This window comes from Streptomyces sp. NPDC093109, from assembly GCF_040701725.1.
Classification (GTDB): domain Bacteria; phylum Actinomycetota; class Actinomycetes; order Streptomycetales; family Streptomycetaceae; genus Streptomyces.
Window position 1 is genome coordinate 1 of sequence record NZ_JBFBEZ010000011.1, and the last position, 114,287, is coordinate 114,287.

101 protein-coding genes and 2 pseudogenes (1 of these 103 running past the window's edge) are annotated in these 114,287 nt (G+C 72.6%); 44 read left to right on the forward strand and 59 right to left on the reverse strand.

The genetic code is table 11. The annotated features are described in order from the left end of the window. Positions 1–139: 139 nt before the first annotated feature. From AB0389_RS13075 to AB0389_RS13085, 3 genes are all read right to left on the reverse strand, one after another. Entirely contained in the window at positions 140–406 is a 267-nt protein-coding gene (locus AB0389_RS13075) for a hypothetical protein (protein WP_366395443.1), read from the reverse strand. A gap of 69 nt (positions 407–475) precedes the next feature. After that, positions 476–1,102: a histidine phosphatase family protein gene (locus AB0389_RS13080; protein WP_366395444.1), complete on the reverse strand. Its 627-nt coding sequence runs from the start codon at positions 1,100–1,102 to the stop codon at positions 476–478. Continuing rightward, positions 1,099–2,538, reverse strand: a complete 1,440-nt coding sequence (locus AB0389_RS13085) for an FGGY family carbohydrate kinase (protein ID WP_366395584.1) — start codon at positions 2,536–2,538, stop codon at positions 1,099–1,101. Before AB0389_RS13085 ends, AB0389_RS13080 begins: the two co-directional genes overlap by 4 nt. 235 nt (positions 2,539–2,773) lie before the next feature. Here AB0389_RS13085 and AB0389_RS13090 point away from each other — a divergent pair, with 235 nt between their 5' ends. From AB0389_RS13090 to AB0389_RS13100, 3 genes are read left to right on the forward strand one after another with little or no spacing between them, the layout of a single operon-like run. Next, a complete protein-coding gene (locus AB0389_RS13090; protein ID WP_366395445.1) occupies positions 2,774–3,604 on the forward strand; it encodes a DeoR/GlpR family DNA-binding transcription regulator in 831 nt (276 codons plus the stop codon). Positions 3,605–3,643: 39 nt separating this feature from the next. Then, positions 3,644–4,663: a 2-hydroxyacid dehydrogenase gene (locus AB0389_RS13095; protein ID WP_366395446.1), complete on the forward strand. Its 1,020-nt coding sequence runs from the start codon at positions 3,644–3,646 to the stop codon at positions 4,661–4,663. Between the two features lie 45 nt (positions 4,664–4,708). Further along, a complete protein-coding gene (locus tag AB0389_RS13100; RefSeq protein WP_366395447.1) occupies positions 4,709–6,166 on the forward strand; it encodes an FGGY-family carbohydrate kinase in 1,458 nt (485 codons plus the stop codon). On the opposite strand, the gene AB0389_RS13105 is transcribed toward AB0389_RS13100, so the two are convergent. The 4 genes from AB0389_RS13105 to AB0389_RS13120 are packed head-to-tail and all read right to left on the reverse strand — an operon-like array spanning position 6,156 to position 12,080. After that, entirely contained in the window at positions 6,156–6,980 is an 825-nt protein-coding gene (locus AB0389_RS13105; RefSeq protein WP_366395448.1) for a carbohydrate ABC transporter permease, read from the reverse strand. The genes AB0389_RS13100 and AB0389_RS13105 overlap by 11 nt on opposite strands. Next, positions 6,977–7,954, reverse strand: coding sequence for a sugar ABC transporter permease (locus tag AB0389_RS13110; RefSeq protein WP_366395449.1), 978 nt, complete (start codon positions 7,952–7,954; stop codon positions 6,977–6,979). The genes AB0389_RS13105 and AB0389_RS13110 overlap by 4 nt, the downstream gene beginning before the upstream one ends. After that, positions 7,951–9,258, reverse strand: a complete 1,308-nt coding sequence (locus tag AB0389_RS13115; protein ID WP_366395450.1) for an extracellular solute-binding protein — start codon at positions 9,256–9,258, stop codon at positions 7,951–7,953. Before AB0389_RS13115 ends, AB0389_RS13110 begins: the two co-directional genes overlap by 4 nt. Continuing rightward, entirely contained in the window at positions 9,255–12,080 is a 2,826-nt protein-coding gene (locus AB0389_RS13120; protein ID WP_366395451.1) for a family 78 glycoside hydrolase catalytic domain, read from the reverse strand. The genes AB0389_RS13115 and AB0389_RS13120 overlap by 4 nt, the downstream gene beginning before the upstream one ends. A gap of 448 nt (positions 12,081–12,528) precedes the next feature. Between AB0389_RS13120 and AB0389_RS13125 the strand changes: the two genes are divergently transcribed. Further along, positions 12,529–14,160: an alkaline phosphatase D family protein gene (locus tag AB0389_RS13125; protein ID WP_366395452.1), complete on the forward strand. Its 1,632-nt coding sequence runs from the start codon at positions 12,529–12,531 to the stop codon at positions 14,158–14,160. Positions 14,161–14,202: 42 nt separating this feature from the next. On the opposite strand, the gene AB0389_RS13130 is transcribed toward AB0389_RS13125, so the two are convergent. The 7 genes from AB0389_RS13130 to AB0389_RS13160 all read right to left on the reverse strand — a co-directional run bounded on the left by AB0389_RS13130 (position 14,203) and on the right by AB0389_RS13160 (position 21,708). Then, positions 14,203–15,636 (reverse strand): aspartate ammonia-lyase, encoded by a 1,434-nt coding sequence (locus AB0389_RS13130; RefSeq protein ID WP_366395453.1) that lies wholly within the window; start codon positions 15,634–15,636, stop codon positions 14,203–14,205. Between the two features lie 108 nt (positions 15,637–15,744). Beyond that, positions 15,745–16,788: an asparaginase gene (locus AB0389_RS13135; RefSeq protein WP_366395454.1), complete on the reverse strand. Its 1,044-nt coding sequence runs from the start codon at positions 16,786–16,788 to the stop codon at positions 15,745–15,747. A 2-nt stretch (positions 16,789–16,790) separates the two neighbouring features. After that, positions 16,791–18,299, reverse strand: a complete 1,509-nt coding sequence (locus AB0389_RS13140; protein WP_366395455.1) for an amino acid permease — start codon at positions 18,297–18,299, stop codon at positions 16,791–16,793. After that, positions 18,296–19,033, reverse strand: coding sequence for a FadR/GntR family transcriptional regulator (locus tag AB0389_RS13145; protein ID WP_366395456.1), 738 nt, complete (start codon positions 19,031–19,033; stop codon positions 18,296–18,298). The genes AB0389_RS13140 and AB0389_RS13145 overlap by 4 nt, the downstream gene beginning before the upstream one ends. Before the next feature lie 193 nt (positions 19,034–19,226). Beyond that, positions 19,227–20,192: a TauD/TfdA family dioxygenase gene (locus AB0389_RS13150; RefSeq protein ID WP_366395457.1), complete on the reverse strand. Its 966-nt coding sequence runs from the start codon at positions 20,190–20,192 to the stop codon at positions 19,227–19,229. Positions 20,193–20,502: 310 nt separating this feature from the next. After that, positions 20,503–21,147, reverse strand: a complete 645-nt coding sequence (locus AB0389_RS13155) for a peptide deformylase (protein ID WP_366395458.1) — start codon at positions 21,145–21,147, stop codon at positions 20,503–20,505. A gap of 150 nt (positions 21,148–21,297) precedes the next feature. Further along, positions 21,298–21,708: an SPW repeat protein gene (locus AB0389_RS13160; RefSeq protein WP_366395585.1), complete on the reverse strand. Its 411-nt coding sequence runs from the start codon at positions 21,706–21,708 to the stop codon at positions 21,298–21,300. 354 nt (positions 21,709–22,062) lie between these two features. Here AB0389_RS13160 and AB0389_RS13165 point away from each other — a divergent pair, with 354 nt between their 5' ends. The 3 genes from AB0389_RS13165 (at position 22,063) to AB0389_RS13175 (ending at position 24,880) form a co-directional block, all read left to right on the forward strand. Then, positions 22,063–23,139 (forward strand): hypothetical protein, encoded by a 1,077-nt coding sequence (locus AB0389_RS13165; RefSeq protein WP_366395459.1) that lies wholly within the window; start codon positions 22,063–22,065, stop codon positions 23,137–23,139. Positions 23,140–23,255: 116 nt separating this feature from the next. After that, on the forward strand, positions 23,256–23,894 hold the full coding sequence (locus AB0389_RS13170; protein ID WP_366395460.1) for a hypothetical protein: 639 nt from the start codon (positions 23,256–23,258) through the stop codon (positions 23,892–23,894). A 125-nt stretch (positions 23,895–24,019) separates the two neighbouring features. Continuing rightward, entirely contained in the window at positions 24,020–24,880 is an 861-nt protein-coding gene (locus AB0389_RS13175) for a hypothetical protein (protein ID WP_366395461.1), read from the forward strand. Between the two features lie 43 nt (positions 24,881–24,923). Here the strand turns inward: AB0389_RS13175 and AB0389_RS13180 are convergent, their stop codons facing one another. From AB0389_RS13180 to lnt, 3 genes are all read right to left on the reverse strand, one after another. Then, on the reverse strand, positions 24,924–26,627 hold the full coding sequence (locus tag AB0389_RS13180) for an allantoin permease (RefSeq protein ID WP_366395462.1): 1,704 nt from the start codon (positions 26,625–26,627) through the stop codon (positions 24,924–24,926). A 154-nt stretch (positions 26,628–26,781) separates the two neighbouring features. Next, positions 26,782–27,261, reverse strand: a complete 480-nt coding sequence (locus AB0389_RS13185; protein WP_366395463.1) for an NUDIX domain-containing protein — start codon at positions 27,259–27,261, stop codon at positions 26,782–26,784. A 10-nt stretch (positions 27,262–27,271) separates the two neighbouring features. Then, positions 27,272–28,867 carry an apolipoprotein N-acyltransferase gene (lnt, locus tag AB0389_RS13190; protein ID WP_366395464.1) on the reverse strand — a complete coding sequence of 532 codons (1,596 nt, stop codon included), beginning with the start codon at positions 28,865–28,867 and terminating at the stop codon, positions 27,272–27,274. A gap of 172 nt (positions 28,868–29,039) precedes the next feature. Here lnt and AB0389_RS13195 point away from each other — a divergent pair, with 172 nt between their 5' ends. Continuing rightward, on the forward strand, positions 29,040–30,146 hold the full coding sequence (locus AB0389_RS13195; RefSeq protein WP_366395465.1) for an O-antigen ligase family protein: 1,107 nt from the start codon (positions 29,040–29,042) through the stop codon (positions 30,144–30,146). Positions 30,147–30,178: 32 nt separating this feature from the next. Here the strand turns inward: AB0389_RS13195 and AB0389_RS13200 are convergent, their stop codons facing one another. After that, a complete protein-coding gene (locus AB0389_RS13200) occupies positions 30,179–30,739 on the reverse strand; it encodes a hypothetical protein (RefSeq protein ID WP_366395466.1) in 561 nt (186 codons plus the stop codon). A 63-nt stretch (positions 30,740–30,802) separates the two neighbouring features. Then, positions 30,803–31,627, reverse strand: a complete 825-nt coding sequence (locus AB0389_RS13205) for an aspartate/glutamate racemase family protein (protein ID WP_366395467.1) — start codon at positions 31,625–31,627, stop codon at positions 30,803–30,805. Positions 31,628–31,685: 58 nt separating this feature from the next. Here AB0389_RS13205 and AB0389_RS13210 point away from each other — a divergent pair, with 58 nt between their 5' ends. After that, a complete protein-coding gene (locus AB0389_RS13210) occupies positions 31,686–32,924 on the forward strand; it encodes a glycosyltransferase (protein ID WP_366395468.1) in 1,239 nt (412 codons plus the stop codon). A gap of 67 nt (positions 32,925–32,991) precedes the next feature. On the opposite strand, the gene AB0389_RS13215 is transcribed toward AB0389_RS13210, so the two are convergent. Further along, on the reverse strand, positions 32,992–34,269 hold the full coding sequence (locus AB0389_RS13215) for a TerD family protein (protein WP_366395469.1): 1,278 nt from the start codon (positions 34,267–34,269) through the stop codon (positions 32,992–32,994). A gap of 250 nt (positions 34,270–34,519) precedes the next feature. Between AB0389_RS13215 and AB0389_RS13220 the strand changes: the two genes are divergently transcribed. The 4 genes from AB0389_RS13220 to AB0389_RS13235 all read left to right on the forward strand — a co-directional run bounded on the left by AB0389_RS13220 (position 34,520) and on the right by AB0389_RS13235 (position 39,420). Beyond that, positions 34,520–35,020: a DUF6643 family protein gene (locus tag AB0389_RS13220; RefSeq protein WP_366395470.1), complete on the forward strand. Its 501-nt coding sequence runs from the start codon at positions 34,520–34,522 to the stop codon at positions 35,018–35,020. Positions 35,021–35,119: 99 nt separating this feature from the next. Beyond that, the gene (locus AB0389_RS13225) at positions 35,120–35,989 is read left to right on the forward strand and encodes an MOSC N-terminal beta barrel domain-containing protein (protein WP_366395471.1); all 870 of its coding nucleotides are present in this window, start codon (positions 35,120–35,122) and stop codon (positions 35,987–35,989) included. 173 nt (positions 35,990–36,162) lie between these two features. After that, complete coding sequence (locus tag AB0389_RS13230) at positions 36,163–36,771, forward strand: hypothetical protein (RefSeq protein WP_366395472.1); 609 nt, start codon at positions 36,163–36,165, stop codon at positions 36,769–36,771. A 174-nt stretch (positions 36,772–36,945) separates the two neighbouring features. Beyond that, entirely contained in the window at positions 36,946–39,420 is a 2,475-nt protein-coding gene (locus AB0389_RS13235; protein WP_366395473.1) for a right-handed parallel beta-helix repeat-containing protein, read from the forward strand. On the opposite strand, the gene AB0389_RS13240 is transcribed toward AB0389_RS13235, so the two are convergent. Next, positions 39,336–41,696 carry a hypothetical protein gene (locus AB0389_RS13240; protein WP_366395586.1) on the reverse strand — a complete coding sequence of 787 codons (2,361 nt, stop codon included), beginning with the start codon at positions 41,694–41,696 and terminating at the stop codon, positions 39,336–39,338. The genes AB0389_RS13235 and AB0389_RS13240 overlap by 85 nt on opposite strands. A gap of 273 nt (positions 41,697–41,969) precedes the next feature. Here AB0389_RS13240 and AB0389_RS13245 point away from each other — a divergent pair, with 273 nt between their 5' ends. Both AB0389_RS13245 and AB0389_RS13250 read left to right on the forward strand, forming a co-directional pair. Next, a complete protein-coding gene (locus AB0389_RS13245; RefSeq protein ID WP_366395474.1) occupies positions 41,970–42,818 on the forward strand; it encodes a DeoR/GlpR family DNA-binding transcription regulator in 849 nt (282 codons plus the stop codon). 104 nt (positions 42,819–42,922) lie between these two features. After that, on the forward strand, positions 42,923–43,369 hold the full coding sequence (locus AB0389_RS13250) for an SRPBCC family protein (RefSeq protein WP_366395475.1): 447 nt from the start codon (positions 42,923–42,925) through the stop codon (positions 43,367–43,369). Positions 43,370–43,492: 123 nt separating this feature from the next. Here AB0389_RS13250 and AB0389_RS13255 read toward each other — a convergent pair whose 3' ends face one another. Beyond that, a complete protein-coding gene (locus tag AB0389_RS13255) occupies positions 43,493–44,095 on the reverse strand; it encodes a hypothetical protein (RefSeq protein ID WP_366395476.1) in 603 nt (200 codons plus the stop codon). Between the two features lie 57 nt (positions 44,096–44,152). Then, positions 44,153–45,301: a PLP-dependent cysteine synthase family protein gene (locus tag AB0389_RS13260; RefSeq protein ID WP_366395477.1), complete on the reverse strand. Its 1,149-nt coding sequence runs from the start codon at positions 45,299–45,301 to the stop codon at positions 44,153–44,155. Between the two features lie 162 nt (positions 45,302–45,463). Between AB0389_RS13260 and AB0389_RS13265 the strand changes: the two genes are divergently transcribed. Then, positions 45,464–45,772, forward strand: coding sequence for a hypothetical protein (locus tag AB0389_RS13265; RefSeq protein WP_366395478.1), 309 nt, complete (start codon positions 45,464–45,466; stop codon positions 45,770–45,772). A 28-nt stretch (positions 45,773–45,800) separates the two neighbouring features. On the opposite strand, the gene AB0389_RS13270 is transcribed toward AB0389_RS13265, so the two are convergent. Continuing rightward, positions 45,801–46,325: an ATP-binding protein gene (locus tag AB0389_RS13270; protein WP_366395479.1), complete on the reverse strand. Its 525-nt coding sequence runs from the start codon at positions 46,323–46,325 to the stop codon at positions 45,801–45,803. Between the two features lie 263 nt (positions 46,326–46,588). Here AB0389_RS13270 and AB0389_RS13275 point away from each other — a divergent pair, with 263 nt between their 5' ends. The 3 genes and pseudogenes from AB0389_RS13275 to AB0389_RS13285 all read left to right on the forward strand — a co-directional run. Beyond that, positions 46,589–47,179: a helix-turn-helix domain-containing protein gene (locus tag AB0389_RS13275; RefSeq protein WP_366395480.1), complete on the forward strand. Its 591-nt coding sequence runs from the start codon at positions 46,589–46,591 to the stop codon at positions 47,177–47,179. A gap of 70 nt (positions 47,180–47,249) precedes the next feature. Continuing rightward, the gene (locus tag AB0389_RS13280; RefSeq protein WP_366395481.1) at positions 47,250–48,524 is read left to right on the forward strand and encodes an MFS transporter; all 1,275 of its coding nucleotides are present in this window, start codon (positions 47,250–47,252) and stop codon (positions 48,522–48,524) included. Between the two features lie 251 nt (positions 48,525–48,775). Beyond that, positions 48,776–49,642, forward strand: a pseudogene (locus AB0389_RS13285) (phosphotriesterase); the annotation flags it as partial. Between the two features lie 9 nt (positions 49,643–49,651). On the opposite strand, the gene AB0389_RS13290 reads toward AB0389_RS13285, so the two are convergent. Continuing rightward, positions 49,652–50,878 (reverse strand): ROK family protein, encoded by a 1,227-nt coding sequence (locus AB0389_RS13290; protein WP_366395587.1) that lies wholly within the window; start codon positions 50,876–50,878, stop codon positions 49,652–49,654. Positions 50,879–50,953: 75 nt separating this feature from the next. Here AB0389_RS13290 and AB0389_RS13295 point away from each other — a divergent pair, with 75 nt between their 5' ends. The 4 genes from AB0389_RS13295 (at position 50,954) to AB0389_RS13310 (ending at position 53,264) form a co-directional block, all read left to right on the forward strand. After that, positions 50,954–52,297 carry an MFS transporter gene (locus AB0389_RS13295; protein ID WP_366395588.1) on the forward strand — a complete coding sequence of 448 codons (1,344 nt, stop codon included), beginning with the start codon at positions 50,954–50,956 and terminating at the stop codon, positions 52,295–52,297. 70 nt (positions 52,298–52,367) lie between these two features. After that, entirely contained in the window at positions 52,368–52,715 is a 348-nt protein-coding gene (locus AB0389_RS13300; RefSeq protein WP_366395482.1) for a hypothetical protein, read from the forward strand. 111 nt (positions 52,716–52,826) lie between these two features. Beyond that, the gene (locus tag AB0389_RS13305) at positions 52,827–53,072 is read left to right on the forward strand and encodes a DUF6332 family protein (protein ID WP_366395483.1); all 246 of its coding nucleotides are present in this window, start codon (positions 52,827–52,829) and stop codon (positions 53,070–53,072) included. 33 nt (positions 53,073–53,105) lie between these two features. Next, positions 53,106–53,264 carry a hypothetical protein gene (locus tag AB0389_RS13310; protein WP_366395484.1) on the forward strand — a complete coding sequence of 53 codons (159 nt, stop codon included), beginning with the start codon at positions 53,106–53,108 and terminating at the stop codon, positions 53,262–53,264. Between the two features lie 26 nt (positions 53,265–53,290). Here the strand turns inward: AB0389_RS13310 and AB0389_RS13315 are convergent, their stop codons facing one another. Further along, the gene (locus tag AB0389_RS13315) at positions 53,291–54,607 is read right to left on the reverse strand and encodes a geranylgeranyl reductase family protein (protein WP_366395485.1); all 1,317 of its coding nucleotides are present in this window, start codon (positions 54,605–54,607) and stop codon (positions 53,291–53,293) included. A 150-nt stretch (positions 54,608–54,757) separates the two neighbouring features. Here AB0389_RS13315 and AB0389_RS13320 point away from each other — a divergent pair, with 150 nt between their 5' ends. After that, a complete protein-coding gene (locus AB0389_RS13320; protein WP_366395486.1) occupies positions 54,758–56,122 on the forward strand; it encodes a dipeptidase in 1,365 nt (454 codons plus the stop codon). Between the two features lie 125 nt (positions 56,123–56,247). Here AB0389_RS13320 and AB0389_RS13325 read toward each other — a convergent pair whose 3' ends face one another. Next, positions 56,248–57,285 (reverse strand): NUDIX domain-containing protein, encoded by a 1,038-nt coding sequence (locus tag AB0389_RS13325; protein ID WP_366395487.1) that lies wholly within the window; start codon positions 57,283–57,285, stop codon positions 56,248–56,250. A gap of 259 nt (positions 57,286–57,544) precedes the next feature. Between AB0389_RS13325 and AB0389_RS13330 the strand changes: the two genes are divergently transcribed. Beyond that, the gene (locus AB0389_RS13330) at positions 57,545–57,967 is read left to right on the forward strand and encodes a hypothetical protein (RefSeq protein WP_366395488.1); all 423 of its coding nucleotides are present in this window, start codon (positions 57,545–57,547) and stop codon (positions 57,965–57,967) included. An 18-nt stretch (positions 57,968–57,985) separates the two neighbouring features. On the opposite strand, the gene AB0389_RS13335 is transcribed toward AB0389_RS13330, so the two are convergent. Further along, positions 57,986–58,951 carry an ROK family protein gene (locus AB0389_RS13335; protein WP_366395489.1) on the reverse strand — a complete coding sequence of 322 codons (966 nt, stop codon included), beginning with the start codon at positions 58,949–58,951 and terminating at the stop codon, positions 57,986–57,988. Between the two features lie 163 nt (positions 58,952–59,114). Between AB0389_RS13335 and AB0389_RS13340 the strand changes: the two genes are divergently transcribed. Next, complete coding sequence (locus AB0389_RS13340) at positions 59,115–60,158, forward strand: LacI family DNA-binding transcriptional regulator (protein WP_366395490.1); 1,044 nt, start codon at positions 59,115–59,117, stop codon at positions 60,156–60,158. A gap of 18 nt (positions 60,159–60,176) precedes the next feature. On the opposite strand, the gene AB0389_RS13345 is transcribed toward AB0389_RS13340, so the two are convergent. The 5 genes from AB0389_RS13345 to AB0389_RS13365 all read right to left on the reverse strand — a co-directional run bounded on the left by AB0389_RS13345 (position 60,177) and on the right by AB0389_RS13365 (position 64,940). Beyond that, positions 60,177–61,472, reverse strand: a complete 1,296-nt coding sequence (locus AB0389_RS13345; protein ID WP_366395491.1) for an aldolase — start codon at positions 61,470–61,472, stop codon at positions 60,177–60,179. Positions 61,473–61,663: 191 nt separating this feature from the next. After that, a complete protein-coding gene (locus AB0389_RS13350; RefSeq protein ID WP_366395492.1) occupies positions 61,664–62,626 on the reverse strand; it encodes an electron transfer flavoprotein subunit alpha/FixB family protein in 963 nt (320 codons plus the stop codon). 231 nt (positions 62,627–62,857) lie between these two features. Beyond that, positions 62,858–63,643, reverse strand: coding sequence for an electron transfer flavoprotein subunit beta/FixA family protein (locus AB0389_RS13355; RefSeq protein WP_366395493.1), 786 nt, complete (start codon positions 63,641–63,643; stop codon positions 62,858–62,860). 204 nt (positions 63,644–63,847) lie between these two features. Beyond that, entirely contained in the window at positions 63,848–64,354 is a 507-nt protein-coding gene (locus tag AB0389_RS13360; RefSeq protein WP_366395494.1) for a flavin reductase family protein, read from the reverse strand. Positions 64,355–64,523: 169 nt separating this feature from the next. Then, positions 64,524–64,940 carry a thioredoxin family protein gene (locus tag AB0389_RS13365; protein ID WP_366395589.1) on the reverse strand — a complete coding sequence of 139 codons (417 nt, stop codon included), beginning with the start codon at positions 64,938–64,940 and terminating at the stop codon, positions 64,524–64,526. Positions 64,941–65,014: 74 nt separating this feature from the next. Here AB0389_RS13365 and AB0389_RS13370 point away from each other — a divergent pair, with 74 nt between their 5' ends. Together AB0389_RS13370 and AB0389_RS13375 are read left to right on the forward strand one after the other, a co-directional pair. Continuing rightward, entirely contained in the window at positions 65,015–65,437 is a 423-nt protein-coding gene (locus tag AB0389_RS13370; RefSeq protein WP_366395495.1) for a DUF4395 domain-containing protein, read from the forward strand. Positions 65,438–65,574: 137 nt separating this feature from the next. Beyond that, complete coding sequence (locus AB0389_RS13375; RefSeq protein ID WP_366395496.1) at positions 65,575–66,303, forward strand: lysophospholipid acyltransferase family protein; 729 nt, start codon at positions 65,575–65,577, stop codon at positions 66,301–66,303. Positions 66,304–66,379: 76 nt separating this feature from the next. Here AB0389_RS13375 and AB0389_RS13380 read toward each other — a convergent pair whose 3' ends face one another. Genes AB0389_RS13380 through AB0389_RS13390 form a run of 3 tightly spaced genes read right to left on the reverse strand, consistent with a single transcriptional unit; the run spans position 66,380 to position 69,740 of the window. Continuing rightward, positions 66,380–67,501, reverse strand: a complete 1,122-nt coding sequence (locus AB0389_RS13380) for a low specificity L-threonine aldolase (protein WP_366395497.1) — start codon at positions 67,499–67,501, stop codon at positions 66,380–66,382. Next, positions 67,480–68,229, reverse strand: coding sequence for an SDR family NAD(P)-dependent oxidoreductase (locus AB0389_RS13385; RefSeq protein ID WP_366395498.1), 750 nt, complete (start codon positions 68,227–68,229; stop codon positions 67,480–67,482). The genes AB0389_RS13380 and AB0389_RS13385 overlap by 22 nt, the downstream gene beginning before the upstream one ends. A 26-nt stretch (positions 68,230–68,255) precedes the next feature. Then, entirely contained in the window at positions 68,256–69,740 is a 1,485-nt protein-coding gene (locus tag AB0389_RS13390) for a DUF6421 family protein (RefSeq protein WP_366395499.1), read from the reverse strand. Between the two features lie 279 nt (positions 69,741–70,019). Between AB0389_RS13390 and AB0389_RS13395 the strand changes: the two genes are divergently transcribed. The 6 genes from AB0389_RS13395 to AB0389_RS13420 all read left to right on the forward strand — a co-directional run bounded on the left by AB0389_RS13395 (position 70,020) and on the right by AB0389_RS13420 (position 75,093). Then, a complete protein-coding gene (locus AB0389_RS13395; RefSeq protein ID WP_366395500.1) occupies positions 70,020–70,670 on the forward strand; it encodes a glycerophosphodiester phosphodiesterase family protein in 651 nt (216 codons plus the stop codon). Positions 70,671–70,779: 109 nt separating this feature from the next. Next, positions 70,780–71,439 (forward strand): ThuA domain-containing protein, encoded by a 660-nt coding sequence (locus tag AB0389_RS13400; RefSeq protein ID WP_366395501.1) that lies wholly within the window; start codon positions 70,780–70,782, stop codon positions 71,437–71,439. Further along, on the forward strand, positions 71,424–72,503 hold the full coding sequence (locus AB0389_RS13405) for a Gfo/Idh/MocA family oxidoreductase (RefSeq protein WP_366395503.1): 1,080 nt from the start codon (positions 71,424–71,426) through the stop codon (positions 72,501–72,503). The genes AB0389_RS13400 and AB0389_RS13405 overlap by 16 nt, the downstream gene beginning before the upstream one ends. A gap of 151 nt (positions 72,504–72,654) precedes the next feature. Then, complete coding sequence (locus tag AB0389_RS13410; RefSeq protein ID WP_366395504.1) at positions 72,655–73,245, forward strand: DUF5134 domain-containing protein; 591 nt, start codon at positions 72,655–72,657, stop codon at positions 73,243–73,245. A gap of 97 nt (positions 73,246–73,342) precedes the next feature. Further along, on the forward strand, positions 73,343–74,278 hold the full coding sequence (locus AB0389_RS13415; protein ID WP_366395505.1) for a M56 family metallopeptidase: 936 nt from the start codon (positions 73,343–73,345) through the stop codon (positions 74,276–74,278). A gap of 104 nt (positions 74,279–74,382) precedes the next feature. Continuing rightward, on the forward strand, positions 74,383–75,093 hold the full coding sequence (locus tag AB0389_RS13420; protein ID WP_366395506.1) for an HAD-IA family hydrolase: 711 nt from the start codon (positions 74,383–74,385) through the stop codon (positions 75,091–75,093). 44 nt (positions 75,094–75,137) lie between these two features. Here the strand turns inward: AB0389_RS13420 and AB0389_RS13425 are convergent, their stop codons facing one another. Next, positions 75,138–76,055, reverse strand: a complete 918-nt coding sequence (locus AB0389_RS13425) for a hypothetical protein (RefSeq protein ID WP_366395507.1) — start codon at positions 76,053–76,055, stop codon at positions 75,138–75,140. Positions 76,056–76,369: 314 nt separating this feature from the next. Then, the gene (locus AB0389_RS13430) at positions 76,370–77,869 is read right to left on the reverse strand and encodes a hypothetical protein (RefSeq protein ID WP_366395508.1); all 1,500 of its coding nucleotides are present in this window, start codon (positions 77,867–77,869) and stop codon (positions 76,370–76,372) included. 324 nt (positions 77,870–78,193) lie between these two features. Here AB0389_RS13430 and AB0389_RS13435 point away from each other — a divergent pair, with 324 nt between their 5' ends. Beyond that, on the forward strand, positions 78,194–78,715 hold the full coding sequence (locus AB0389_RS13435; protein ID WP_366395509.1) for a DUF305 domain-containing protein: 522 nt from the start codon (positions 78,194–78,196) through the stop codon (positions 78,713–78,715). Positions 78,716–78,739: 24 nt separating this feature from the next. Here the strand turns inward: AB0389_RS13435 and AB0389_RS13440 are convergent, their stop codons facing one another. The 12 genes from AB0389_RS13440 to AB0389_RS13495 all read right to left on the reverse strand — a co-directional run bounded on the left by AB0389_RS13440 (position 78,740) and on the right by AB0389_RS13495 (position 89,800). Continuing rightward, positions 78,740–79,570, reverse strand: a complete 831-nt coding sequence (locus AB0389_RS13440; RefSeq protein ID WP_366395510.1) for a DUF6214 family protein — start codon at positions 79,568–79,570, stop codon at positions 78,740–78,742. 98 nt (positions 79,571–79,668) lie between these two features. Then, positions 79,669–80,019: a helix-turn-helix transcriptional regulator gene (locus tag AB0389_RS13445; RefSeq protein ID WP_366395511.1), complete on the reverse strand. Its 351-nt coding sequence runs from the start codon at positions 80,017–80,019 to the stop codon at positions 79,669–79,671. An 83-nt stretch (positions 80,020–80,102) separates the two neighbouring features. Beyond that, the gene (locus tag AB0389_RS13450; RefSeq protein ID WP_366395512.1) at positions 80,103–80,639 is read right to left on the reverse strand and encodes a RidA family protein; all 537 of its coding nucleotides are present in this window, start codon (positions 80,637–80,639) and stop codon (positions 80,103–80,105) included. Continuing rightward, positions 80,636–81,784, reverse strand: coding sequence for a Xaa-Pro peptidase family protein (locus tag AB0389_RS13455; protein ID WP_366395513.1), 1,149 nt, complete (start codon positions 81,782–81,784; stop codon positions 80,636–80,638). The genes AB0389_RS13450 and AB0389_RS13455 overlap by 4 nt, the downstream gene beginning before the upstream one ends. After that, entirely contained in the window at positions 81,759–82,718 is a 960-nt protein-coding gene (locus AB0389_RS13460; RefSeq protein ID WP_366395514.1) for a carbon-nitrogen hydrolase family protein, read from the reverse strand. Before AB0389_RS13460 ends, AB0389_RS13455 begins: the two co-directional genes overlap by 26 nt. Then, positions 82,715–83,983, reverse strand: coding sequence for a M20 family metallopeptidase (locus tag AB0389_RS13465; RefSeq protein ID WP_366395515.1), 1,269 nt, complete (start codon positions 83,981–83,983; stop codon positions 82,715–82,717). Before AB0389_RS13465 ends, AB0389_RS13460 begins: the two co-directional genes overlap by 4 nt. Then, the gene (locus AB0389_RS13470; protein WP_366395516.1) at positions 83,980–85,155 is read right to left on the reverse strand and encodes an enolase C-terminal domain-like protein; all 1,176 of its coding nucleotides are present in this window, start codon (positions 85,153–85,155) and stop codon (positions 83,980–83,982) included. Before AB0389_RS13470 ends, AB0389_RS13465 begins: the two co-directional genes overlap by 4 nt. Positions 85,156–85,208: 53 nt before the next feature. Further along, a complete protein-coding gene (locus AB0389_RS13475) occupies positions 85,209–86,435 on the reverse strand; it encodes an aminotransferase class I/II-fold pyridoxal phosphate-dependent enzyme (protein WP_366395517.1) in 1,227 nt (408 codons plus the stop codon). Between the two features lie 97 nt (positions 86,436–86,532). Then, positions 86,533–87,264 (reverse strand): GntR family transcriptional regulator, encoded by a 732-nt coding sequence (locus AB0389_RS13480; protein ID WP_366395518.1) that lies wholly within the window; start codon positions 87,262–87,264, stop codon positions 86,533–86,535. Positions 87,265–87,268: 4 nt separating this feature from the next. Beyond that, positions 87,269–87,997, reverse strand: coding sequence for an amino acid ABC transporter ATP-binding protein (locus AB0389_RS13485; RefSeq protein ID WP_366395590.1), 729 nt, complete (start codon positions 87,995–87,997; stop codon positions 87,269–87,271). A 158-nt stretch (positions 87,998–88,155) separates the two neighbouring features. Then, on the reverse strand, positions 88,156–88,881 hold the full coding sequence (locus tag AB0389_RS13490) for an amino acid ABC transporter permease (RefSeq protein ID WP_366395519.1): 726 nt from the start codon (positions 88,879–88,881) through the stop codon (positions 88,156–88,158). Position 88,882: 1 nt separating this feature from the next. Continuing rightward, positions 88,883–89,800, reverse strand: a complete 918-nt coding sequence (locus AB0389_RS13495; RefSeq protein WP_366395520.1) for an ABC transporter substrate-binding protein — start codon at positions 89,798–89,800, stop codon at positions 88,883–88,885. Between the two features lie 62 nt (positions 89,801–89,862). Between AB0389_RS13495 and AB0389_RS13500 the strand changes: the two genes are divergently transcribed. Next, positions 89,863–90,330, forward strand: a complete 468-nt coding sequence (locus AB0389_RS13500; protein ID WP_366395591.1) for an alpha/beta hydrolase — start codon at positions 89,863–89,865, stop codon at positions 90,328–90,330. A gap of 163 nt (positions 90,331–90,493) precedes the next feature. Here AB0389_RS13500 and AB0389_RS13505 read toward each other — a convergent pair whose 3' ends face one another. Genes AB0389_RS13505 through AB0389_RS13525 form a run of 5 tightly spaced genes read right to left on the reverse strand, consistent with a single transcriptional unit; the run spans position 90,494 to position 95,501 of the window. Next, on the reverse strand, positions 90,494–90,976 hold the full coding sequence (locus AB0389_RS13505; RefSeq protein WP_366395521.1) for a holo-ACP synthase: 483 nt from the start codon (positions 90,974–90,976) through the stop codon (positions 90,494–90,496). Further along, on the reverse strand, positions 90,973–91,788 hold the full coding sequence (locus tag AB0389_RS13510) for a hypothetical protein (protein ID WP_366395522.1): 816 nt from the start codon (positions 91,786–91,788) through the stop codon (positions 90,973–90,975). Before AB0389_RS13510 ends, AB0389_RS13505 begins: the two co-directional genes overlap by 4 nt. Then, on the reverse strand, positions 91,782–93,329 hold the full coding sequence (locus AB0389_RS13515) for a phosphopantetheine-binding protein (protein WP_366395523.1): 1,548 nt from the start codon (positions 93,327–93,329) through the stop codon (positions 91,782–91,784). The genes AB0389_RS13510 and AB0389_RS13515 overlap by 7 nt, the downstream gene beginning before the upstream one ends. Continuing rightward, entirely contained in the window at positions 93,322–94,713 is a 1,392-nt protein-coding gene (locus AB0389_RS13520) for a hypothetical protein (protein WP_366395524.1), read from the reverse strand. Before AB0389_RS13520 ends, AB0389_RS13515 begins: the two co-directional genes overlap by 8 nt. Continuing rightward, entirely contained in the window at positions 94,710–95,501 is a 792-nt protein-coding gene (locus AB0389_RS13525; protein ID WP_366395525.1) for a 3-oxoacyl-[acyl-carrier-protein] synthase III C-terminal domain-containing protein, read from the reverse strand. Before AB0389_RS13525 ends, AB0389_RS13520 begins: the two co-directional genes overlap by 4 nt. Positions 95,502–96,118: 617 nt before the next feature. Between AB0389_RS13525 and AB0389_RS13530 the strand changes: the two genes are divergently transcribed. Continuing rightward, positions 96,119–96,955, forward strand: a complete 837-nt coding sequence (locus tag AB0389_RS13530; protein ID WP_366395526.1) for a lipase family protein — start codon at positions 96,119–96,121, stop codon at positions 96,953–96,955. A gap of 14 nt (positions 96,956–96,969) precedes the next feature. Here AB0389_RS13530 and AB0389_RS13535 read toward each other — a convergent pair. Then, positions 96,970–97,047: pseudogene (locus tag AB0389_RS13535) on the reverse strand (uracil-DNA glycosylase); the annotation flags it as partial. A 110-nt stretch (positions 97,048–97,157) separates the two neighbouring features. On the opposite strand from AB0389_RS13535, the gene AB0389_RS13540 reads away from it, so the two are divergent. The 3 genes from AB0389_RS13540 (at position 97,158) to AB0389_RS13550 (ending at position 99,870) form a co-directional block, all read left to right on the forward strand. Further along, positions 97,158–97,835, forward strand: coding sequence for a uracil-DNA glycosylase (locus AB0389_RS13540; protein WP_366395527.1), 678 nt, complete (start codon positions 97,158–97,160; stop codon positions 97,833–97,835). Further along, positions 97,832–98,854, forward strand: coding sequence for a BadF/BadG/BcrA/BcrD ATPase family protein (locus tag AB0389_RS13545; RefSeq protein ID WP_366395528.1), 1,023 nt, complete (start codon positions 97,832–97,834; stop codon positions 98,852–98,854). Before AB0389_RS13540 ends, AB0389_RS13545 begins: the two co-directional genes overlap by 4 nt. Positions 98,855–98,949: 95 nt before the next feature. Then, positions 98,950–99,870, forward strand: a complete 921-nt coding sequence (locus tag AB0389_RS13550; RefSeq protein ID WP_366395529.1) for a hypothetical protein — start codon at positions 98,950–98,952, stop codon at positions 99,868–99,870. Between the two features lie 168 nt (positions 99,871–100,038). Here AB0389_RS13550 and AB0389_RS13555 read toward each other — a convergent pair whose 3' ends face one another. Next, positions 100,039–101,313 carry a PHB depolymerase family esterase gene (locus tag AB0389_RS13555; RefSeq protein WP_366395530.1) on the reverse strand — a complete coding sequence of 425 codons (1,275 nt, stop codon included), beginning with the start codon at positions 101,311–101,313 and terminating at the stop codon, positions 100,039–100,041. Positions 101,314–101,652: 339 nt separating this feature from the next. On the opposite strand from AB0389_RS13555, the gene AB0389_RS13560 reads away from it, so the two are divergent. Further along, positions 101,653–103,068, forward strand: coding sequence for an endo-1,4-beta-xylanase (locus AB0389_RS13560; protein ID WP_366395531.1), 1,416 nt, complete (start codon positions 101,653–101,655; stop codon positions 103,066–103,068). A gap of 24 nt (positions 103,069–103,092) precedes the next feature. Here AB0389_RS13560 and AB0389_RS13565 read toward each other — a convergent pair whose 3' ends face one another. Both AB0389_RS13565 and AB0389_RS13570 read right to left on the reverse strand, forming a co-directional pair. Next, positions 103,093–104,649, reverse strand: a complete 1,557-nt coding sequence (locus AB0389_RS13565) for an FUSC family protein (protein ID WP_366395532.1) — start codon at positions 104,647–104,649, stop codon at positions 103,093–103,095. A gap of 225 nt (positions 104,650–104,874) precedes the next feature. Next, positions 104,875–105,207: an MmcQ/YjbR family DNA-binding protein gene (locus tag AB0389_RS13570; protein ID WP_366395533.1), complete on the reverse strand. Its 333-nt coding sequence runs from the start codon at positions 105,205–105,207 to the stop codon at positions 104,875–104,877. A 123-nt stretch (positions 105,208–105,330) separates the two neighbouring features. Between AB0389_RS13570 and AB0389_RS13575 the strand changes: the two genes are divergently transcribed. The 3 genes from AB0389_RS13575 to AB0389_RS13585 form a co-directional block, all read left to right on the forward strand. Next, positions 105,331–105,816, forward strand: a complete 486-nt coding sequence (locus AB0389_RS13575) for an Lrp/AsnC family transcriptional regulator (RefSeq protein WP_366395534.1) — start codon at positions 105,331–105,333, stop codon at positions 105,814–105,816. 364 nt (positions 105,817–106,180) lie between these two features. Then, positions 106,181–110,278, forward strand: a complete 4,098-nt coding sequence (locus AB0389_RS13580; RefSeq protein ID WP_366395535.1) for an amino acid adenylation domain-containing protein — start codon at positions 106,181–106,183, stop codon at positions 110,276–110,278. Beyond that, positions 110,275–114,287 carry the 5' portion of an amino acid adenylation domain-containing protein gene (locus AB0389_RS13585; RefSeq protein ID WP_366395536.1) on the forward strand. Its footprint extends 5,581 nt past the window's final position, so 4,013 of the gene's 9,594 nt are visible here — the first part of the coding sequence; it begins with the start codon at positions 110,275–110,277; the stop codon falls past the right edge of the window. Before AB0389_RS13580 ends, AB0389_RS13585 begins: the two co-directional genes overlap by 4 nt.

Below are 114,287 nucleotides of genomic sequence, written 5' to 3' on the forward strand. Positions count from 1 at the left end.
TCCCGCCTTCTGTTCGTGCTCTTCTTCCCCCCCCCCGCCGCGGGCGGGCGCCCCCGCTCCGCGGGGGGGGGGGTGTGGGTTCTGGGCAAACACCCCCCCCCCCCCCCCCCGCGCGTCGGGCGGTTCGGTCGGGGGCCGGTCAGTGCAGCAGGTCGTTACCGGCCTTCACCGCGTCGGCACCGGCCTTGACGGCGCTCTTCACGGCACCGACCTTCTTGTTGACCTTGTCCCCGGCCAGGGCGTCGACGACCGGCTTGGCCTGGGTGCCGACAGCGGCGGCGGTCTGCGCCGTACCGCTGAGGGTGGAGCCGAGGTCGGCCTGCTGGGCGGCCTGGGCGACGGGAGCGATGGCGGCCAGGAGCGCGGAACCCGCGGCGGCGGCGGTGAGAATGCGTTGCACGTTCATGATCCATACAACGAGCGGGGGCGCCCGAGGGCACGCGGTCCGACCTGTACGGACGTATCCCCCGCGCGCTCAGCCACGGAAGGTCGGCACGTTGTACGACATCAGCGCGGCCCGGCCCGCCGTCACCCGGAGTTCGGTGACGGCGCAGTTGACCATCCGCGGGAGCACCCGGCGGTACTCGCTCGCCGGGATGGACAGCAGCCGGCACAGCACCAGCCGCAGCAGCGTGTTGTGCGCCACGACGAGCACCCGGCCGCCCGGGTGGCGGTCCGCCAGCCGCAGCAGGGCGGCGGTGCCCCGGGCGGCGGCGGCCCCCGGGTCCTCGCCGCCCGGCAGCGGATGGGCGGCCGGATCGCGGCGGAAGTCCGCGCACGCGGCCGGATGGGACGCTTCGAGTTCGCCGAGGGTCCTGCCCTCGGCGATCCCGAAGTCGAGTTCGGTCAGGCCGGGTTCGACGGCGACGGCCAGCCCCGTCGCGCGCGCGGCGGGCGCGGCCGTACGCCGGGCACGCGAGAGCGGTGAGGTGACGAGCGCGTCGAGCCGGGCGTCCGCCGCCCAGACGCCGAGCGCCTCGGCCTGCGCGTCACCGCGCGGGGTCAGCCCGATGTCGCTGACGCCGGTGTAACGGTTCTCGTCGTGCCAGACGGTCTCCCCGTGGCGCGCGACGAAGAGCGTGGTGCGAGGTGCGGCGGTCATCCGTGCTCCCGTGCGTGGGCGGCCACGGCCGGAGGCAGCCAGCCGCGTGTTTCGAGGGCGTCGACGAGCGTGGCGAAGGGCCCGGCGAACCGCGCGCCGACCCGGGGCCGGGGCTCCAGGACCGTACGGATACGGACCATGCCGCGCGGTGCGGAGCCGCCCGTCACACCCCGGGCCGCGAGGACCGCCATGCCCAGGGCGGAGTCGGTGTGCGCGGGCACCCGGGCGGTCCTGCCCAGGATGTCGGCGCGCAGCTGGTTCCAGTAGCCGCTGCGGGTGGCCCCGCCGGTGAAGGTGACAGGACCCTCGACGGGCGCGCCCAAGTACCGTACGTACGCCAGGCAGAGCCGTTCGGCGAGGGCCACGCCCTGGAGCAGCGCCGCGTACCGGTCGGCGTCGTCGGCCGGTACGCCGAGCATGAGCGGCTCCGCGCCCGCGGCCAGGAACGGGAAGCGCTCACCGCGCGAGACCAGCGGATACGCGACGGCTCCCGCCGGTTCCCGGTGCGCGGCGAGCCGGTCGAGATGGCCCAGGTCGGCGCCGGGGAAGGCGTGGGTGAGCGCGCCCGCGCCGACGCTGGAGGCGCCCCCGGGGAGCCAGTTCCCGTCGGGCGCGAGGTGGTTGTAGAGCACTCCGGCGGGGTCGTGGAGCGGGGTCCGGGTGACGCCCTTGAGGACGAGGGTGGTGCCGAGGACGGTGTTCCACTGGCCGATCTCCCAGGCGCCCGAGCCGAGTTGGGCCGCGCAGCCGTCGGTCATGCCCGCGACGACCGGGGTGCCTTCGGCCAGTCCGGTACGGTCGGCCGCCGCGCGGCACACCGTACCGAGCTCCGTCCCCGGGGCGACCACGGCCGGGAAGTCGAGGCCGGCCAGACCGAGCCGGTCGTGGACGGCGGTGGGCCAGGAGCGGGTGTGGAGGTCGTAGCCGGTCTTGAGGGCGTGGCTGGAGTCGGTGGGCACGGGCCCGCCCACCAGCCGGGTGGTGACGAAGTCCGCCTGGTGGCAGACGCGGGCGCCGCCGGTTCCCCCGTACTCGGCCGTGAGCCGGACCAGTTTGGCCAGGGCCCAGGTCGGCTGGATCCGGTGGCCGAGCGTCCGCCACACCTCGGCGCCGGCCTCCTGCGCGCGCCGCGCCTCCGCGGCGGCCCGGCCGTCGTCGTACATGAGCGCGGGGGTCAGCGGCTCGCCCGCGCGGTCGGTCAGCAGGACGGTGCCGGACGTGCCGCACACCGCCACCCCCCGGACCCGGGCGGCCGGGACGGTACGCAGGGCCCGGCGCAGCGCGGTGACGGCGCCCTCCCACCAGTCGGCGGGGAGCTGTTCGTGCCGGTCGCCGTCGCGGTGGCCGGTGAGGGGGGCGGCGCCCCGGCCGAGGACCTCGCCGCCGTCGGTGACGGCCAGGGCGCGCACGCTCTGGGTGCCGAGGTCGACGCCCATCCACACGTCCTGGTGGCGTGGGTCCGTCAGGGGGGCCGTCACAGCGTCCGTCACAGACTCCGCCTTCTTCCGAACCTCTTTGTTCCGGCTGGTGGGGATGGTGACAATACGTCCGCCGGAGCATCGGCCGAAGGGTTGACCGGTCCGTGTCCGTGGTGAAAACTGCCGACGTTATCAAAAAACCATGTTATATCCTCAGAACTTGATGTTACTGAGGTGCGGACAGGACCGAGGAATGTCAGAGCGAATGCCCGACCCCGCGATGCCCAGGGAAGACACCGGACCCCAGGACGAGACCCGCCGGGGCCCGCTGCCGCGCCGCCGGGAGATCGCCGGCCATGTGCTGGCCGAGGGCTCGGTGTCGGCGTCGGATCTCGCGGAGCGCTTCGGCGTGAGCGTGATGACGATCTACCGCGACATCGACGAGCTCGAACGCGAGGGCGTGCTGCGCAGATTCCGCGGCGGGGTCACCGCCCGGCCCTCCGGGGTGTTCGAGAGCAATGTCGCCTACCGCAGGAACTCCATGCGGCGGGAGAAGGAGGCGCTCGCCGCCGAGGCCGTGAAGCTGATCGAGCCCGGCATGTCCGTGATGATCGACGACTCGACGACCGCCCTGGAGCTGGCCAGGCTGCTGCCGCGGATCGAGCCGCTGACCGTCGTCACCAACTTCCGCGAAGCGCTGAATCTCCTCGCGGACGAGCGCGGTCTCCATCTGATGGCGCTCGGCGGCGACTACGATCCGCTGCACGACTCGTTCCTCGGGGTGCCGTGCGTGGAGGCCGTCGAGGCCCTGCGGGTCGATCTCTGCTTCGTGTCCGTGTCGTCGGTCCACGGCGACCACGCCTTCCACCAGGAACAGCGCATCGTGGCCGTCAAACGGGCGATGATCCGGGCCGCCGGCCGCAGTGTCCTGATGATCGACCACTCCAAGCTCGGCCGCACCGCGCTGCACCGGCTGACCCCGCTCTCCGCCTTCGATCTGATACTCGTCGACGACCGCACCCCGCCGGAGGCCCTGCGCACGCTCGACGAGAGCGGCGCCCGCTACCGGCTCGCCCCGACCTGACGAGGCCCAGCCCAGCCACCGCCAAGGAGACCCCCACCGATGAGAATCCTCGCCGCGGGCGACCACTTCGTGACCCCCGGACTCTTCGCCCGCGAGCTGACGGCCGGGATCGGCGCCGGTCATACGATCGCGGAGCTGCTGCTCCCCTGGCCGCTGACCCCGTTCGGCCCGGTCGCGGAGGTCGACGAGGCGTCCGGCGACGAGGACACCCTCCTCGAAGCGCTCGAAGGGGCGCGGGTCTGCGTCACCCAGATGGCGCCGCTGACCCGGAAGGTCCTCGAAGGCTCCCCCGCGCTGCGGCTGGTGGTCGTCGGCCGGGGCGGTCCCGTCAACGTCAGCCTCGAAGCCGCCGCCGAACACGGTGTCCAGGTCTGCAACACACCGGGGCGCAACGCCGCCGCCACCGCCGAGTACACGGTCGGGCTGCTGCTGGCCACGGTGCGCCGGATCCCGGAGACGTCCGCGGCGCTCGCCGCGGGCCGCTGGGCGGGCGAGTTCTACACGTACGGCAACTGCGGTCCCGGGCTGGACGGCGCGCGCGTCGGGCTGATCGGCTGCGGGGCGGTCGGCGGCCGGGTGGCCCGCGCCCTCACCGCGCTCGGCGCGCGGGTACGGGTGTACGACCCGTACGCGGATCCCGCGGCGCTGCGTGCGGTGGGCGCCGCCCCCGTCGGCGATCTGGACGAGCTGCTGCGCGGCTCCGACATCGTCTCGCTGCACGCCCGGCTGACCCCGGAGACGCGCGGGCTGCTCGGCGCCCGTGAACTCGCGCTGCTGCCCGAGGGCGCGGTCGTCGTCAACTGCGCGCGCGGCGCGCTGCTCGACGAGGACGCGCTGTGCGACGCGCTCGGCTCCGGCCGGCTCGCGGCGGCCGGCCTCGATGTGTTCGCGGTGGAGCCGCCCCCGCCCGACTCCCGGCTGCGGACCGCTCCCCGGCTGGTGATGACACCCCATCTGGCGGGCGCAAGCACCGCCGTCGCACAGAACGCGGCGCGCGTCGCGGCGGCCGAGGTGGGCCGCTTCCTGCGCGGCGAGCCGCTCGCGCACCGGGTGGCCTGAAGCCCCCCGATCCCCCACCACCCCCATCGAGCCGGAGGAGACAGCGTGTTCGTCGGACTGGACATGGGAACCTCGGTCGTCAAGGCGGTGGCCTTCGCCGAGGACGGCACCGCCCTGCGCACCGAGTCGACCCCGATCGCCCTCGGCGGGAGCGGTGACCGGGTCGAGCAGGACGTCGAGGAGGTGGTCCGTGCCGCGACCGGCGTCCTGGCGAGGGCCGCCGACGGCGCCGCCCCCGCGCTGATCGCCGTCACCGGCCAGGGCGACGGGCTCTGGCTCGTCGACGCAGGCGGCCGGGCCGTACGTCCCGCGCTGTCGTGGATGGACGGCCGGGCCGGGGACCTCGTCGGTGACTGGCTGGCCGACGGCACCGGCGACCTGATGTACCGGCGGACGGGGAACGTGCTCTTCCCCGGGTCGCCCGGACCGCTGCTGGCCTGGCTGGACCGGTACGAGCCCCGCTCGCTGGACGCCGCCACCACCGCCGCCTGCTGCAAGGACGTCATCCAGCTGCGCCTCACGGGCGAGCGCGGCACCGATCTGTCCGACGCGTCCGTCCCCTTCCTCGATCCGCGCACCCGCGCCTACTCCCCCGAGGCGCTCGCCGCGCTCGGCGTCGGCCACCGGGCCGGGCTGCTGCCGCCCATCGCCGCCACCCTCCCGTACGGCCGGACGCGCGGCGGAGTGCCGGGGCTGCCCGACGGGACGCCGGTCGTCTCCGGCCCGTACGACCTGCCGGCGAGCGCGCTCGGCGCGGGGGTGACCGAGCCGGGCGACGGGCTGCTGACCGTCGGGACGACCCTGGCGTGTCAGGTCGTCGTCGAGCGGGTCGCGTTCGACGCGGATCCCGTTGGCTTCCATCTGGCCACGGCCCGGCCCGACCGCCATCTGCGCGCGCTGCCCGCGATGACCGGGACGGTGGCGCTGGACTGGGTGCTCGGCATCACCGGCTGCACGCACGGCCAGGTGTCGGAGCTGCTGGCCGAGTCGCCGCGCGGCGCGCGGGGGGTCGCCGCGCTGCCGTATCTCTCGCCCTCGGGCGAGCGCGCGCCGTTCGTCGCGCCGCACGCGCGCGCCGAGTTCACCGGGCTGGACCTGCGGGCGTCGCGCGCCGATCTGGTACGGGCCATGTGCGAGGCGATCGCGTTCGCGGCCCGGCACTGTCTGGAGGCCGCGGGGCTCACCGGTGAACTGGCCGTCTGCGGCGGCGGGGTGCGCAGCCTCGCCTGGCTGCGGCTCTTCGCCGATGTGCTCGGCAGGCCGCTGCGGGTGGCGCGCGGCCCCGAACCGGGCGCGCGCGGCGCCGTGCTGGCGGCCGTCGCGGCCCGGGGCGGGGAGCTGGGCCACGCGCTGGACACGGCGGCCTGGACCGCGCCGGACGCGGTCGTGGACCCGGATCCGGCCGGGGTCGCCTTCTACGAACAGGCCTACGCGGACTACCTGTTCCGGGTCGGCAGCGCGCGCACCCGCTGGCGCGGCCCCGCGGCCGTACTCACCCCTTGAGGCCGCCCGCGAAGCCCTTGATGACATAGCGCTGGAGCAGCAGGAACACCAGGAGGACGGGCAGGGCCGCGAGGACCAGCCCGGCGAAGACCAGCCCGTAGTCGGAGACGTACTGGCCGACGAAGGAGAACACACCGACGGGGACGGTCTCCTTGCCGGAGCCTCCCAGGTACAGCAGCGGGGTGAAGAAGTCGTTCCAGATGAACACCGCGTTGAGGATGACGACGGTGCCGGTGATGGGCCGCAGCAGCGGGAAGACGATCCGGGTGAACGCCTGCCGGTGGTTGCAGCCGTCGATCAGCGCGGCCTGCGCGTAGTCCGCCGGCAGGGCGCGGATGAACCCGGTGTAGAGGAACACGGTGAACGGGAGCTGGATGCCCGTGTAGAAGAGGACCATGCCGTGGTACGTGCCGAGCCAGCCGAGGCTGTCGATCAGTCTGTACAGCGGGATCATGCCGAGCTGGAACGGCAGCACGATGCCCAGCAGGAACAGGACGTAGAGCCCGTAGCCGAGCCCCCGGGCGCGCCGCGCCAGGTAGTAGGCGCCCGTGGAGCCGAGGACGACGAGCAGCAGCAGGCCGCCGACGGTGATGACCGTACTGCTGACCAGGGCGGGCCCGAGCGACGCGGCCGACCAGGCGTTTCCGAAGTTGGCCAGGGTGGGTGGCAGGGGCGGTGCCAGCGGGGAGGCCGCGATCTGCCGCGGGTCCTTCATCGCCAGCGCGATCAGCGCGTACACGGGGAAGAGGAAGGCCACGGCGACGGCGGTCATGACCAGTTCGAGGCCGTACGTACGGTACTTGGCGGGGCTCACGCGGTGACCTCCCGGGCACGCAGATAGCGTAGCTGGACGAGCGAGACCGCGGCGACGAACAGGGCGAGGACGAGCGCGACGGCGGTGCTGTAGCCGAACTTCCCGTACACGAAGGCCTCCTTGTAGAGCACGGTCGAGAGCGTCTCGCTCGCGGTGCCGGGGCCGCCGTTGGTCGCCGCGTACACCTGGTCGAAGAGTTTGAGCCCGCCGATGGTCGACAGCATGAGGTTGATGGTGAGGGCGGGGGCCAGCAGCGGCCAGGTGACATAGCGGAAGCGCTGCCAGGTGCCCGCGCCGTCGATCCGGGCGGCCTCGTGGAGTTCGGCGGGTACGCCCTGGAGCCCGGCGAGGAAGATGACCATCGAGTAGCCGGCGTACTGCCACACCACCATCGCGGCCACGGACCACAGTGCGAGCGAGGGGTCGCCGAGCCAGTCCTGGCGCAGTCCGCCGAGGCCGAGGGCGCCGAGGACACCGTTGAGTCCGGCGCCGGCGTCGGGGTTGTAGAGGTACTTCCAGAGGAAGGCGACCATGACCGGACTGACGACGGCGGGCGCGAAGAAGATGACCCGCAGCAGTGACCGGGAGCGGATGTTCGCGTGCACACCAAGCGCGAGCAGCAGTCCGACGGCGTTCTGGACGACCACCACGGCGAGGGTGAGCAGCAGGGTGTTGCCGACGGACTCCAGCGCGCGGTCGTCGTGCAGCAGGGTGCGGAAGTTGTCGAGGCCGGTGAAGGATGAGCCGCCGATGCCCGACCAGTCGGTGAAGGCGTAGCCGACCCCGGCGAGGCTCGGGTAGAGGACGACGACGGCGTACACCGCGAGCGCGGGAACGACGAAGGTCCAGGGCGGGAGGGTGAGGTCGCGGTGGCGCCGGCCGCCGCGCGTACGGACCGGGTCGCCGGCCGTGGCGGGTGCGCCGGCGACGGCTGCGGCGCTGTCCGAAGTGGCGGTTCGGGGAAGGGAGTTCACGACTGCTTCCGGTAGGCGGTGTCCAGTTTTCCGAGCGCTCCCCGGACATCGGTCCGGCCGGCGAGCAGCTCCTGTACGGCGGCGAAGTGGGCGGGCTGCACTTCGGCGTTGGGCCAGCCCTGGTCCATGAAGGGGACGGCGTGGCCGGCGTCGACGATGGGCAGGAAGTCGCCGAGGACGGGGTCGATCCTGGTGGAGGCGTCACGCTTGAACGGGATGGCGTAGACGTCGGACGCCCAGCGGTTGATGTTCTCCTGCTGCCCCAGGAAGGCGATGAACTCCTTCGCCCTGCCGGGGTGCTTGGCGTGGGTGGCGACCCCGAGGCCGACGACGATTCCCGCCGGGATCCATGGCTCGGCGCCGCGGTCGCCGCCGGGGAAGGGGAACATGCCGAGGTCGTCGGGGGTCCGGGTGGCGGCGCGGAAGGTGGCGAGGACGGCGGAGACCTGGACGGCCATGGCGGCCCTGCCGCTGGCGACCAGTGCGGTCTGCTGCTCGAACGTGGTGCCGTTGGGGTTGTCGTTGAAGTACCCCCGGCGCTGTAACTCCTGGTATTTGCCGAGGGCTTCGGCCCAGCCGGAGGTGGCGAAGCTCGCGCGGCCCGCGGCCAGGTCGGCGTCGAAGCGGGGGGTCTTCGCGTAGACGGCGTTGGGGACGAGGGCGTAGGTGATCAGCTGGGTCACCCAGGGGGTCTGCGCGCCGAGGGCGATCGGGACGATGCCCCGGGCCTTGAGCTTCGCGCACACGTCGAGGAGTTCCGGCCAGGTCGCCGGTGGCGCCACCCCGGCCCGGGCGAAGGCCTTCTTGTTGTGGATGGCGCCGATGACACTGCTGCCCGCCGAGTAGAGATACGTTTTTCCACCGGAGCGGTAGGCGGCGTCGAAGTTCTTCGGGATGGACCGGGTCCACTCCTGGTCGCCGAGGTCGGTGAGCAGCCCCGCCCTGGCGAGTTCGACCATGGACATGGCGCTGCCGCTGCCGGGGAACAGCACATGCGCGTCGGGCGCGTTGCCGCCGGCGAGCTGGGTCCGTACGACGGTCTGCACCTGGTCGGTGGGGGCGAAGGAGGTGGCGAATCCGGTGTCGGGGTGCTGCGCGCGGTAGCGCTTGATGAGCGCTTCGAGGGGTTTCTGCTGGTCGGCGACGCCGACGAGGCGCACCTTGCCGGAGCCCGAGCCGGAGCAGCCGCCGAGCAGCGCCGGCAGCGCGGTGGCCGCCGCGGCGGCGCCGCCGGTCCGCAGCAGCCCCCGGCGGCTGACCGGACGGCGGGCGGGGGGTGTCGTACGGTGGGATCCGCTGGTCATGGCGTGCCCTCCTGGTGGGAGCCGGCGAGGGTGAGCGGCTCGGTTGGTACGGAACGCTCCGCGCCGGCGTCGGTGGCGGTGAAGTGGTACGTGCCCGAGGCGACCCGGTAGACGGTGTGTTCCGGTGTGGTGGCGAGGAGCGCGACCCGGCCGTCGTGCGCCGGGTCCGCGCCCGATTCGCGGACCGAGGCGGGGTCCGCGGTGGGTACGTACACCTCGGCGTCGGCGCCCGGCGGCACCCGCAGCCACAGGGAGAACACACCGTCCCCGCGCTCCCAGCGCACCTCGGCCGTGCCGCGCGCCGATTCGTAGCGGGCGCTCGCCCGGGTGAGTTTGCCGGGGCGGGGCCGTACCCGCAGATGGCGGTAGCCGGTGGAGTCGGGGCGCTGGTCGAGCCCGGCGACACCTCGGTGCAGCCACTCCCCGACGGAGCCGAGCGCGTAGTGGTTGAAGGAGTTCATGGAGGGCGCGCGGAATCCGGCCTCGGGGGTCCAGCCGTCCCAGCGCTCCCAGATGGTGGTGGCGCCGTGGCGCAGCGGGAAGAGCCACGAGGGCACTTCCGTACGGCGCAGCAGCGCGTGGGCGAGGTCGGCCCTGCCGTATCGGTCGAGGACGGGCGCGGCGAGCGCGACGCCGAGGAAGCCGGTCCTGAGGGCCGGTCCCGCGGACTCGATCAGCTCGGCGAGCCGGCGGACGGCCGCGTCGGTGCGGTCCGCGGGCAGCAGGCCGAAGGCGAGTGCGAGGAGGTAGCCGGTCTGGGTGTCGCCCTCGACGGTGAGGTCCGCGCCGTCGGTGCGGACGAAGCGTTCGGTGAATACGGCGCGGACGCCGGCGGCGAGCCGGTGGTATTCCCGCGCGGTCTCCCGCTCCCCCAGCGCCTCGGCGGCGCGCGCGGTGAGGTGGGCGCTGTGCGCGAAGCACGCGGTGGCGACCACCTCGCGCGGGGTGGGGGTGCCGGGGGCGAGCCAGTCGGCGAAGTGCGGGCCGACCTTGTGCCGCCAGACCAGGTCCGGATTGTGACGGTGGATCAGATCGACCCAGGCGCGCATGGCGGGCAGGGCGCGGGAGAGGAAGCGCGGGTCGCCGTACGTACGGTAGAGGTGCCAGGGGATGATCACTCCGGCGTCGCCCCAGCCGGGGGCGCCCTCGTCGGCGACGCCGGGGAGGCGCGGCGCGACGTTGCTGAAGCCGCCCTCGGGGGTGCGGGCGTCGTCGATGTCGCGCAGCCACTTGGTGAAGAACGCGGCGACGTCGGCGTTGCGCGCGGCCGTCGGCAGGAACACCTGGGCGTCCGCGAGCCAGCCGAGCCGCTCGTCGCGCTGCGGGCAGTCGGTGGGCACACTGACGAAGTTGGAGCGCTGGCCCCACTCCACGCAGGTGTGGAGCCGGTTGAGGGCGGGGTCGGAGCAGTCGAACGCGCCGGTCCAGGGGGTGTCGCTGTGCAGGGCGACCGCGGTGATGTCCGCGGCGGACAGCTCGGGCAGGCCGTCGATCTCGGCGTACCGGAACCCGTGGTAGGTGAAGCCGGGTTCGAAGACGGTGTGCGGTCGGCCGTCGCCGATCAGTACGTCGGTGGCGGCGGCGGTACGCAGGTTGGCGGTGTACAGCCCGCCGTCGTCGTCGAGGGCCTCGGCGTGCCGGACGGTGACCCGGGCGCCGGCGGCGAGCGCGGGGACGCGGAGCCTGACCCGGCCGGCGAGGTTCTGGCCGAAGTCGACGACATGGCGGCCGGCGCCGGTCCGGGTGACCGTGCGCGCGGGCAGCGCGGCCATGGCCCGTACGGGCTCGTCCACGGAGGCGACGAGCAGGCGGTGGTCGGCGTCGGTGACCAGCGCGGGCCGCCAGCCGGAGTCGTCGAAGCCGGGCAGTTCCCAGCCGTCGGCGGCGTGGCGCAGATCGTGGCACTCGCCCATGAGCAGGTCGGCGTGGCGGATGGCGCCGGTGCCGGTGCGCCAGGTGGCGTCGGTGGCGATGACGACCGTACGGCCGTCGTCGCCGGTGAGGTGGAGTTCGGCGAGGAGCTGGGGGAACGTGCCGTAGTGCGCGCCCGCCCGGCGCGGTTCGAAGCCGACGAAGCCGCTCCACCAGCCGTCGGCGACGGTCGCGGCGAGGACGTTCCCGCCGTCGCGGACCAGACCGGTCACGTCGTACGTCTGGTACTGGATCCGGCGGGTGTAGTCGGTCCAGCCGGGCGCGAGTTCCGCGTCGCCGGCCCGGAAGCCGTTGAGCCGTACCTCGTACAGTCCGCGCGCGCTCACATACAGCCGGGCGCGGGTGACTGCGGTGGCGGTGAAGGCGCGCCGCAGGAGGGGGCAGGGGGCGAGCCCGTGGTCGTCGAGGGCGCGTTCGCCCTCGGTGGGGGCGTCCATGACGGGGACGGGGCGCGGGTCGTGGCCGATCCAGGAGGCGCGCCACTCCGGCGTGCCGTCGCCGACGAAGGCGGTCTCGAACCACGAGGTGGCCCCGGCGGGTCGGGCCGCCGCGGTGGACGCCGCCGGCCAGATCGTGACCCGCCAGTGGTAGCGGGTACGGGAGCGCAGCGGCGGCCCGGCGTAGAGCACGCCGAGGGCGTCGGGGTCCTCGACACGGCCGGTGTCCCAGAGGGGACGGCCGCCGTCGGCGAGGTCGCCGGGGTGTTCCGCGACCCGTACCCGGTAGGCGGCGGGGTCGTCGCCGCGGCGGTCGGCGGCGAGCCGCCAGCCAAGGAGCGGGGCGCGTTCGCCGGTGCCGAGCGGGGTGGTGCGGTGGTCGCAGCGCAGCGCGTGGGGCCGGAGGCCGGACGCCTCCGGCGCCTGCGTACGGTGTGGCTCGGGACCGGACACGGGCACGTCCTTCCTCGGCGCCGGGCGGACGGCGCGTCACCTGTGGCCGTACGCCGCGGCGCACCTGGCGTGAACCCGACGTGAAGACGGCCCCTCACGAATGTGAAATCTAACGCCAATTCTGTGGCGTGGAGACTAAGAGCGGCTCGTGAGGAGTGTCAAGGGTGGTGACGGGGCACCGTAGAGGTGCCGCTGCCGCCACCCCGGACCACCTCGGACCACCTCATGGCGCAACTGATCTTCCCTGTACGGCCGCCGTAGAGTCGCCTGTGACAAGCGTTGCCGGCCCGGCGGCGGGGTGCTCTTGTGACGCGTGATTCCTATGTGATATTCACCGTGTGATTACAACATGAACTGACGTTAAATCACGTGGGGATCTCGCCTCGGAACCGCCTCGCACCCGCCTCGGGCCGACCGGGATCCCCGCACGACGAACGGACCAGGATTCATGCGTAAGAACTGTGGGATCAGCGGCACTTCGGGACTCGGCGCCCCGCTGCCCGGCACCCCGGGCCTCGGCAGGCGCGCGATGCTCGGGGCGACCGGCACCCTGGCGCTGGCGGTGGCCGCCGGAAATCTCTCGGCCGGGCGTGCCGGGGCCGCCGAGCGCTTCCAGGACGATCCCTTCGCCCTCGGCGTCGCGTCCGGCGATCCCTGGCCGGACGGCGTCGTGCTGTGGACCCGCCTCGCGCCCCGGCCGCTCACCCCCGACGGCAGCGGCGGCATGTCGTCCCGCGCGGTCAAGGTGCTCTGGGAAGTCGCCGACGACGAACGCTTCGAGCGTGTCGTGAGCCGTGGCTGGACACGCGCGGTCGCCGAACTCGCCCACTCGGTCCATGTCGAGGTCACCGGCCTCGCGCCCGCCAGGACGTACTTCTACCGCTTCCAGGCCGGCGGGGTGATCAGCCCGGTGGGCCGCACCCGCACCGCACCCGCGCCGAACAGCCGGCCCACGTCCCTCAGCTTCGCCTTCGCCTCCTGTCAGGCGTGGTTCGAGGGCTTCTACAGCGCGTACCGGCACATGGCCGAGGAGGACATCGATCTCGTCCTGCACCTGGGCGACTACATCTACGAGAACCCCATCGACGCGATGGGCGGCGTACGCAACACCCCGGTGGCGGCCGAACTCCGCGGCGAGCCGATGAACCTCGCCCAGTACCGCAACCGGCACGCCCTGCACCGCTACGACCCCGATCTGATCGCCGCCCACCAGGCCCACCCGTTCGCCGTCGTGTGGGACGACCACGAGGTCGAGGACAACTGGGCGGCCGACCGCTCCAAGCACGTGGACGTGGACCCCGCGGTCTTCCGGGTGCGCGCCGCCGCCGCGTTCCAGGCGTACTACGAACACCTGCCGCTGCGCCTGCCCAACAAGCCCCAGGGCTTCGACGCCCGGATGTACCGCTCCCTGCGCTACGGCAGGCTGGCCACCTTCCACATCCTCGACACCCGGCTCTTCCGCGACGACCAGGCGTGCGGCGACGGTACGCGCACCGGCTGCGACGAGCGCCTCGACCCCGGCCGCACCATCCTCGGCGCCGAGCAGGAGCGCTGGCTGTACAGCGGCCTCGGCCGCTCCGACGCGACCTGGAACCTGATCCCCCAGCAGATCGCGATGAACCAGGTCGACACCGACCCGGGCCCCGGGCAGTCCTTCGTGATGGACTTCTGGGACGGCTACGCGGCGTCCCGGCAGCGGCTGTTCGACCAGATCGTGGCCAGGAACGTCAGCAACCCCGTGGTGCTGACCGGTGACATGCACCGCCATCTCGCCGCCGACCTCAAGCGGGACTTCGACCGTCCCGACTCGCCCACCATCGGCGTCGAGTTCATCGGCACGTCCATCTCCACCAAGAAGGACGGTGTGGACCTGGACCCCTCGGGGGCCAGCCTGCTCGCCGCCAACGAGCACATCAAGTTCACCAACTACCAGCGCGGTTACGTACGGTGCACCGCCACCGCGGAGAGCTGCCGCGCGGACTTCCGGGTGCTCCCCTACGTCACGAGACCGGGCGCGCCCGTGTCGACCCGTATCTCGTTCGCCACCGAGGCGGGCCGGCCGGGCGTACAGCAGGTGTGAGCCGGGGGCCGCGCGCGTCGCACCGGCGCGCGCGGCCCTCCCTCACGAGGCGGTGGCCGTATCCGTATCCGTGCCCGTGCCCGTACCCGCGAGGACCTCGGGGCGCAGCAGCGCGGCCAGTGTGTCGGCGGGCAGCAGCCCGCGCTCCAGCACCAGTTCGGCGACGCCGCGCCCGGTGGCGAGGGCCTCCTTGGCGATCTCGGTCGCGGCGAGGTAGCCGATGTGCGGGTTGAGCGCGGTGACGAGCCCGATGGAGTTCTCCACGCTCGCGCGCAGGGTCTCCACATTGGCGGTGATGCCGGAGACACAGCGCTCGGCGAGTGTGAGGCAGGCGGCCCGCAGATGGGTGATGGACTCCGAGAGCGAGTGCAGGATGATCGGCTCGAACGCGTTGAGCTGGAGCTGCCCGGCCTCGGCGGCCATGGTGATGGTGACGTCGTTGCCGATCACCTCGAAGGCGACCTGGTTGACGACCTCCGGGATCACCGGGTTGACCTTGCCGGGCATGATGCTGGAACCCGCCTGCACCGGCGGCAGATTGATCTCCGCGAAGCCGGCGCGCGGCCCGGAGGAGAGCAGCCGCAGGTCGTTGCAGCTCTTGGAGAGCTTGACGGCGATGCGCTTGAGGACACCGGAGAGGTGGACGAAGGCCCCGCAGTCCTGGGTGGCCTCGACCAGGTTGGCGGCGGTGACCAGCGGCAGTCCGGTGATCGCGGCGAGATGGCCGCGGGCCGCCTCGGCGTAGCCGGCGGGGGCGTTGAGCCCGGTGCCGATCGCGGTCGCGCCGAGGTTGATCTCGTGGACGAGCAGGACGGCCTCGGCGAGCCGGCTCTCGTCCTCCTCCAGCATCACCGCGTACGCGGAGAACTCCTGGCCCAGCGTCATGGGCACGGCGTCCTGGAGCTGGGTGCGGCCCATCTTGAGGACCTCGCGGAACTCCTCGGCCTTGGCGGCGAAGGCGCGGCGCAGCACGGCCATCGCGTCGAGCAGTTCACGCACGGCGATGATCGTCGCGACGTTGACGGCCGTCGGGTAGACGTCGTTGGTCGACTGGCCGAGGTTGACGTCCTCGTTGGGGTGCAGTGCGGTGTAGTCGCCCTTGGCGCGGCCGAGGAGCTCCAGCGCGCGGTTGGCGATGACCTCGTTGGCGTTCATGTTGGTCGACGTACCGGCGCCGCCCTGGATCACATCGACCACGAACTGGTCGTGCAGCGCGCCGTCCTCCCGGATCTCCCGGCAGGCGGCGGCGATCGCCCCGGCCTTCACCGCGGTGAGCAGCCCGAGATCCTCGTTGGCGCGGGCCGCGGCCTCCTTGACGGCGGCCAGCGCGTTGATCAGATGGGGGTACGCGGAGATGGGCGTACCGGTGATCGGGAAGTTCTCGGAGGCGCGCAGCGTGTGGACGCCCCAGTACGCGTCGGCGGGTATGTCGCGGTCGCCGAGCAGATCGTGTTCGCGGCGCAGGCCGGCGGTCATGGCGAAGGTGTCCTTCGGGTGGTGGTGGGTACGGACGGCGGTTCGACCGGGCGGAGACGGAACTGCGGGGGCGGCGGGGACGGGGCTTTCGCCCCCGCCGCCCCTGTCCTACGGAGCGGGCTCCTCATACGACCAGGGAGCCAGCGCGCCCGCCGCCCGCAGGCTCCCCACCTCCGCGCCGCCGCCGATGACGGGGGTACGGGCGAACTCGGCGAGGATCCCGGGGTCGACGCCGGCCCGGGCGAGGGCCGCCGCCGTCACCGGCATCCGGGCGCGGTCGGCGCCGTCGGCGATCTTGACGCCGACGGCCCGCCCGTCGGGCAGCGCCGCGACCTGGACGCCCTCGAAGCCGTCCTTGGCGAGCAGCCCCGGCACGGCCCGCATCAGCCGGGCGACATCGCGCCCGGTGCCGGAGACCATCTCCGGGTACGCGCGCATCGCGTGCGCCACCCGGCCCTCGTCGGTGCCGGGCGCGGCCGTGGCCAGCCGGGCGATCGCCCGGGTGAGGCCGTGCAGCGAGACCGAGTAGAGCGGCGCGCCGCAGCCGTCGACGGTGACCCGGGCGATGCGCTGGCCCGTGAGGTCCTCGACGGTCTCGGCGAGCACGCGCTGGAGCGGGTGGCCCGCGTCGGCGTAGCTCTCCAGCGGCCATCCCCTGGCCTGGGCCGTCATCACCATGGCCGCGTGCTTGCCCGAGCAGTTCTGGGCGAGCCGGGTCCGGCCGTGGCCGAGCCGCAGCCACTCCTCGCGCCGCTCCGCGCCGTACGGCAGGTCGGGAACGTTGCGCAGGTCGTCCTCGGTGAGCCCGGCGGCGTCGAGGATGCGCCGGGCCGTGGTCAGGTGGCGCTCCTCCCCGGAGTGGCTGGCCGCGGTGAGGGCCAGCGCCTCGTCGTCGAGCGGCGGCAGCCCCGCGCGCAGCAGCCCGACCGCCTGGAGCGGCTTGAGCGCGGAGCGCGGGTAGAACGCCGCCTCGATGTCGCCGGCCAGGAACTCGATACTGCCGTCGGCGGCCAGGACCACGACCGAGCCGTGGTGGACGCCTTCGATGACCCCGCCGCGTACGACATGGGCGAGCGGGACATGGGCCGGTTCACGGACGGCGGGCGCCGCCGCCGGGGTGGTGCGGCGCGGGGTGGTGGTGAGGTCGGTCATGCTCAGCTTTCGGTGTGATCGGTGTCGCGGGTGGTGCCCGTACGGCCGGCGCGCTCCAGCAGGGCGGTGTCCCGTACCGTGCCGACCCGGCCCCTGACCAGGAACCAGCCGGCGACCAGCGCCGCGATGATCACGGGCAGGGACAGTACGGTCGTCCGGCCCGCGCCGCCGTCCGCGTACATCAGGACGAGCACGGAGGCGAGGAAGACCAGGGTGATGATCTCGGTGTACGGCGAGAAGGGCAGCTGGTAGCCGGGGCGGGAGAGCCTGCCGAGCTGTGTCTTCCGCCAGAAGAGCAGGTGGCAGATCATGATCATGCCCCAGGTGGACAGGATGCCGATCGCGGCGAAGTTCAGCACGATCTCGAAGGCGTCCTTCGGTACGACGAAGTTGAGCCCGACGCCCAGGACGCAGATGGACGAGGTGAGCAGGATGCCGCCGTAGGGGACGTGGTTACGGCTCATCGCGCCGGTGAACTTCGGCGCGGATCCCGACATCGCCATGGAGCGCAGGATGCGGCCGGTGGAGTAGAGGCCGGAGTTGAGGCTGGACATCGCGGCGGTGAGCACGACGAGGTTCATCACACCGCCGGCGGCGGGCACCCCGATGTTCGACAGCACGGTCACGAAGGGGCTCTCGTCGGCCGTGTACTTGTTCCACGGCAGCAGCATCGTCAGCAGGATGACCGAGCCGACGTAGAAGAGCGCCACCCGCCACATGATCGAGTTGATCGCCTTCGGCATGATCTTCTCGGGCTCGGCGGTCTCGCCCGCGGTGACACCGACCAGCTCGACCGAGGCGTACGCGAAGACGACGCCCTGCACGACGAGCAGCATCGGGAGCATTCCGGCCGGGAAGATGCCGCCGTTGTCGGTGATCAGCGAGGGGCCGGGGGTGTGCCCGTCCACCGGCTGCTGGGTGACCAGCAGGAAGATCCCGATCAGCATGAAGACGACGAGCGCGCTGACCTTGATGATCGCGAACCAGAACTCCATCTCGCCGAAGAACTTCACGGAGATGAGGTTGACGCTCAGCACGACCGCCAGCGCGATCAGGGCGATCACCCACTGCGGGACATCGGTGAACATGCCCCAGTAGTGGGTGTAGGTGGCGACCGCCGTGATGTCGGCGATGCCGGTGGTCGCCCAGTTCAGGAAGTACATCCAGCCGGCGACGAAGGCGCCCTTCTCCCCCATGAACTCACGGGCGTACGAGACGAACGCGCCGGAGGACGGCCGGTGCAGGACCAGCTCGCCGAGGGCCCGCACCACGAGGAAGGCGAAGATGCCGCAGACCGCGTACGCGAGGGCCAGGGAGGGGCCCGCACTGGCGAGCCGGCCGCCCGCGCCCAGGAAGAGGCCGGTACCGATGGCGCCGCCGATGGCGATCATGTTGACGTGCCGGGACTTCAGGGTCTTGCTGTACCCGGCGTCACCGGCGTCGACGTGGACGTCGTCCTGCCGGTGCTGTGGCGCCTCGTACTGTTCCGCCTGCTGGAGTTGCTCGCTCACGCCTGGGCTTCGCCTTCTTGTGGGGGTTTCGTACAGTGCGGGGACCGCACGATGGTGGTCAGCGTCGACTCGACGCGTGCGAGGTGGTGCGTCATGGCCTCGACGGCGTCCTGTTCGGACCGGTCGACGAGGGCCTCCACAATCGCGCGGTGTTCCTGGTTCGACTGCTCGCGCCGGCCGCCCAGCTCGTTGAGGAAGGCGGACTGGCGGGCCAGCGCGTCCCGGATCTCCTCTATGACCCGGCGGAAGACCGGGTTCTGGGCGGCCTGGGCGACCGCCAGGTGGAAGACGGTGTCCATCGCCACCCAGGCGGTGTTGTCCGTCTCGCGTTCCATCCGGTCCAGCAGATGGGACAGCTGGTCGAGGTCCTCGGGGGTGCGGCGCAGGGCCGCGTAGCCGGCCACCGGGATCTCCACATGGCGGCGGACCTCCAGCAGGTGGCTGGCGGTGTAGTCACCGAAGACCGGGTCCTCGACCGGCCCGTTGGACACGATGAAGGTGCCCTTTCCGGTACGGGACACGGTGAGCCCCATCGTCTGGAGAGCGCGCAGCGCCTCCCGGAGGACGGGCCGGCTCACTTCGAGACGGCGGCAGAGCTCGGCCTCGGAGGGGAGTTTGTCCCCGACGGCGTACTCGTTCCGTTCGATCGCGCCTCGCAGATGGTTCAGGACCGCTTCCATGGCACTGACACGTCTGGGCACATCGCCAGCTGTCTGGCTGTCTGACAGGTTCACCCGGGCATCCTGAATGGCCCGGGGGAACACTGTCAAGGGGTTCAACGGGATGCGAAGCGGATGTGAAGACGGCACGAACAGGCCGCTCACAGGGAAGGGGCGGGCCCGGGAACGCGGCGGCGCCGCTCCCCGGTACGTGGTGTGCCGGGGAGCGGCGCCGTGTTGTGCGGTGTTTTCGGGGGCCTGCGCGGTGTCAGACGGGGCGGTCACCGACGATGGCGACGCGCTCGGCGACGCGTCGGTGCGGGCGGTAGTCGTTGACCGCGTAGTGCTGGGTGGCGCGGTTGTCCCAGAAGGCGATGTCGCCCGCCTGCCAGCGGAACCGCACCTGGAACTCGGGTACATGGGCCTGCTGGAAGAGCAGCCGCAGCAGCCGGTCGCTCTCCTCCCGGCCGAACCCCACGAGGTGGGTGGTGAAGGACGTGTTGACGAAGAGCATCCGGCGGCCGGTCTCCGGGTGGCGCCGTACCACCGGGTGCTCGACCGGTGGGAACCGCTCCTGGAACGCGGCCAGCCGGGCGGCCGGGTAGAAGCGGGCGAAGCCCGGCAGGAAGTCGTGGACAGCGCGGGCACCGTCGATACGGTCCTTCACGTCCTGGGGCAGATTGTCGTACGCCGCCGCCATGTCGGCCCACAGGGTGTCCCCGCCGGACGGCGGCACCTCGCGCAGCTGGAGCACCGCGCCCAGCGCCGGCCGCTCGCGGAACGTGACGTCGGTGTGCCACACGTTCTCGAAGGTGGGGACGGCGTCGCGGTCGAAGCGCACCACCTCCGGGGAGTCGCCGGCGGCGAGCAGCGGATTGGTCTCCAGCTCGCCCCAGGCGCGGGCGAAGGCGCGCTGGGCCTCGGACGTCAGGTGCTGGCCGCGGAAGAAGAGCACCTTCCACTCCAGGAGCGCGCGGTTGATCTCCTCCCGGAGGGCGGGCGACGGCGGCGCGGAGAGATCGAGCCCGCGGATCTCGGCGCCGATGGTGCGCGCCAGCGGGACCACCTCGAAGAGCCCGTACGGGCGCTCCGGCCACCCCTCGGGCAGCCGGCGCAGCTCGCGGGGGCCCTCGTAGAGGCCGTCGGCGGGGATGCGGTACGGGCGGAGCGCGGGTGACGCGGTGGCGGAATCGGCGGGAGTTGCGGTGACGGCGGGAGCGGTGGTGACGGTCACGGGTCTCCTCTGCTGACGGTCCTGCGGACGGACCGGGACGGGGCTGAGCCGGAGGGAGGTTCGTGGAGCGGGCGCCGAAGGCGGCGCGGGCGGAGCCCGGCACAGGACCGGGGCGCCGCGGAAAACGCCGCGGATCAGCGACAGGAAAGGGCCGGGGGAGATCCCACCCGGCCACGGCGGCGCAGAAAACTCATGCCGCGGGGCGCGCACACACCGTGGGGGCCACTGTGGCGCGGCTCCGCTGCACGGTTCGGGTACGGTCCCATGCGCCGCACCGTACCGCAGTCCCGCCCGTCAGCGGGAGCCCCGGTCACTCCGGGAGGGTGAAGCCCAGCTCACGGGCGGCGGCCTCGGGGGTGGGCTGCGGCCAGCGCTCGGCCATGCGGTGCGCGGCGGACAGCGACCGGAGTTCGGCACGGTCGAGGTAGAGCGTCCCCCGCAGATGGTCCGTCTCGTGCTGGACGATCCTGGCCGGCCAGCCGGCGAACTCCTCGTCGGTCTCCCTGCCCCGCTCGTCCTGCGCGCGCACCCGTACCCGGGTGTGCCGGGCCACCACCGCCCCCCAGCCGGGAACGCTCAGACAGCCCTCGAAGAACGCGGCCCGCCCGTCGCCCACCGGCTCGTACACCGGGTTGACCAGCACCCGGAAGGGCTGCGGCACCCGGTCCCTGGCGTCGCGCACCGCCTCCGTCACGTCGGCGGAATCCTCCAGGACCGCGAGCCGCAGCGGAATGCCCACCTGGGGCGCCGCGAGGCCGACGCCGGGGGCTTCGTACATGGTCGCGCGCAGCGCGCCGACGAGCCGCGCCAGCCGGTCGTCGCCCAACTGCCCCTCGTACGGGAGCGAGGGGCGGCGCAGGACCGGGTCGCCGGCCTGGACGATGGTGAGCGGTCCGGGGGCTTCGAGGAGGCTGTCGACGAGTTCGGTGAGCTGAGTGTGTGTCAGGGCCTGCATGGGCCAAGCTTGCCAGACGTACGCGGCCGGGCGGCCCCGCCCGCGTACGACGCGCGTACCACGGGCCGGCCGCCCGGCCGTTCGTTCCGTACCACTCCCCCGTCCGGACCGTTTTCGGGAGTCACACTCCTCGCTCTCCCGCTGTCGGGTTCACACTCCGGAGACTTCTCGGGTCACGCCTCTGCGGCTGCTTCTCATCGCCGCGCCCGCGCATGCCAGGCCCAGCAGGAAGGTGAGTGCGCCGATGACGACGTTGGCCCAGATGATGCCCTTGTCGGGGTGGCTGCCCACGATCCATGGAGCCACGATCATCCAGACGCCGATCACGCACATGGCCGTGCTCAGACCGGACATCCGTCCCGGGGCGAAGGTGAGTCCGAGCGCCAGTACGGCGAGCGCGACACCGATGATCAGGTTGTGTGTCGCGAGGGCCCGCTGGACGCCGGAGAAGTGAATGATCCAGGGCGACAGGGCGCAGAAGAGACCGACGAGGAACACCGGTCCCGCCAGCATCGCCATGTCACGCCCGCCGCCGAGCACGCTCGCGTAACGCTCGCGCATCTCGGGTACGTCGGGGTGGCCGGCGAGATCCCCTCTGGTCGCCCCTCTCGTGTCCCTGGTCTCTCTGAGCGTCTCTCTCCTGTGTGAGACGTCGGCCATACGACTCGCCTCCTTCATCCGTGCAAGTCCGACCGTGCCGCGCGGCATCGAGTCGCGCATATCCCAGTTTGCTCGCTTTCTTATCTTTTGTGTAGGTCGATACCCCCACAGAAACCAACAATGTTCTACGGGTGAAACAGGCGCGGTATACGCACGGCGACCGTGCCGACGCGCTCAGCACACGCCCACGACCAAGTGCAGCGGCGCCTTCGGCTGACCCCGTGGTCCGGCCGCGCGCCGGGGGACAATGATCCGATGCCGAACCCCTCCCCGCCGCCGGGCCCCGCCCCGTCTCCCGCCCGATGGCCGATCGCCCTGGCGGCGGTGGCCGGTGCCGTGCTGCTGCTGATCGCGGGCCGACTGCTGCTGTTCTCCGTACCGCACGCGCTCGCCGAGCGGCGGGACTTCGCCGCTGCGCCCGCGTGCGGCACGGCGGACAGCCCGGCGGACAGCTCCGCGCGGGACTGCGTACGGGCCCTGCCCGCCACCGTGGGCAGGAAGACCGTCGAGGAGACCCCCAGGGCCGGCAGGTACTGGCTCACCCTCACGGAGAGCGGCGGGCCCTCCTACCGGCTGGAGCTGGACGGTCACACGCCCGTCTTCGACGCGCTGGCGGCCGGCGACACGGTCACCGTGGAGCGCTGGCGCGACGAGGTCCGCACGGTGGGGTTCGGGAAGCTGCGGCAGAACACCGTCACGGCCCCCGCCCTCGGCCACCGCTTCCCCGCCGCGTTCGGTCTCGGCCTGCTCGGCCCGGCCGGCGGGCTGCTGTGGACCGCGTACTGGTACGGCCGCCGGTCCGGCGACTCGCTCGCGCTCCGGCCGTGGCAGATCACCGTCCCCCTGATGGCGGCGCTCTCCCTCGGGCTGGTCGGCTTCGCCGCGCCACTGCTCGTGGACGGGCTGCCCGCGGCGCTGGTCCTCACCGGCTGCGGCGCCCTGCCGGTGCCGGCGGTGACGGTGTGGCGGATCCGGCACCACCGGCGCGCGGCGGCCGGCACGCCGGTGGCCGTGCCGCGCGTACTGACGGAGGAGGAGTGCTTCCCGGGGAGGATCCTCGGTGATGTCCCGTACAGCGTGGCCGGGTTCGACCATCTGGTGACCGGCCCCGGGCTGCTGGCGGCGACCCCCGACCCCACGGGCCGGATCGCCCGCAGGCCGGTGCCGCGCCGTCTCGTGGTGGTACGGGTCAGACCGCCGTACCGTACGGACCCGTCCGGCGCGGCGGGCCCCCGCGACCAGGTGGTGGAGTGCCTCGACGGGACAACGCCCGTACTTGTCGTCACCCCCCGGGAACACGTCCCCTGGATACTCGGGGCGCTGGCTGACTGAGTCCGGGGCCGGTGTCCTGAACTCTCCGCCGTACCTGCCGGTTTCCGGCTCTTTCCGGCATACCGCGCCCGGCCTCCCGCATGATGGCCCTCTTACCGCGATGTCTGGGGGAAACCATGCGTACCCGCACCGCCCGCACGACCCTCACCGCCCTCGCCGTCACAGCGCTCCTCACCCTCACCGCCTGCGAGGACACCGGCACGCCCGGCACCGGCGGCGGCACGGAGACCAGCACCGGCACCGGCACCGGCACCACCGACTCACGCCCCACCGGCGCCACGACGGCCGTCCTGCCCGACCTCGTCGGCCGGCAGCTCGGGTCCGCGCGGAGCACCGTCCGGAAGGCCGGCTTCCCGGAGCTGACCTCGCACGACGCGCTCGGCCGGGGCCGCGGGCAGTTCCTCGACCGCAACTGGAAGGTCTGCGCCCAGACGCCCGCGCCCGGCACCCTGCCCCTCGGCACCAGGATCGATGTCGGTACGGTGAAGACCGGGGAGGAGTGCCCGGCGAAGGACCCCGGCGAGCCCACCTCCGACGGCACGATGCCCGACTTCACCGGCAAGTCGGTCCGGTTCGCCCGCGCGGCCTTCGACAAGTCGGCCGACCTGACCGCCCGGGACGTGTCGGGCGAGAACCGGGCGATCCTGGTGGAGTCCCACTGGAAGGTGTGCGGGCAGGACCCCGCGCCCGGCGTACGGCTGACCGGCCGGCCCATCCGGCTGGACACGGTGAAGTTCGACGAGAAGTGCCCGTAACGACGCTGTCCGGACGCCGCCCGGAGCCTGCTGAAACGATTGGCTACTTGTCATCCATACCACTCAATGTGGTGATGTATAGCGGTAAAACGACCCATAAGGCTCGCAGGAACGTTGACCCAGGCATGGAACCCAGAGAACTGTGGGAACGTCACGCCGTCCTCGCGGTGGCCTTCTGCGGCAGCGACGACCAGGTGCGGGACGCACAGGGCATTCTCGACGAGGCCCAGGCCGCCCGGACCCGGATGCTGGCCGCGTTCGCCGTGACCGTCGGCAGTGACGGGGCCGTGGCGGACCTGCTCGGACTCACGGAGCGCGAGGTGCGGATCGCCCGGCGCACGGTGGGCAAGGACGACGCCCGCACGGTCGCCGAGTGCCTGCTCACCGTGGAACCGGCCGAGCAGGGGGCCCAGGGGCCCTCGACCGTTCCGGGGCCCGAGCCGGTGCCCGGCGCGTCCGCCGTCGGTCCTGGCACCGAGGCCATGGAGTTCACGGGCCGTCCCGCGCACGCGATGCCGCCGTCTTCCGCAGCGGCCGGACAGGCCCCCGCGCTGCCCGCCACCGAGGGCGCCTGGTCGGCGGCGCTGGACGCGGTGCTGGTCGGCGGCTGGCACACCGGCCTGGATCTGACCGCGCTGGCCGCCGAGTTCGGTCTCGACCTCGCCCATCTGGTGGCACGCGTCCAGAAGCTGTCCGCCGAGGGCCGCCTCAACCAGCCCGCGCCCCACGAGGACCGCGCGGGCCGGCACCGCCGGCTCGACGCCGCGCCGATGGAGCACGGCGGGCACTACTCCCCCGGCATCGCCTCGGCCCAGACACTGCCCTACCCGCGGCCGAACGACGACGTCGCCTGGCAGCAGGCCCCGCCGCACACCCCGCCGTGGGACAACACCACGACGGCGCAGACCGACTGGAACGGGATCGTCAACCACTGGAACGCCACACCCCCGGACCGGCCCTGGGAGTACACCACCCAGCACAGCTGACCACCGGCCGGCCGCGGGGACGGGAAGGCGGACCCCGTACGGGTCACCCCACGGCGGGCTCCGCCGGGAGCAGATGGGCGCCGGTCCTGTCGGTGCTCAGACAGAGCGAGCAGACCACCGCGTCATGGGCAGGACAGGCCGCCAGATCCGGCCGCTCGAACTCCTGCCGGCACACATGGCACACGTACCGTACGGCGCTGGGGTTGCCGTCCGCGTCCAGCGCCGGCTCGTCGATCCCGTCCCCGGTACGCCGCCGGTAGTAGCGGCCCCGGGTGGCGACCGCCATCAGCGGGGTGACGACGAAGGCGATCAGCGCCGCCGCGACCGGCGAGTACGGCTGGAGCGTGTCACCCAGCGCGTGGAAGTACATCGCGATCGACAGCCCCGAGGCGGCGACGAAGGCCACCACGCCCACCGGATTGACCGCGTAGAGCATGCCCCGGCGGAACTCGGGGGCGAGCGGGGAGAGTTTCAGCAGATACTTGTTGACCATGATGTCGGTGGCGACCGTCACGATCCAGGCGATGGCGCAGTTCGAGTAGAAGCCCAGGATGCTGTTGAGGAAGCTGAACATGTCGGCCTCCATCAGGATCAGCGCGAACGCCAGATTGACCAGGACGAAGACCATCCGGCCCGGATAGCGCCGGGTGACGCGGGTGACGGAGTTGGTCCACGCCAGCGACCCGGAGTAGGCGTTGGTCACATTGATTTTGATCTGACTGATCACCACCAGCACCACGGCGAGCGGGACGACCAGCCACGACGGCATCATCGCGTCGAAGGCGCCGCGGAACTGCTGGATGGGCTCGGTGGCCGCCGCCGGCCCGACCTCGGAGAGGATGTACACGGCCAGGAAGACCCCCATGGCCTGCTTGAGCGCGCCCAGTACCACCCAGCCGGGACCGGCCATGACCACAGCGGTCCACCAAGTGCGCCTGTTCTCAGCGGTCTTGGGCGGCATGAAGCGCAAGTAGTCGATCTGCTCGCCGATCTGCGCGATCAGCGACAGACAGACCCCGGCGCCGAGGAGCACGGACGCCGTGTTGACACCGCCGTCGCCCCCGGATCCGGGGTACGCGAGGAAGCGGCCGACCGTGCCGGGATCGGTGCTCACGAGATAGATCAGCGGTCCCGCCATGAGCAGCAGCCAGATCGGTGTGGTCCACACCTGGAGCTTGCTGAGCGCCTTCATCCCGTAGATCACGAGCGGGATCACCATGAGGGTGGAGACCAGGTAACCGAGCCACAGCGGCAGTCCCAGGCCGAGCTTGAGACCCTGCGCCATGATCGAGCCTTCGAGCGCGAAGAAGATGAAGGTGAAGCTGGCGAAGATGACGCTCGTCAGGACCGATCCGTAGTAGCCGAAGCCGGATCCCCGGGTGATCAGGTCCAGATCGATGTTGTAGCGCGCCCCGTAGTACGCGAGCGGGAAGCCGGTGAGGAAGATGACGGCGGCGGCGAGCCCGATGGCCGCCAGGGCGTTCCCGGTGCCGTGGGTGAGGCCGATACCGGCGCCGATGGAGAAGTCCGCGAGGTACGCGATCCCGCCGAGCGCGGTGGTCGCCACCACCATCGGGGTCCAGCGGCGGTAGCTGCGCGGTGCGAAGCGGAGGGTGTAGTCCTCCAGGGTCTCACTGACGGCCCGGTCGGTGCCGGTGGCACCGCCGGGGCCGCCGGGGGACGGGTCAGGGGCGCCCGCTGGATCCGGGCCTTCGTCGAGCGCCACCAGCCGCGATTCGGTGCTCATGCCACGCCTCCTGCGAAGGGGGTGATGGGGGGAAGCAACGGGGTGAGCGAGGAGCGGGGCCGACGTTAGACAGTGCGTGTTTCCCGGCCGGGGTCCGCGGGTCACGGGCGCGTTTCCGGGTGATCTCCGCGTCCGCGCGGCGGCTGTGCGCGCGTTACTCCGGGGTGCCGGGCTCGAACCAGGCCGGCTCGTCGGCCAGTGCCTGCTTGATCCGGAAGACCGCGAAGTCCTCCAGTTCCGGCAGCGCGTCGACGGGGAACCAGGCCACTTCCAGCGACTCGTCGTCGTTGACCCGCGCCTCGCCGCCGACCGCCCGGCAGCGGATCGTGGTGTCCATGAACTGGCACCGGTCCCCGTTCGGATAGGTGACCGGTGCCAGCGCCTGGACGAGCACGACGCGTTCCGCCACGCAGTGCACGGCGGTCTCCTCGTACACCTCGCGCACCGCGGTGACCGCCGGCTGCTCGCCGGGCTCCGGGATGCCGCCGATGACCGACCAGTTGCCGGTGTCCGTACGGCGGCCGAGCAGGACGCGGCCCTCGTCGTCGAAGACGATGGCGCTGACGCCCGGCAGGAAGAGCAGCTGGTGGCCCGCGGTGGCCCGGATCCGGCGGATGAACTCAGGAGTACCCATGGGCCCGAGCCTATGCGCCGCGCCGGGCCCTTACGGAACGGACCGTCACCCAGCCGAGGCCCGCCGCCGCGACCGTCATGAGCAGCCACTCCGGCAGCGCGCCGAGACGGGTCGCGGGGGTGAGCGAGGTGCGCAGCGCCACCTTGTCGACCAGCGCGGCGGGCGTGAACCACGTCGTCCGCTCGACGACCGTGCCGTCCGGCCGGATGATCGCGCTGACCCCGCTGGTCGCGGAGACCACCACGGCCCTGCTGTGCTCCACGGCCCGCACCCGCGACATCGCGAGCTGCTGGTAGGTCATCTCGCTGCGGTCGAAGGTGGCGTTGTTGCTGGGGACGGCGATGAGTTCGGCGCCGGCCGCGACCGGGTCGCGCACAGCGCCGTCGAAGGCCGCCTCGAAGCAGGTGACCATGCCCACCCTGGTGCCCGCGAGGTCGAAGACGCCCACCTTGTGGCCGGGCCCGAAGTCGCGCTGGACACGGTCGACGTCGGAGCTGAAGAGGCGGACGAAGGAGCGCATCGGGATGTACTCGCCGAACGGCTGGACATGCCGCTTGTCGTAGGTGTTCACCGGGCCCCGCTCCGGGTCCCACTGGATCATGGTGTTGCGCAGCTTGCCCGTGTCGGGCGACAGCACCGTACCGATCACGGTGGGCACACCGATCGCCTTCACGGCCTCGTCGATGACGAGACGGGCGTCGGGGTTGCGGTACGGGTCGAGGTCGGAGGAGTTCTCCGGCCAGAGCACGAAGTCGGGGCGCGGCTCCTTGCCGGCCCGTACATCGGCGGCGAGCTGCTCGGTCACCCGGGCGTGGTTGTCGAGGACCGCGCGGCGCTGGGCGTTGAAGTCGAGCCCGGCGCGCGGCACGTTGCCCTGGATCGCGGCGACGGTCGCGGTGCCGTTCTCGGCCGCGTCGCTGACCAGCGGCAGGGCGGCGAACGCCGCCGCCACCGGGGCCAGCACCGTCGCGGCGGCGACGGCGACGGCGGCGCGCGGCACCTTGCGGGTCTCGCGGTACGCGACGGCCTGGCGGACCGCCTCGTACAGGCCGAAGCCGCACAGGACGACGGCGAAGCCGAGCACCGGGGTACCGCCCACGGCGGCGAGCGGCAGGAAGAAGCCGTCGGCCTGGCCGAAGGCGATCTTGCCCCAGGGGAAGCCGCCGAACGGCACCCGCGCCCGCGCGGCCTCGCCGAGGATCCAGACCGCGGCGGCCCACACCGGCCATGCGGGGAGGCGGCTCACGACGGCGATCCCGAGGCCGGTCAGCGCGACGAACAGCGCCTCGAAGAGGACCAGCCCGAGCCACGGTACGGGCCCGACCTCCTCGCCCGTCCAGACCAGCAGCGGCAACAGGAACCCGAGCCCGGCGAGATAGCCGAGGCCGAAGCCGGCCCTGAGCCGGCGCCCGTACAGGCTCCATGCGAGCAGGGCGAAGCCGGGCAGGGCCAGCCACCACAGGGTGCGGGGCGGGAAGCTCGCGTACAGCAGGACGCCGGAGAGGACCGCCCCGCCGGGCCTGACGAGCCGCCGCAGCAGGCGCCGCCCGCCGCTCGGCACTGGGGCGGACGCGGTGGGCTCGACGGGGGTGATGGTGGCGCTCACCCGGTGGAGTCTACGGGGCTCGCGTGCCGGGACCGGGGTGACGGCGGCAACGATGCCTCGCAATCCCTCCACAAACCCCCGTCGGTGCCGATACCGTATGCGCCATCCCCTGCCACCTGGCCGAATCCGGTCGTCGTGGGACAGGGCCTGGCACAGCTCGGGGGTCGACGCGATGACCGCACCGGCGGAACGGTCCGCGGTACGGGGGGCGGGGCGCGACCGCCGCGGGGCGTCCGACGTCCTCACCGCCGCGCTGCTCGGCGGCACCGCGGTCTGGGCGCTGATCAGCGCGGCGGCGGGCGGCGGCCGGCCGGAGGGGGTTCTGCTCGCGGTGCTCGCGGTCACCGCGGGGTATGTCTGCGGCCGGATCGGCGGTTCGCTGGTGCCGGTCGCCGTCGCGTCCGTCCTGGCGGTCGTGGGGCTCGGCTGGGCACTCGCATCCGGCCAGGAGGCTTTCGGCGGTACGGCGGTCTCCGCGGCCACCCCGCCCGGTGACACGGGCGCGGTCACCGCGCTGCTGGTGCTGGCGGCCGGGGCCGCGTGCTGCGCCGCCGCGGCGACCCGGCGGCCGGCCCTCCGGTCGGCGCTGCTGCTGCTCACCCTGGTCATCACGGGCGTCGCGGCGCTGCTGGGGTCCGTGGCGGGGCTGGTCACGGTGCTCGGTGTGCTGCTGTGCTCGCTCGCGGCGGCCAGGACGCACCACCGGGTGATCGCCCTCGCCGGGTTCGCGCTGCTGACGGCGGTGGTGGCCGGGCTGTCCTGGTCGGTGGCCGAGCGGGCGCTGCCGGAGGGGCTGTCGGTCTCGCTGGAGGGGCAGCTCACCCAGCACCGGGTGCAGCTGTGGCAGGACGCGGCCGGGCTGGCGCGGGAGCATCCGCTGCTGGGCGCGGGACCGGACCGGTTCGGTGATCTCAGCCCGGCCGTCGCGCAGTCGATCGACAGCGACGGCAAGCCGCACTCGGCGCCGCTCCAGCTGGCCGCGGAGCAGGGCGTGGTGGGGGTGGCGCTGCTCGCCATGGTCTACGGCAGGCTGCTGTACGTACTGGGCCGCTCGCCCTGCTCCACTCCGGTGGTGCTGACGGCCGGGGCCGCCCTGACGGCGCTGGCCGCGCTGGCGTGCGTGGGCAACGCGCTGAGCTTCACCTCGGTGACGGCGGGGGCCGGCCTGCTCGCGGGGCTGGCCACGGCCCGCCGGGCACCGGGCGCGCCGCCCCCACCGCCGGCGACCGGTCCCCGGGCATGGGGGGACGCCGAGACCGTACGGTCCGCGCGGGCCTGAGCAGCCCCGGGAGGAGCCCGCCGGGCCCGGGGTCAGGCGGGGGCCGGGCCGGGGGGCGCCAGGAGGCTCAGGCGCTCACGGATGACGCGTACGGCTGCCTCGGCGTCGTCCACCGTCACGGTGAAGGTCCTGCCGTCGCCCAGGGTGAGGACGAGCGCCTCGCCCCGGCGCACCACCACGGCCGTACCCATCTCGGGCCGCCAGCGGTACCCCCAGCCGCCCCACTGTCCCGGCGAGACCCGGGGCACGAAGTCGGCGCCCACGACGTGGGCGAGCTGGATCCGGCGGCGCGGCAGTCCCATGTGGCCGCAGCGCACTTCCAGGCAGTCGGCCTCGACCCGGACCGCCACATGGACGAAGGCCAGGGTGCCGAAGAGAATCAGCAGGCCCGCCGCCACACAGCCGACGACGGACATCAGCAGGGCGGCGACGCCGGAGCTCCAGCTGGAGTCGACGGCCAGTTCGATGCCGAGGGCGACGCATCCGGCGCCCGCGGCGGCGAGCAGCCACTGTGCGCGGTTGGTGGCCCGTCCGGTCCAGGTCTCGGGCAGGGGCTCAGCGGAGTGGCCCTCGTGCCGGGGGTGCTCCCTCATGCCAAGCAGCGTACTCAGATTCCGGCCGGACGGGAGTGCTCCGGTCGGCCGTACGGAGGAATGTCAGCGGGGCTGCCCGACGGCGGCCAGCAGCCGTCCCTCGGCGTAGGCGAGGGCGGCGGCCGGGAGCGCGGACTCGGCTCCGCCGAGCAGCACCGTGAGCCGGGGCGCGGCTGCCTCGGCCGCGTCCGTGCCGGGTCCTTCGGCGCGGTCGGCTGACCGGTCGCCGGAGCGTTCGGCGATCCGGCGCAGCGCCTGGGCGGCGACGGCGTCGGCCGAGCCGTGGAAGACGGGGTCGGGGCGGCCGGGGCGCCGGACGGCGGCGCGGATGCGGTCGGCGACCAGTTCGTAATGGGTGCAGCCCAGGACGACGGCACTTACATCGGGCGGCGTCAGGGCGGCGGCGCGGGCCACGGCGCGGTCGATGGCGTCCTCGTCGGCGTGCTCCACGGCGTCCGCGAGTCCGGGGCAGGGCACTTCGGTGACCGGGACGGACGCGGCGAAGTCGCGGATCAGGCCGCGCTGGTACGGGCTGCCGGTGGTGGCCGGGGTGGCCCAGATGGCCACGGATCCGCCGCCGGCCGCCGCGGGTTTGATCGCCGGGACGGTGCCGATGACGGGGAGCAGCGGCTCCAGTGCCGCGCGGAGCGCGGGCAGCGCGTGGACGGAGGCGGTGTTGCAGGCGACGATCAGGGCGTCGGGGCGGTGCGCCGCCGCCGCGCGCGCGACGCCGAGGGCGAGCGCGGTGACGTCCTGCGGGGTGCGTGGGCCCCAGGGCATGCTGCCGGGGTCCGAGGAGAGTACGAGATCCGCTCCCGGCCGTAGCCGGCGCACCGCGCCGGCGGCCGCGAGCAGGCCGATTCCGGAGTCCATGAGCGCGATCTTCACCCGGTCACCATAGTCGACGGCCCTTGCGGTCCCCGCGCTGTGGTGCAGACTGCGGCGAATGAGTGCCGTCGCGTGGATCGCCGTGGGTTCGCTGGCCGCCTGGATCTGGCTGTTGCTGGGTCAGGGGTTCTTCTGGCGTACGGATCAACGGCTGCCCGGACGCTCGGGTCCGCCGGGCGCGGGCGCCGCGTACGAGAGCCGGCTGCGTCTCAAGGAGGCGGGCGAGGACGGCACACCGCCGCAGTGGCCGTCCGTCGCCGTCGTGGTGCCCGCGCGGGACGAGGCGGCGGTGCTGCCCGCGTCGCTGCCGTCGCTGCTGTCGCAGGTGTATCCGGGCCCGGCCGAGATCTTCCTGGTGGACGACGGCAGTTCGGACGGGACGGGACGGCTCGCCCGTGAACTGTCCGCGCGCTACGGGGGGCTGCCGTTGACGGTGGCGTCGCCGGGCGAGCCCGAGCCCGGCTGGACCGGCAAGCTGTGGGCGGTGCGGCACGGCATCGCGCTGGCCCGCGCCCACGGGCCGGAGTTCCTGCTGCTCACCGACGCGGACATCGCCCATGAGCCGGACAGCCTGCGGGAGCTGGTCGTCGCGGCCGAGGCGTACGAGCTGGACATGGTCTCGCAGATGGCGCGGCTGCGGGTGGCGGGGGCCTGGGAGAAGCTCGTCGTGCCGGCGTTCGTGTACTTCTTCGCGCAGCTCTATCCGTTCCGCCGGATCAACCGGCCCGGCGGCCGGACCGCGGCGGCGGCGGGCGGCTGTGTGCTGCTGCGGACGGAGACGGCCGTACGGGCGCGGGTGCCCGAGTCGTTCCGGCAGGCCGTGATCGACGATGTGTCGATGGCCAGGGCGGTCCGGCGGAGCGGGGGCCGGATCTGGCTGGGGCTCGCGGACCGGGTGGACAGTGTGCGCCCGTACCCGCGGCTGGCCGATCTGTGGCGGATGGTCTCGCGGAGCGCGTACGCGCAGCTCCGGCACAATCCGCTGCTGCTGGTCCTCACGGTGGCGGGGCTGGCGGTGGTCTATCTCGTACCGCCGGTCGCGCTCTGCGCGGGGGTGTTCGCCGGGGACAGGGCCGCGGGCTGGCTCGGGCTCGCCGCGTGGGCGGTGATGACGGGGACGTACGTCCCGATCCTGCGCTACTACCGGCTGTCGCTGTGGCAGGCTCCGCTGCTGCCCCTCACGGCGTTCCTCTATCTGCTGATGACGGTCGACTCGGCCGTTCAGCACTACCGGGGCCGCGGCTCCGCCTGGAAGGGACGTACGTACGCCCGTCCCGAGGCGGCGCCGGACCGCTGACGAATATCCCGGCGAGCGGGCAGGACCACTCGGTTATAGGGGGTGTCCCGACGCTGTTCGGCGTAGGTCACTTCCTGCCGGGTGTCCAGTTCATGCCCCACCCATAGGCGTAATCGATGGTGCGCTGCGGACTGACTCCGCGTTCCGGTACCAGAAAACGGGCTTCGCGCTGGACGACGAGATCGGAGCCGGTATTGGTGATCAGTGCCAGCGCGCAGACCGTCGAAGGGACCGTGCATTCACCCAGCGAGAAGTCGATCGCGGCGCCGTGCTGCGGCTGGAGAGTGACCGTCGCGTCGAGATCCGCGAAACTGCTCGCGCCTTCATAGATGGTGACGAAGATGACAACGCGGCGCAGCCGGTCCTTGTGATCCAGGTTGATGGTGAGGTTCTCGCCACTGTCGGACCCGCCGGTGCGGTCGTCGCCGTCGAGATGGATGTACGGCGCCCGGTCGGTCGCGCCGAAGGCATTGCCCAGCGCCTGGACGACGCCTTTGCGTCCGTCGGTCAGTTCGTAGAGGGCGCACAGGTCGAGATCGAGATCGTTGTGCGTGGCGAAGGAACGGCCGAGTTTGGCGCCCCAGCCCTTGAACTGTTTCCGTGACCGCCAACTGAGGTTGACGCGCATCGCGCCCGAGGTGCCGCCCTGTTTCGTCAGGGAGACGGAGGGGGCCTCCTTGGTCAGCGTCACCTTGCTCAGCCGTACGGGCGCGGGGGCCGGCGCGGGCGGCGCCGCCTGCCTGGGCGGCGCGGCGGCGGTTACGGGCGGCGCGACGGGTGCGGGCGGCGTGGGCGGCGCAACGGGCGTGGGCGGTGCGGCCGGTTCGTCGACCGAGATCCCGAAGTCCGTGGCCAGCCCGGCGAGTCCGCTGTCGTACCCCTGCCCGACCGCGCGGAACTTCCAGTTCCCCTGGCGCCGGTACAGCTCGCCGAGGACGAACGCCGTCTCGACGGTCGCGTCGCTGCTCTCGTACCGCGCGATCTCGGCCTTGGTGGCCGCGTCCAGCACCCGTACCCGGAGCCCGGGCACCTGGCCGAAGCTGCCGCCGTCCGCCGAGGCGGCCAGCACAATCCGTTCGACGTCGGATTCCACCCGCGCGAGGTCGACGGTGACGGTGTCCGTGAGATCCGTCCCACCGGGCCGCTTGCCTTCGTGGCGTACCGCCCCGGACGCGTGCGCGGGCTGGTTGTAGAAGACGAAGTCGGCGTCCGAACGGACCTTGCCGGACACGAGCAGGAGCGCCGAGGCATCGACATCCGGCACCCCCGGTCCGGAACGCCATCCCAATTCGACATGGACAGCCGGTGCGGTCACCGGAAGATTTGCGCCTTTAAGCATGGACATGATCGCCCCCATCGCGAGTCACGGTGCCGGTGGATTCCCTGTCGCCAACCTAATCGCCGCGCCGCGGTTCGGGCCGCACGGGACCCGCCGGTAACCCCCCGTCAGCTTGCCCTTTACACGATCTGTACATCACGCGGCGACCGATTTTCCCAAGTTCGCTCGCATTGGGGATCCGAAGTAGCCCACACCTCCCAAAACAAGCTTCATTCCGACTCCCCAACCCGGCGCGCCGTGGCTTAACTTATGTTGCATGACCTCCCCCCGCTCCACCTACGGCGGCGGCTACTACTCCGCGCCGTCCTTCCCGGACACCCCTATCTACGACTCCCTGGTCGCGGAGCGGGGCACGCCTCAGATCGCCCCGATCCGAGTGCCCGCCGCCTACGACACGAGCAACAGCTATCTGCCGGCCCTGCCGTCCGCGCTCCCCGCGCTGCCGGCCGGTCCCTCCCAGGCCGCCCCCGCCTACGGCGGCTATCCGCAGCAGCAGCAGATGATGCAGCCGGCGCAGCAGTCCATGCCGCTCCAGCAGACTCCCGCGCCGTACATCCCGCAGCAGGCCGCGCCCCGGGGCTACCCGGGGCAGCAACAGCAGCAGGCACCGATGCAGGCGCAGCCCCAGCGCCCGATGCCCGGCACGGGGTACGAGGCGATGCGTCCCGCGGCCCCGCGCCCGGCGCCGCCCCAGCCGCAGCCCACTCCGTACGAGGACCCGTACAACCGGCAGCAGTACCAGAGCAGAGGGTACTGATCAGGGCGGTACTGACGCGGGGGCAGCGCTCAGGAGTACCGGCGCGCGCCGGGAGGCGCCGACCGGCCGGAGGTCAGAAGCCGGTGGCAGGATGGTGTCATGCCCAAGCCGCGCGACGCCGTTCTGCACACCCTGCGGGTCCACCCGGTCAAATCCCTGGCCGGGCACGAGCCCGGCAGTGCCACCGTGGAGCCCTGGGGACTCGCGGGTGACCGCCGCTGGATGCTGATCGACGGGACGGGGAAGGCGGTCACCCAGCGCCAGCAGGCACGGCTGGCGCTCATCGGCGCCGAGCCGCGGCCGGACGGCGGGGTCCGGCTCTCCGCGCCCGGACCGGCCCGCGGCCCCGCGCCCGGTCCCGCGCCGCTGACGGTCGCCGTACCGGAGGCGGGCGGTGGGGCGGACGGCACCGTGGTGACGGACATCTTCGGCACCAAGGTCGAGGCGGTACCGGCGGCGCGCGACGCACACCACTGGCTGAGCACGTATCTCGGGGCGGAGGTCCGGCTCGTCCATCTCGACGACCCCGCCCGGCGCCGGCCCGTCGATCCGGAGTACGCGCTGCCCGGGGAGACCGTGAGTTTCGCCGACGGCTACCCGCTGCTCGTCACCACGACGGCGTCCCTCGATGCCCTCAACTCCCTTGTCGCGCAAGGCGATTACCCGGAGGAGGGGCCGCTTCCCATGGACCGGTTCCGGCCGAATCTGGTGGTGGCCGGGACCGAGCCCTGGGCGGAGGACGGCTGGCGGCGCATCGCCGTCGGTGAGGTGACGTTCCGGGTCGCCAAGCTCTGCGGGCGGTGTGTCGTCACCACCACGGACCAGCGCACGGCCGAGCGCGGCCGGGAGCCGCTGCGCACCCTGGGCCGGTACCGCCGCGTCGACGGCCGGCTGATCTTCGGCCAGAACGTGATCCCCGAGCGGACCGGCACCCTGCGCGTCGGCGATCCGGTGACCGTCCTCGGCTGACCGTTCCCCGCCCCTCGCGTCGCCGCCGGAACACGGCCCGGTGATAAGCCTGTTGAGTGAGCGGCGTGTTACGTGCAGGGCACAACGAGGTGAGCTTGCTCTCTCTTCCCCGGCATCGTTGCGCGTTCGCCGCGCCACGCGGCTACAACGGAGAGGGAAGGGGGTGCCGGACTGTGCGCACCATCGTGGGACTCTGGCGCTGGCGGCGCAACCCCCTGCGCCGCCGCACGGATCTCGTCGAGGCCTGGGTCGCTTTCACGGCGGCCCTGCTGATCGCGCTGGCCGCGCCGGCGGTGGGCGTGCTCTGCTGGAGCGCTGCCGACTCCTCGCTGCGCGAGACCGTACGGCTCCAGCACGAGGAGCGGCACCGGACGGCCGCCGAGGTCGTCGAGCTCTCCAAGGAGCGCGTCCCGGTCGTGTACGACGTCGAGTCGCCCGGTGTGCGGGACTCCGGCCGCCGGGTGGTCGCCACCTGGCGCGCGCCGGACGGTGCCGAGCTGACCGGCACGGTCGCCACCTCGCTGCGCGACCCGCGCCCCGGCGACACCTTCACCTTCTGGACCGACCGGAGCGGCGACGAGGCACCGGCCCCGATGGAACCGGCCGTCGCCGGGTTCCACGCGCTGCTCGTCGGGTTCGGATCGGCGCTGCTGGCCGCCGCGTTGGTGGAGTGCGCGCGACGGCTGGCCGTATGGCGTCTGGTACAACGGCGGTACCGGCGGCTGGACCGGGCGTGGGCGAAGGCCGGTCCCGACTGGGGCCGCACCGGCGCGGGCAGCTGATCCGGCGACCGTACCCGTACCCGGACCGCACCAGTGCGGCACTGACGTCAACTCGGCGGTGCCGCGCGCGCTACGGTGGTGCCCGCCCGGTCAGCCGCCCAGGCCGGGACCCGGGGCAGTCACCCGGGACGGCACTGCACGGGCAATCGCACGAGGTGGGGACAGAACAACGCCATGGCACAGGGCACGGTCCAGGTGACGCACACCGGCACATCCCGTTGGCGGCGCCGCACGGGCGAGTACGCCTCGCTCGCCGCCGCCCTGGAGGCCGCGGGCGACGGCGACATCCTCACCATCGCCCCGGGTACGTACCGGGAGAACCTCGTCGTCTCGCGGGCGGTCACGCTGCGCGGCCCGGAGGGTTCGCTCGGCTCCGTCCGTATCGCACCCGCCGACGGCGTGCCCCTGACGGTCCGCGCCTCCGCGACCGTCCAGGACCTCCATGTGGAGGGACAGGACGCCACGGCCCCCGCGCTGCTCGTCGAGGACGGCACCCCCGAGCTGGCCGATCTGCGGATCGTGACCCGCTCCGCGGCCGGCATAGAGGTGCGCGGCGCGGCCAGGCCCACCGTCCGCCGCTGCACGGTCGACAATCCGGCCGGGGTCGGGATCGCCGTGCTCGACGGGGCGGGCGGGGTCTTCGAGGAGTGCGAGATCGTCGCCGCCGGGCAGGCGGGCGTCTCGGTGCGCGGCGGCGCGCATCCCCGGCTGGAGCGCTGCCGTATCCACCACGCCTCGGGCTCGGGCCTCTCCGTCACCGGCGAGGGCAGCGGTCTTGAGGCGATCGGCTGCGAGGTGTACGAGATCAAGGGCACCGGTGTGCAGATCGCGTCCCGGGCCGCCGCCCATCTCACGGACTCGTCGGTGCACCGCACCTCGGCCGACGGGATAACCCTGGACACCGACGCCGTACTGACCCTCTCCGACTGCGACATCCACGACATCCCGGAGAACGCGGTCGATCTGCGCTCCCGGTCGGTGCTGACCCTGACCCGCTCCACGGTGCGCCGCTTCGGGCGCAACGGTCTCTCCGTCTGGGACCCGGGCACCCGTGTGGACGCCAACCAGTGCGAGATCCACGACAGTACGGGTGACTATCCGGCGGTGTGGATCAGCGACGGGGCGACCGTGGTGCTGGACTCCTGCCGGGTGCACGACGTGCCCGACGCGCTCTTCGTCCTCGACCGTGGCTCGCGCGCCGATGTGGTCGACAGCGACATCTCGCAGGTGCGGAACACGGCGGTGTCCGTGAGCGACGGCGCGACCGCGCAGCTCGACGACTGCCGGATCAAGGAGGCGTCCACCGGCGCCTGGTTCCGCGACCACGGCAGCGGCGGCACACTGAACTCCTGCACCATCGACACCGTCCAGACCGGTGTCATCGTCACCAAGGGCGCCGATCCGACCATCGAGCGCTGCACGGTCACCTCGTCCGCCGAGGCCGGGTTCTACGTCTCCGCCGGGGGCCGGGGCACCTTCCACAGCTGCCGGGTGACGGGCAGCGGCGGCTACGGCTTCCATGTGATGGACGGCTGCCGCACGACGCTCACCCGCTGCCGTACGGAGCGGTGCGCGCGCGGCGGTTACGACTTCGCGGAGGACGGGCCGACCGCCGAGGACTGCACCAGCGACGAGAGCGGTGTGCTGGCCGCGGAGCCGACCCGCCCGCTCGCCACACCGCTCCCGGCGACCGCGCCCCTGACGGCCCCCGCGCTGCTGGGCGCGCTCCCGCCGGCGCCCGCGGTCGCCCCCGCAGCCGACACCGCCCCGGCCACGACGGTCGCGCGCGACTCCGAGGACGTCCTCGGTGAACTCGACTCACTGGTGGGCCTGGAGAGCGTCAAGCGCGAGGTGCGGGCGCTCACCGACATGATCGAGGTGGGCCGCCGCCGCAAGGAGGCGGGCCTCAAGGCGGCCTCGGTCCGCCGCCATCTGGTCTTCACGGGCAACCCCGGTACCGGCAAGACGACCGTGGCCCGGCTGTACGGCGAGATCCTGCACTCGCTCAAGGTGCTGGAGCGCGGGCATCTCGTGGAGGTCTCCCGGGTGGACCTCGTCGGCGAGCACATCGGCTCGACGGCGATCCGTACCCAGGAGGCGTTCGACCGGGCGCGCGGCGGGGTGCTGTTCATCGACGAGGCGTACGCGCTCTCCCCCGAGGACTCCGGCCGCGACTTCGGCAAGGAGGCCATCGACACACTGGTGAAGCTGATGGAGGACCACCGGGACGCGGTGGTGGTGATCGTCGCCGGGTACACCGCCGAGATGGAGCGCTTCCTGACGGTCAACCCCGGTGTGGCGTCCCGTTTCTCACGGACCATCACCTTCACCGACTACGAGCCCGACGAGCTGCTGCGGATCGTGGAGGGGCAGTCGGAGGAGCAGGAGTACCGGCTGGGCGAGGGCACGGCAGAGGCGCTGCTGAAGTACTTCACGGCCCTGCCCAAGGGGCCGGCTTTCGGCAACGGCCGTACCGCGCGCCAGACGTTCGAGTCCATGGTGGAACGTCACGCGGGCCGGGTCGCCCAGCTGCCGGAGACCAGCACCGACGATCTGACCCTGCTCTACGCGGACGACCTGCCCGCGCTGCCGGAGCCGGCCGCCTCCGATCCCGCCGCCTCCGATCCCACCGGGTCCGAGCTGTCCTGACCGCGCGGCGGGGGCAGCGGCCGGGGCGGCGGCGGCAACCGGTCGAGCAGCGCGGCGCGTTCCTGGGCGAAGACCGGGTCCGCCTGATAGTTGGAGTGCCCGAAGACCGGCTCCGGCAGCGGGTGTTCCACCGTACGGCCGTAGCAGAGCGGGTCGGTGAGGGGACCCCGGTCGACCTCGGGGCGCTCGCCGTCGGCGGGGACCAGGACCGGGCCGCCGATGGGGTCGGTGGCGCGCCACAGATTGCGCCAGCAGTGCACTTCCCGGGAGAGCCGCGCCAGGTGACCGGCACCGAAGTACGCGGGGAACCAGCGGCCGTACAGCCGCTCCAGCGGCGATCCGTACGTCAGCAGCGCGACACGGCGACGGGTCTCGGGCCGTAACTGCCAGACGGCCGCGGCGGCGAGCACACTGCCCTGCGAGTGGCCGGAGAGGACGAGTCTGCCGCCCGTGCGGCCGGTCCAGGCGGCGATGCGCCAGGTGAGGTCGGGGACGGCGCGCTCGGCGTAGCAGGGCGGCGCGAAGGGGTGGGCGGCGCGCGGCCAGAACGTACCGACGTCCCAGAGGATGCCGATGGTGCGGCGGGCCGAGGCGTCCCGGTAGGCGCGGCGGCCCCAGGTGACGAAGAGCAGGAAGCCGAACCCGACCAGCCAGGAGCCGATGGCCTGCGCGGTCTGGGCGAAGGCCTCGACGAACGAGTCGGTGCCGCGCGCGGCCTGCCCCGGCACCTCGCCGCTCGCCCAGGAGCCGGCCACGGCGGCGGCGCCCAGCAGCAGGGAGGCGCCGGAGACCACCCCGATCAGCCGGGGCGCGGAGTCGGTGAGCGCGGCCCTGGCCCGGGCGCCGGCCACCTGCCGGGTACGGAGGGCGTCGCCCCTGGTCCCGCCCCGCTCCTTCGCGTACTCCCGTTCCACGAGCGGGGCCAGGGCGCGGGCGGTGCGCGCGGTCCGTACGGCGAGGACACCGGCCGGGACGGTCAGCAGGACGAGCAGGACGGGGATGACCGACGCCTGCCAGCTGAGCAGCACCGGCGGGCCGGGGATCGCGCCGCCGCCCATGCCGGGCGTGGCGTCGCCGTCCAGCCGGTCGGCGACCCACTGGGCGACTCCGCCGGTCATCACCCCGCCCAGGGCGCAGGCGAGCGTGGCGACGGCGGGCCCGCCGAGACCGCGCATCGCGGTACGCGGCTGGGGCACCCGGCGGTACAGCCGGTGGGCGATGACGACGAGCGCGACGATCAGCACGACCTGGGCCAGGGCCAGTATCCGGAAGACCTGGTCGACGGGGAGCGCGCCGGTGGAGACCCAGCCGGGCCGTGACCAGCCCACGTACACGACCGAGAGACCGAACAGGACGAGCGAGGCGGCGGGCAGCCGCTCGGTGAGCAGCCGGTCGAGGGAGCGGTCGCGCCCGCGGTCGCCGCGGCTCCTGGCGCACACCACCCACAGGACGACGGCCGCGCAGCACAGCAGCGCCGCCCGGAGCAGCACGCCGGGGACCGCCGTCGGACCGCCGGGGCCGCGCAGGTCGTGGTCGGCGCCGGCGGCGGTGAGCGCGGCGGCGACGGTGAGGAAGCCCGCGGCGGTGTGCGCGGCGCGGAGCCGGGCGACGAGCCGGCGGCCGTACCAGAAGCCGGGCCGGCCGAGGGCGGACCGTACCCCGTCGGGGGCGGACGGCTCAGGGGCGGGCGGTTCTGGGACGGCGGCGCGGTCGGGGACGCCCAGGCGGTCGTCGGTGGGCGGGCGTTGGGACTCGTACGCGCTCCAGGTGCGGTGGGAGAGGTACCAGAGCAGCCCCACCAGCGCCGCCGGTACGACGGAGGCGAGGGCAAGCCGGCGGCCGGGCTGCGACCACCAGCCCTGCCGCTCCGCCGCGAGGAAGCCGAGCCAGGACCGGTGGGCGACGCACTCGGCGGAGCCGGCGCACTGCCACGCCGTCAGATCCAGCGCGACCTCGCAGGCGGCGGAGGTCAGCAGCACGGTCAGGGTGAGGGCGACGAGCCGGACGAGCACCCCGTACAGCCGCTGGGACCGGCGCAGGCCCTCGGTGGCGGGCCGCATCCAGTGGGCGAGGTTGACCACCATGAAGGGGAGCAGCAGCAGCCACAGGGCCCGTGAGCCGTTGCCCGAGGTGAGGTTGGACCAGCAGTACGCCTCCGGGACGGGCCGGCCGCCGTAGCGCTCGGGGTGCCGTTCGGCGTCGGCGTCCACGGCGCGGCGGTATATGGCGGCCGTCTCGTCGCCGGTGACCCGGACCGTACGGGGGTCGTCGAGCATCCGCTGCGGGGTGGTTCCGCCGACGCCGTGGACGAGGAGTTCGAGCGCGGCATCGTCGTCGCGCGGTGTGGGTGTGGGCACTTCGGCGGCTCGCTCTCGTACAGGACCCGGCACGGATGGGTGCGGCGCGCCCCAGGATGACGGACCGCGGCCCTCGCACACCCCGTTGTCACCGAATCTCCCCTGCCCCCGCCACCGGCAATCACCGGGGCGGGTGTCGGACCTCCGTGCGAGGATGAGTCTCTTGGACTCGGCGAAAGGACCGGCCCGGCGGTGAGCGACAATCAGAATCTCCTCGCGGAGCAGCGCCGCGCGCTGATCCTGGACGAGGTGCGCCGGCGTGGCGGAGTCCGCGTCAACGAGCTGACGCGCAAGCTCAATGTCTCCGACATGACGGTGCGCAGGGACCTGGACGCGCTGGCCCGGCTGGGTGTCGTCGAGAAGGTGCACGGCGGCGCGGTCCCGGTGGTCGAGGCGAGTACGCACGAACCGGGGTTCGAGGCCAAGTCCGCGCTGGAGCTGACCGCCAAGGAGGACATCGCGCGGGCGGCGGCGGCGCTCGTCCAGCCCGGGAGCGCGATCGCGCTGTCCGGCGGGACCACGACGTTCGCCCTCGCCCACCATCTGGTGGACGTCCCCGAGCTGACGGTGGTGACCAACTCGACGCGGGTCGCCGATGTGTTCCACACCGCGCAGCAGACGGCCGGAGCGGGCGGCCGGCGCCCCGGCTCCCCCGTGGTGGTGCTCACGGGCGGGGTGCGTACGCCGTCGGACTCGCTGGTGGGGCCGGTGGCCGACCAGGCGATCCGCTCGCTCCACTTCGATGTGCTCTTCCTCGGGGTGCACGGCATCTCGGTCGAGGCGGGCCTCTCCACACCGAACATCGCGGAGGCGGAGACCAACCGGCGGTTCATGCGGTCGGCGCGCCGTGTGGTGGTCGTGGCCGACCACACGAAGTGGGGCACGGTGGGGCTGAGTTCGTTCGCGACGCTGGACCGGATCGACACTCTGGTGATGGATTCGGGGCTGTCGGAGGAGGCCCGCGAGAAGATCATGGAGCAGCTGCCGGGACTGGTGGTGGCGGACCGCGCCGCGTCGGGTTCGGTGCCGGGCAGCGGCTGACGAGGGGCGCCTCCCGGGCGCTCCTGGGCGCTTCCTGAGCGCCTTCTGAGGCCCTCGGCGCTCCGTCGGGTCCTCGCGGGGGCGGCCGGGCCTACGATCGGCGGGTGAGCGTCTTCCTGATCGACCGTGCCACCCCGCTCCCCGCCGACGAGGCGTGGCGGCGGCTGACGGACTGGCCCGCGCACGGACGCGGGGTGCCGCTCACCAGGATCACGGTGCTGACCCCGGGCCCCACCCGCACCGGGACGCGCTTCACCGCCCGTACCGGGCTCGGCCGCGCCGGGTTCGACGATCCGATGGAGGTCGTCCACTGGCAGCCGCCCGCGCCGGGGGTGCCGGGCCGCTGCCGCCTGGAGAAGCGCGGCCGGGCCGTCACGGGGTGGGCGGAGATCCGCGTACGGGACGAGGCGGCCGGGGCCCCGCGCGGCGCCCGGGTGTGCTGGGAGGAGGACCTGCGGTTCGCCGCGCTCCCGCGCGCGCTGGACCCGCTGACGGCGCGGGCGGGACGGCTGGTCTTCGGCCGCGCCGTCGACCGCCTGCTGCGCGGATAGGGCACGGCGGGCGCGGATGCCGGGCGTGGTGAGCCCCGGCACCGCGCTCCGGTCCGGTTGCAGTCCTGTTCCGGTCCGGTTGCAGTCCCCGTCCGGTCCGGTTGTCGGCCCGTTCCGGTCCGGTCAGGATTCCTCGAAGTAGGCGTCCAGGACCTCGTCCAGTTCGGCCGCCCACCCCTTCAGATCGCTTCTGGCCGCCGCGTCGACCTCGGCGGTGAACCAACGGCGGCTGGACACATGGACCGTGACCGTGAACCGGCGGCCGAACCGGGGGGTGCCGACCTCCACCGCGCCGATCTCGTCCCACCGGAAGTCGGCTTCCTCCTCGTCGAGGCGGAACCGTACGCCGTCACGGTCGGCCGTGATCGAGCCACGCCGGTCGCTCGCCTCGAAGACGGGACCGTCGTTCTCTGCTGCTGCTTCTCCTTCCTTCCCCGGCTCGGACTCCGCCGGCTCCGACGCCACCGGGTCCGACGCCACCGACTCTGACTCCGCCTCGGGGACGTCCTCCGGGACCGCGTCCTCGACAACGGAGTCATCGACGACGGTGTCCTCGGGGACGGCATCCTCGGGGACGGCATCGTCCGCGGCCTCGGGTTCCGGCTCCGCGGCCGGTGCCGTCTTCTCCTCCGCCCCGGGGCGAGGGGCCGTCAGACCGGGGATGTATGCCGGATCTGTCCCCGCGGCGTACTCGGGCTGGACTTTCGGATCTATGCGCTGCTCCACGGCGGGCAGTATGGTCCACGAACCTGTACAGAGGCCAGTAGCCCCCTTGCCGGCAGGTCAGTCCGGCCAGACGCCCGTCGCCAGGAAGTGGTCGAGCGTCACGGTGTACGGGGTGATGTCCAGGCCCTGCGCGGCCAGCCAGGTGTCCGAGTAGTACTTGTCGAGATAGCGGTCGCCCGGGTCGCAGAGCAGGGTGACCACGCTCCCCGTCTCACCGGCCTCGACCATCTCCGCGACGATCCGCAGCGCGCTCCACAGGCCGGTGCCGGTGGAGCCGCCCGCCTTGCGCCCTATGGCGCGCTCCAGCATCCGTACGGCGGCGACGCTGGCCGCGTCCGGGACCTTCATCATCCGGTCGATGGCCCCGGGCACGAAGCTCGGCTCCATCCGGGGGCGCCCGATGCCCTCGATGCGGGAGCCGCGCCCGCTGCGCGCGTCCGCGTCGTGCCGGGTCCAGCCGTCGAAGAAGCAGGAGTTCTCCGGGTCGGGGACGCAGATCCGGGTGTCGTACTGCATGTAGTGGACGTAGCGGGCGATGGTCGCGGAGGTGCCGCCCGTACCGGCCGTGGCGACGACCCAGGCGGGCTCGGGATAGCGTTCCAGGCGCAGTTGCTGGTAGATCGACTCGGCGATGTTGTTGTTGCCCCGCCAGTCGGTGGCGCGCTCCGCGTAGGTGAACTGGTCCATGTAGTGGCCGCCGGTACTGGCCGCCAGGCCCGCCGACTCCGCGTAGATCCCGGCGGCGTCGTCCACGAAGTGGCACTGTCCGCCGTGGAATTCGATCAGCCGGCACTTCTCGGGGCTGGTGGTGCGCGGCATGACGGCGATGAACGGCACGCCGATCAGCTTCGCGAAGTACGCCTCGGAGACGGCCGTCGAACCGCTGGACGCCTCGATCACCGGCTTCCCGGGCCGGATCCAGCCGTTGCAGAGGCCGTAGAGGAACAGCGAGCGGGCGAGCCGGTGCTTGAGGCTGCCGGTCGGATGCGTCGACTCGTCCTTGAGGTACAGGTCGATGCCCCACCCCTCGGGCAGCGGGAAGCGCAGCAGATGGGTGTCGGCGGAGCGGTTGGCGTCGGCCTGGACCTTCCGTACGGCCTCCTTGAGCCATGCGCGGTAGCCGGGGTCGCTGCGGTCCACGTCGAGGGTCGCGGCGGGCGGCGGCGTCCCGCCCGTACCGTCCCCGGATCCGTCCCTCTGTGTCATCGCGCGCTCCTCGCTCATCGGTGCTCCCCGATCGGGCCCCGCCCGCACCGTACCCCCAACCACCTGCGCGAACGAGGGGTGCTCTGGTGCGGCGCCGGATACTTGGGCACACTGCCCTGGAGGGGATTCGCAGGGATATGGCACGGAGGGGGCTGAAGAGCCATGGCTGAGCCGGATTTCAACGCACGTGGGGTACTCATCGAACGGTGGCCGCGCTCCCTCACCACGGCGGGCCAGGTGCTGATCCAGGACGGCAGGCTGGCGCTGCTGACCAGCTACGGCCGGGTGATCGACAGCGCGCCGCTGCGGGCCGTCAGGACCGCCCGGCCGTGGTTCGCGGGGAGCGGCAGTACGGTCGCCACCCTCAACGGCATCCGCTACCGGCTGACCATGGGCCGCCGCGGCCGGCGCCCGGACGCGACGGCGCTGGCCCGGCGCTTCATGGAGGCCGTCAGCAGGGCGGGCCACTAGGCTCTCCCCCGCGACCGGCGCCGCCCGGTCAGCCGACCACGACCGAGCGGGCGGCGGCCGAGCTGTGGTCGACCGCCGCGGGTCCGAACTCCGCCCCGGGGAACGGGCCGTCGGTCGTCGCGCCGTACACCGGGCGGAGCGGCAGAGCCAGCGCGGCGGGCGGTGCGGGCAGCGTGAACCAGATGCTCTTGCCCGTATCGCCCCGGCGCCGCATGCCCCAGCTCTCGCTGACGGCCGCGATCAGGGCGAGACCGCGGCCGCCGGTATCGAACGGACCGGCGTCGTTGACCGCGGGCAGCCGCGGATCGTGGTCGCTGACCGAGACGGTGAGCCGTTCGAGGAGCAGCTCGATGTCGACGGTGCAGAGCTTGTCCGGCTGGGCGTGCCGGTGGACGTTGGTCAGCAGCTCGGTGACGCCGAGTGCCGCGTAGTCGATCAGTGGATCGAGATGCCAGTAGCGCAGTTGCGCGGAGATGATTCTGCGGACCTGACCAATCCGCGACGGCAGGGCCTGGAGCTCCACCGTGCAGTGCCTGCTGGGCCGGCTGATCACGGCTGCGACTCCCCGAATGAGTCCGGAAGAAGACGACGATCGGATCCAGCGGCGCGGCGCGCCGCCGATCCCGCCCGGCGGGGCTGGATCGCAGCGTCACCGCCGGTTAACCCTGAGTGATATGAGACCAGAGTGACTCACGGGGCCGCACTCCGCAACTCGCGGGCGGCCCGGCGGGTGACGGGTGGGTGGCCACTCGGATGCACAAGGTTTGTTGCGCAATTTTCATTGCGCAACTTTTCTTTCCTGTCTAGCCTCGGCGCATGGCCAAGGAACCGAACCCGTCCATCACCGATCTCGACGCCCTGAAGGTCTTCACCCACCCCCTCCGGATCGAGCTGTACCGGCACCTCTACACAGCGCGCTCCGCGACCGCCTCCCGGCTCGCGGAGCAGGTCGACGAGGCGGTGTCGCTCGTCAGCTATCACCTGCGCAAGATGGCGGCGCACGGCTTCATCGTCGAGGCACCGGAGTTGAACGCGGACGGGCGGGAGCGGTGGTGGAAGCCGGCTTCGGAGAAGGGGTGGAGCTTCCGCAGTTCGGACTTCGTGGGTGATCCGGAGGGCGCGGCCGTGGTCGGGCAGGTGACCCGCCAGCTGCTCACGGCGCGCGCCGAACGGTACGCCGCCTACCTCGACCAGCAGTCGGCGTGGCCGAAGGAGTGGACGGACGCCGCGTTCACCGCCGAGTACCTGCCGCGGCTGACGGCGGCCGAACTGGCCGAACTGAACGAGGAGATGCACGCGTTGGTACGGCGCTGGGAGGAGCGCGGGCGGGCCGCCGAGGAGGCCGGGGACACCGCGGGCCGCGAGCAGGTCGCCCTGCATCTGTACGGGTTCCCGTACCGCCCCTGAGTCCGCCTGCCCTCCGATCCGCGAAACCCCCGCATCCGTGAAACCCCGCGTTCCCCGAGGAGGCATCCGCGTGACCGCGACAACGACCGCGATATCCGCGACGCGCGGCTCACCGCCCGCCCACCGGGACGCGAACGTACTGCGCTGGCTGGGCGCGCTCACCCTCTCGCTGCTGGGCGACAACGTGTATTTCCTCGCGCTGTCCTGGGCGGCGATTCAGGTCGGCAGTCCGACGCAGGCGGGGCTGGTGCTCGCCGCCGGTTCGGTGCCGAGGGCGGTGCTGATGCTCGGCGGGGGCGTGGTGGCCGACCGGTTCGGGCCGCGCAGGGTGGTGATCGGCGGCGATCTGACGCGGTGTGTGGTGATCCTGGCCGTGGCGGGTGTGCTGGCCGTGTCGACTCCCGGCGTCTGGCTGCTGGTGGTGGTCGGGCTGGTCTTCGGCACGGTGGACGCCTTGTTCCTGCCGGCCGTCGGCGCGCTGCCGCCGCGTATCACCGGTCCTGACCAACTGGCCCGGGTGCAGGGGCTGCGCGGGCTGGTCACCCGGGCGGCCACCATCGGCGGCTCACCACTGGCCGGTCTGGCCATGGCGCTGGGCGGCCCGTCGTTCGCGTTCGCGGTCGCCGGGACCCTGTTCGCGCTCTCGCTGCCGCTCCTGATCGCCGTACGGATCGCGCCACTCCCGGACGTCGCGCCTTCCCCGGACGACGACGGCCGGGCCGCCGGGAGCGACGGCACGGCCTGGCGGGACCTGACCGACGGGCTGCGGCACATCCGCCGCGACCGGGTGCTGGCTCCGCTGGTGGCCGTCCTGGCGACATCGGAGCTGGGCTTCGCCGGCCCGCTGAACATCGGCGTGGCCCTGCTGGCCGGCGAACGTGGCTGGGGCGTCACGGGACTCGGGTGGATCGTCGGCGGCTTCGGGGCCGGCGCGGTCGTCGCGTCCCTCCTGCTGGCCGTCCGGGGCCGGCTCCCGCGCGCCGGGCTGGTCCAGCAGGGGTGCCTGGCCCTCGCCGCGGCGGCTCTCGGCGCGCTCGCCTTCGCGCCCTCGCTGCCCGTCGCCGTCGTCGTCGCGATCACCGTCGGGCTGACCGCGGGGCTCAGCGGGGCGCTGTGCGCGGCGCTGCTGCAGACGGCCGCCGATCCCGCGTACCTCGGCCGGGTCACCGCCGTGTCGAGCCTGTTCGCGCTCGGGCTCGCCCCGCTGACGTACCCGCTCACCGGCGCGGCCGTCGCCGCCTGGGGTACGCGACCGGTCTTCGTCGCCAGTGCCGCGATCGTGGCGCTCGGCTCCGTCATCGGGCTCTGCGTCCGATCGCTGCGCGGCGCCGAACTGCCGCGCTAGTGCAGTGGCCGGAAAGGTTCACCGGAGGCGCTCTGTCTCGATCCGCGCCGCCGGGAGCGGGTCCACTGCACGCTCCGGGCGCTGGACACGCCCCGGTCGGTCGGCGACCGCTTCGAGGTGCTGCACCTGTCGCAGCCGCACCGCGCGGCGCTCGGCGGCGGTGACGCGTGACCCGGCCCGCGCACGCGCCCACGCCCACGCCTACCTCCGGGTCCAGGTCCGCTCCCGTCGTCCGTACGGTCCTCGGCGATATCGCGCCGGACGCGCTGGGCCTCTGCGCCGCGCACGATCACCTCTTCCTGCGCAGCACCCTGCTCCCCGGTCAGGAGTGGCCGACCCGGCGCACGCGGCCGGGCGGCTGCGGGAGTTCAGGGCGCCGGGCGGCCGGGCCGTGGCCCAGTGGACGCCGTTCGAGATGGGCCGCAGGCCTGCCGATCCGGTGGCGCTGTCACGGTCGGAGGGCGTCCATCCGATCGCCGCGACCGGGCAGCAGCCGCGACCGGCCAGCACCGGGCGGCGCACTACGACGCGTCCCTGCTGCGCGAGACGGGCGGGGATCTCGCCGCGCTCTTCGTCACCGAGCTGACCGAGGGCATCGCGGGGACCGGGGTAAGGGGTCCGGGGTACGGGCCGGGCTGGTCAAGGTGGCCGGAGCGTTCCACGGAGTCGACGCGCACGCCCGCCGTACGGTGACGGCCGCGGCCCGCGCCCAGCACCGTACGGGCGTACCCATCGCCGTCCATCTGGAGCTGGGCACCGGCGCGCTGGACGTACTCGACCTGCTCTGCGGGGAGTTGGAGGTGGCACCGGACCGGGTGATCCTCGGCCGTCCGGGCCGCTCCCCGATCCGGCGGCGCAGCGGCAGGCCGCCGAGTCGGGCGGCCTATGCGGCTTTTGACGGACCGTCACGCGTCAACCACGCGACGGACTGGCGACTGCCCGAGCAGTTGGCGGCGCTCGCGGTCGGCGGATTCGGTGACCGGCCGCTGCTCGGCGGCGACACGACGGTGCCCGAGATACCGGGGATGCCGTATCTGCTGCGCCGGCCGCGCCCGAGGCTCGAACTCACCCTGGGTGAACCGATGCTGGACCGCATCCTGGTCACCAACCCGGCGCGAGTGCCGGTTTCACGCCCCGGAGCGGGTGAGCGCGCCGAGCGGGTCGTCCAGGACCGGCTGCCACGCCAACTCGGCCGCGCCGACGAGGCTGTTGTGGTCGAGGGTGCAGGCCAGGATCGGTACGCCGCCGCTGCGGCCCCACAGGCTGCGGTCGGCGACGACGGCGCGCAGCCGCTCCGGATCGGCGGCCAGCAGCTCCCGGTGCAGTCCGCCGAGGATGATCCGGTCGGGGTTGAGGATATTGACCAGACCTGCGAGTCCGAGCCCCAGCCGGTCGATCAGCTCCTCGGCGGCCCCCCGCACGGAGGGATCCGCGTACTCCGCGCGGAGCAGATCGGTGGACTGCTTGAGCAGGGAGACCTCGGGTCCGGGCGCGCGGCCCGCCGCGGTGAGGAAGGCGAGCGGGTCGGCCTCGACATCGAGACAGCCCTTGCTGCCGCAGTAGCAGGGGCGCCCCTCGGGGTTGACCGTGAGATGGCCGACCTCCAGCGCCAGGCCCGAACTGCCGCTGTGCAGACGGCCGTCGAGGACGAGGGCGCCGCCGACGCCGCGGTGTCCCGTGGCCACGCAGAGCAGGTGCTGGGCGCCGCGTCCGGCGCCGTGCCGGTGTTCGGCGAGGGCGGCGAGGTTGACGTCGTTGCCGGTGAAGGCGGGGCCCGCGAGCCCGGCGGCCCGTACCCGCTCGGCGAAGATCTCCCGGACCGGCGCCCCGGCCGGCCAGGCCAGATGGAGCGGGTTGAGGGCAGTGCCCTCCGGTTCCGCGATCGCGGACGGTACGGCGAGACCCACGCCCACGCACCGGTGTCCGCCGGCCCGCAGCAGTGCGGCGCCCGCCTCGACGACCTCGCCGAGCACCTGCGCGGGGTCGGCCGTGGCCGTACCGCGGGTGGGCGCGGTGGCGACGATCCGGCCGCCGAGCCCGACCAGCGCGACCCGGAAGCCGTCCGCGTGGATCTGGGCGGCGAGCGCGACGGGCCCCTCCTCGGCGACCGACAGCCGGTGCGAGGGCCTGCCCTGGGAGCCGGCCGCCGCGCCGGGCCTGGAGTCCACCCGGATCAGCCCGAGGGCCTCCAGCTCGGCGGCGACGGCGCCCGCCGTGGCGCGGGTGACGCCCAGCTCGGCCGTGAGCACGGCGCGGGTGGGCGCACGGCCCGTGTGCACGAGTTCCAGTGCCGGGCCGAGTGCGCTCCTGCCTCGCTCCAGCCGTGTCCGGGTGGGGGTCGCCTTGCCGTCCATGGAGGGGAGTCTCCCATGATCCGCGGGCCGCGCGGACGCCTTGTACGGAGGGGGGACGGCCCCTATCCTCATTTTGTGCCGAATCGAAACAAAGCCAGGACCGGGCCCCGGCTCCGGGGAGGACCGCCGCGGCTGCCGTCGCTCGCACCACTGTCGTCGCTCTCGCCGCTGTCCCGGCTCCGTACCGCGCTGACCGTGGTCTTCGCGCTCGACGGATTCCTGTTCGCCGGCTGGGTGGTCCGTATTCCGGCCATCAAGCACCAGACCGGGGCCTCGGCGAGCGATCTCGGGCTCGCGCTGCTCGGCATCTCGGCGGGCGCCGTCGTCACGATGGTGCTGACCGGCGGGCTCTGCCGCCGGTTCGGCAGCCGGCCGGTGACCGTGGTATGCGCGGTGCTGCTCTCGCTGAGCATTCTGCTGCCGCCGCAGACCCACTCGGCGCTCACGCTCGGGCTGGTACTGCTCGTCTTCGGTGCGGCGTACGGGAGTCTGAACGTCGCGATGAACAGCGTGGCCGTCGACATCGTCACGGCCCTGCGGCGCCCGGTGATCTCCAGCTTCCACGCCGCGTTCAGCCTCGGCGGCATGATCGGCGCCGGTCTCGGCGGGCTGGTCGCGGGCGGGCTCTCCCCCGCCGTCCACCTCGCGCTCCTGACGGGCATCGGCCTGCTGGTCATCGCCGCAGTCGGCCCCACGTTGCTGCGCGAAGCCCCGCCCGTACCCGGCCGTACGACCGAAGCCGCCCCGGCGGACGGCACATCGGCGCCCCCGCGCCCGGGGCGCCTCGACCGGCACACCCGCGCGCTGGTCCTCCTCTTCGGCGTGATCGCGCTGTGCACCGCGTACGGCGAGGGCGCGATGGCCGACTGGAGCGCGCTGCACCTCACCCAGGATCTCGGGGCGTCCCCCGGGACGGCCGCCGCCGGCTACTCGCTGTTCGCCCTCGCCATGACCGCCGGACGGCTCTCCGGCACGGTGCTGGTGGAACGGCTCGGCCAGACCACCGCCCTGGTCGCGGGCGGTGTCACCGCCGCGCTCGGCATGCTGGTCGGCTCCCTCGCACCGAGCACCTGGCTCGCCCTGACGGGCTTCGCCGTGGCCGGCCTCGGCCTCGCCAACATCTTCCCCATGGCCATCGGCCGGGCGGGCGCGCTGGCGGGCCCCGGCGGGGTCGCCGCGGCGTCCACGCTCGGCTACGGCGGGATGCTGCTCGGCCCGCCCGTGATCGGCTTCCTCGCCGAGTGGTTCTCGCTGCCGCTCGCCCTGACGACGGTGGCCCTGCTGTCCGCCGCCGCGGCACTCATCGGATACGCGGCCCGCAACGCGTCGGCGCGGCCGTCAGGACCGACGGCCGACCGGAGCGGCCCGGCCGTGCAGAGCGACCCGGCCGTACGGAACGACCCCGCGGCGAGTGAGTAGGCGTACTCAGGCGCGCCTGTTCGATGCCCATCACTCTGGAGTGACACACACCACTGCGGAGGAAACCATCATGATTTCGGGACGGCTCGCCACGCTCGCCCGGCTGACGTTCGGCAACCGCGCCTCGCAGGTGTATCTGGGGCTGGTCCTGATGACGGCGGCGCTCCTCGCGTACGACCTGGCCTTGGCGCACCACGCGGACGCCACGCTCTCCGGGATGCCCCTGCTCCTGCTCGCCGCGCCGACCGTCTTCGGATTCCTCGCCGCCGGCGGGATGTTCGGCGATGCGGTCACCGAATCCGCGGCCTTCCTCTACCCGGTCCTCGTGCTCTCGGTGCTGATCCAGTCGGCGGCGCTCGGCGCTCTCGTACGGCTGCCGCGCCGCTCGGGACGGACCACGCGCACCGAAACGGCCTGACACCGGTCCGGTCCTCCCGGACACAGCGCCAGGCATGGACAGAGCGGAACACCTCGACCGCCACCGGGGGCCGGTTTGCCGCCGGCTCGCCCGTTCGGCCAGACTCGCCCCATGGGGACACGGAGCAGCGCGGAGCGGGACGCCATCACTGTCGAGATCGCCTTCGCGCTGATGACGGGGGTCCTGGTGGCGGGGCTGGTGTTCGCCGCCGTCGCGGTTCCCACGTACTACTGGGAGCTGCCGCCGGTGCTGCTGACCGGTGCGGCCGGCGCGGCCGGGCTGGTCTTCGTGGCCCGTATCGTCCATGTGCTGCGGGGGTTCCGGGGACGCCCCGGTCAGCCGGGCCGGCCCGGCTGACGAGCCCCGACCCGTAGGCCGGGAACACGAGTGGTGGCGGCATGGCGGGCGGAGGCGGAACTCACCGACCGGTACCTCGCCGACGTCACCGACCTGGGCACCCGGAACGCCGGGTTCTCCGGCCTCGGCCCCCGGCCGGGTGGGCCGGTAGCCCCCCGGCCGCCCGGCTCTCCGACCGGAACGGACGCCTGATCAGAGAGCCCGTCCCGGGAACCCGTTCAGTCCCGGGCGCCCTGCTCCGGAGCCATCGCCCCGGCGTCCGGCACCGCGCCGTCCGGCGCACCCGCCGAGCCCGCGCCGCCTTCCTTCGCCGCTGCCGCCTGCTTGCGGTCCAGCACGTCCAGCGCCCGCCGGGCCACCGGATGCGTCCGTACGATGCCGGCCAGCGTGGTCGAGCCCCGGGTGATGTCCGCGAACGCGTTCCACGCGGGCCGCAGGCCCGTGATCGCCGCGTGCACCACGCCCGGCCGGCGCGCGAAGATGCCGAGCATCCGGCGTCCGACGCCCATCTCGACCCCGAGGCCCGCCTTGATGGCGAACGCGTAGTTCAGCGCCTGGCGGCGGGCGTCCACGGCGTCGTGCGACTCGGAGATCCTCACCGCCCACTCCCCCGCGAGCCGGCCCGAGCGCAGCGCGAAGGAGATCCCCTCGCGGGTCCACGGCTCCAGCAGCCCCGCCGCGTCCCCGCACACCAGCACCCGGCCGCGCGACAGCGGCGAGTCGTCGCTCCGGCAGCGCGTCAGATGCCCGGACGACACCGAGGGTTCGAACCCGGAGAGCCCTAGCCGCGCGACGAAGTCCTCCAGATAGCGCTTGGTCGCCGAGCCCTCGCCGCGGGCCGAGATCACCCCGACGGTGAGCGTGTCCCCCTTGGGGAACACCCACCCGTAACTCCCGGGCAGCGGGCCCCAGTCGATCAGCGCCCGGCCCGCCCAGTCCTCCGCGACCGTCGGCGGCACCGGGATCTCCAGCTCCAGCCCCAGATCCACCTGGTCCATCTTCACGCCGACATGGCCGCCTATCCGGCTCGCGCTGCCGTCGGCGCCGACCACGGACCGCGCGAGCACCGTCCCGCCGTCCGCGAGGACGACGGCGACCGTACGACGGTCGGGCACGGCCGGACCGTGCTGCTCGACGCGCGAGACGGTCGCGCCGGTACGGAGCACGGCGCCGGCCTTCTGCGCGTGCTCGACCAGACTCGCGTCGAACTCGGGGCGGTTGACGAGCCCGAAGAGCATGCGCTTGGAGCGGCGGGTACGGGCGAGCTTCCCGTTCAGCGAGAAGGTCACCGCGTGCACCCGCTCCTTCAGCGGCAAGTCGAAGCCCGGGGGCAGCGAATCGCGCGAAGGGCCGATGATGCCGCCCCCACAGGTCTTGTAACGCGGCAGGTCGGCTTTCTCCAGCAGCAGCACCTGACGGCCCGCGACGGCCGCCGCGTACGCCGCGGAGGCTCCCGCCGGTCCTGCGCCGACCACGACGACATCCCACACCGGCTCGTCGTGCACGCTTCCGGCGTCTGCGTTCTCGCTGCTCACGATGTGCTTCTGCTCCTGATCCGCCCGATGGCCCTGCTGTCGAAACGGCATCCTACGGCGCTGAGGCCCCATACCCGCTGTGGGAGGATCGACAACGCTTTTCTCTGTACACCTGACCGATACAACGTCGCACCGACCTGGAGCGTGCCCATGACCGTGAATTCGATCGCCGAGACCGTGGCCTCCTTGATGCCCCGCGCCCGTCAGGAGCTCGCGGAGCTGGTGGCCTTCCGTTCGGTGGCGGATGTCGCGGTCTTCCCGAAGAGCGAGTGCGAGGCCGCCGCCGGGTGGGTGGCCGACGCGCTGCGCGCCGAGGGCTTCCAGGACGTCGCCGTCCTCGACACCCCCGACGGGACGCAGTCCGTGTACGGGCTGCTGGCCGGCCCCGAGGGCGCGCCGACGGTGCTGCTCTACGCGCACTACGACGTGCAGCCGCCGCTGGACGAGGACGCCTGGCAGAGCCCGCCGTTCGAGCTGACCGAGCGCAACGGGCGCTGGTACGGGCGCGGCGCGGCCGACTGCAAGGGCGGCTTCCTGATGCATCTGCTGGCCCTGCGCGCCCTCGAGGCGAACGGCGGCGTCCCGGTGACCGTCAAGGTCATCGCGGAGGGGTCCGAGGAGCAGGGCACGGGCGGGCTGGAACGGTACGCCGAGGCGCACCCGGAGCTGCTGGCCGCCGACGCGGTGGTGATCGGTGACACCGGCAACTTCCGGGCCGGGCTGCCGACGGTCACGGCGACCCTGCGCGGGATGACCATGGTCCGTGTCTCGGTCGACACCCTCGAAGGCAACCTGCACTCGGGCCAGTTCGGCGGGGCGGCGCCCGACGCGCTCGCCGCCCTCATCCGGGTGCTCGACTCGCTGCGCTCCGAGGACGGCTCCACGACGGTGGACGGGCTGGCCGCCGACGCCGGCTGGGACGGACTCGACTACCCGGAGGCCGACTTCCGCGCCGACGCCAAGGTGCTCGACGGTGTGGGTCTGATCGGCCGCGGTTCGGTCGCGGACCGGATCTGGGCGCGGCCCGCCGTGACCGTGCTGGGCATCGACTGCCCGCCGGTGGTGGGCGCGACGCCGTCCGTCCAGGCGAGCGCGCGGGCGACGGTCAGCCTGCGGGTGCCGCCGGGCCAGGACGCCGGCGAGGCGACGCGGCTGCTCACCACGCACCTGGAGAAGCACATCCCGTGGGGCGCGCGGGTCGCGGTGGAACACGTGGGCCAGGGCCAGGCGTTCCGCGCGGACACCACCAGCCCGGCGTACGCGGCGATGGCCGACGCGATGCGGGTGGCGTACCCGGGCCAGGAGATGCAGTCGTCCGGTATGGGCGGCTCCATCCCGCTCTGCAACACACTGGCCGAGGTGTACCCGGCGGCGGAGATCCTGCTGATCGGGCTGAGCGATCCGGAGGCGCGGATCCACGCCGTGAACGAGAGCGTGTCGCCGCAGGAGCTGGAGCGCATGTCCGTGGCGGAGGCCCACTTCCTGGCCAACTACGCCCGCTCCAAGCAGGATTGAGCGAAGGCCGGCGAGCGAGCCGGCCGGCCTCCGGGCCTCCCTCCGGGCTCTCGTCCGGGCCTTCCTCCTGGCTCTTGTCCGGGCCTCCCTCCGTGCTTTCGTCCGGGGGAGGCCCGGGGGCCCTGTCAGCCGACCGGGACTCCGTCCTCCAGGTTGAGCGCCACCCCGCGCTCCCTGGCCCGCAGCGCCCAGCGCAGCCGCGCGTAGCGGGCCGGGGGCAGCAGCTCGGCCGCCTCCTCCTCGGTTACGAAGCGCCAGCCCCGCAGCTCGGGACCCGGCAGCAGGAGCCGTCCCGCGTCCCCGGCCGTCAGCAGGCCGCCGTCGAAGAGCAGCCGCAGACCGCCGTAGCCCGGCGGCCGGGCGGGCTCCCAGTCGACCACCAGCAGGCCGGGCACCCGGTCGAGTTCGATGCCTATCTCCTCGGCGACCTCGCGGATTCCGGCGCGCGCGGGCGCCTCGCCCCGCTCCACCACTCCGCCGGGGAACTCCCAGCCGGGCTTGTAGGTGGGGTCGACCAGCAGGACCCGGTCGCGCTCGTCGAAGAGCAGTACGCCCGCCGCGACGGTCTCGGCGGTCGGGTCCGGCGTCTGGACGATCTCGCACACCCCGGCCGCGCCGGTCTGCACCGCCGCCGCGAGCGACACGGCCGTCTGCCGGGCCGTGAGCCGGGTGTTGTCGATGAGGTGGGCGTCGCCGGTGAGCCAGCCGAGGGCGGCCCGGTACGGTTCGACGTGCTCGTAGCACCACCGCCGGTGGGCCTCGTTGGCCTCGTGGTCGTCGCCATGGGCGGCGTGGCCCGCGATCCGCTTGCGAAGGATCGTTTCGTCTGTTGCCAGCAGCACATGCCGTACCGGGATCCGGCGCGCGGCCAGGCCGCCGAATATCTCGTCCCGGTACTCCTGGCGCAGCAGCGTCATCGGGACGACCAGCACCCCGCCCACTTCAGCCAGCAGCGCGGCCGCGGTGTCGACCACCAGCCGGCGCCAGATCGGCAGGTCCTGAAAATCGCTCACCTCGGCGAGCCGCTTCTGCGGGAGCAGCTGCGCCAGTCCCGCGCCGGTCGGCTCGGGGTCGTACAGAGTGCAGTTCGGGAGCAGGTCGGTCAGTTCACGCGCGGTGCTCGTCTTGCCCGCTCCGAACGCACCGTTGATCCAGACGATCACGGTTCCCCCTATTCCGGTAGCCCCCAGAGGACTGCCCGCAACACCCTGCCACGGAAACACCCGCCCGGGGCCGAGCGTGCGCCCGGCCGGACGGGGGTGCGGACGGCTGTACGGAGCCGTGGCCGGTTCGTTGCCGTTCCGAGGCCGTCGGGCCGTAACACGGGCACCAGGAGCATCGTTGGAGGTCCCATACGATCCGGAGCGTGGTCCGGATCCACCACGCGGACACCGCGGACACCGCGGACTCAGGGGGTTCCTCATGCGCCGGACAGTCATGCCCAGAACGCTCGCCGTACCCCGGCGGCCCCGGCGGCACGAGCGGCGCGGGCGGTCCGCCCTGACGCTCGCGCTGACGGGCCTCGCCCTCTCCCTGTCGGCCGCCCCCGCCGCGGCCGACAGCAGCGCCTGCACCCACCACTTCTCCGGGCCGCAGATCTGCATCCGGCTGGAGGGGCAGGGCGCCAGGAACGCGGTCACCGGCATCTGGACGAACCCGCCCGCGGATCTCACCACCCACGAGGTGTCGCTCCATCGGGGCGGCCGGCTCGTCTCGACGGCGACGGCCACCCGGTCCGGCAAGGCGCTGACGTACACCTGGCCGACCGGGGACACCGGCACCGGCACCGAGCTCTGTGTGAAGTTCCGGGGCAGCCAGCGGCTGGCCTGCCAGACGCCGCGCTGACCCCTGGGCGGGCGGGGCTCAGCCGCCGACGACCGCGGGCTCCTCCGTACCGTCCCGGCTCTCCAGCAGCGCGGCGGCCGCCGCGCCCACCAGGCCCGCGTCCGTGCCCATGCGCGCCGGGACGATCTCCAGGTCCCGGACGTACGAGAGCGTCGCGTAGTCCCGCAGGGAGCGGCGCAGCGGGGCGAAGAGCACCTCGCCCGCGTTGGCCACTCCGCCGCCGATGACGGCGATACGGATGTCGGCCAGCGCGGCCGTCGCGGCGATCCCGGCGGCCAGCGCCCGGGCGGCCCGGTCGAACGAGGCGATCGCCACCGGGTGCCCGGCCCGCGCGGCGGCGGCCACGGCGGCGGCGGAGGCGTCGCCGTCGGGCCCCGGGCGCCAGCCGTTCTCCAGCGCCCTGCGGGCGATGTTCGGGCCGCTCGCGATGCGTTCGACGCAGCCCCGGGAGCCGCACGGGCAGGGGTCGCCGTCCAGATCGACGCTGATGTGACCGATGTGACCGGCGTTCCCGCTCGGCCCCGGGTGGAGCCGGCCGTCGAGCACGAGACCGCCGCCGACGCCGGTGGAGACCACCATGCACAGCGCGTCGTCGTAACCGCGGGCGGCGCCCTGCCAGTGCTCCGCCGCCGCGATGGCGACCCCGTCGCCGACGAGCGTCACCGGCAGCCCGCCGGTGGCCGCCCTGACCCGCTCGACCAGCGGGAACCCGCGCCAGCCGGGGACATTGACCGGGCTGACCGTACCGGCGGAGGCGTCCACGGGCCCGGCGCTGCCGACGCCGACGGCCGTGGCCGACGACCAGAGCGGCGAGGCCGCCACCTCCGCGAGGACCTCCTCGACGGCGCGCATCACCGTCTCGCCGTCCTCCCGCGCGGGCGTGGGCCGTTGGGCCCGGACGAGGATCCTGCCCCCACTGTCCACCAACGCACCGGCGATCTTGGTTCCGCCGATGTCGAGCGCGGCGACGGATTCGGTAGGCATCGGTCTCGGATCTCCCGGCGATTGAGGTATCTCCCCTTACGGGGAGATGTACGGAACTACTGTTTCGTGACACAGTCTCCATTCACTTGACAACGTTGTCCAGGCCTTATGCTCGACGCCACCCGCCCCGCACGTACCGCCGAGAACGACAGGACCGCGCACTGTGGCAGATACCGCCCGCCGCCCCGAGAGTCGCTATGGCAACCGGCCCACGATGAAGGATGTCGCCGCGCGCGCCGGAGTGGGGCTCAAGACGGTCTCCCGCGTGGTCAACGGCGAGGCCGGGGTCACCGCCGACACCGAGCGCCGGGTGCAGGAGGCGATAGACGCGCTGGGCTTCCGCCGCAATGACTCGGCGCGCGTCCTGCGCAAGGGCCGTACGTCGAGCATCGGACTGGTCCTGGAGGATCTCGCGGACCCGTTCTACGGTCCGCTGAACCGGGCCGTGGAGGAGGTGGCACGGGCGCACGGCGCGCTGCTGATCAACGGATCGAGCGCCGAGGACCCGGCCCGCGAGCAGGAGTTGGTGCTGGCGCTCTGCGCGCGCCGGGTGGACGGGCTGATCGTGATCCCCGCCGGGCACGACCACCGTTATCTGGAGCCGGAGATCAAGGCGGGGGTGGCGACGGTCTTCGTGGACCGGCCCGCCGGCCGGATCGACGCGGACGCGGTGCTCTCCGACAGCTTCGGCGGCGCCCGCTCGGGCGCCGCGCACCTGATCGCCCACGGCCATCGCAGGATCGGCTTCATCGGCGACCAGCCGGGCATCCACACCGCGAGCGAACGGCTGCGCGGCTACCGTACGGCGATGGCCGACGCGGGGCTGGCGATCGACGCCGACTGGGTCTCGCTCGGTACGACGGCGCCGCGCCGGGTGCACGAGGCCGTCGTCGCGATGCTCGGCAGGCCCGAGCCGGTCACGGCGATCCTCACCGGCAACAACCGGGTGACGGTGACGGTGCTGCGGGTACTGGCGGCGCACGAACGCCCGGTCGCGCTGGTCAGCTTCGACGACATCGAGCTGGCCGATCTGCTGGACCCGGGCGTCACGGTCATCGCGCAGGACGCGGCCACCCTGGGCCGCAGGGCGGCGGAGCGGCTCTTCCACCGGCTGGACGGCGGGCTGGAGGCGCCGGCCCATGTCGTCCTGCCGACACGGCTGATCGCCCGGGGCTCCGGCGAGATCCCGCCGCCGGCGGACGGGTAGACGGGCACCGCGGCGGGCCTACCCGGCCGCCGCAGCGGGCGCGCGGCGGGGGTCGCGGAAGGTCTCCAGGTCGGCGCGGGTCAGTCCGGTCAGCCCGGTGACCTCGTCGTCGTCCAGGGCGCCGCAGTCGAGTCCGCGCAGCAGATGGCCGCTGAGCGCCTTGGCGGTGGCCGGCTCGTCCATGACCGCGCCGCCCGCCCTGGCGACGTAGGCGGCCAGCCGGGCCGCGGCGGGTTCCAGTCCCTCGCGGTAGAAGGCGTAGACGGCGGCGTAGCGGGTGGGCAGATGCCCCGGGTGCATGTCCCAGCCCTGGTAGTAGGCGCGGGCGAGGGCGCGCCGGGTCAGTCCGTAGTGCAGCCGCCACGCCTCGTGGACGCGGTCCGTGGGGCCGACCGGCAGGACGTTGGTGGAGCCGTCGCTGACCCGTACGCCGGTGCCGGCGGCGGCGACCTGCATGACGGCCTTGGCGTGGTCGGCGGCGGGGTGGTCGCTGGACTGGTACGCGGCGCTGACGCCGACGCAGGCGCTGTAGTCGAACGTGCCGTAGTGCAGTCCGGTGGCCCGGCCGCCGGCCGCGTCGATCATCCGGGCCACGGTGGCGGTGCCGTCGGCGGCCAGGATGGACTGGCTGGTCTCGATCTGGATCTCGAAGCCGAGCCGTCCCGGCTCCAGGGCCCGCGCCTCCTCGAACGCGCCGAGCAGCCGCGTCATCGCCGTGACCTGCTCGGCGTAGGTGACCTTCGGGAGGGTCAGGACGAGCCCCCCGGGGAGGCCGCCGGCCGCCAGCAGCCCGCTGAGGAAGAGGTCGAGGGTCCGTACGGCGCGGTCCCTGACGGACGCCTCGAGGCACTTCACGCGGATGCCCATGTACGGGGCGGCCGTGCCGTCCGCGTACGCCGCGTGGACGAGCCGGGCGGCGCGGGTGGCCGCCGCGTCCTCCTCGTCGTCCGGGCGCGGGCCGTAGCCGTCCTCGAAGTCGACGCGCAGATCCTCGACGGGCTCGCGGGTGAGCTTGTCCCGTACCCGCTCGTACACCGGGCCCGCCAGCGCGTCGGAGAGGCCGAGTACGCGCCCCAGCGAGGCGGCGTCCGGGGCGTGTTCGTCAAGTGCGGCCAGCGCCTGGTCGCCCCAGGAGCGGACGGTGCCGGCGTGGAAGGCGTCGGCGGGTACGTAGACGGTGTGGACGGGCTGCCGGGTCACCGGGTCGCCCGGGTAGCGCCGGGCGAGCTCCGCGTCGACCGGCGCGAGGAAGGCGCCGACGGCCTCCGTCACCGCGGCCGGGAGACTGGTGACGGCCTTCTCCTGCTGTCCCATCGCGGCACCTCTCCACTCAGCACTGTTCCGGCCTGCGGAATCAACAATCCGTTGAGCGAAGCTAAGCGGCGGCGGCGGCGCGCGTCAATGACAGCCGGACGGGCGGCAGGACGGCCGACAGGACATGAGACGGGGCCGCGCGGTGAGGATCACCACGCGGCCCCGGGACCGTCAGGACGGCAGGGCCGGTCTCAGCCCTTGCGGCTCTTGATCTCTTCGGTGAGCTGCGGGACGACCGTGAAGAGGTCGCCGACGACGCCGTAGTCGACGAGGTCGAAGATGGGCGCCTCGGCGTCCTTGTTGACCGCGACGATGGTCTTGGACGTCTGCATGCCGGCGCGGTGCTGGATGGCGCCGGAGATACCGGAGGCGATGTAGAGCTGCGGGGCGACCGACTTGCCGGTCTGGCCGACCTGGCTGGCGTGCGGGTACCAGCCGGCGTCGACGGCGGCGCGGGAGGCGCCGACGGCCGCGCCGAGCGAGTCGGCCAGGGCCTCGATGATCGCGAAGTTCTCGGCGCCGTTGACGCCGCGTCCGCCGGAGACGACGATCGCGGCCTCGGTCAGCTCAGGACGGCCCGTCGACTCGCGCGGGGTGCGGGAGACGACCTTCGTACCGGTCGCCAGCGCGCCGAACGAGACCGTCAGCGCCTCGACCGCGCCGGCGGCCGGAGCGGGCTCGACGGCGGCGGAGTTGGGCTTGACGGTGATGACCGGAGTGCCCTGGGACACCCGGGACTTGGTCGTGTACGCGGCGGCGAACACCGCCTGGGTGGCGACCGGGCCGTCGTCGCCGGCCTCCAGGTCGGTGGCGTCGGTGATGATGCCGGCGCCGATACGGACCGCGAGACGGGCGGCGATCTCCTTGGTCTCCGCGGACGACGGCAGCAGCACGGCGGCCGGGGAGACGGCGTCGTAGGCGGCCTGGAGGGCGTCGACCTTGGGGACGACCAGGTAGTCGGCGAACTCGGGGGCGTCGGCGGTGAGGACCTTCACCGCGCCGTGCTCGGCGAGGGCGGGGGCGGTGGCCTCGGCGCCGGGGCCGAGGGCGAGCGCGACGGGCTCGCCGAGGCGGCGGGCGAGCGTCAGCAGCTCCAGGGTGGGCTTGCGGACGGCACCGTCCACGTGGTCGACATAGACGAGAACTTCAGCCATGGGTGCGATCTCCTGCGGATTGCGAAGCCTGAGAGGGGCGGTGAGGGGGCGGACCTAGGGCGTGTTGAGAAAGTAGCGCCGTCCGCCCGTAGGGCGGGCCTGGCGGCGTCTGGTGCGTGCGATCGCAAGGCGGAGGGTCGCCCCAGTACTGGACGTACTGGGGTGATCCCGACAACGCGGCGAGCGTGCGTGCCAGGCGTCGCCAGGCAGGCGGGACTTTCTAAACACGCCCTAGATGAACTTCTGGCCCGCGAGGAACTCGGCGAGCTGCTTGCCGCCCTCGCCCTCGTCCTTGACGATCGTGCCCGCCGTACGGGCCGGGCGCTCGGTCGCCGAGATGACCACGGTCCTGGCGCCCTCCAGGCCCACTTCGCCGGCCTCGATGTCGAGGTCGGAGAGGTCCAGCGCCTCGACCGGCTTCTTCTTGGCGGCCATGATGCCCTTGAAGGACGGGTAACGGGCCTCGCCCGACTGGTCCGTCACCGATACGACCGCGGGCAGCGACGCCTCCAGCCGCTCGCTGGCGCTGTCGCCGTCACGACGGCCCGTGACCGTCCCGTCCTCGACCTTCACCTCGGAGAGCAGCGTGACCTGCGGGACGCCCAGCCGCTCGGCGAGGAGCGCCGGGAGGATGCCCATCGCGCCGTCGGTGGAGGCCATGCCGGTGATGACCAGGTCGTAGCCGGTCTTCTCGATCGCCTTGGCGAGGACCAGCGAGGTGCCCAGCGCGTCCGTGCCGTGCAGATCGTCGTCCTCGACATGGACGGCTTTGTCCGCGCCCATGGACAGTGCCTTGCGCAGCGCGTCCTTCGCGTCCTCCGGACCGACCGTCAGCACGGTGATCTCCGCGTCGTCGGCCTCGTCCGCGATCTGAAGCGCCTGCTCCACCGCGTACTCGTCCAGCTCCGACAGCAGACCGTCGACATCGTCGCGGTCGACGGTCAGGTCATCGGCGAAACTCCGGTCACCGGTGGCGTCGGGCACGTACTTCACACAGACAACGATCCTCAGGCTCACGCCGGCTCTCCTACTGCGTCGTCATTTCTGGGCTGCCTTGTTCTTGTTCCAGCAGCATAGGCGCCCGGTGGGGCGTTCCGGTCGGGAGGACCGGTGCACCGGAGTACATATATTACTCACCAGTACACCCAGGGCGCCGCTGCTGAGCAAGCGCTTGGAACTGTGACGTTGCCAACGCGTCGGGAGAGCCGGAAACGGGAACCCTCAGTCGCGCAGCGCGTTGAAGCGCCCCTGGTGGTAGAGGAGCGGCCGGCCCGCGCCCGCCGGGTCGCCGACGACGGCCCTGGCGACGATCAGCCGGTGGTCGGCGGCGGGCACACGGGCGACGACGCGGCAGACCAGCCAGGCGAGTACGCCGTCGAGCAGCGGTACGCCCTCGGGCCCCTCGCGCCAGGCGGTGGGCGCGGCGAACCGGTCGGCGCCGCTGCGCGCGAAGGTGGCGGCCAGGTCGGCCTGGTGCTCGCCGAGTATGTGAACGCCGATGTGCTCCGCCTCGGCCAGCACCGGCCAGCTGGACGACGAGACGCCCACACCGAAGGAGACCAGGGGCGGTTCCGCGGCGACGGAGTTGAGCGAGGTGGCGGTGAAACCGACCGGACGCTCGCCGCGCGCGGTGATGACCGCGACGCCCGCCGCGTGGCGGCGGAAGACGGAGCGGAGCAGTTCGGGAGAGGCCAGCTGAGGGGTCGAAAGATCGGGAGAGGCCGTCATGTCAGGGTCCTTCTGCGAGAGGCGCGATGGGGTCCGTGGCTGCTCAGGCGCCCGGACAGCGCGCACTCGCGTTGCGGGCCAGATCCACGTGGGCCCGCCCGTAGAGAAGGAGTTCTTGGGGCACTTCGTCAGAGTGACGACAGGTGGTGGGTACGGTCAAGGGCACCCGTCACACCGCCTCACCGAGCGCGGCGATCACATCGGCCTTGCGCGGCTGGCCGGCCGCTCTGCGGACCACACACCCCCGGGCGTCCAGGACGAGCACGGTCGGGGTCCGGAGAATGCCCAGCTCCCGGACGAGTTCGAGCCGTTCCTCGGCGTCCAGCTCCACATGGGCGACCCCGTCGACCATGCCCGCGACATCGCTGAGCGTGCGTCTGGTGGCCCGGCAGGGCTGGCAGAACGCGCTGGAGAACTGGACGAGCGTGGCCCGCTCCCCCAGCTCGGCGCCGAGCTCCGCCGCGCCGAACGCCCGCTCACCGTCGTCCCGCACCTTCAGCCTCCCGTCACGGCGTCCCCGCACCAGTCCGAACGCGGCGGCCACCGCCAGCACCGCCGCGCAGACCACGAGTCCTGTCGTCTCCATCCCAGAACCAGCGTTCACACCATCGCAAAATATTCCCGGCCTTCTGAACAGCAGTGATGGGCGATGCTGATGACATGGACATCGACATACGAGGACCACGGTTCGGCGCGACCCTGACCGCTGTTGTACTCGCCGCGGTACTGATCACCGGCAGCGCGACCCTGCTGGGCTGGCAGGCGCTCTGCTTCGCGGCGGGCGCGGTGCTGGGGGTCTCGCGGTCGCCGTACGGGCTGCTCTTCCGTACGGTCGTACGCCCCCGGCTGGGACCGCCCGCGGAGTTCGAGTCGCCCGCTCCGCCGCGCTTCGCCCAGGCGGTCGGCCTGGTGTTCTCGCTGGTGGGGCTGGCCGGCTATCTGTGGGGGCCGACGTGGCTGGGGCTCGTGGCCACCGGCTGCGCGCTCGCCGCCGCGTTCCTCAACGCGGCCTTCGGCTACTGCCTGGGCTGTGAGCTGTATCCGCTGTTCCGGCGCTCTGTGGCGGTATTGAGGTTGACGTGACGAGAATCTCGCCCCGCGCGCAGACCAGGACTGGCCTCACGGCCATGTTTGGGGCACGATCGGCGGAATGCCGAAAACCTACGGCTGCGTAACTTCCGCCGGGAGAACCCTCCCCGGAACAGAAGGGTCCTCCCCAGATGGCAGAGCTCGTCTATCGGCCGGTCATCGGCGCCGCTCTCACGATGTTCAAGGCGCTGGACCTGAAGATCGACACGCAGGGTTCCGAGCACATCCCGCGCACCGGGGGCGCCGTGCTCGTCAGTAACCACATCAGCTATCTGGACTTCATCTTCGCCGGACTCGCCGCCCTGCCCCAGAAGCGCCTGGTGCGCTTCATGGCGAAGGACCAGGTCTTCCGGCACAAGATCTCGGGGCCGCTGATGCGCGGTATGAAGCACATCCCGGTGGACCGCAAGCAGGGCGAGACGGCGTACGCGCACGCGCTGGCCTCGCTGCGGGCGGGCGAGATCGTCGGGGTCTTCCCCGAGGCGACCATCTCGCAGTCCTTCACGCTGAAGAGCTTCAAGTCGGGCGCGGCCCGGATGGCGCAGGAGGCCGGCGTACCGCTGATCCCGGTCGCGCTCTGGGGCACCCAGCGGGTGTGGACCAAGGGCCGGCCGCGGAACTTCAAGCGCAGCCACATCCCCGTGACGATCCGGGTCGGCGAGCAGGTGGAGGCCCCCGCCGACCAGTACGCGGGCGCGATCACACGGAGGCTGCGGGACCGGGTGCAGGAGCTGCTGGAGGCGGCCCAGCGCGCCTATCCCGTACGCCCGAAGGACGCGAACGACACCTGGTGGGTGCCCGCGCATCTCGGCGGGACCGCGCCGACGCCGACCGAGGCGCGCGCGGCGGAGCAGCACTGAAACGTCCGGACGAGGGGCGCGGAGGCGGCGGAAACGTCTCTCCGCGCCCTTCGGCGCGACGTGTCGGGCCGGCCGCTCAGTCGGTCGCATTTCTGTTCGTCGATGGCTGTCCCGCCGCCATCTCCTCCTTGAGCGCCTGCACGAAGGCGTCCACATCGTCCTCGGTCGTGTCGAAGGAGCACATCCAGCGGACGTCGCCCGCCTTCTCGTCCCAGAAGTAGAAGCGGAACCGTTCCTGGAGGCGCACGCTCACCTCGTGCGGCAGCCGGGCGAAGACCGCGTTGGCCTGGACCGGATGGAGGATCTCCACGCCGTCCACCGCCCGCACGCCCGCCGCGAGCCGCTGGGCCATCGTGTTGGCGTGCCGGGCGTTGCGCAGCCACAGATCGCCCGCGAGCAGCGCCTCCAGCTGGACGGAGACGAAGCGCATCTTGGACGCGAGCTGCATGGACAGCTTCCGCAGATGCTTCATCGCGCGCACGGCGTCCGGGTTGAGCACGACGACGGCCTCGCCGAACAGCATGCCGTTCTTCGTCCCTCCGTAGGAGAGGACGTCCACGCCGACGGTGTTGGTGAAGGTGCGCATCGGCACGTCCAGGGACGCGGCGGCGTTCGCTATCCGGGCGCCGTCGAGATGGACCTTCAGGCCGAGGCCGTGGGCGTGGGCGCAGAGCGCGCGGATCTCGTCGGGCGTGTAGACCGTGCCCAGCTCGGTGTTCTGGGTGATCGACACGGCCTGCGGCATGGCCCGGTGCTCGTCGTCCCAGCCGTACGCCTGCCGGTCGATCAGCTCGGGGGTCAGCTTGCCGTCGGGCGTCGGTACGGTGAGCAGCTTGAGCCCGGCGACCCGCTCGGGCGCCCCGCCCTCGTCCACGTTGATGTGCGCGGACTCGGCGCAGATCACCGCGCCCCAGCGGTCGGTGAGCGCCTGGAGCGCGACGACGTTGGCGCCGGTGCCGTTGAAGACGGGGAACGTCTCCGCCGTCGGGCCGAAATGGCGGTACATGACGCGCTGGAGGTGTGCGGTGTAGTCGTCCGCGCCGTAGGCGGTCTGGTGGCCGCCGTTGGCGACGGCGAGCGCCGCGAGGATCTCGGGGTGGGCGCCCGCGTAGTTGTCGCTGGCGAAGCCGCGCACCCCGGGATCGTGGTGGCGGGCGGCGTCCGTCGTACGGGACCTCACGGCTCGGGGGTCAGCCACAGGCGGTGTCCATTCACTTCCCTGGCGGGCCGGTCCCAGACACCGGCGATGGCCTCGGCCAGATCCGTAACGTCCGTGTGGCCCGCGAATTTCGCGTTCGGGCGCTCGGCGCGCAGCGCGTCGTGCACCAGAGCCTTGATCACCAGGATGGCAGCCGCGGCCCGGGGGCCCTCCTCGCCCCCGGCCCTGCGGAAGGCGTCGGCGAGCGCGAGGGTCCAGGCCTCGGCGGCGGCCTTGGCGGCCGAGTAGGCGGCGTTGCCGGCGGTGGGGCTGGTCGCGCCGGCCGCGCTGATCAGCACGTACCGCCCCCGCTCGGCGCGGAGCAGGGCGTCGTGGAAGGCGAGGGAGGTGTGCTGGACGGTGCGGATCAGCAGCTTCTCCAGCAGTTCCCAGTCGGCGAGGTCGGTCTCCGCGAAGGTGGCGCTGCCGCGCCAGCCGCCGACGAGGTGGACCAGGCCGTCGATCCGGCCGAACTCCTTCTCCGTACGGTCGGCCCACGCGCGCGTGGCGGCCGGGTCGAGCAGGTCGACGGTGTCGCCGATGACGGTGGCCGCGGGGTGCGCGTCCCGGGCCGCGTCGACGGCCTCCGCGAGGCGCTCGGCGTCCGCGTCCGCCGCGATGACGGTCGCGCCCGCCCCGGCGAGCCGGATCAGGGCGGCGCGGCCGACCGGTCCCGCGGCTCCGGCCACGGCGACGACGAGGCCGGCGAGACGGCTGTCGGTGTCCATTCGGTTGGTCTCCTTGTCCGGGACGCTCACGCGGCCACGCGTCCGGTGCCGGTCGTCGTGCCGGTCGTCGTGCCGTCCGTGGCACCGGGGGTGGTTCCGGTGATGCCCCTGGTGGACTCGATCACCTTCTTGAGCTTCTTGGAGAGCGCTTCGTAGAACATGCTCAGCGGAAACTCGTCGGGCAGCACGTCGTCGACCAGCTTCCGGGGCGGCTGGGTGAGGTCGAGCGCGTCGGGGCCCTTGGCCCACCGGGAGCCGGGGTGCGGCGGGAGATACGCCGCGACCAGGTCGTACGCGGCGAACCAGTGGACGAGCTTGGGGCGGTCGATCCCGGCGCGGTAGAGGTCCTCGATCTCGGCGCAGAGCCGGTTGGTGACCTCGGCGGCCCGCGCCCAGTCGATGCGCAGGGTGTTGTCGGTCCAGCGCACCACGTCGTGCCGGTGGAGGTACGAGAAGAGCAGCTGGCCGCCGAGCCCGTCGTAGTTCTTCACGCGGGCGCCGGTGACCGGGAAGCGGAACATCCGGTCGAAGAGGACGGCGAACTGGACGTCACGGCCCTGCGGGAAGCCGTCGGCCTCCAGCCGTACCGCCTCGCGGAAGGCGGTGAGGTCGCAGCGCAGCTCTTCGAGCCCGTACATCCAGAACGGCTGGCGCTGCTTGATCATGAAGGGGTCGAAGGGCAGATCGCCGTGGCTGTGCGTGCGGTCGTGGATCATGTCCCAGAGGACGAACGCCTGCTGGCAGCGCTGCTGGTCGGCGACCATGGCGCGCAGGTCGTCGGGGAGCTCGACGCCGAGGGTGCCGACCGCCGCCTCGGTGACCCGGCGGAAGCGGGCCGCCTCCCGGTCGCAGAAGATCCCGCCCCAGCTGAACCGCTCGGGTGCCTCGCGCACGGCGATCGTCTCGGGGAAGAAGACGGCGGAGTTGGTGTCGTACCCGGAGGTGAAGTCCTCGAAGGTGATGCCGCAGAAGAGCGGGTTGTCGTAGCGGGTGCGCTCCAGCTCGGCCAGCCACTCGGGCCAGACCATGCGCACCACGACGGCCTCCAGATTGCGGTCCGGGTTGCCGTTCTGCGTGTACATGGGGAACACGGCGAGGTGCCGGCGGCCGTCCGCGCGGTCGGCGGCGGGCCTGAAGGCGAGCAGCGAGTCCAGGAAGTCGGGGACCGCGAAGCCGCTGTCGGCCCATTTACGCAGGTCGGACACTGCGGCGGCGTGGTAGGCCGCGTCGTGGGGAAGCAGCGGGGAGAGCTGCTCGACGGCGGCGATCACCCGGTCCAGGGTGACCTCGACGAGCGCGCGCGCCGGGGCGCCCTCGGCGTCGAAGTCGATCGAGCCGTCCGGCGACTGCCAGGGGCGGATCTCCTCGACGGCGGCGCGGAGTTCCGGCCAGGCCGGGTGATCGGTCACCCGCGCACCATCGGCGCCGGCGGCGGCCTCGGATCCACCGAATCCACCGGTCGCGGCGGATTCACCGGATGCGGCGGCGTCCTGCGCAAGAATTTCCGTCATGTCACGTCCCTCACCGTAGAACCTGGCGCATCTGGCGCTGACCTCACCGTATAGGCCGCTGGATCACCCGGACAAGCGGCGCTGGAAGAAATTATCCGGCCGTAACCCCATGGTCACCGCAGTTCTTCCGGCGATATGGCGTCGCCGCGCTTACTTCCACCGTATCTCCGGGTCGCTCAGGCGGCAGCTCCACCGCCTGGGACTAGGCTCGGGCGCCGAGCCGCCGTCGACGGAAGCGAGAGAGTCTTGACTTTCCACACCATCGGTCACCGCGGAGTGATGGGTGTCGAACCGGAGAACACCCTGCGCTCCTTCCGGCACGCCGAGCGGGCCGGTATGGACGCCATCGAGCTGGATCTGCATCTGAGCAAGGACGGCGCTCTCGTCGTCATGCACGACACCACGGTGGACCGTACGACCGACGGTACGGGCGCCATCGCCGACCGGACGCTCGCCGAGCTGCGCGAGCTTGACGCGGGGCTGGGCGAGCGCGTGCCGGTCTTCGAGGAGGTGCTGGACGCCGTCGGGTCACCGGTCCAGGCCGAGATCAAGGATGTGGCGGCGGCGCGCGCCCTGGCGGAGGTGATGCACGCGCACGGGCTCGTGGAGCGGGTGGAGGTGTCGTCGTTCCACGACGAGGCGGTCGCCGAGATCGCCGCGCTGGTGCCCGGCGTGCGTACGGTGCTGATCGCGAGCCGCTGGGACGCGGACGTGGTGGACCGGGCCACGGCCGTGGGCGCCGCCTCGCTGGCGCTGAACATCCGCCGGCTGAACCTGGAGACCGTGGAGCGCGCGCACGGCGAGGGGCTCGGCATCATCGGCTGGGTGGTGAACACACCGGACCAGCTGCGGCTGGCGCGGGCGTTCGGGCTGGCGGCGGTGACCACCGACCTCCCGGAGATCCGGCGCGCCGGCCGGTTCACGGCGTAACCAACGGCCCGGGCGGGCAGGGTCACCGGGGCGCCCCGGTATCCGCGTGACGCCGCGTGGTTCCTGGCGGACCGGATCCGAACGACCCTGAAGAGGAGTGTGCGACGACGTGACATCCGAAGCGCGGCAGGCCCTTGTCGTCCGTGGCGGCTGGGAGGGACACCAGCCCGTGGCGACCACGGAGCTGTTCCTGCCCTTCCTGCGCGACCACGGCTACGCCGTACGGATATCCGACTCCCTGGACGTCTACACCGACGCCGCACTGCTCGCCGCCACCGATCTGGTGGTGCAGTGCTGGACGATGGGCGAGCTGTCCGGGGAGCAGAGCGCGGGGCTCTCGGCCGCGGTCCTGGCGGGTACGGGGCTGGCCGGCTGGCACGGCGGGATCGTCGACTCCTTCCGCGGCGATCTCGGCTACCAGCTGCTGACCGGCGGCCAGTTCCTCATGCACCCGGCCGGCTTCTCCGAGCACGGTGTGACGCTCGTCAAGGAGCGCGCCGACCATCCGGTGATCGCCGGGCTCGGCGACTTCCGGGTCCATACGGAGAAGTACTGGCTGGCCACGGATCCGCTGATCGACGTCCTGGCGACAACGGAGTTCGCGGCGGACGAGGAGCGTTCCCGGCCGGTCACCATGCCCGCGGTGTGGACCAGGAGCTGGGGCGCGGGGCGGGTCTTCGTCTCGGCCATCGGCCACAAGCCGGACGATTTCGATGTGCCCGAGGTACGGACGCTCACCGAGAGGGGGCTGCTGTGGGCGAGCCGCTGAGGATCGGTGTCGTCGGGGCGGGCGCCATCAGCGGCGCCTATCTGGACACCCTGGAGCGGCTGGCCGAGGTGCGCCTCACCGCCGTCACGGACCTCGACCAGGACCGCGCCGGCGCGGTGGCCGCCAGGGTGCCGGGCGCGGCCGTCGCCGCCTCGGTGGCGGAGCTTGTCGTACGGGACGATGTGGACGCCGTGCTGAACCTGACCGTCCCCGCCGTCCACGCGGAGGTCGCGCTCGCCGCCCTCGCCGCCGGGAAGCACGTGTACGGCGAGAAGCCGCTGGCCACCACGCGCGCGGAGGCGGACGGGCTGCTGGCCGCCGCCGCGGCTGCCGGGGTACGGCTGGGCTGCGCGCCCGACACCGTACTGGGCACGGGCGTCCAGACCGCGCGCGCGGCGGTCGACGGCGGGCTGATCGGCACGCCGGTGGCGGCGACGGCCTTCATGACCACCGCGGGACACGAACGCTGGCACCCGGACCCGGAGTTCTACTACCGTCCCGGCGGCGGGCCGCTGCTCGACATGGGCCCCTACTATCTCTCCGCGCTGGTGCATCTGCTGGGCCCGGTCGTGGAAGTGACCGGCGCGGCCTCCCGGCCCCGGGCGGAGCGGGAGATCGGCAGCGGGCCGCGCGCGGGCGAGCGGTTCGGGGTGGCGGTGGACACCCATGTCACCGGGGTGCTGCGGCACACGGGCGGGGCGCTGACCACGCTGGTGATGAGCTTCGACATCCAGGCCGCCCGGCTGCCGCGCATCGAGGTGCACGGTACGGCGGGCTCCCTGTCGGTGCCCGATCCGAACAACTTCGACGGGCCCGTGGAGCTGCACCCGGCGGGCGGGGAGTGGACGGTCCTGCCCGTCTCGGCCGGAATTCCGGGAGCGGCGCGCGGAGTCGGACTCGCCGACCTGGCGCGGGCGCTGGCCGAGGACCGGCCGCACCGGGCCTCGGCCGAACTCGCGCGCCATGTCCTGGACGTGATGCTCACCCTGCTCGACGCGGCGCGGGAGGGCCGGACGCTGAAGGTCGTGAGCGACTGCGAGCGGCCGGAGCCGGTGCGCCTGTAGCGGCGCTCAACGGCCGGGCGCCGTAGGCGTGCGGCGGGGACGCGTCCCGAACGGCGCGCCCCCTGTGTCCCGTTGCGCCCCGATGCGCCTGAATGCTCGCCGGACGGCCGGGGAATGACCTTGCGGACGGCTCGCTCGGGGGAGGTACGGGGTGCACGGACCGGCGACGGCCGGCTGGCTGCTCGTCGCGCTCTGCGCGGCGGCCGGGGGCTTCTGTCTCCTCCGGCTGCGCGGCGGCGCGCCGGAGCAGCGCCGTTCGGCGGGCGGCGAGGCGCTGATGGGGTTCGGGATGGCGGCGATGGCGGTGCCCGCGGCCGTACTGACCCCGCCACGGTGGGTCTGGGTGGCGTACGCGGTGGTGTTCGGCGCGGCGGCGCTGCACGTCCTGGTGCCGGCGCGGGGCCGGTACCCGCATGAGCACCGGCACCGCTCGCACCATCTGCTGGGGATGCTCGCGATGGTCTACATGGCGGGGGCCATGGCCGCCGCGCCGGGCGGCGCGCACAGCACGCACGCGGGCGTCGGCGCGAGTGGAACGCCGCTGGTCACCGGGGTGTTGCTGGTCTACTTCGCCGGTTATGTGCTGTGGGCGGGCACCCGGCTGCTGCCGGTGGCGGGCACGGTCCCGGCGGCGCCCGGCGCGCCGGTGGCCGCCGCCGGCCGGTACGACCGTGCCGAGCTGGCCTCCGCCTGCCGGCTGTCCATGGGTCTCGCCATGCTCGCGATGCTGCTGACGCTCTGAGGGGCTCCCGCCGGATCGGCCCGGTGAAACGTGTCCTGGATCACTTGGCGCGAAAGGCGATATCCCTGAGCGGGGGCGCGCTCATACTCTGGTGCGCATGATGGTCTCCCTGGCACTGCTGCTGCTCGGAGCACTGGCCGCCGTCGTGGCCCCGCGACTCCTGTCGCGCGCCGAATGGCCGGAGCGGGAGCCGGTGGTGGCGCTCTGGGTGTGGCAGTGCGTGGTGGCGGCCGTGCTGCTGTGCTTCGCGCTCTCCATGGTCTTCAGCGCCGCGGCCGCCTGGCTGGCGGTACGCGGCCATGTCTTCGCGCCCGCGCCGCGCGGCGTGGTGGAGGCGTACGCCTTCGGTCCGCACCGGCCCTGGTCGGCGGTGCTCGCGGTGGTGCTGGCGAGCGGCGGGCTGTGGACGGTGGCGATGCTGACCCGCGAGATCCACCGGGCGCGCCGGCGGCGCGGGCGGCGCCGCGAGGAGCTGCTCGTCCGCTCCCCGCTGCTGCCGGGCGAGGAGCCCGGCGGCGAGCGGCTCGTGGTGCTGGAGGGCGAGCGGCCCGATGCCTGGTGGCTGCCGGGCGCCGCGCCCCAACTGGTCATCACCACGGCTGCGTTGCGCCGTCTGAAGGGCCGTCAGATCGATGCCGTACTGGCCCACGAGCAGGGCCACGCGCGCGCCCGGCACGACTGGCTGCTGCACTGCTCGGGGGCGCTCGCGAACGGTTTCCCGCAGGTGCCGGTGTTCGCGGCGTTCCGCGACGAGATGCACCGGCTGGTCGAGCTGGCCGCCGACGATGTCGCCTCGCGGCGCTTCGGCCGGGTGACCATCGCGCTCGCCCTGGTCGAACTCAACGAGGACCGCGGGGTGTTCGGCCCGCGCGGTACGCCGGGCGCGCAGGTGCCGCAGCGGGTCAGCCGGCTTCTCTCACCGGTCCCCCGGCTGCCGGCCGGCCGCCGGCTGCGGCTGACCGCGGCGGCGGCGCTGGTGCCGGTGGTGCCGGTCCTGATCGCCTTCGTACCGGCGCTCCGCGCGCTGGGCTGACCCCCGCCGGCCCGGCGGCCGGGGTGAACGTGCCGGGAACACAATCGGCACGTACGGGTGGTTGGCCTTGTCCCCGGGGCGGTGCCCCGGCAAGGATCGGACGCATGACGTTCAAGGCTGTACTTTTCGACTTTTCCGGAACGCTGTTTCGTATCGAATCCGCCGGTTCCTGGCTGCGGGCCGTCCTCGACGAGTCGGGGATCTCCGTACCCCCCGACGAGGTGCGCCGGTACGCGATGATGCTGGCCGTGACGGGCGCGCTGCCCGGCGGCCCCTCCCCGCAGCGGGTGCCGCCGGAACTGGCGGACGTATGGGCCGTCCGGGACCGGAGCGCCGAGCTGCACCGCGCCGCGTACACCGGGCTGGCGCGCCAGGTGGAGCTGCCGGCGCCCGGACTGTACGACGCGCTCTACGACCGTCATATGACCCCGGCTGCCTGGCGTCCGTACACCGACGCCGCCGAGGTGCTCGGCACGCTGCGGCGCGCCGGTGTCGGCATCGGTGTGGTCAGCAACATCGGCTGGGACCTGCGGCCGGTCTTCCGCGCGTACGGGCTCGACGCCCTGGTGGACACCTATGTGCTGTCGTACGAGCACGGCGTGCAGAAGCCCGACGCGCGGCTGTTCCGGATGGCGTGCGAGCGGCTGGGGCAGGATCCCCTCGATGTGCTGATGGTCGGTGACGACCGCGGGGCCGACGGCGGAGCGGCCGAACTGGGCTGTACGGTCCACTTCGTGGACCATCTGCCCGTGGAGGAACGCCCCGCCGGCCTGCGTCCCGTCGTCGCTCTGGCGGGCGCGGGCCCGCTGGGCTGAGGGAGTGCCGGCTGCCGGTGGGGCGCTCGGTGTGCGACGGGGCCTCAGCCGGCCAGGCCGGTCATCCGCCACAGTGTGCCGGTGACGGAGTCGATCACGAGGGCGTCGCCGCCGGAGTCGAGGGCGAAGTCCGAGAACGACCGGAGGGACGTCGTGATCGGACCGCCGCGCCCGCCGGTGGCCGGGTCGATGGTCTTCACGGTGACGGCGGCCGAGACGAAGACGATCCGCCCGTCGGCGGCCACCTGGAGACTGGTCGGCTCGTAACCGCCCTCGTCGAAGAGGGTGGTCGTGCCGGTCGCCGGGTCGATGCGGGAGACGGTGCCGTTGAGGTCCGACATGTACAGCCGCCCGGAGGCGTCGGTCGCCAGGTCCAGGACCGTCCCCAGCCCGCCGGCGAGAAGCCGGGCCGGCGCACCGGGGCTGATGTCCCACACCTGGCCGATACCGCCGACGTACACATGCCCGTCGTGGTGGGCCACCGCCAGCAGGGGGTCGAACCCGGAGACGACCACCCGGTGCGCACCGGTGGCGACGTCGACCTGCTGGAGCCGGCCCGCGAAGTCGACGACGTACACGCTGCCCGCTCCGTCGGACGCGATACCCCGTACGTTCCCCAGGCCCGTGGCCACCGTGGTGACCGCACCGGTCGCCAGATCCACGCGCTTCACCCGGCCGTCGCCGGAGTCGGAGACGCTGAGAAAGGCGGAACCGTGCCCGTCCAGGGCCACGGAGAAGGCGCCCGCGAGACCCTCCGCCACGGCCTGGCAGGACGAGGAGGGGCAGGCGACGGAGGAAGGAGAAGCGGGAGAAGCGGCGGAGGCCGGCGCCGTACCGAAGGCCGTGACACCGGCCAGGACAGCGGCGGCGAGCGCGAGACCGGCACCGCGAGGGGCGCGGTTGCGGTTGCGGTTGCGGTTGCGGCGGACGGTCGGCGAGAACATCGAGTGCGAGGAAGGCATCAGTGATCCTGTCCATGCGTGAGGGGGGTTGATGGTCCTGCTCGGCGGTCCGGCGAAATGTGGGGCGCGGCGTCCAAGGCAGCGGGAGGCCGGAGATGGCGCCGTACGCCTTGGACGATCCCCCGCGTCGCCCAAGGCGTACGGCAGTCCGCCGGCCGCTCCCGTTGGGGGGCACGGCGGACGCTTTGAGTATATTCGCTCGGACTCCGGCGCCCGGTGAGGAGCGCCGGCACCGCGTTCCGCCGGGCGGGGCGCCGCCCGGCGGAACGCGGTGGGGCACTGTGCCTCAGTGCAGGAGTCTCAGTGCCGGAGTCTCAGTGCCGGAAGTCCGCGAAGTAGTCGGGCTGCGTCTGCACGTTCAGCTCGTGCATCCGAATCCGCTTCGCCGGGTCGGTGAGACGGTCGTCGAGCCTCAGCACATCGAAGCCCTTGACCATGTCGTTCGAGTAGATGTGGCCGTTGTAGTAGTACGCGGACCAGGTGCCGCCGCCGACCAGCCGCTCGGTGGAGAGCGGGCCGCGCTCGAAGAACGCGATCTCCTTGGGCTTCGCCGAGTTGGTGAAGTCCCAGACAGAGACGCCGCCCTGGTACCAGGACTGGACCATGATGTCGCGGCCCTTGACCGGGATCACCGAGCCGTTGTGGGCGACGCAGTTCTCGGTGTCGGCCTGGTAGCGCGGGATCTTGTAGTAGCTGCGGAAGACCAGCTTGCGCTTGTCGCCCTTGCCCACGATGTCGTAGATGCCGTCGGCACCCCGGTTCGGACCGATCGCCGCGTTGCAGGTGGCGGCGCCGCCGCCGCCCAGTTCGTCGGTGAAGACGACCTTGTTGGCACCCTGGTTGAAGGTCGCCGAGTGCCAGAAGGCGAAGTTGACGTTGTCCTGGACCTGGTCGATCACCCGGGGGCGCTCGGGGTCCTTGATGTCCATCAGCACGCCATCGCCCATGCAGGCGCCGGCCGCGAGGTTCTTGGACGGCAGCACGGTGATGTCGTGGCAGCCGGAGGTCGCGGAGACACCCGGGTTGGTGGGCGCGCCCGGGTTGCCGCCGTCCGGGAACAGCACCTCGAACTTGACCAGTTCGGCCTTCTGCGGGGCCTTGCGCGGCACCTTGACGATGGAGATGCCGTCGTGCGGCGGCTGGCAGTCCGGGAAGGACGCGCTGGGCGCGTACGAGGAGACGTAGATGTAGACGTTCTTGGCCTTCGGCACCAGCGTGTGGGTGTGTGAACCACAGGCGGTCTCGACAGCGGCGACGTACTTCGGGTTGCGCTTGTCGCTGATGTCGAAGACCTTCATGCCCTCCCAGGACTCCTTGATCGTCGCCGACTGCGGGACGCTGTTGCAGGAGTTGTCGCTGCGGGAGGAGTCGGTGGAGAGGAAGAGCAGGTTCCCGGAGACCGAGATGTCGTTCTGCGATCCGGGACAGAGCACCTGCGCGACGGTCTTCGGCGCCTTCGGGTTGCTGATGTCGAAGATCCGGAAGCCGTCGTAGTTGCCGCTGAAGGCGTAGTTGCCCTGGAAGGCCAGGTCCGAGTTGGTCCCCGTGATGAGGTCCTTCGGCACGTTGGCGAGGTGCTTGATGTTGGGGCTGTGGACGATCTCGTCCACTCCGGGTATCTCACCGGCCGCGATGGCGGCCTTCACCTGGGCGGTCCGCTCGCTGGAGACGGTCGTCTCCTGCGTGGCGGCGTCACCGGGCTCGGGACTGGCGATGGCCGGTCCCGCGGTCAGCAGAGTCGCGAAGAGCCCGGCCGCGGCTGCCGCCACGCCCAGACGTCTGCGCCGCACTCGTGGGGTGTGCAACGAGGTCACTGCGTCCTCCCTTGTTCTCCGGGTCAGGGTGATCCGGTATGGACCTCGGCAGTATCGTTCTTTTCATGTACATCCCAACAGATGGCAACAGAGACGTAATGAAAGTTTTTGATCACGGGTAAGTGGAAGCGTGTTAGGGATGTGTTCCATCACCCCCATGTGCCGTAGGAGGCCGCTGTGTTGATCCGTCGCCGGAGTCCGCGCCACCGCCGGGCCGCCCTCTCCGTGGCGGTGGCCGTCGCCGTACTCGCCCTGGGAGCCTGCGACTCGGGGGACGGCAAGAGCGCGGATCCGCCAAGTCCCAGGCAGGACAAGGGAATAGGCGTGATCGCGCCGGGTGCGCCGGGCGAGCCGGCGAAGACCCTGTCCGCCGAGGAGGCCGAGAAGGCCCGTCCGGACAACACTCCCAACTCGGCTGATTTCGCTTACGCGCGGATGATGATCGTCCACCACGGCCAGGCGCTGGAGATGACCGACCTCGTCCAGAAGCGGGCGGATTCGGATGCGGTGAAGCGCCTCTCGGCCCGGATCGCCGCCGCCCAGAAACCCGAGATCGGCGCGATGGAGGGATGGCTGGAAAGCAATGGCGGGGCAAAAGAGGAAAATGGCCATCAGCACGGGACAATGCCCGGAATGGCCACCGAGGCCCAATTGACGCGATTGCGCGCGGCGAAGGGCACCGCGTTCGACGAGCTCTTCCTCACGCTCATGATCACGCACCATCAGGGCGCGGTCACCATGGCCACCGACGCCATCTCGGACGGCCGGAACGTGCAGATCGCGGACATGGCCAAGGACGTCATCGCGCAGCAGAGCATCGAGATGGACCGCATGCGCGGCATGTGACGCGCGGGCGGCGTCAGCGGTGGGTCAGCGGCGGTGGTGGCGGGGCGTCAGATGCCCCTCGTCGCGGGCGCCGGCGATGAGCCGGAGCGCCTTGCGGCGGCTGAATCCGGTGGCGGCCATCACCGCGAGCACGGGGTCCTGGCCGGCGCGCTGTGCGGCGCGGTAGACCTCGGCCACCCCGCGCCGGGCGGCGCTGCCGCGCGGGAGGGCCGGGGCGGCGCGGTGCCGGCCCGGCTCGGGGTCCGGTGCGGGCGCGGACGCCGACTCGGGCTCGGGTTCGGTGACGGGCGCGGGATCGGTGACGGGCGTGGGATCCGGCGCGGGCGCCGCTTCCAGCCCTGGAGCCCGCTCCGGCTCCGGCTCCGACCGCGGCTCGGGCTCCGGCTCAACATCGGTCTGCGGTACGGGTACAGGTGCGGGATCGGGCGCCCGGTCCAGGTCGCGTACGGGCTCGGGCCCGGACCCGGGCTCCGCGACGACCGGCAGCGGCACCGGCAGCGGCACCGGCGGCCGGTGCCGGCCCGCGACCACCTGGCACGCACTCTGGAGCGGCGCCTCGATCGTCTCGGCGAGGGCTGCGAAGCCCTCCAGGGCCAGCGGCGGATCGGCCTGCGCGTCCTCGATCGCGATACGGCCGTCCCGTACCACCGCCAGCACATCGATCCGGGCGCCGTCCGCGAAGGTCAGCCGGACGTCGACCCAGGGCGGCAGGATCTCGCGCCGCCCGGCGCCGTCCCTGGGGTCACCGGCGCCGGTGACGGTGCCGTGCCCCTGCACCTCCCACGCGGGCCACGCGCGCGCGTCTCGCTCCTGTGGTTCCTGGGCGGAAATCGATTTATGTTCCGACACATTCACAACTTAATCAGGCAATCCGCCCTTATGGTCGTGGCGCGCACGCGCCCGATCCGGACGGCACCCTGTCGGCTCACAGCGCCGAAGGGGGAAGAGGCACGTCAGACGGCCGCCAGGCGTGCGTCCTGCCCTGCCGCCGCGCCGAGGACGCTGTCGAGCAGCCCGGGGAAGAGAGCGTCCAGATCCGCCGCGCGCAGCCCGTTCATCTTGGCGGTCCCCCGGTAGACCTGCTGGACGACCCCGCTCTCGCGCAGCACCCGGAAGTGGTAGGTGGAGGTGGACTTGGTGACGGGCAGCGCGAAACACGAACAGGACAGCTCGCTGTCCGACCCCGCGAGCTGCCGGACGATACCGAGCCGCAGGGGGTCGGAGAGCGCGTTCAGCACGTCTTCGAGACGGATCTCCGCGCGCGAGGGGTGAGCGAGTTCGCGGGTGCTGGTCGCGGCGGTCACGGCGGCTCCACGGATCGGGTCGGGATGACCCCATCGTACGACGCTCTTCGTATGTGGATCTGTTCCTTACCCACCGGACGGCTTCAGCGGGCTGCCGGAGCGGGCGGCGGCGGCGCCTCCTCCTCCTCCTCCTCCTCCTCGGTGGACAGGACCAGGGTCACCTCCACCGGCGCCCCGGACGGCAGTGCGGCCACCCCGACCGCTGTACGGGCCGGGGGCGGGCCGGCCAGCAGGGCGCGTACGCGGGCGCTCGCGCCGTCCGCGACCCTGCTGTGCTCCGTGAACCCGGGCACGACGGCGAGATGGACCGTCATGGACACGGCCGACTCCAGCCTCAGCCCCGCCGACCGCGCCGCCTCACGCGCCGCCTCGACCGCGCGTCCGGCCGCGAGCGCGGCCAGCGGGACCGCGTCCTCGACGGTCAGCCCCGCGCCGAGCACACCGGCGGCGATGACCCCGCCGCCGGCGCGCGGGGTCATCCCGGCGGTGAAGACCAGCCCGCCCGCGATCCGGGCGGCGGCGTAGTCCCCGGCCGGTACGGGAGCGTCGGGGACTCGCGCATCGGGGACCGGAGCGTCGGGGACGGGTGTGCCGGTCCCCGGGAGGTCCGTACCGCTCATAGTTCGGCGCCCGTGTCGCAGGAGGTCAGCACCTCGTGCCCGTCCTCGGTGAGCAGAACGGTCGCGGAGAAGCCGATCCCCGCGGTGTCCTTGATGCGCAGGGTGGGCACCACATGGACCACCATGCCCGGCGCGAAGACACGCTGTTCGTTCTCGCCCAGGGAGAGCAGGTGTCCCTCGCCCCAGTCCGGGGCGAAGGCGATCCCGACCGAGTAGCCGCTGCGCTTGCGGTACGTGTGGGCCAGCCCCGCGTCGGCGATGGCCTGCTTGCAGGCCGCGTGCGCCGCCGCCGGGGAGCCGCCCGGCACCACGTGCGCCAGGGCCGCGTCCCTGGCCGCCAGACAGGCCGGCGCCATGGCGGCTGCCTCGCCGGTGAGCGTTCCGGTCCATACCGTGTGCATCAGCGGCGCGTTGTAGCGTCCGGTGGTCGCCGACATCTCCAGCAGGACGGGCTCGTCGGCCTGGATGACCCGGTCGGTCCAGCTCGCGTGGATGGTCCCGGCACGCGGTCCCGACGCGACGAAGGGCTCCATGCCGAAGTACTCGGAGCCCGCCGAGATGAGCCCGCCGAAGGCCGCGGCTGCGACGGCGCGCTCGGAGGCGCCCGGTACGGCGGCGGCAGCGGCGGCAGCCATGCCCGCGTTGGTGGCCCGCGCGGCGTTCCTGATCTGCTCGATCTCCAGCGGCGACTTGAGGAGCCGGGCGGCGGCCAGCACGTCGTCGATGTGCGTCACCTCGGCGCCCGCCGCCTTCAGCAGGCCGCCCAGCTTGAGGAACGGCTCCGGCGGCAGGAACCAGGACCGGGCCTCCACCCCGACCGTCCGCGCGCCCGGCGCCAGTTCGGCCAGGAGCCGCACCGTGGCGGCGACCGGGTCGGCGCTGTCCGGGAAGCCGGTGACACGGTCGAAGTACGTGGTCTCGGCCGCGTTGACGGTCTCGGTCTCGCGCATGAGCAGGGCCGCCTCGCCGTCGGCCGTGACGATCAGGCACTGGTAGGTGTAGTAGCCGGGCGTGGCGTGGCCGGAGAGGTAACAGACGTTCTCCGGGGTGTGCACGATGACGGCGTCCAGCTCCTGGGCCTTGAGCGTGGCGCGCAGACCGGCCAGTCGCCGGCCGTACTCAGCTGCGGGAAAGACGGGGGGCATGGATGGCTCCTGGGGTGGCGGCGGATGCGGCGATGGTGGCGGGGTTCGTGGTGGTGGCGGGGCTCGTGGTGGTGAGCGTGATGCGGGTCAGCGGGGGTACGGGGGCGTCGCCCAGCAGGTCGGTCCGCAGGTCGGTCAGGTACGACAGCCCCTGCCGTACGGCGGCGGTCTCGGCGGCCGACACCGTCGCCACGCACAGCGCGCCGACGTCGTCCGGACAGCCGGCCACCTGCCGTCCCTCCGGGTTCCAGACCCCGCTGCGGCCGAAGTAGTGCTCGCCCGCGAGGTCGCCGACCGCGTTGACGACCAGGGTGGAGACGGTGTTCTCGACGGCCCGCGCCGGGTGGTAGACCCCGTAGCGGTACTCGGTCGGGCCGTTGGCGAAGGCCGAGCAGAAGAGGACGGCGTGCGCGCCCGCGCGGGCGTAGGCGCGGGTCAGTTCGGGGAACCCCGCGTCGTAACAGATGCCCAGCCCCAGCGTGACCCCGCCGTCCTCGATGACCATCAGCCGGTCGCCGGGGGCGAAGGGGGCGCGCTCCTCCTGCCACAGGTGCGTCTTGGCGTAGTGGCCGCGCACCGTGCCGTACGGGTCGATGACGAGGACGGCGTTGTACGGCCGGCCCCCGGTGTCCTCGCCCCGCACGGAGCAGCCGAGGAGGACCCAGAGCCCGTGCGAGGCCGCCGCCGCGGCGAGGGGGGCGAGCGGCGAGAGCGGCGGCGGCGCCGTACCGGGCGGAGGCGGGGTCAGGGACCGGCCGACGGGGTCGGCGAGGACGGCCGCCGGGTCGTATCCGCAGGCGAACAGTTCGGGCAGGGCCAGGACACGGGCGCCGCGCGCCGCCGCCTCGGCCACCAGCCGGGTCGCCGTGGCGAGGTTGGCGGCGAGGTCCCCGGGGACGCTCTCCGCCTGGCCGAGGGCGATGGTCAGGCTCATGCCGTACCCGCTTCCGTGCCGCCTGATTCCGTGCCGCCTGATTCCGTGCCGGTAAGGGCCTCCGTGAGGATCGCCCGGTACAGCCCCACGGACTCCCGCAGCTCCTCGACCACGATGTGCTCGTCGACCGCGTGCATCACTTCGAGCCGGCCGGGACCGCAGACCAGGGCCGGGACACCGGCGGCCCGGAAGTGCGTCATGTCGCAGTTGACGGTGAGTCCGCCGAGCGAGTCGTCGGCGCCCGCAGCCGCGAGCGCCGCGCGGCACAGCGTGACGAACGGGTCGTCCGCCGGCGTCTCCGAGGGACCGCCGGTGCTCGGCGCACACTCCACGACCGAGGCCGTCGCGCCCGTACCGCCCGCGTTGAACCGGTCGAGGACCTCCCCGACCGCCGCCACCACGGACTCCGGGGTCTCCCCCGGCAGCAGCCGCCGGTCCAGGGTGACGCGGCAGCGCTCCGGTACGGCGTTGGGCGCCTCGCCGCCCTCGATCAGTACGGGTGTGCAGGTGGGCGCGCCGAGCAGCGGGTGGCCGTGGTCCGTGAGCGAGGCGCTGTACTCCTCCAGCAGGGTGATGACGGTGGCGGCGGCCGTCACCGCGTTCACGCCCTGGCCGGGCGTGGCGGCGTGCGCGGCCCGGCCGACGACCTCGATGACCGGGCGGACCGAGCCCTTGTGGGCGGTCAGCAGCCGCATTCCGGTGGGCTCACCGACGATGACCGCGTCGGGCAGCCTGCCCGCCACCGCCAGCTGGGGTACGAGATGACGGGCGCCCATCGAGTCGCCCTCCTCCTGGGACACCGCCGAGAAGACGATCTCCCCGCGCGGGGTCCCCGCACCCGCGTCGGCCGCGCGGGCCAGTTCGATCGCGGCGCACGCCATGGCGGCCAGCGGGCCCTTGGCGTCGGCGGTGCCGCGTCCGTACAGCCGGCCGTCGCGGAGGGTGGGAGCGAAGGGCGGGCTGGTCCAGCCGCCGCCCGCCGGGACGACGTCGAGATGCGAGTTGAGCATGATCACGGGGCCGCCGGGGCCGAACCGGCGGCGGGCGGTCAGATTGACGCGGCCCGGCGCCAGCCGCTCGGTCTCGATGTCGAAGCCGGCCGCGGCGAGCGGCGCGGCGAGCAGTGCGGCGGTGGTCTCCTCCTCACCGGTGGGGGTGGTGGAGTCGCACGCCACGAGCGCGGTGAGCAGCGCGAGTACGTCGGGAGCGGCGGGCGCGTCGGGGGCGGGGGACGCCGTGGGCGCGGTGGAGGCCGGTGTGGTCATGGTGTGAACGTCCTTGCTCGGTCTGCGGTGTGGACGGGCGTGCCCACCGGGGTGAGCCGCGCGGGATCGACGGAGACCCGGACGCCGAGTCCGGGGGCGGCGGGGAGGTGGACCGCGCCGCCGCGCAGTTCGGGGCCCTCGGTGACGTCGTGCGCGAGGTTGGCGCAGCCCCAGAGTTCGGCCACGGCCACCCCGAGCCCGGCCGCCAGGTGCGCGGTGGTCGCGCAGCCGAGGCGTCCGCAGTCCATCTGGCCGAGGCCGACGTCGAGTCCGCGGGCGCGGGCGGCGTCGATCGCGGCGGCGAGGGCGGCGACGGTGCCCGCCTTCTCCAGCTTCAGATGGACACCGTCGGCGGCTCCCGCGTCGGCGACGGCGTGCACCGAGGCCGCGTCGGAGACCGACTCGTCGGCCCAGACAGGCACGCGCGCGGCCGTACGTACGGTGACCATGGCCGCCAAGTCGCCGGGGGCGGTGGGCTGTTCGAGCCAGGCGACGCCGTGGTCCGCGAGCCAGTGGGTGGCCGCGATCGCGGTGTCCGGGGTCCAGCCTCCGTTGGCGTCGGCCGCGATCGCGACCGTACGGGAGGTGCCGGCGGCCCGGTCGACGGCGTCCCGTACAGCGGCGATCCTGGCCCGGTCCAGGGCCGGATCGCCGCCGACGCGGACCTTGACCCGGCCGAAGCCGGCCCCGGCGGCGGTGGCGGCCAGGGCGGCGGCCTCGGCCGGGGTGCCGAAGCCGATCGGGGCGTGGGTGGGCAGGGCGCCGGGGCCGGCGCCGTGGGCGTCGGTGCTGCCGGGACCGCGCAGCGCCGCCCGGAGGGGCAGCCCCGCGGCCCGCGCCGTGGCGTCGCGCCAGGCGATGTCCAGCAGCGCGGCGGCCGGCGGGCAGTGCGCGGCCAGGCCGGCGGCCAGCGCGGCGGGGTCGGCCCACGCCGGGTCGGTGGTGGGCGGGAGTCCGGCCAGGGCCGCGGTGATGCCGCCGGTGGTGTGGTGGGTGGCGTAGGCGCCGTTGCCCCGGGTCTCGGCCCAGCCGACATGGCCGCCGGCGAGCCTGACCCGGAGGAAGACCTCCGTCAACTCCGCTGTGTCCACGGAGGTATGACGCAGCCTCAGCCGAAGGGGCAGTCCCACGACGCCGTACAACGCCTCCGTCACGGCCGTCGCCTCCGTCACGGCCGTCCCGCCTTCGGGCGGCGGCGGCACCACGCGCGTACCCCGGCCGCCGGTCACGCCGGGTCCAGCGAGCCCACGACCTCGATGATCCGGTCGAGGGCGGCGTCCCACACGGTCTCGTCCTGGGCGAAGCACAGCCGCATCCGGCCGGTGCCGGCGAAGCCGAACTGGTAGCCGGGGTTGACGATGACCCCGGCGTGTTCCTTGAGCGCGAGCGCCACGGCCTGGTCACTCGCCCCGGTGAGCACCTCGGGGAAGAGGTAGGCCGTGCCGTAGGCAGCGTTGACGCGCATGACCGACGACGCGTTGATCTTCTTCACGGTGGTGTCGCGCAGCGCCTGGTACTCGACGAGGCGCCGCTCCAGGAACTCGCCGTCGTCGGCTATCCAGCGCGCCAGCAGGTGCTGTGCGTAGGACGGCGCGCGCAGTGCAGTGCAGGACTGTACGTCCTCCATCGCGTCGACGAGCGCGGTGGGGGCGACGGCGACACCGAGCCGGTAGCCGGAGAGCGACTCGGTCTTGGACGGGCCGAGCAGGGTCACCGTGCGCTCGGCCATCCCGTCGAAGGCGGCGAGGTGGTGGAACTCCTCGCCCTCGTACACCAGTCGGCAGTACAGCTCGTCGGCGATGACGGTGAAGTCGTGACGGCGGGCCGCGTCGGCGATCGCGGTGATCGTCTCCTCGCCGTAGATGGCGCCCGTGGGGTTGTTCGGGTGTGAGAAGACCATCAGGCGCGGGCCGTCGGCGGCGGCGTCCTCCAGTGCCTGGAGGTCGAGTGTGGGACGGCCGCGCTCGCCGCCGGTGGACTCGTCCGGCCAGATCATCGGGATACGGCGGACGCGGGCGCCGAAGTAGCGCAGCATGCGTTCGGTGGAGAGGTAGTCCGGGTCGGGCAGCAGCACGAGGTCGCCGGGCGACAGGATCGCCGCGAGGGCGGTGAACAGCGCGCCCTGGGTGCCGGGGGTGAGGATGACGTCCGAGGACCCGCCGGCCGGGATGCCGAGCACGGTGGAGACGTTGTGGGCGACGGCCTCCCGGACGGCGCGGTCGCCGCGGTAGGGGGTGTACGTCATGCCGTCCCCGCCGGCGGCGGCGTTGAAGGTGGGCAGGGCCCACTCGGGCGCCGGGAAGCGGTGGGTGTCGGCGTAGGTGGCGTCGAGCGGGGCGGCGGGCCCGGGGCCGTTCTCCAGCTCGCGCTCCAGCTCGCGTACGGACTTCCCGAGCCGGGCGGTGTGTTCGGGCAGGGACAGGCGCTCGATGGCCTCGGGCTGGTGGATCACGATCGGATTCCTCACTGTCTTTGGTACGCAGGGGGTTCGAGGGGGGCTGAGGGGGCTGGGACCTGAGGGGGCTGCGGAAGCCCGGTGGCTCCGCGGGTCACACCGGGTCGGACACACTCGCCGGCTGACCGGCGATGGAGCCCGCCAGCAGTGTCAGTCCGCCCAGCACATGGGTCCGGGTGAGCGCGGCCGACTGCTCGGCGTCGCCGCGCAGCAGCGCCTCGACGATGGCGGTGTGTTCGTCCACGGAGATCTGCGCCCGCTGGGAGTCCGCCAGATAGAGGGCGAGGTAGCGGTCGCTCTTGGCGCGCAGCTGGTCGAGGGCGGCCAGGGTGGCGGGCATGGCGGCCAGTTCGTACACGGTGTCGTGGAACTCCCGGTCGAGCAGGCGCACCTGGACCGCGTCCCCCAGCGATACGGCGATGCGCTGGCGCTCCAGGAGCAGGCCGAAGTCCGCTGCCAGGGAGCCTCGTTCGGCCGTGTCCGCCTGGGCGGCTGCCGCCGCGAGCACACTCTCCAGCGCGGCCCGCCCGTTGTAGATGTCCCGGGCGTCGGCCACCGACACCTCGGCGACGATGGACTTCTGGTGCGGCCGGTCCACCACCAGGCTCTCGGCGGCCAGGCGCGACAGCGCGTCGCGCAACGGGCCCCGGCTGATGCCGAGTTCCTGGGCGAGGGCCTCCTGGCTGATCTGCTCGCCGGGCGCCAGGACGCCGGTCAGGATGCGTTCGCGGAGCTGCTGGTAGGCCCAGTCCTGCTTGCGCAGGCTCCAGGGGGCGGTCGGGCGGGTGGCGGAGCCGCGGCGTTGCGGCGGAGGTGACGACGTCATGACCCTACTCTCCGAGGATCTGCTCGAAAAAGGCGCGCGTTCGCTCGTGGCGCGCCCCTGTGAACAGGGTCTCGGCGGGCCCGTCCTCCACGATCCGGCCGTCCGCCATGAACACCACCCGGTCCGCGCTCTTGCGGGCGAAGCCCATCTCGTGCGTGACGACGACGATGGTCATGCCGCTGTCAGCCAAGTCGCGCATGACGGCGAGGACTTCGCGGGTGAACTCGGGGTCGAGGGCGGAGGTGGGCTCGTCGAAGAGCATCAGTTCGGGACGCATCGCCAGGGCACGGGCGATGGCCACCCGCTGCTGCTGGCCGCCGGACAGCTCGTACGGGTAGTGGTCGCGGCGCTCGGCGAGGCCCACGCGGGCCAGGAGTTCATGGGCCTCCTCCCGCGCCCGGCTCCGGGAGACGCCCCGCACCCGTACGGGTGCCAGCGCCACGTTCTCGGTGGCGGTGAGGTGGGGGAAGAGGTTGAACTGCTGGAAGACCATGCCGATCCGGCCGCCGACAGAACGCGGTTTGGATCCCGCCTTCGAGAGCAGCTCGCCCTGGAAACCCACACTGCCGGTCTCCAGCGGTTCGAGCCCGGCCAGACAGCGCAGCATGGTGGACTTGCCGGCTCCCGAGGGGCCGAGGACGGCGACGGTCTGGCCGGCGGGGATGGTCAGATTCACCTCGCTGACCACGGCGTTGCCGTGGTAGCTGCGGCCGAGGTTCTCCGCGACGAGCACGGTGCGCGCCTTGGCCGGTGCGGGTGCCGGTGCGGGTGCGGGTGCCGCAGTGGTGGCCGCGGGTGCGGGGTTGGCCGCTGTGGTCTGCGGCTCTGGCCTGGTGTCGCTCATGACAGCGCTCTCTCCGGTTCCGGTTCCGGCGGCGGGCCGCGCGGTACTCATCGGGCCGCCGGGTCGACGGCCGCCGTGAGGACGGGTTCCCGGGGGACGGGCTCCTTGGTGCGCCGGGCGGCGGCGCGCCGGTTCACATCGAGGTGCCGCTCCAGCCTCCGCAGGGCGAAGGTGAACACCGTGGTGAGGACGAGGTAGTGGACGGCCGCCGCGCCGAGCGAGCCGACGTAGTCGAAGTCGGCGGCGGACTGGCGCTGCGCGGTCAGCATCAGGTCCTGGACGCTGACGACGGAGGCCAGTGCGGAGGTCTTGAGCATCCCGATGAACTGATTGCCGGTGGGCGGCAGGATCAGCCGGGTGGCCTGCGGGAGCACCACCCAGCGCAGGATGCTCGTCTCGGACAGCCCGAGCATGCGCGCCGCCGTCCGCTGGCCCTTGTCGACGCCGAGCAGCCCGCCCCGGACGATCTCGGCCATGTAGGCGATCTCGTTGAGGCTGAGCGCGATGACCGCGCAGGTGAACGGGGAGAGACTCAGCCCCCACAGCGGCAGCACGTTGAAGACGAAGATGAGCTGGAGGAGGACGGGCGTGCCCCGGAAGAACCAGATGTACGCGTCCGCGAGCCAGCGCAGCGGCGCGAACCGTACGCCCTTGAGCAGCGCGACCAGCACGCCGCCCACGACCCCCAGCGCCATCGAGAGCACGGTGAGGACGAAGGTCAGCATCGAGGCCGTCAGGAAGTCGGCGGATACCGCCTTGTGGAGGAACTCCATCCTACGAACCGCTCGCGGAGGAGGACGCGGGGGCCGAGGGCGATGCCGGTGTGCCCGTACCCGAGGAGGTGAAGTAGTTCGAATCCTCGGGCAGTTGGTACTTGGCCATCAGCTTCGCGTAGCCGCCCGACGAGACGAACTTGTCCAGGGCCGCGCTGATCGCGGTCTTCATCGCGGTGTCGCCCTTGCGGACCGCTATCCCGATCTTCGTCTCGTTCTTGAAGGTCGCCGCGAGCGTGAACTTGCCCTTGGTGGCGGCGAGGGTGGCCGCCGCGCCGGGGGTGGAGGTGTCGAAGGCGTCCGCGCGGCCCGACTGGACGGCGAGCATCGCGTCCTGGTTGTTGGGCAGAGACATGATCTTCATCTCCGGGCGGCCCTGCTGCTTCAACTCCTTGTTGTACGCGGTCATGTACGTCTCCCCGATGGCGCCGCGGGTGACGGCGACGGTCCTGCCCGAGAGGTCCTCGGGGACCTTGGCGATCTTCTTCGGGTTGCCGTTCGGGGTGAGCAGCGTCTCCCCGATGATCATGTAGGGGACGAAGTCGACCTTCTTCTCGCGCTCGGGCGTGATGTACATGGCCGAGTTGATGACATCGGTCCGCTTGCCCGACAGCGCCGGGATGAGCCCGTCGAAGTCGATGTCGAGGACCTTGGTCTTCAGCCCCATGGACGCGGAGAGCGCCTTGATCATGTCGATGTCGAAGCCCTGGGGGCCGTCGCTCCCCTGGGACTCGAAGGGCGGGAAGCTGGCCGCCGTGCCGTAGGTCAGGGTGCCGGACGAGGCGAGGTTCTTCGGCGGCGCGACATCGGCCGCGACGGTCGACGACGACGCGGTGTCGGAACTGCCGCAGGCGGAGACCGCGGCCATCATGAAAACGGCGGTGCACACTGCGGCGGTTCGCGTGGTACTTGCTCTCACCGGACTGCTCCCTACTGGCGTTCTCCCTGTTCAGGAGGTTCTGTAAACAGTTGCCAGTCACTGTGGCCGGGAGGAATGTCCACACCGTTGCTGCTCTGTTAAACCGAAGGTCCCACTCGGCCGGGGATCCGGACCGCCCGGAAACACTCCGGACACACCGGTGGCCCCGGCGAGGTGCTCACGTCGTCGGTGCCCCGCCGATCCTGCTCGCCAACAGCCGCTGGGACGTGGCGACTCCGCACGCCTGGGCCGTCAATGCCGCCCGCCGGATCGGCCGGGAGGCCGTCTCGCTGACGTACGAGGGTGTGGGGCACGGGGTGTACTGGCTGAGCCCCTGCGCGCGCGGCGCGATCGACACGTACCTGACCAACCTGGAGACCGCGTCCCTGGCGACCCACTGCCCCGCCGTCCGGCCCGGCGGCGTCCGCGCGGGCTCCTCGTCGGCCGACGACGGCCTCGCCGGCCCCCTGACCGGGCCGCCGGCCCCGGAGACCTCCGCCGCGCCGATCGCGGCTGCTCGCCCGCGCTGAATACGCCGATCGGGCCGCGGGGGCACGCTGTCGCCGCAGAGGAGCGCGTGCCGTCGCACGGCCCCGCCCCGGTCGGAGGTGAGCGCTGTCGTCCCGGCCACCGCCTGCACCCGGGCCTTCGCTCACTGACGGAGGCGAGCGCACGGGGACGCGGTTTCTCATGTCAGTGACGGTCGGACGGGCGTGGCGCGAGGAGCATGGCCTCCGACAGAGCGTCGACCATTTCGCGGTTGCCGCAGTCGCAGGCCGTGTGCCAGCCGGCCGCCGCGGCGGCGGCCAGTTCGCGGGTATGGGAGATCGACAGCGTCAGGCCCGCGATGCCGGCGACGGCCGCGCGGTGGGCCGCCCGGCCGCGCAGGTAGGGTTCGGGCGCTCCTTCCGCGTTGCGCAGAACAGCGATCTCGTGCGGTGGGACATCGCCGAACAGGCCGGTGCCCAGGACCTTGGCGATGGCTTCCTTGGCGGCGAACCGCCCGTGCAGGAACTCCTCGCGCCGCCGGGCGCCGAGGCTCTCGGCGTGGGAGAGCTCCTCGGGGGCGTACAGGTGACGCAGGAAACGGCTGTGGCGCGTGGTCTTGGCCAGGGCCCCGATCCGGAGTACGTCGATGCCCAGTCGCAGGGGTGGCCGGCAGCCGCAGCCGCTCATGCGTCCTGCTCGTCGGAGCGGGGTGTGAAGTGTGCCAGTGACGATTCTCCGGTCTGCGGGTCGGTGTCCAGCAGGACGATGTGGTCGTAGCGGTCGCGCCAGTCGTGCCGGTGGGCGGCCAGCTCGGCCCAGACGGCGGTGCAGTAGGCGTCGCGGCGGGCGCGGTGAAGGTCGTACCCGTGCGACGGGACGGGGATCGCGGTGGCGCCGGTGACGAGGAGGCGGCGCTCCCCGGGCAGCCGGGCGATCGTGGCGAGCCGCTGCCGTACCTTCGTGGTGCGGTCGGCGGGCAGCAGGGTCCGCAGCGACAGACCACCGCTGTCCTTGAGGACGAGCAGCACTCCCGAGTCGGTCAGCTCACGTTCCTGTACCAGGGGGTGGCGGACGGGCAGCGTCGTCTGTTCCAGGATGGCCACGGCCACGGTCAGGCCGGGGTGGGAGTGCGTATAGGCCGCCGCGATACGCAGTGCGGTGAACGGCGACGCCAGGCCCTGGCCGGAGACGGCGAAGCTGTTCGCGCGGTTGCCGTACAGGGCGTTCAGGTACGAGGCGGGCTGGACGGTGGGAACCCGATCCGGCAGCGCGTGGGCGCAGATGATGAGATCGACGGGCGGGGCGGTGACACTGAGCCGGGACCACAGAAGGTCGAGCAGGTCGGTGTGTGTTACCCCGTCGGTGCTCAGATCGTCGGTGTTGATGCCGATGCCGTACTGCTGGTGGAGATCGCGGACGTACGCGAGCTGGCCACGGCTCCACTCGTGCTGGCGTGCGGCAGGGGCCGCGACGGCCGTCGCGGTCTGCAGGCTCAGCATGCCCCGGCCGCCGCCTCTGACCGGCGGACGAACAGGTCGGTGAGGGTTTTGACGGTCTGGAGGTCGGCGATCTCCATTTCCTCCGGGTCGACCTGTACCCGCAGTGTTTCCTCGATCTCGACCAGCAGCTCCAGCATCGAGGTGGAGTCCAGGTCCAGGTCGTCGAACAGGCGCATGTCCTCGGTGAGGTTGACGACCTGCTGCCCGGTGACCGCGCCGATGCCGCTGCGCAGTGCCGCGATGATGTCCGTGCGTTGCATGTTTCCTCCGGGGGTGGTGACTGGTGTGGGGCCGGGCTCGATGAGCCGTTGGCGGGACAGCAGATCGTCGACCGTGTCGCGGGCGCGGACGAGTTGGGGACGGCCGTTGAGGACCATGACCTCCGCGGGCGCGCCGAAGCCCAGGAAGTGCACCGGTGACGCGGTGGGGCCGTAGGCGCCGGAACGCTCGATCCCGATCAGGTCGCCGGGCCGGACACGGGGCAGTGAGATCTTCTTGGCCAGCAGGTCGTTGGGTGTGCACAGCGGCCCGGTGACGGTGTACTGGTGGCGCGGGGCATCGTGCTCGTAGGGGGATAGCAGGCGGAGGGGGAAGTTGCGTTTGACGAGTTGGCCGATGCCCACCGCGTGCATATGGTGGTTGGTTCCGCCGTCACAGACGACGAACGTCTCGCCCAGGGAGTCCTTCACGGATACGGCCCTGGTGACGTAGAGGCCCGCGTCGGCCACCAGGTAGCGGCCGAGTTCGGTGATCAGACGGCATTGCGGGTGGGCGGCGGCGAACGGTTCCACGGCCTCGCCGAGGCCGTGGGTCAGGGCTTCCACGTCCAGGCCGGTCTCGTTGTCGAAGTAGGCGATGCCGAAGCCGCCGCCGAAATCGACGGTCTCCAGCGGGCCTCCGAGTACGGCGGCCAGATCGTCGGCCAGTTCGAGGACCTCCCGTGTGTTGCGGATGATCGCGTCGTGGTCGAGGAATCTGCTGCCCAGATAGGCGTGCAGGCCCATGACACGCACGCGGCGCAGCCCGCGAAGGAGTCCGCCCGCGCCGGCGGCCTCGGACGCGTCGATCCCGAACTGACGCGGCTTGCCTCCCATGGTCAGTGCCGAACCGGGCGCGCGCCGGGCGGGGTTGATACGCAGCATGGCGTTGACGGCGCGCCCCGCCTCGCCGGCGATCCGGTCCAGCAGGGCGAGTTCGTCGAAGGACTCGCACACCACGGCGTGGATGCCGGCCCGCACGCAGGCGCGCAGCTGCTGGGCGTCCTTGGCCGGCCCCAGGTAGATGATGTTCTCGGGGGCCACTCCGGCGTCGAGGGCGGTTCTCAGCTCGGTGAGCGAGCACACCTCCGCGCCCGCGCCCTCCGCCCGCAGCAGCGCGGTGACGCTGATGTTGGGATTGGCTTTGAGGGAGTAGAAGACGTCCACGCGGGGATGCAGCAGCCGTCTCAACCGCCGGTAGGTGGTGCGCAGAACGTCGGCGTCGTACAGGTACAAGGGCGTGCCGAAGCGGTCGGCCGCCTCTGCGACGAGGGTCTCATGCATGGATTGCTCCCGGCTTCTTCGGGTCTCTGCCGTGGGTCAGGGCATCGAGGCAGTGGCGCATGCGCAGTTCCAGCCGGTCCAGGGAATCCGGGTCGGGGGCGAACAGGCCGGTGTACAGCCGGCCGGGGAAGGTCCGGCCGTCCTTCGCCTCCCCGGCCCGGGCGTTGAGGGGGGTGAAGCAGGAGATGACGGCATGGGCCCCGTCGGGGTCCTTCGCCAGGGCGGGCCTCAGCACCGTGTGCAGCCGCTCGAACGACAGCGCGCCGCTCAGCCGCACGGTGTACTGCCTGGAGAGCGAGTACGGCAGGCCGGACGCGTGCCGCGCCTGCATGACCGGCAGTTGGTAGGTGGGGAGGTTGAGCCGGGCGTTGATCTCCAGCACCGGATAGAGGACGCCGTCGGTGCCGCACAGGGCGTCCACTCCGACGACGCCGTGGTAGCCGTCGCGGTGGAGCCCGCGGCCGATTCGTACGGCGCAGTCCTCGATCTCCGCCCGGTGCTTGTCCGCCCACGGCGACCGAGCCGTGTTGCCCTGGGGGACGCCGTTGTCCAGCAGGGTCTCCAGCACGGTGTCCAGGACGACCGTGCCGTCCCGCGCGACGGTGAACTGGTAGAACAGGTCGCAGGTCTTGAGCAGGAAGCGCTCCACCACGACCTGCAGGCGGTCGTCGCCGGTGCGGTGGGCGCGGCGCCGCACCATCTCCAGCAGCCGCCGTGCCCTGGCAGGGGTGTCCAGGCGCATCAGCCCGCGGCCCGACACTCCGTACGCGTCCTTCACGATCAGCGGCTCGAACGGCTCGGCGGCCAGCGCCGTGGCCAGTTCCCCGACCGACTCGCAGCAGGTACCGGGCACTGCCCGCAGCCCCAGCTCCGCCACCAGCCGCCGTGCGTAGATCTTGCTGTTGACCCGGGCGGCGACGGCCGGGTCGGCCGCGGCGTACCGCAGACCGGTGAGCTCCGCGATCTGCCGGGTCCGCTCCGTGCTCCCCATCGGCAGCAGATACGCGCCGCGCCCGGCGGCGGCCCGCAGCCGGGCGAGGGCGCGCGCGTCGGACAGGACGCGGTCGGTGATCTCGACGGTGCCGGGGCCCTCCACGGTGATGCCGGCGGGCGCGGAGATCCCGGCCGAGCGCAGATAGGCGCGGAACGAGGTGTCGAGCGGCCGGCCCAGAAGCAGCCGGTCGCCCCGTGCGGCCAGGCAGACCCCCAGCTCCTCCATCGCCGGCGCCGGCGGGGCGGTGGTCATGGACGGTGGTGCCGGCAGCCCCGCGACGCCGGCGCCCCAGGCGCGCTCGGCCTCGAAGTTGCACAGCAGTACGAACTCGGCCTCGGGGTCGCCCACCAGCGCCCCCTTGAGACGCCCCAGGTATCCGGACGCGGTCATCGCGCACCGTGCCGCAGCAGCATGGCCGCGAAGCTGGCGCCGAGCCCCGGGCAGGCCAGCAGCGAGTAGCCGCCGGGCTCCAGCCGGCCGCGCTCCCGCAGCGTCTCGAAGTTGATCAGGGAGTCGGCGGCGAAGCAGTGGCCGTAGCGCGGCAGGTTGTCCAGGAAGACCCGGTCGCGGTCCACCCCCAGGGCGTGCACCACCTGACTCCAGAAGACACGGCTGATGTTGCTGGGGACGAAGTGGTCGATGTCCCCGATGGTCAAACCGCCCTGCGACAGCACTTCACCGACCACCTTGACGATCATGTCGATGCTCGTATCGACGAACTGCCGCCGCGGAAGCGCCTCGTACAACGTGAGCGAGTCGGCGAACGAGCCGTCGTGTCTGACCGCGTATCCCCGGACCTCGTCACCGGCGCCGTCCCACGACACCACCGTGGCGGTGGCACCGTCACCCATGACATCGCCGATCGGATAATGCATCTGATTGAGTTCGGTAAAAGGTTTCTCTCCGTTGACGATGAGAGCCCTCGCACCCGGCGGCTCCGCCCGCAGCAGTTCACCGGCGATCTCCAGGGCCGCCAGGGCCGACGCGCACGCCTGCTGAGAGACCGCGAACACCTGCGTCCGGCCGAGATCAAGTGCGTCCCGCAACTCCCGCGCGACGTTCACCTGCGCCGGAGCCACCTCCGGACTCGCGTGCACGTAGATGAGGTACGCGAGGCCCTCACGCCCGCCGGCACGCTCCAGGACCTTCCGCGCGGGCGGCACCAGAAGGTCCAGCAAGGGAAGATCCGGGTCCCATCGCACACGGGCAACGCCGTGCATCCGCTCCAGCACCGCCACCTGCCGTGGAGCAAGCCCGTGGAGAGCACCGATTTCGGCGACTCCCACCTCCCGCTCAGGGACAGAGACTTCAGTCCGGACAAGCTTGAGACCGTCCGCAACGGACATCGTGGAGCTGCTCCCTATGGTGTTGTCGGGCCCGCCGACCGAGAACCGTCGACTACGAACAGCGACTATAGCAAGACTTTATGTAACGATGATCTCCAGGGACGGCATCCGTCCGTGGCCCACAGCGAGGCATCGCCCGCTGGGTATCGCCCGCTGGGTGAGGGGAGCGGGCAGAAGGGTCCCGTCGGCTCGGGTGGAGACCGGGACCATCATGAAGCCACTGACTGAGCCACAGCCGCAGCCACGGCCGCCGGGCCACCGCGGGAGCTCGGTGGGCGGCGCGGGTCCGGCGCGGGAGCGGGTAACGCCCTTTGCGCGAGAGGCCGCTGTACCACCGGCCGATCAGGCGTCACCCGTACGGGCGGCGCCTCGGCGGTACCACGTCCTCTTCGTTCAGGTGCGGGCTACGTTGCTGTCCGACCTGCCCGGCCTTCCCCCCGAGGACACCGATGACCATCCCCGCTCTGGACCACTCAGCGACCGGATACTCCCTGACACACGCCTACTGGATGGCCCAGGCAGCCGGGCTGGCCGTGCAGGAACCGGACGGCATCGAGGCCCAGGCCCGAGCATGGGGCTTCGAAGAGGTCCGGCACTTCGAGTCTCCGCACAGGATGCCGTTCCCCATCGAGGACACACAGGCCTACCTCATGGCCGACGACCGGATGATCGTCACCGGGTTCCGGGGGACCGAGGTCCTCAAGATCTACGACTGGCTGACCGACGTCAGCACCCCGCCCGTTCCCGGGCCGGACGGCAAGGGCTTCGTCCACTACGGCTTCAACCAGGCCCTGCGGTCCGTGTACCCCCAGATCCGCGACACCATCAAGGAACTGCGCACCAGCGGACAGAGCGTCTGGTTCACCGGCCACAGCCTCGGCGGTGCCCTGGCCATGCTGGCCGGCGCCCACTACTACTTCGAGGAACCGCGCCAACTGCCCGACGGGGTCTACACCTACGGCCAGCCCCGCACCTGCGAGCGCCTGCTCACGGGCCTGTACAACACCGCATTCAGGAACCGCTGCCACCGCTTCGTCAACAACAACGACATCGTCCCCCAGCTCCCGCCCGAGCCGGTCTTCACCCACGTCAGCGCCCTGCACTACTTCGACGCCGACAGGAAACTCCACGAGACCATGCCGCTCATCGCGGCACTGAAGGACCGGGCCAAGGGCTTCAGCCGGGACATGTTCGCCCCCGAGACCGTCGGCATCAAGGACCACCATCTGCACAACTACCTGGCCGCGTTCGAAAAGAACCTCGCCAGGACCGGCACGCGGAGCTGAGCCCCCTCCTGCACTTCCCACCCCGTGCCCCGGTGTGCGGCGGGCTCGCGCGGCGCCGTGGTCAACGCCCGGTTGAGCAGCAGGATTCCCCGCCCCGGGCGCTGGGGTCGGGGAGCGCGTGCGGGGCGGTCGGGACCGAGGGGTGCCGCGCTGGAGGGCGTCCGCCGCATGCCCGATCCGCATATAAGTAGAGTGATGTCCCGTGACAGCGAGACCGTTGAGTGAAGTTGTTGAGCCGGGATGGGCACAGGCGCTGAGCCCTGTCGCCGAACGGATCGCCGCGATGGGGGACTTCCTGCGTGCGGAGGTCGCGGCGGGCCGCACCTATCTGCCCGCCGGTGCGAACGTCCTGCGCGCCTTCCAGCAGCCCTTCGACGAGGTGCGGGTGCTCATCGTCGGGCAGGATCCGTATCCGACCCCCGGGCACGCGGTGGGGTTGAGTTTCTCGGTGGCGCCGGAGGTGCGTCCGGTGCCGGGGAGTCTGGAGAACATTTTCCGGGAGCTGCATACGGACTTGGGGCTGTCGCGGCCCTCGAACGGTGATCTGACGCCGTGGACGCGGCAGGGGGTGCTGCTGCTCAACCGGGCGTTGACCACGGCGCCGCGCAAGCCCGCCGCGCACCGGGGCAAGGGGTGGGAAGAGGTGACCGAGCAGGCGATCCGGGCGCTGGCCGGGCGGGGCAAGCCGCTGGTGTCGATTCTCTGGGGGCGTGATGCCCGTAACGCCCGTCCGCTGCTGGGGGATTACCCCGCGATCGAGTCCGCGCACCCCTCCCCCATGTCCGCCGACCGCGGCTTCTTCGGTTCGCGGCCCTTCAGCCGGGCCAATGACCTGCTGATCGGCCAGGGCGCCCAACCCGTGGACTGGCAACTGCCGTGAGCTGGGTGCTGGGCGTGGACTCGGGTGGCTCCGGGCTGCGCTTCGCGCTCGGTTCGGTCGCGCCGGGCGGGACCGGCGAGACCGGCGCTGCGGGCGGTACGGGCGTGGTCGCCCCGGTCGCCACCTGTTCCTCCGCGGAGCCGGTGCGTACCGGTCCCGGCGGGATCGATCCCGTACATCTGCTGTCCCGGCTGCTGCCCGCGGTGGACGAGCTGGCGGCGCGGGCGGGGGTGGCCGGGCCTGTGGTGCTCGACGCGGTCGCGATCGGCGCGGCGGGGATGGCGACGCTCGGGGACGGACTGCGCGCGGAGCTGCCCGGCGCGCTGGAGCGCTCCTTCGGGGTGCGCGGGATCGCGCTCGCCGCCGACGCGGTCACGGCGTACGCGGGCGCGCTCGGGCAGCGCCCCGGAGCGGTCGTCGCGGCCGGTACGGGACTGATCGCGCTGGGTACGGAGCTGCGCCGCTGGCGGCGTGCCGACGGCTGGGGCCAGTTGCTCGGCGACTGCGGCGGCGGTGCGTGGATCGGCCGGGCGGGGCTCGAAGCGGCGCTGCGCGCGTACGACGGCAGGCGGGGCGGTTCGCCCGTACTGCTGTCCAGGATGGAGGCGTTTTTCGGTCCCGCGCCCGAGCTTCCCGGGCTGCTCTACCCCCGGAGCGACCGGCCCGCCGTACTCGCCTCGTTCGCGCCGGAGGTGGCCGCCGCGGCGGCCGTCGACCCGGTGGCCGCGGGCGTGCTCGCGGCGGCGGCGCGCCATGCCGTGGAGGCCGCCGCCGCGGTCTGCCCGCCGTCCGGACCGTGTGAAGTCGCCTTCACCGGGGGCCTGTTCGGACTCGGAGAGCCGCTCCTCGGCCCCTTGCGGGCGGAGCTGGCCGAGCAGCTCCCCGAGGCCACCGCCGTACCCGCCGCGGCCGGTCCGCTCGACGGCGCGCTCCTTGTCGCGGGGGCGCTCGCCACGGACTCGCTCGCGCTGCCGCGCGACGCGCGCCTGCTCACCATCTCGACAGACCATGACAGATGAGGAGAAATATACCTAACGGATAAATAAGGACAGATGGCGCTCGACCTGCCCCTCCCCGAACAGCGGCCCCCACAAAGCCAGTAGCATTCGACGCCATGAGCACCCCCACTGGGCCCGCATCCGGCCTGCCTGTACGAATGCCGCGACCCCGCCAGTCGGGGCGCCACCGCCGCCCCGAACCGGTAGCGGCTCCCGAAGGTGCGCCCGTGCTGGTTCTGGCCGTGCCCGGAACCCCCTCGGCCGCTGTCCGCGGACTGGCCGAAGAGGTCGTCAGCATCGCCCGTTCGGAGCTGCCCGGCCTCGACGCCGGCATCGGCTACCTGGACGGCGACGACGAGGAGTACCCCACGCTGCTGAGCGTCCTCACCGGGACAGCCGCGCTGCGTGCCGAACGCTACGAGCTGGCCAGGGCCGCCGGGCACGAGGTCGCGGAGCCCCAGGGCCCGGCCTCCGTCGTCGTACCGCTGCTGGCCGGTCCGGACAGCACACTGATCGCGCGGATAGGCCAAGCCGTCACGGAGAGCGGCACGGCCGTGGAGCTGACCGAGGTGCTCGGTCCGCACCCGCTGCTCGCCGAGGGTCTGCACGTACGGCTGTCGGAGGCCGGTCTCGCCCGCGCCGACCGCGCCAGGCTGTTCACGGTCGCCACGGCGGCCGACGGGATCATCCTGGGCACGGTGGGCGGCGCCGAGGCCGTACAGACCGCGGGAATCACCGGGATGCTGCTGGCCGCGCGGCTGGCCCTGCCGGTGATGGCCGCCGCGCTCGACGAGCACGGCTCGGTCGCGGCGATCGCCGAGGAGCTGCGCGAGGCCGGTGCGACACAGCTCGCGCTCGCGCCGTACCTGGTAGGCCCCGAGCTGCCCGAGGGGCTGCTCGACGCGGCGCTCAAGGAGGCGGACTGCGCCGCCGCCGAGCCGCTGGGCGCGTACCCGGCGATCGGCAAGCTGGTGCTGTCGAAGTACGCGTCGGTGCTGGGCATCAGCACGCAGCCGCAGGGGGCTCCCACGCACTGAACGCGCGAAGGACCGGCGCCGGGGATGCGTGAACAGCTGGGACAGGGCCCGTACGGGGAGCGATCGCTCCCCGTACGGGCCCTTCCGCGTGCTCACCGTCGTCTCACCCTTTCGGCTGATCGGCGGTGGGCCGTGGGGGGTGGCTGTTCTGTCGGGTGGCTGTTTCTGTCAGGTGGTGGTGCAGGCGCCGATGGTGGGGGGTTGGGTGTTGCCGTTGGTCATGATGGTGAAGCCGAAGGTGGTGGAGGCGCCGGGGGCGAGGGTGCCGTTGCCCGCGGGTTTCATGGTCATGATGTTGCCAGTGGTGTCCCAGGTGGGGGTGCCGTTCCAGGTGGTGGAGATTTTCTGGGGGGACTGGACGGTGACGGTGGTGGTCCAGGTGGTGATGGCGGTGCTGCCCGCGGTGATCGTGACCTCGCCGTTGAAGCGGTCGGCCCAGGACGTGCCGGCCCGGTAGGTCGCGGTGCAGCCCGCACTGCCCCCGCCCCCACCGCCCGACGAGCCACTGAGGCCGAAGAAGGCGATGGCCTGGGCCGCCATGCCGGACTGGGGCAGGTCATGGCCGACGCCCTGGACGCTGATGGCCTCGACGGGGGCCTGCGCGCTGTTGGCGCCGTAGCGGGTACGGGTCCAGTTCGACTGCGGATAGTCCGTGGAGACGGGCGTCTGGCTCACCCCGAGGACATTGGTCCACTGCTTGATCTCTTCGCCGAAGTTGTTGTAGTTGAGAATGCTGTCGGTGGTTCCGTGCCAGAGCTGCATACGCGGGCGGACGCCGGTGTAGCCCGGGTAGCCGGCGCGGGCGAGGTCGCCCCATGCCTGCGGGGTCCTGCTGATCTGCCCCTGGGCACAGGCGCTGTTCCAGCTCGAACCGTCGGTGGTGGCGAAGCAGCCGAAGGGCACGCCCATGAAGGCGGCACCGGCCTTGAAGACGTCCGGGTAGTCGCCCAGCAGGACGTTGGTCATCATCGCGCCGGACGAGGCGCCGGTGACGTACACCCGGGCGGGGTCACCGCCGTAGCGCTGCTGCGCGTAGGTGACCATCGACATGATGGATACGGGGTCGCTGCCGCCGCCCCGCCGGAGGGCCTGCGCGGAGGACACGTCGTAACAACCGCCGCTGCGGGTCGCGGAGGGGTAGATGACGAGGAAGCCGTACCGGTCGGCGAGCGAGGCGAACTCGGTGCCCGCGTAGAAGCCCGGACCCGACCCCGTGCAGTAGTGGATCGCGACCACGATCGCCGGACGGGCGGGGGCGCTGTCGGGTACGTACACATGCATGCGCAGATTGCTCGGGTTGTCGCCGAACCCGGTGACCTCGGTGAGGGAGGCCGCCGAGGCGGTGGGGGCCGAGACGGTGTTCAGCAGCAGCGCCGCGAGCAGCGGCAGGACCGCCGCGAGCAGGGTGGTCGCCAACGTGCGGGGCTTTCTGGACGCGGGCATGGATTTCCCTTCCCGGGCTACGAAAGTTTCGCCACTTGCGCGAGAGATTTCGGGAACCGTAGGGCCGCCCTGAAGAGGCGTCAAGGGTTCCGGACGCCGTTCGCCGGAGTCCTCGGGAGCACTGCCGGTCGTATGCCGTCCACACCGACGGCGTATACCGCTGCCGAGCTGGGGCTCTCCTCAAGTACCCATGGATGAAGGCTGGTTGACAGGAAGGAACCACCTGACTGATCGTCCATTAATTTCGAAGACTTTTCGGAAATACGTCGTTGACGTAAGGCGGCCCCGGCGCAACACTCATCAGCGATCCCTCACCCCCACACACCCCCCGAGGTTGCGATGAACACTCGCGCACACACCACCGACGACCGCGCGGCCGACGGCCGCGCACCGGACCGCGCAGCACGCGGGCCACGCGGGGGCCGACTCCGCACCGCGCTCGCGGCGTCCCTCGCCGGACTCGTCGCCACGGGCAGCCTGATCGCCCTGGCCGGCACCGCGCAGGCCGCGAGCACGCTCGGGGCCTCGGCCGCGGCGTCGGGCCGGTACTTCGGTACGGCGGTCGCGGCGAACCACCTCGGCGAGTCGGGGTATGTCTCCACCCTGAACACCGAGTTCAACTCCGTGACCCCCGAGAACGAGATGAAGTGGGACGCCACCGAGCCCACCCGGGGCTCCTTCACCTTCGGCGGCGCCGACCAGGTCGTCAACCACGCACGGGGCCAGGGCATGCGGGTCCGCGGTCACACCCTCGTCTGGCACTCGCAACTGCCCAGCTGGGTAGGACAATTGGCCACCGCCGATCTGCGGACCGCCATGAACAACCACATCACCCAGCTCATGAACCGCTACAAGGGCCAGATCCACTCGTGGGACGTGGTCAACGAGGCCTTCCAGGACGGCAGCAGCGGCGCCCGCCGCAGCTCGCCCTTCCAGGACAAGCTCGGCAGCGGCTTCATCGAGGAGGCGTTCCGCACCGCCCGCGCCACCGACCCCAACGCCAAGCTCTGCTACAACGACTACAACACCGACGGTGTCAACGCCAAGAGCAACGCCGTCTACGCCATGGTGCAGGACTTCAAGTCGCGCGGTGTGCCGATCGACTGCGTCGGCTTCCAGTCCCACTTCAACAGCCAGTCCCCCGTCCCCGCCGACTACCAGCAGAACCTCCAGCGCTTCGCCAACCTCGGCGTCGACGTCCAGATCACCGAACTCGACATCGCCGGCTCCGGCACCGCCCAGGCCAACAGCTACAGCACGGTGGTCAAGACGTGTCTGGCCATCAGCCGGTGCACCGGTGTGACCGTGTGGGGCGTCACCGACAAGTACTCCTGGCGCAGTGGTGACACTCCGCTGCTCTTCGACGGCAACTACGCCAAGAAGGCCGCCTACACCTCCGTCCTCACGGCTCTCGGCGGTTCGTCGGGCGGCGGTGGGGGCGGGGGCAGTGCGGGCTGCACCGCGACCTACCAGGCGGGAACGTCCTGGGCCGACCGCTTCAACGGACAGGTCACGATCACCGCGGGCAGCACCGCCATCACCACCTGGACCACCACCGTCACCGTCCAGTCCCCCCAGAAAATCTCCACCACCTGGAACGGCACCCCCACCTGGGACACCACCGGCAACATCATGACCATGAAACCCGCGGGCAACGGCACCCTCGCCCCCGGCGCCTCCACCACCTTCGGCTTCACCATCATGACCAACGGCAACACCCAACCCCCCACCATCGGCACCTGCACCACCACCTGACACCGTCGGGAAGGTGGTGAGCCGTCAGACCGTGAGCGGAGTGCGCGGGGTGGCCCGCAGCGGCGCGGACAGCTCCGCGAGCGCCCGTTCCAGACCGTGCAGATGGGCGAGCGCCGCCTCGGCGCCGGGATGGTGGGCCGCCGGCCGGCCCGCTGTCCCGGCGGGCCGGTGCGACGGCTCCGCCGCAGGCGGTACGAGCGCGTGTACGGCGTCCTCGACGCGCCGGCAGGCGGCGGCGAACCGCGCGTCGTGCGATGCGTCGTGCGATGCGTCACGCGACGCGTCGTGCGGCCCCGCCGGACCGGCAGCAGCGGCCACGGCGGCGAATCCGCGCACTTCGCGGGCGCAGTCGTCGAGCAGCAGCAGCACCTGCCGGGCGCGTGTCCGCCGGGCGCGCAGCGGGCTCAGCGGGTGGACGAGCGGCGCGAGGGAGGTCCGTACCCGCCCGAGGAGCAGTTCCAGCTCCGCGGCTGCCGCCACCGGGTCCGCGCGCTCGTCGCCGGAGAGCCGGCGGGCGGCCGTGGTGGTGCAGGTGTGGACGCTCGTCAGCGCGCGGCGGATCCAGGCGTCGGTGGCGGCGTGGGTGGTGACGGGCAGGATCACGGCGACGGCGAGCGCGGCGCCCAGCGCCCCCGCGGCGGTCTCCTCGAACCGGAGCAGGAGGAGCCCCGGACGCAGCACACCGAGCAGGCCGTAGAGAAGGCCCGCCATGACGGTCACGAAGAACATCATCCAGGAGTACGAGACCGTGGCCGTGTAGAAGATCCCGAACACGCAGCAGGCGACCAGGGCGGCGCTGGGCGTGAGCGACCCGTTCAGCGGGACGGCGACGAGCAGTCCGGCGGCGATGCCCGCGACCGTACCGACCACCCGGCGAAAGCCGCGTACCAGCGTCTCGCCGCGCGAGGCTGTGTTGACGAAGATCCACCAGGCGGTGCCGACGGCCCAGTACCAGCGGTCCTGGGACAGGAGCTGCCCGGCGGCCAGTGCGAAGGCGCAGGCGGCCGTGGTCTGGAGGGCCTGGCGAGTGGTCGGGCGGGCCAGGCCGCGGCCGGTGAGCGGCGCGGGTACGGCGGCGGGCGGCAGGCGGCGCTCGTAGCACCAGCAGCCGAACCTGACGGCCGAGGACACGGCCAGGCCGATCGCCATCGCACCGTACAGCTGGGGCAGTTGGCCCGGTACGGCGTGCAGGAACTGCGCCATGAAGAAGGCCATGAACGCGAAGATCCCCAGGGCGTGTCCGCGCGCTCCCCAGCGGCGGGCGTACACCCCGGCGCAGACGACGGCGAGGAACACGGCGTCGCGCGCGCCCGGGTGGCTGTGGAGCGCGGCGGCGAGCGCCAGCACGGGGAAGCCGACGACGGGCAGCAGGGCGGTGGTCAGGGCCTGGTCGCGGACGGTGGCGTCGGTGACGGTGAAGAGCGCGAGCAGCGCGGCGAGGCCACCGGCGATCACGGCGGTGAGCGCGTGCCCGGCGAGACCCGCCGCGGCGCTGGCCGCGCCGATCCCTACGACGGCCCTGGTGGCGGCGCGCAGTCGGCCGCGTCCCGGATCCGGGGCCACGAACATCCTGGTCAGCATGGTTCCCCCGCCTTCTCGGCGTGCCTTCCGGATCCGGCACGAAAAAGGCGCCGCGAGAGTCTGCGGCGCCGTCGACGTGCCCATCACAGCACCCGCCGCGGCCGTGGCTCAAGTGGATCCCCGAACGCTGTGCCATTGGCCCGGTACGACTTGCGCGCCGCGCGCCCGGCCGGGCCAACGGACCAGCGGCGGGCCCGCGGCCCGGCGGTGGCGAGCGGCGCGGGATCAGTCGACGAGACGGTCGGGCGCGGCCTGCCGCCAGGAGTCGGCGACGATGTCGCGCAGCTCGTCCAGGTCCTCCAGCGCCGCGATCCGTACCCGTACCCACGCGGAGGCCGCCTCGTGCGGCGGCACCCAGAACTTCTCGGGCTCCGCCGCGATCAGCTCTTCCCTCTCGTACCGCGGGCACCGCACCGCGAACGACGTCCCGTCGTCGGGAACGGTGACGAACATCTTCCCCGCGACCCGGAACGTGGGCATGCTCCACGCCTCCTTCTCCAGCGTCTCCGGCAGGCTCAGCGCGATCCGGCGCACATCCTCGGCGTCCATGGCGTTCATGGCACCCATCATGGTCGGCGCCGGTCCGCTCCGGCAATTGGCCCAGCGAGAGGTCCCGGTCCGGTGCCATCGGTACAGTGGGGGCCCTCTATCGGTACGTACAGCGGAAGGTCTCGGCGGACGATGGCGGTGGACGCGCTCGACACCCGGATTCTGCGGCTGCTCATCGAGCGTCCGCGTACCTCGGTGCGGGAGTACGCGCGGCTGCTCGGGGTCGCCAGGGGGACGCTCCAGGCGCGGCTGGACCGGCTGGAGCGCACGGGGGTGATCGCCGGCAGCGGGCCGTATCTCTCGGCCGCGGCGCTGGGGCATCCGGTGCTGGCGTTCGTGCACATCGAGGTGACGCAGGGGCATCTCGACGAGGTCGGGGACGCGCTGGCGGCGGTGCCCGAGATCATCGAGGCCTTCTCGATCACGGGCGCCGGGGATCTGCTGACCCGGGTCGTGGCGCGTGACAACGGGCATCTGGAGGACGTGGTCCAGCGGCTGATCCGGCTGCCCGGTGTGGTCCGTACCCGGACCGAGATGGCGCTGCGCGAGCGCGTGGCGCACCGGATGCTTCCGCTGGTGGAGTCGGTGGGGCGGGACGCTCCCGGCCGGCCGCGGTAACGGGGCCCGGTCCGCCGCGCCACCCGCCGAATTCCGTTTTTCCGCACTTTCCTTACGGGTGGCCGATCCGGCCCGACATCGGGAAATGTCGTATTCCGTTTCACTTGAATCGGCTACGCACGGAACATGCAGATAAACACGTCCAATATCACCGGAAATCCTTGGCCAGAAGGAGAACAAGTGGCCATTGACACGCGCCGACGCGCTGATTGATCATCGTGGTGTAGACCACGTGACGTGCACAGCGCCCCCATTGGGCGTTGTGCAATTTTGGCCGTCTTCAACTTGATTGCTCAGCAGAAAATATATTTCAAGTACCGCGTGTGAATAATTCTCCCGCCAAGGGGAAGGGCCAGCTTTGCCCATGCAGCGCACCGCCAGCAATTCACGCTCCATTTCCTTCGCACAGCAGCGGTTGTGGTTCCTCGCCCAGTTGCCCGGGGCGAACGAGGCGTACAACGAGGCATTCGCCTACCGGCTGCGGGGCCCCCTCGACCGTACGGTGCTCGCCCGCGCGCTCGACACGGTGGTCGCCCGGCACGAGGTGCTGCGGACCCGGCTGGTCGCCGACGGCGGCTCCGTACACCAGGTGATCGACCCGCCGGAGACCGGATTCGCCCTGGTGGTGGACGATCTCACCGGACTCGCCGGACTCGCCGGCGCCGACGCCGACGGCGAGGCGCGGATCGACGCGCTGCGGCAGGAGGAGGCCACCGCGCCGTTCGATCTGAGCCGGGGCCCGCTGGGGCGCGGCCGGCTGGTGGTGCTGGCCGAGGACCATCACATCCTGCTGCTGACGTTCCATCACACCATCTTCGACGGCTGGTCGTTGACAGTGCTGATGCGCGAACTGGGCGCGATCTACCCGGCGCTGCTGCGCGGCGAGGCCGATCCGCTGCCGCCCCTGCCCCTTCAGTACGCCGATCATGCCGCCCGGCAGCGGGAGTGGGCGTCCGGCGGTGGGAGCGACGCGCAGGCCGCCTACTGGCAGGAGGCCCTGGCCGGCGCCCCGGCGCTGCTGGAGCCGCCGGCCGACCGGCCGCGCCCGCCCGAGCAGGACCACCGGGGCGACCGGGTGGCGATCACCCTGGACGAGGAGCTGACCTCGGGGCTGCGGTCACTCGCGCGGCGGAGCGGCGGCACGCTGTTCGTGGCCGTCCTGACCGGCTGGTCCATTGTGCTGTCGCGGCTGACGGGGCAGACCGATGTCGTCGTCGGCACCCCCGTGGCGAACCGCCGCGGAAGCGAACTCAACGATCTCATCGGCTTCTTCGTCAACTCCCTCGCGCTGCGCACCGATCTGTCGGGCACTCCGACGGGCGCCGAGCTGCTGAAGCGCGTACGCGGGACCGTACGGTCGGCGCTCGACCACCAGGATCTGCCCTTCGAACGGGTGGTGGAGCTGGTCAATCCGGCCCGCGGCACCGACCGCACTCCGCTGTTCCAGACGATGTGCGCCTGGGTGCCGTCCCGGAAGGGGGTGCTGCATCTGCCGGGGGTCGAGGCGGAGCACCTCACCATCCCGACCGCACCGGCCAAGTTCGATCTGGCGCTGTCCATGGCCGAGGAGGACGGCCGGCTGGTCGGCCATCTGGACTACGCCACCGCCCTGTTCGACCGTGCGACCGTCGAGCGCTACGCCGGATATCTGCGGCGTGTGCTGGCGCAGCTGGTGGAGCTGCCGGACCTGCCGGTGGCGGATCTCGCGCTGATGGACGAGGCGGAGACGCGGCGGCTGCTCGCGGACTGGGACGCCACCGAGGGCGCGGCGGCCGTGCCGCCGTCCGGGCTCGGCGGGCTGATCGAGCGGTTCGAGGCGCAGGTGAGGGAACGGCCGGACGGGCTTGCCCTCGTCGGCCCGGCCCCCGACGGCACGGCGCGCGACAGCACGGCCCAGGGCAGCCTGGCCCTCGACAGCACGGCCCTCGACGATGCTGTGCGGCGGCTCGACTACGCCGCGCTGGACCGGCGCGTGAACCGGCTGGCGCACGCCCTGATCGCCCGGGGTGTCGGGCCGGATCAGGTGGTGGGTCTGCACACCGGGCGCTCTGCCGAGCTGGTCGTGGGTGTCCTCGGCATCCTCAAGGCGGGCGCCGCGTATCTGCCGCTCGACCCCGCGCAGCCCGCCGAGCGGCTGGCCGCGATGGTGGCGGACGCCGTACCGGCCCTGGTACTGAGTGACGCCGCGGACCCGCCGGACGACGGCTGGCACTCGCTGACCGCCGTCGAGGCGGAGGGCGCGCGCGACGACGCGCCCGGTGTCCCGGCCGGCCCCGACCAACTGGCCTATGTCATCTACACCTCGGGCTCGACGGGCCGCCCCAAGGGCGTGGCGGTGACACACGGCAATGTCATCAACCTGTTCGACACCTGGCTGGCCCGGTTCGGTGCCACGCCCGGGGAGGCTACGTCGGCGTGGTCGAGCATCGGCTTCGACGCGTCGGTGCACGAGATCCTGCTGCCGATGACCACCGGCGCCGTACTGCATCTGGTCCCCGACGAACTGCGCGCCGATCCGGCCGCGTTGATGGACTGGCTGCGTGAACACCGCGTCGTCCAGGCGTTCCTGCCGCCCTCGTACATCACCTGGATCGACGAGGATCCGGAGAAGCGCCTCGACGGGCTGGCGCTGCGGCAGCTGCTCACGGGGGTGGAGTCCCTGCCCGAGCGTGCCCTGCACCGGATGACGCGGGCGCTGCCCGGGCTGCGCGTCTGCTTCGGTTACGGGCCGACCGAGACCACGCTGTACAGCACCGCCTACACCGATCCCCGGCCGCTGGACCGGCAGTGCCCCATCGGACGGCCGCTGGGCAACACGCGGCTGTATCTGCTGGACGAGCGGCAGCGGCCGGTGCCCGCCGGTGTGACGGGCGAGGTGTACATCGGGGGCGCGAGTGTGGCGCGCGGCTATCTGAACCGGCCGGAACTGACCGCCGAGCGGTTCCTTCCCGATCCCTTCGTCCCCGGCGGACGTCTCTACCGCACCGGCGATCTGGCCCGGCGGCTGCCGGACGGCAACGCGGAGTACGCGGGCCGCCGCGACAACCAGATCAAACTGCGCGGATTCCGGATCGAGTGCGGTGAGGTGGAGGCCGCGCTGCTCGCGCTGCCGGAGGTGCTGGAAGCCGTGGTGCTGACCGACCGCGATCCGGCGGGCGAGCCCCGGCTGATCGCCGCTGTCGGCCGGGAGGCCGCGGAGCCCCGGCAGGCGGGTGAGTGGCGCACCGCGCTGGCGCGCCGGCTGCCGGACTACATGATCCCGGCTCTCGTCGTCGAGCTGCCGGCGCTGCCGCGTACCCGTAACGGCAAAGTCGACCGCCCGGCGGTGCTGGAGCGGGCACGGGCGGGCGCGTCCGCTCAGGTCAACCAGGCCAGCCCGCGCGACCACATCGAGCTGACGCTGTATCAGATATGGCAACAGGTGCTGCTCCAGCCGGACATCGGGATCCGCGACAGCTTCTTCGACATCGGCGGCACGTCGATCTCCGCGATCAGGCTGACCCACGCCATCCGGGAGGCGTTCGGCGAGACGCTGCCGATCCGGGAGCTGCTGCTGCATCCGACCATCGAGGCGCTGGGCGGCCGGCTGCGGGAGGGCGCGCCGGAGCGGCCGTCCGACCATCTGATCGACTTCCGCGCGGGCGACGACGGACCGGAGCCGGGAGGGACGCCGGAGCCGGGAGGGACAGCGGAGCCAGGAGGGACACTGGAGCCGGGAGGGACGCCGGGGCCTCAGCGTCCACCGGGCCGGGTGGTGTGTGTCCATCCTGCCGGCGGCACCGCCTTCTGCTATCTGTCGCTGGCCAAGGCGCTGCCACGGGAGTTCGGCGTCTATGGCATCCAGTCTTCCGGGGTCAATCCCGGCGAGGCGTTCCTGCCCTCGGTGGAGGCGATGGCCGAGGCGTATCTGCTGCTCATAGAGCCGCTGCTCGACGCGCCGCTGGTCATCACCGGGCTCTCGTACGGCGGCCTGGTCGCCCACGAGATGGGGCGCCGGCTGGCGCTGGCCGGACACACCGAGGTGAGTGTGGTCCTGCTGGACACACAGGCCACCGACGGACCCGTCGCGCCCGAGCTGACCGCGCCGGTCGAGATGGCCGAATTCCGCGACAAGCTGGTCAAGTTCAACGGCATGTACCCCGGTATCGACGACGAACAGATCGATCAGTACTTCCGGATCTACAACCACAACCGGTCGACCGTCCCCGGCTACACCGTGCCCGCGTCGCCCGCCCGGCTGGTGCTGGTGCAGGCCGCCGCCGAGGGCGCCGACGACGCCCTTCTCGGTGACGTACGGGAGTTCTGGCGCGGGCGCGCCGACGGCGGATTCCTGGTGGAGCGGGCGGACTGCGACCACTGGGAGATGCTGGAATCCGCCGAGGCGGTACGGGTGGCCGCGCTGCTCGAAGCCGAACTGGGCCGGTTCCCGGCCGCCCAGGACCTGGTCCGGGAGGCGCGATGACCTCCCCGGTGACAGCGCAGGACGGCGCCACGGACCGTACCGCCACGCCCGGAGGACTGGCCGCCGCCGTCCTCGCGCGGGCCCGGCGCCATCCGGCAGCCGTGGCCGTGACCGACGGCGAACGGACGCTCACCTACGCCGAGTTGGCCGAGGTTAGCGGCACCGTCGCCCGCGCCCTGCACCGCGCGGGGATACGGCCGGGCGACGCGGTGGCGGTGTGCCTGCCCCGGTCGTGGCAGCTCGTCTGCGCCATGCTCGGAGTGCTGCGGCTGGGCGCGGTGGTGGTACCGCTCGACGCGCAGAGCCCGCCCGCGCGGCGGGGCCACATCCTGGCCGACTCGGGGGCCGTGGCGCTGGTCCACGGCGGCCCGGCGCCCGTCGTACGGGACGGTCTGCCCGACGGTGTGCGTCCGCTCGATGTGACCGTACTCCTCGACGCGGGACCGGCCGGCGGCCAGGAGCCGCCCGTACCGCCACCGGCGCCGCCCGCGACCGCGCCGCCGGTCTCCTTCGTCTTCTACACCTCGGGCACCACCGGCCGGCCCAAGGGCGTCGAGGTCCGTGACGCGGGTGTCCTGCGGCTGGCGCGGCCGGGGTATCTGGACCTGGCCGAGGGGGCCCGCTACTCCTGCCTCGCCAACCCTGCCTTCGACGCGCTGAGTTTCGAGGTGTGGGTGCCGCTGCTGACCGGCGGCCGGTGCGTGATCCTGGCGGATGAGACGGTACAGACACCCCATCTGCTGGCGGCGGCGCTGCGGCGCGAGCGCGTCGACACGGTCTTCATCACGGTGGCGCTGTTCAACGCGGTGGTCACCGCGGTGCCGGACTGCTTCGCCGGAACCGCTCAGGTGCTGGTGGGCGGCGAGCAGCTGAACGCCCGGCTGATCCGGCGCTGGTACCGGGACAATCCGACGAGCGGGACCCGGCTCCACAACGTGTACGGGCCGACCGAGACCACCACCTTCGCGCTCTGCCATCCGATCCCGCGCGACTTCACCGGCGACGTGGTGCCGATCGGCCGTCCGCTGCCGGAGACCGGAGCCCTCCTGCTGGTGGACGGCGGCCGGCCGGCCGCGCCGGGCGAGGTGGCCGAACTGCTGCTGTCCGGAGCCGGGTTGGCGGCCGGATACCGAGGGCTGCCCGAGGAGACCGGCCGCGCCTTCGTCACACTCCCCCGGCCGGACGGCGCCGGTGAGGCCCGCTACTACCGCACCGGTGATCTGGTACGCGGCGACACCGACGGCCGGATCACGTACGTGGGCCGCGCCGACCGCCAGGTCAAGGTCCGGGGCTTCCGGATCGAACCGGGCGAGCTGGAACAGCGGATCGTGGCCCACCCGGCGGTCCGGCAGGCGTACGTGTGCACGCGCCGTGACCCCGCGGACGGCGGCAATGAGCTGCTGGCCCATGTGGTGCTCGGCGGCGACCTGTCCTTCGAGGAGTTCGACCGCCATCTCGCGGCGGGCCTGCCGCCGTACATGCGACCGCACCGGGTCCATCTGGTCGAGTCCCTGCCGCTCAACGCGAACGGCAAGGTCGACGAGGCGGCGCTGCTGCGGTGGGACGTCCCACCGTGGCGGGGCGCCGCCCCCGCACCGGGGCCGGACGCCGTGACACCGTTGCAGCGCGAGGTGCTGGACCTGGCCGGCCGGGTGCTGGGCGTGCCGGGGCTGCGGCTCGGCGACCGCTGGACGGCCAACGGTGGCGACTCGCTGAAGGCGCTGCGGCTGCGCTTCGAGGTACGGCGGCGCTGGGGCCGCGAGGTGCCCCAAGCCCTGGTCCTGAGCGAGGACTTCGCCGGACTGGCGGCGGCGATCGCACCGGGCGGCCGGGCCACGGCGGACTCCGCCTCCCCCTATCCGGCCGTGCCCGCGCCGACGGGCGCGCGCTCGGCGCCGGCCACCTCCGAGCAGCAGCGGCTGTGGCTCCTCCAGCAGCGCGCCCCCCGCTCCAGCGCGTACAACGTCCCGCTGGCCTTCCGGCTGCGCGGCACGGTCGACACCGCCGCGCTGCGGTACGCGCTGCGGCGGCTGGTGGCGCGCCATCCCGCGCTGCGGACGTCGTTCGAGGCCACGCCCGACGGGCTGCGCCAGGTGGTGGCGGAGCCGTACGACCCGTGGACCGAGCCCGCCCTGCCGGGCCCGGCTGACGACGAGGACGACGTCCGCGCCTTCGCCGCCGAACTCTTCGCCGTTCCGTTCGACTTGGCGGAGGCGCGGCTCCTGGAGGCGTGCTGGCTGCCCTCGGGCGACGGCGGTGTGCTGCTGCTCCGGCTGCACCACATCGCGGTCGACGGGTGGTCGCTCAATGTGCTGTTCCGGGCGCTCTCGGAGGACTACGCGTCCGCGGCGGCCGGCACCGCGCCGGCCGGAACCGATCCGACCGGGACCGATCCGGGCCCCGCGCCGGCCGATCCGGTGCCCACACCGCTCGACCACGCCCGCTGGCAGGCCGAGTGGTTCACCCGCCCCGGCTATCTCGCGCAGCGTGCCGCGCTGCGCGCCCATCACGCCGGTCTGGACGAGGCGGCAGAGCCACTGGACGCACCGGAAACGGCGGAACCGGCCGCGGCCATACCCCCGGACGCCACCCGGGGCCGGCTGCTGCACACCTCGCTCGACCGGGGCCGCCGCGCCGTTCTCGACCGGCTCGGCGCCGAACTGGGGCTCACCCGCTTCCAGTTGCTGCTGGCCGTCTTCTCCTGGAGCCTGTACGGCGTGACGGGGCGCACCCGTCCCCGGATCGCGGGACCGGTGGCCAACCGGCCGGTGGAGGACTTCGCGGACAGCGTCGGCATGTTCGCCAACACCGTGCTGCTGCCGCAGAGTCTGGTGCCGCACGACGATCTGCGGACCCGGCTGCGGCGGCAGGGGGACGAGGCCCGGGCGGTACTCGACCTCCAGGACGTGGCGCTGGCCGACGCGCTGGCCGACCGCGCGTTCTCCACGGAGGGAAGCCCGTTCGACTTCCTCTTCGTGCTGGAGAACACCGACTTCTCCGCGCTGTCGCTGCCGGGCTGCGACAGCCACCCCGTATGGCCGGCGCCCGCCGCCGCGAAGTGCCCGCTGACACTGTCGGTGGTCGAGCGCGAGGACGGCTTCGACTGCCTGTGGGAGTACGACGCTGACTTCTTCGGGGCGCCCGAAGTACGCGCGATGGACGGCCTGTTCCGGCAGGCGCTCGACCTGCTGGCCGAGCCCGGGGAAGCCACGCTGGCCGAGCTGGTCGGACCGTACCGGCGCTCTCTGGACGAGCCGGCGCGCGCGCTGCCCGCGCCGCCCGGTTTCACGACCGTCGCCGAGGGCTTCGCCCGGCAGGTGCGGCTGAGGCCCGACGCGATCGCCCTCGTCTCCGCGGGCCGGGAGGTGCGGTACGCCGAACTCGACGCGCGGGCCGAGACGTTGGCCCGGGAGCTGTGGGCGCGTCATCCGCTGCCGCCGGGCGACGACCGCCCGCGCGGTGTGGCGCTCCACTTCGAGCCTTCGGTCGAGCATGTGGTGGCGCTGCTGGCCGCCGCCCGGCTGAATCTCACGGTCGTACCGCTCGATCCGGCGTACCCGCCCGCGCTGTTGCGGCAGATCCTGGAGCAAGTCGAGCCGTTGTGCGTGCTGTTGGCGCTGGGAGGCGAGCCCGCGTTCGACGCCGTAGACCCGGACCGGCGGCTGCCGCGCCTCACCGTCGCACCGCACATGCCGTCGGAGCGGCCGTCCGGCCCGCCGTCGGACCTCCCGCCGTACGCGGGACGGCCGCTCTACACCCTGTTCACCTCCGGCTCCACCGGCACGCCGAAGGGGGTGAACGTACCCGACCGGACCCTGTGCGACCTGCTGCGCTGGCAGAGCGGGGAGGGCGGTCTGCCGGACGGCGCGGTCACCGCGCAGTTCTCGGCGCTCTCCTTCGACGTGTCGTTCCAGGAGATCTTCTCCACCCTGTGCGGCGGCGGCACCCTGCATCTGGCCAGGCCCGGCCTGCGGCAGGACGTCCCGGCTCTGCTGGCGCACCTCGAAGC

Excerpts from the sequence above, each read along its gene's own strand:
- AB0389_RS13180 (WP_366395462.1), bottom strand. The coding sequence starts at position 26,627 with ATGAGCACCGAATCGCGGCTGGTGGCGCTCGACGAAGGCCCGGATCCA.
- AB0389_RS13505 (WP_366395521.1), bottom strand. The coding sequence starts at position 90,976 with ATGAGCGGCTGCGGCTGCCGGCCACCCCTGCGACTGGGCATCGACGTA.
- AB0389_RS13260 (WP_366395477.1), bottom strand. The coding sequence starts at position 45,301 with ATGACACAGAGGGACGGATCCGGGGACGGTACGGGCGGGACGCCGCCG.
- AB0389_RS13385 (WP_366395498.1), bottom strand. The coding sequence starts at position 68,229 with ATGGACACCGACAGCCGTCTCGCCGGCCTCGTCGTCGCCGTGGCCGGA.
- AB0389_RS13520 (WP_366395524.1), bottom strand. The coding sequence starts at position 94,713 with ATGACCGCGTCCGGATACCTGGGGCGTCTCAAGGGGGCGCTGGTGGGC.
- AB0389_RS13085 (WP_366395584.1), bottom strand. The coding sequence starts at position 2,538 with ATGGGCGTCGACCTCGGCACCCAGAGCGTGCGCGCCCTGGCCGTCACC.
- AB0389_RS13195 (WP_366395465.1), top strand. The coding sequence starts at position 29,040 with ATGACCGCACCGGCGGAACGGTCCGCGGTACGGGGGGCGGGGCGCGAC.
- AB0389_RS13395 (WP_366395500.1), top strand. The coding sequence starts at position 70,020 with ATGGGTGTCGAACCGGAGAACACCCTGCGCTCCTTCCGGCACGCCGAG.
- AB0389_RS13575 (WP_366395534.1), top strand. The coding sequence starts at position 105,331 with ATGGCGGTGGACGCGCTCGACACCCGGATTCTGCGGCTGCTCATCGAG.
- AB0389_RS13530 (WP_366395526.1), top strand. The coding sequence starts at position 96,119 with ATGACCATCCCCGCTCTGGACCACTCAGCGACCGGATACTCCCTGACA.
- AB0389_RS13455 (WP_366395513.1), bottom strand. The coding sequence starts at position 81,784 with ATGCCCCCCGTCTTTCCCGCAGCTGAGTACGGCCGGCGACTGGCCGGT.
- AB0389_RS13290 (WP_366395587.1), bottom strand. The coding sequence starts at position 50,878 with ATGGACGGCAAGGCGACCCCCACCCGGACACGGCTGGAGCGAGGCAGG.
- AB0389_RS13550 (WP_366395529.1), top strand. The coding sequence starts at position 98,950 with ATGAGCACCCCCACTGGGCCCGCATCCGGCCTGCCTGTACGAATGCCG.
- AB0389_RS13135 (WP_366395454.1), bottom strand. The coding sequence starts at position 16,788 with ATGACCGACCTCACCACCACCCCGCGCCGCACCACCCCGGCGGCGGCG.
- AB0389_RS13375 (WP_366395496.1), top strand. The coding sequence starts at position 65,575 with ATGGCAGAGCTCGTCTATCGGCCGGTCATCGGCGCCGCTCTCACGATG.
- AB0389_RS13580 (WP_366395535.1), top strand. The coding sequence starts at position 106,181 with ATGCAGCGCACCGCCAGCAATTCACGCTCCATTTCCTTCGCACAGCAG.
- AB0389_RS13265 (WP_366395478.1), top strand. The coding sequence starts at position 45,464 with ATGGCTGAGCCGGATTTCAACGCACGTGGGGTACTCATCGAACGGTGG.
- AB0389_RS13460 (WP_366395514.1), bottom strand. The coding sequence starts at position 82,718 with ATGAGCCTGACCATCGCCCTCGGCCAGGCGGAGAGCGTCCCCGGGGAC.
- AB0389_RS13220 (WP_366395470.1), top strand. The coding sequence starts at position 34,520 with ATGACCTCCCCCCGCTCCACCTACGGCGGCGGCTACTACTCCGCGCCG.
- AB0389_RS13240 (WP_366395586.1), bottom strand. The coding sequence starts at position 41,696 with ATGCTCGACGACCCCCGTACGGTCCGGGTCACCGGCGACGAGACGGCC.
- AB0389_RS13335 (WP_366395489.1), bottom strand. The coding sequence starts at position 58,951 with ATGCCTACCGAATCCGTCGCCGCGCTCGACATCGGCGGAACCAAGATC.
- AB0389_RS13510 (WP_366395522.1), bottom strand. The coding sequence starts at position 91,788 with ATGCTGAGCCTGCAGACCGCGACGGCCGTCGCGGCCCCTGCCGCACGC.
- AB0389_RS13170 (WP_366395460.1), top strand. The coding sequence starts at position 23,256 with ATGCGTACCCGCACCGCCCGCACGACCCTCACCGCCCTCGCCGTCACA.
- AB0389_RS13115 (WP_366395450.1), bottom strand. The coding sequence starts at position 9,258 with ATGACCAGCGGATCCCACCGTACGACACCCCCCGCCCGCCGTCCGGTC.
- AB0389_RS13465 (WP_366395515.1), bottom strand. The coding sequence starts at position 83,983 with ATGACCACACCGGCCTCCACCGCGCCCACGGCGTCCCCCGCCCCCGAC.
- AB0389_RS13305 (WP_366395483.1), top strand. The coding sequence starts at position 52,827 with ATGGGGACACGGAGCAGCGCGGAGCGGGACGCCATCACTGTCGAGATC.
- AB0389_RS13210 (WP_366395468.1), top strand. The coding sequence starts at position 31,686 with ATGAGTGCCGTCGCGTGGATCGCCGTGGGTTCGCTGGCCGCCTGGATC.
- AB0389_RS13200 (WP_366395466.1), bottom strand. The coding sequence starts at position 30,739 with ATGAGGGAGCACCCCCGGCACGAGGGCCACTCCGCTGAGCCCCTGCCC.
- AB0389_RS13225 (WP_366395471.1), top strand. The coding sequence starts at position 35,120 with ATGCCCAAGCCGCGCGACGCCGTTCTGCACACCCTGCGGGTCCACCCG.
- AB0389_RS13215 (WP_366395469.1), bottom strand. The coding sequence starts at position 34,269 with ATGTCCATGCTTAAAGGCGCAAATCTTCCGGTGACCGCACCGGCTGTC.
- AB0389_RS13130 (WP_366395453.1), bottom strand. The coding sequence starts at position 15,636 with ATGACCGCCGGCCTGCGCCGCGAACACGATCTGCTCGGCGACCGCGAC.
- AB0389_RS13300 (WP_366395482.1), top strand. The coding sequence starts at position 52,368 with ATGATTTCGGGACGGCTCGCCACGCTCGCCCGGCTGACGTTCGGCAAC.
- AB0389_RS13350 (WP_366395492.1), bottom strand. The coding sequence starts at position 62,626 with ATGGCTGAAGTTCTCGTCTATGTCGACCACGTGGACGGTGCCGTCCGC.
- AB0389_RS13450 (WP_366395512.1), bottom strand. The coding sequence starts at position 80,639 with ATGAGCGGTACGGACCTCCCGGGGACCGGCACACCCGTCCCCGACGCT.
- AB0389_RS13480 (WP_366395518.1), bottom strand. The coding sequence starts at position 87,264 with ATGACGTCGTCACCTCCGCCGCAACGCCGCGGCTCCGCCACCCGCCCG.
- AB0389_RS13345 (WP_366395491.1), bottom strand. The coding sequence starts at position 61,472 with ATGGGACAGCAGGAGAAGGCCGTCACCAGTCTCCCGGCCGCGGTGACG.
- AB0389_RS13330 (WP_366395488.1), top strand. The coding sequence starts at position 57,545 with ATGCGCCGGACAGTCATGCCCAGAACGCTCGCCGTACCCCGGCGGCCC.
- AB0389_RS13125 (WP_366395452.1), top strand. The coding sequence starts at position 12,529 with ATGCGTAAGAACTGTGGGATCAGCGGCACTTCGGGACTCGGCGCCCCG.
- AB0389_RS13370 (WP_366395495.1), top strand. The coding sequence starts at position 65,015 with ATGGACATCGACATACGAGGACCACGGTTCGGCGCGACCCTGACCGCT.
- AB0389_RS13390 (WP_366395499.1), bottom strand. The coding sequence starts at position 69,740 with ATGACGGAAATTCTTGCGCAGGACGCCGCCGCATCCGGTGAATCCGCC.
- AB0389_RS13185 (WP_366395463.1), bottom strand. The coding sequence starts at position 27,261 with ATGGGTACTCCTGAGTTCATCCGCCGGATCCGGGCCACCGCGGGCCAC.
- AB0389_RS13155 (WP_366395458.1), bottom strand. The coding sequence starts at position 21,147 with ATGCAGGCCCTGACACACACTCAGCTCACCGAACTCGTCGACAGCCTC.
- AB0389_RS13515 (WP_366395523.1), bottom strand. The coding sequence starts at position 93,329 with ATGCATGAGACCCTCGTCGCAGAGGCGGCCGACCGCTTCGGCACGCCC.
- AB0389_RS13320 (WP_366395486.1), top strand. The coding sequence starts at position 54,758 with ATGACCGTGAATTCGATCGCCGAGACCGTGGCCTCCTTGATGCCCCGC.
- AB0389_RS13275 (WP_366395480.1), top strand. The coding sequence starts at position 46,589 with ATGGCCAAGGAACCGAACCCGTCCATCACCGATCTCGACGCCCTGAAG.
- AB0389_RS13095 (WP_366395446.1), top strand. The coding sequence starts at position 3,644 with ATGAGAATCCTCGCCGCGGGCGACCACTTCGTGACCCCCGGACTCTTC.
- AB0389_RS13365 (WP_366395589.1), bottom strand. The coding sequence starts at position 64,940 with ATGGAGACGACAGGACTCGTGGTCTGCGCGGCGGTGCTGGCGGTGGCC.
- AB0389_RS13075 (WP_366395443.1), bottom strand. The coding sequence starts at position 406 with ATGAACGTGCAACGCATTCTCACCGCCGCCGCCGCGGGTTCCGCGCTC.
- AB0389_RS13090 (WP_366395445.1), top strand. The coding sequence starts at position 2,774 with ATGTCAGAGCGAATGCCCGACCCCGCGATGCCCAGGGAAGACACCGGA.
- AB0389_RS13555 (WP_366395530.1), bottom strand. The coding sequence starts at position 101,313 with ATGCCCGCGTCCAGAAAGCCCCGCACGTTGGCGACCACCCTGCTCGCG.
- AB0389_RS13415 (WP_366395505.1), top strand. The coding sequence starts at position 73,343 with ATGATGGTCTCCCTGGCACTGCTGCTGCTCGGAGCACTGGCCGCCGTC.
- AB0389_RS13175 (WP_366395461.1), top strand. The coding sequence starts at position 24,020 with ATGGAACCCAGAGAACTGTGGGAACGTCACGCCGTCCTCGCGGTGGCC.
- AB0389_RS13235 (WP_366395473.1), top strand. The coding sequence starts at position 36,946 with ATGGCACAGGGCACGGTCCAGGTGACGCACACCGGCACATCCCGTTGG.
- AB0389_RS13360 (WP_366395494.1), bottom strand. The coding sequence starts at position 64,354 with ATGACGGCCTCTCCCGATCTTTCGACCCCTCAGCTGGCCTCTCCCGAA.
- AB0389_RS13425 (WP_366395507.1), bottom strand. The coding sequence starts at position 76,055 with ATGCCTTCCTCGCACTCGATGTTCTCGCCGACCGTCCGCCGCAACCGC.
- AB0389_RS13165 (WP_366395459.1), top strand. The coding sequence starts at position 22,063 with ATGCCGAACCCCTCCCCGCCGCCGGGCCCCGCCCCGTCTCCCGCCCGA.
- AB0389_RS13420 (WP_366395506.1), top strand. The coding sequence starts at position 74,383 with ATGACGTTCAAGGCTGTACTTTTCGACTTTTCCGGAACGCTGTTTCGT.
- AB0389_RS13490 (WP_366395519.1), bottom strand. The coding sequence starts at position 88,881 with ATGGAGTTCCTCCACAAGGCGGTATCCGCCGACTTCCTGACGGCCTCG.
- AB0389_RS13570 (WP_366395533.1), bottom strand. The coding sequence starts at position 105,207 with ATGAACGCCATGGACGCCGAGGATGTGCGCCGGATCGCGCTGAGCCTG.
- AB0389_RS13080 (WP_366395444.1), bottom strand. The coding sequence starts at position 1,102 with ATGACCGCCGCACCTCGCACCACGCTCTTCGTCGCGCGCCACGGGGAG.
- AB0389_RS13560 (WP_366395531.1), top strand. The coding sequence starts at position 101,653 with ATGAACACTCGCGCACACACCACCGACGACCGCGCGGCCGACGGCCGC.
- AB0389_RS13160 (WP_366395585.1), bottom strand. The coding sequence starts at position 21,708 with ATGCGCGAGCGTTACGCGAGCGTGCTCGGCGGCGGGCGTGACATGGCG.
- AB0389_RS13565 (WP_366395532.1), bottom strand. The coding sequence starts at position 104,649 with ATGCTGACCAGGATGTTCGTGGCCCCGGATCCGGGACGCGGCCGACTG.